The 115,343-nt window shown below is 44.4% G+C and carries 92 protein-coding genes (1 of these 92 running past the window's edge); 48 read left to right on the top strand and 44 right to left on the bottom strand.

Translation table 11 applies throughout. The features are described 5' to 3' along the window. On the bottom strand, positions 1-404 hold the 5' portion of the coding sequence (locus AC1DFM_RS07695) for an alpha/beta fold hydrolase (RefSeq protein WP_477076124.1). The gene continues 337 nt to the left of window position 1, outside the view; the window shows 404 of its 741 coding nt (coding positions 1-404); its start codon is at positions 402-404; the stop codon falls past the left edge of the window. 179 nt (positions 405-583) lie between these two features. Here AC1DFM_RS07695 and AC1DFM_RS07690 point away from each other — a divergent pair, with 179 nt between their 5' ends. The 4 genes from AC1DFM_RS07690 to AC1DFM_RS07675 all read left to right on the top strand — a co-directional run bounded on the left by AC1DFM_RS07690 (position 584) and on the right by AC1DFM_RS07675 (position 2,899). After that, entirely contained in the window at positions 584-1,003 is a 420-nt protein-coding gene (locus tag AC1DFM_RS07690) for a hypothetical protein (protein ID WP_477076123.1), read from the top strand. A gap of 66 nt (positions 1,004-1,069) precedes the next feature. Further along, positions 1,070-1,783, top strand: a complete 714-nt coding sequence (locus tag AC1DFM_RS07685) for a hypothetical protein (RefSeq protein ID WP_477076122.1) — start codon at positions 1,070-1,072, stop codon at positions 1,781-1,783. A 127-nt stretch (positions 1,784-1,910) separates the two neighbouring features. Beyond that, positions 1,911-2,441 carry an ATP-binding protein gene (locus tag AC1DFM_RS07680; protein WP_477076121.1) on the top strand — a complete coding sequence of 177 codons (531 nt, stop codon included), beginning with the start codon at positions 1,911-1,913 and terminating at the stop codon, positions 2,439-2,441. 86 nt (positions 2,442-2,527) lie between these two features. Further along, positions 2,528-2,899 (top strand): winged helix-turn-helix transcriptional regulator, encoded by a 372-nt coding sequence (locus AC1DFM_RS07675; protein WP_477076120.1) that lies wholly within the window; start codon positions 2,528-2,530, stop codon positions 2,897-2,899. Positions 2,900-2,948: 49 nt separating this feature from the next. Here the strand turns inward: AC1DFM_RS07675 and AC1DFM_RS07670 are convergent, their stop codons facing one another. Next, on the bottom strand, positions 2,949-3,821 hold the full coding sequence (locus AC1DFM_RS07670) for an NAD(P)-dependent oxidoreductase (RefSeq protein WP_477076119.1): 873 nt from the start codon (positions 3,819-3,821) through the stop codon (positions 2,949-2,951). Between the two features lie 115 nt (positions 3,822-3,936). Further along, positions 3,937-4,341 carry a winged helix-turn-helix transcriptional regulator gene (locus tag AC1DFM_RS07665; protein WP_477076118.1) on the bottom strand — a complete coding sequence of 135 codons (405 nt, stop codon included), beginning with the start codon at positions 4,339-4,341 and terminating at the stop codon, positions 3,937-3,939. Positions 4,342-4,459: 118 nt separating this feature from the next. Between AC1DFM_RS07665 and AC1DFM_RS07660 the strand changes: the two genes are divergently transcribed. Then, entirely contained in the window at positions 4,460-4,903 is a 444-nt protein-coding gene (locus tag AC1DFM_RS07660; RefSeq protein WP_477076117.1) for a nuclear transport factor 2 family protein, read from the top strand. Between the two features lie 143 nt (positions 4,904-5,046). Here AC1DFM_RS07660 and AC1DFM_RS07655 read toward each other — a convergent pair whose 3' ends face one another. Continuing rightward, positions 5,047-5,652, bottom strand: coding sequence for an SRPBCC family protein (locus AC1DFM_RS07655; protein WP_477076116.1), 606 nt, complete (start codon positions 5,650-5,652; stop codon positions 5,047-5,049). Positions 5,653-5,850: 198 nt separating this feature from the next. Here AC1DFM_RS07655 and AC1DFM_RS07650 point away from each other — a divergent pair, with 198 nt between their 5' ends. From AC1DFM_RS07650 to AC1DFM_RS07640, 3 genes are all read left to right on the top strand, one after another. After that, on the top strand, positions 5,851-6,246 hold the full coding sequence (locus tag AC1DFM_RS07650; RefSeq protein WP_477076115.1) for a DUF1801 domain-containing protein: 396 nt from the start codon (positions 5,851-5,853) through the stop codon (positions 6,244-6,246). 126 nt (positions 6,247-6,372) lie between these two features. Beyond that, positions 6,373-7,521, top strand: a complete 1,149-nt coding sequence (locus AC1DFM_RS07645) for an acetyltransferase domain-containing protein (protein ID WP_477076114.1) — start codon at positions 6,373-6,375, stop codon at positions 7,519-7,521. A gap of 60 nt (positions 7,522-7,581) precedes the next feature. Then, the gene (locus tag AC1DFM_RS07640; protein WP_477076113.1) at positions 7,582-8,073 is read left to right on the top strand and encodes a hypothetical protein; all 492 of its coding nucleotides are present in this window, start codon (positions 7,582-7,584) and stop codon (positions 8,071-8,073) included. A gap of 59 nt (positions 8,074-8,132) precedes the next feature. Here the strand turns inward: AC1DFM_RS07640 and AC1DFM_RS07635 are convergent, their stop codons facing one another. From AC1DFM_RS07635 to AC1DFM_RS07615, 5 genes are all read right to left on the bottom strand, one after another. Further along, complete coding sequence (locus AC1DFM_RS07635; protein ID WP_477076112.1) at positions 8,133-9,077, bottom strand: GIY-YIG nuclease family protein; 945 nt, start codon at positions 9,075-9,077, stop codon at positions 8,133-8,135. Between the two features lie 151 nt (positions 9,078-9,228). Continuing rightward, positions 9,229-11,634 carry a hypothetical protein gene (locus AC1DFM_RS07630; protein WP_477076111.1) on the bottom strand — a complete coding sequence of 802 codons (2,406 nt, stop codon included), beginning with the start codon at positions 11,632-11,634 and terminating at the stop codon, positions 9,229-9,231. Next, entirely contained in the window at positions 11,631-14,129 is a 2,499-nt protein-coding gene (locus AC1DFM_RS07625; RefSeq protein WP_477076110.1) for a hypothetical protein, read from the bottom strand. Before AC1DFM_RS07625 ends, AC1DFM_RS07630 begins: the two co-directional genes overlap by 4 nt. Before the next feature lie 60 nt (positions 14,130-14,189). Further along, positions 14,190-15,368, bottom strand: a complete 1,179-nt coding sequence (locus tag AC1DFM_RS07620; protein ID WP_477076109.1) for a hypothetical protein — start codon at positions 15,366-15,368, stop codon at positions 14,190-14,192. A 266-nt stretch (positions 15,369-15,634) separates the two neighbouring features. Beyond that, complete coding sequence (locus AC1DFM_RS07615) at positions 15,635-16,426, bottom strand: DUF7003 family protein (RefSeq protein ID WP_477076108.1); 792 nt, start codon at positions 16,424-16,426, stop codon at positions 15,635-15,637. Between the two features lie 280 nt (positions 16,427-16,706). Between AC1DFM_RS07615 and AC1DFM_RS07610 the strand changes: the two genes are divergently transcribed. The 3 genes from AC1DFM_RS07610 to AC1DFM_RS07600 all read left to right on the top strand — a co-directional run bounded on the left by AC1DFM_RS07610 (position 16,707) and on the right by AC1DFM_RS07600 (position 19,111). Continuing rightward, positions 16,707-17,627 (top strand): winged helix-turn-helix domain-containing protein, encoded by a 921-nt coding sequence (locus tag AC1DFM_RS07610; protein WP_477076107.1) that lies wholly within the window; start codon positions 16,707-16,709, stop codon positions 17,625-17,627. 100 nt (positions 17,628-17,727) lie between these two features. Next, positions 17,728-17,997 (top strand): hypothetical protein, encoded by a 270-nt coding sequence (locus AC1DFM_RS07605; protein WP_477076106.1) that lies wholly within the window; start codon positions 17,728-17,730, stop codon positions 17,995-17,997. Positions 17,998-18,061: 64 nt separating this feature from the next. Beyond that, positions 18,062-19,111 (top strand): ankyrin repeat domain-containing protein, encoded by a 1,050-nt coding sequence (locus tag AC1DFM_RS07600; protein ID WP_477076105.1) that lies wholly within the window; start codon positions 18,062-18,064, stop codon positions 19,109-19,111. A gap of 133 nt (positions 19,112-19,244) precedes the next feature. Here the strand turns inward: AC1DFM_RS07600 and AC1DFM_RS07595 are convergent, their stop codons facing one another. Continuing rightward, positions 19,245-20,942 (bottom strand): ATP-binding response regulator, encoded by a 1,698-nt coding sequence (locus tag AC1DFM_RS07595; RefSeq protein WP_477076104.1) that lies wholly within the window; start codon positions 20,940-20,942, stop codon positions 19,245-19,247. Between the two features lie 792 nt (positions 20,943-21,734). Here AC1DFM_RS07595 and AC1DFM_RS07590 point away from each other — a divergent pair. From AC1DFM_RS07590 to AC1DFM_RS07580, 3 genes are all read left to right on the top strand, one after another. Next, complete coding sequence (locus AC1DFM_RS07590; protein ID WP_477076103.1) at positions 21,735-26,876, top strand: hypothetical protein; 5,142 nt, start codon at positions 21,735-21,737, stop codon at positions 26,874-26,876. Between the two features lie 122 nt (positions 26,877-26,998). Next, positions 26,999-30,877: an RHS repeat domain-containing protein gene (locus tag AC1DFM_RS07585; RefSeq protein ID WP_477076102.1), complete on the top strand. Its 3,879-nt coding sequence runs from the start codon at positions 26,999-27,001 to the stop codon at positions 30,875-30,877. 186 nt (positions 30,878-31,063) lie between these two features. After that, complete coding sequence (locus AC1DFM_RS07580) at positions 31,064-31,468, top strand: hypothetical protein (RefSeq protein WP_477076101.1); 405 nt, start codon at positions 31,064-31,066, stop codon at positions 31,466-31,468. A 55-nt stretch (positions 31,469-31,523) separates the two neighbouring features. On the opposite strand, the gene AC1DFM_RS07575 is transcribed toward AC1DFM_RS07580, so the two are convergent. The 4 genes from AC1DFM_RS07575 to AC1DFM_RS07560 form a co-directional block, all read right to left on the bottom strand. Continuing rightward, complete coding sequence (locus AC1DFM_RS07575) at positions 31,524-32,129, bottom strand: hypothetical protein (RefSeq protein ID WP_477076100.1); 606 nt, start codon at positions 32,127-32,129, stop codon at positions 31,524-31,526. A 139-nt stretch (positions 32,130-32,268) separates the two neighbouring features. Beyond that, positions 32,269-32,793 (bottom strand): cupin domain-containing protein, encoded by a 525-nt coding sequence (locus AC1DFM_RS07570; protein ID WP_477076099.1) that lies wholly within the window; start codon positions 32,791-32,793, stop codon positions 32,269-32,271. Between the two features lie 132 nt (positions 32,794-32,925). After that, entirely contained in the window at positions 32,926-33,447 is a 522-nt protein-coding gene (locus AC1DFM_RS07565) for a DinB family protein (RefSeq protein WP_477076098.1), read from the bottom strand. Positions 33,448-33,535: 88 nt separating this feature from the next. Then, positions 33,536-34,396, bottom strand: a complete 861-nt coding sequence (locus tag AC1DFM_RS07560; protein ID WP_477076097.1) for a helix-turn-helix domain-containing protein — start codon at positions 34,394-34,396, stop codon at positions 33,536-33,538. Between the two features lie 180 nt (positions 34,397-34,576). Here AC1DFM_RS07560 and AC1DFM_RS07555 point away from each other — a divergent pair, with 180 nt between their 5' ends. Further along, positions 34,577-35,038, top strand: a complete 462-nt coding sequence (locus AC1DFM_RS07555) for a copper resistance protein NlpE N-terminal domain-containing protein (RefSeq protein ID WP_477076096.1) — start codon at positions 34,577-34,579, stop codon at positions 35,036-35,038. A gap of 140 nt (positions 35,039-35,178) precedes the next feature. Beyond that, on the top strand, positions 35,179-35,847 hold the full coding sequence (locus AC1DFM_RS07550) for a hypothetical protein (RefSeq protein WP_477076095.1): 669 nt from the start codon (positions 35,179-35,181) through the stop codon (positions 35,845-35,847). 84 nt (positions 35,848-35,931) lie between these two features. On the opposite strand, the gene AC1DFM_RS07545 is transcribed toward AC1DFM_RS07550, so the two are convergent. Both AC1DFM_RS07545 and AC1DFM_RS07540 read right to left on the bottom strand, forming a co-directional pair. Then, positions 35,932-36,489, bottom strand: coding sequence for a class I SAM-dependent methyltransferase (locus tag AC1DFM_RS07545; protein WP_477076094.1), 558 nt, complete (start codon positions 36,487-36,489; stop codon positions 35,932-35,934). Continuing rightward, positions 36,480-37,466, bottom strand: a complete 987-nt coding sequence (locus tag AC1DFM_RS07540; protein ID WP_477076093.1) for a GlxA family transcriptional regulator — start codon at positions 37,464-37,466, stop codon at positions 36,480-36,482. Before AC1DFM_RS07540 ends, AC1DFM_RS07545 begins: the two co-directional genes overlap by 10 nt. Before the next feature lie 200 nt (positions 37,467-37,666). Between AC1DFM_RS07540 and AC1DFM_RS07535 the strand changes: the two genes are divergently transcribed. Together AC1DFM_RS07535 and AC1DFM_RS07530 are read left to right on the top strand one after the other, a co-directional pair. Continuing rightward, complete coding sequence (locus tag AC1DFM_RS07535; RefSeq protein ID WP_477076092.1) at positions 37,667-38,089, top strand: RDD family protein; 423 nt, start codon at positions 37,667-37,669, stop codon at positions 38,087-38,089. Positions 38,090-38,287: 198 nt separating this feature from the next. Then, positions 38,288-39,178, top strand: a complete 891-nt coding sequence (locus AC1DFM_RS07530) for an AraC family transcriptional regulator (protein ID WP_477076091.1) — start codon at positions 38,288-38,290, stop codon at positions 39,176-39,178. On the opposite strand, the gene AC1DFM_RS07525 is transcribed toward AC1DFM_RS07530, so the two are convergent. Next, positions 39,152-39,406, bottom strand: coding sequence for a hypothetical protein (locus AC1DFM_RS07525; RefSeq protein WP_477076090.1), 255 nt, complete (start codon positions 39,404-39,406; stop codon positions 39,152-39,154). The two genes, AC1DFM_RS07530 and AC1DFM_RS07525, sit on opposite strands and share 27 nt — an antisense overlap. A gap of 142 nt (positions 39,407-39,548) precedes the next feature. Here AC1DFM_RS07525 and AC1DFM_RS07520 point away from each other — a divergent pair, with 142 nt between their 5' ends. Then, complete coding sequence (locus AC1DFM_RS07520; protein WP_477076089.1) at positions 39,549-41,354, top strand: serine hydrolase; 1,806 nt, start codon at positions 39,549-39,551, stop codon at positions 41,352-41,354. 43 nt (positions 41,355-41,397) lie between these two features. On the opposite strand, the gene AC1DFM_RS07515 is transcribed toward AC1DFM_RS07520, so the two are convergent. The 11 genes from AC1DFM_RS07515 to AC1DFM_RS07465 form a co-directional block, all read right to left on the bottom strand. Continuing rightward, positions 41,398-41,679: a DUF4342 domain-containing protein gene (locus tag AC1DFM_RS07515; protein WP_477076088.1), complete on the bottom strand. Its 282-nt coding sequence runs from the start codon at positions 41,677-41,679 to the stop codon at positions 41,398-41,400. A gap of 100 nt (positions 41,680-41,779) precedes the next feature. Further along, positions 41,780-42,691 carry a helix-turn-helix domain-containing protein gene (locus tag AC1DFM_RS07510; RefSeq protein ID WP_477076087.1) on the bottom strand — a complete coding sequence of 304 codons (912 nt, stop codon included), beginning with the start codon at positions 42,689-42,691 and terminating at the stop codon, positions 41,780-41,782. Positions 42,692-42,763: 72 nt separating this feature from the next. Then, positions 42,764-43,660, bottom strand: a complete 897-nt coding sequence (locus AC1DFM_RS07505; RefSeq protein WP_477076086.1) for an SDR family oxidoreductase — start codon at positions 43,658-43,660, stop codon at positions 42,764-42,766. Positions 43,661-43,749: 89 nt separating this feature from the next. Next, positions 43,750-44,523, bottom strand: coding sequence for an isocitrate lyase/PEP mutase family protein (locus AC1DFM_RS07500; protein WP_477076085.1), 774 nt, complete (start codon positions 44,521-44,523; stop codon positions 43,750-43,752). Positions 44,524-44,608: 85 nt separating this feature from the next. Then, positions 44,609-45,424: a DUF6597 domain-containing transcriptional factor gene (locus AC1DFM_RS07495; protein ID WP_477076084.1), complete on the bottom strand. Its 816-nt coding sequence runs from the start codon at positions 45,422-45,424 to the stop codon at positions 44,609-44,611. A 145-nt stretch (positions 45,425-45,569) separates the two neighbouring features. Next, entirely contained in the window at positions 45,570-46,061 is a 492-nt protein-coding gene (gene msrA, locus AC1DFM_RS07490) for a peptide-methionine (S)-S-oxide reductase MsrA (RefSeq protein WP_477076083.1), read from the bottom strand. A gap of 88 nt (positions 46,062-46,149) precedes the next feature. Next, positions 46,150-46,977, bottom strand: coding sequence for a glycoside hydrolase family 16 protein (locus AC1DFM_RS07485; protein ID WP_477076082.1), 828 nt, complete (start codon positions 46,975-46,977; stop codon positions 46,150-46,152). A gap of 85 nt (positions 46,978-47,062) precedes the next feature. Continuing rightward, on the bottom strand, positions 47,063-48,955 hold the full coding sequence (locus AC1DFM_RS07480) for a sialate O-acetylesterase (RefSeq protein ID WP_477076081.1): 1,893 nt from the start codon (positions 48,953-48,955) through the stop codon (positions 47,063-47,065). A 25-nt stretch (positions 48,956-48,980) separates the two neighbouring features. After that, positions 48,981-49,733 (bottom strand): SDR family NAD(P)-dependent oxidoreductase, encoded by a 753-nt coding sequence (locus AC1DFM_RS07475; protein ID WP_477076080.1) that lies wholly within the window; start codon positions 49,731-49,733, stop codon positions 48,981-48,983. A gap of 17 nt (positions 49,734-49,750) precedes the next feature. Beyond that, the gene (locus AC1DFM_RS07470; protein ID WP_477076079.1) at positions 49,751-51,901 is read right to left on the bottom strand and encodes an alpha-glucuronidase family glycosyl hydrolase; all 2,151 of its coding nucleotides are present in this window, start codon (positions 51,899-51,901) and stop codon (positions 49,751-49,753) included. Positions 51,902-52,068: 167 nt separating this feature from the next. After that, positions 52,069-53,112: a LacI family DNA-binding transcriptional regulator gene (locus tag AC1DFM_RS07465; RefSeq protein WP_477076078.1), complete on the bottom strand. Its 1,044-nt coding sequence runs from the start codon at positions 53,110-53,112 to the stop codon at positions 52,069-52,071. 340 nt (positions 53,113-53,452) lie between these two features. On the opposite strand from AC1DFM_RS07465, the gene uxuA reads away from it, so the two are divergent. From uxuA to AC1DFM_RS07450, 3 genes are all read left to right on the top strand, one after another. Continuing rightward, positions 53,453-54,619, top strand: a complete 1,167-nt coding sequence (gene uxuA, locus AC1DFM_RS07460; protein WP_477076077.1) for a mannonate dehydratase — start codon at positions 53,453-53,455, stop codon at positions 54,617-54,619. A 131-nt stretch (positions 54,620-54,750) separates the two neighbouring features. Further along, complete coding sequence (locus tag AC1DFM_RS07455; RefSeq protein WP_477076076.1) at positions 54,751-55,056, top strand: DUF493 domain-containing protein; 306 nt, start codon at positions 54,751-54,753, stop codon at positions 55,054-55,056. A gap of 127 nt (positions 55,057-55,183) precedes the next feature. Then, a complete protein-coding gene (locus AC1DFM_RS07450) occupies positions 55,184-55,855 on the top strand; it encodes a YceI family protein (protein ID WP_477076075.1) in 672 nt (223 codons plus the stop codon). 74 nt (positions 55,856-55,929) lie between these two features. Here the strand turns inward: AC1DFM_RS07450 and AC1DFM_RS07445 are convergent, their stop codons facing one another. The 4 genes from AC1DFM_RS07445 to AC1DFM_RS07430 are packed head-to-tail and all read right to left on the bottom strand — an operon-like array spanning position 55,930 to position 60,851. Further along, positions 55,930-56,115: a hypothetical protein gene (locus AC1DFM_RS07445; RefSeq protein WP_477076074.1), complete on the bottom strand. Its 186-nt coding sequence runs from the start codon at positions 56,113-56,115 to the stop codon at positions 55,930-55,932. Then, on the bottom strand, positions 56,102-57,247 hold the full coding sequence (locus tag AC1DFM_RS07440) for a PepSY-associated TM helix domain-containing protein (protein ID WP_477076073.1): 1,146 nt from the start codon (positions 57,245-57,247) through the stop codon (positions 56,102-56,104). Before AC1DFM_RS07440 ends, AC1DFM_RS07445 begins: the two co-directional genes overlap by 14 nt. Positions 57,248-57,269: 22 nt before the next feature. Next, positions 57,270-58,481, bottom strand: coding sequence for a hypothetical protein (locus tag AC1DFM_RS07435; protein WP_477076072.1), 1,212 nt, complete (start codon positions 58,479-58,481; stop codon positions 57,270-57,272). Positions 58,482-58,493: 12 nt separating this feature from the next. Further along, on the bottom strand, positions 58,494-60,851 hold the full coding sequence (locus tag AC1DFM_RS07430) for a TonB-dependent receptor (RefSeq protein WP_477076071.1): 2,358 nt from the start codon (positions 60,849-60,851) through the stop codon (positions 58,494-58,496). A 230-nt stretch (positions 60,852-61,081) separates the two neighbouring features. Here AC1DFM_RS07430 and AC1DFM_RS07425 point away from each other — a divergent pair, with 230 nt between their 5' ends. The 5 genes from AC1DFM_RS07425 to AC1DFM_RS07405 all read left to right on the top strand — a co-directional run bounded on the left by AC1DFM_RS07425 (position 61,082) and on the right by AC1DFM_RS07405 (position 69,030). Further along, positions 61,082-61,672 carry an RNA polymerase sigma-70 factor gene (locus AC1DFM_RS07425; protein WP_477076070.1) on the top strand — a complete coding sequence of 197 codons (591 nt, stop codon included), beginning with the start codon at positions 61,082-61,084 and terminating at the stop codon, positions 61,670-61,672. Between the two features lie 95 nt (positions 61,673-61,767). Continuing rightward, positions 61,768-62,745: a FecR family protein gene (locus AC1DFM_RS07420; RefSeq protein ID WP_477076069.1), complete on the top strand. Its 978-nt coding sequence runs from the start codon at positions 61,768-61,770 to the stop codon at positions 62,743-62,745. Between the two features lie 299 nt (positions 62,746-63,044). Continuing rightward, positions 63,045-66,452: a SusC/RagA family TonB-linked outer membrane protein gene (locus AC1DFM_RS07415; protein WP_477076068.1), complete on the top strand. Its 3,408-nt coding sequence runs from the start codon at positions 63,045-63,047 to the stop codon at positions 66,450-66,452. Between the two features lie 12 nt (positions 66,453-66,464). Next, a complete protein-coding gene (locus tag AC1DFM_RS07410; protein ID WP_477076067.1) occupies positions 66,465-68,282 on the top strand; it encodes a RagB/SusD family nutrient uptake outer membrane protein in 1,818 nt (605 codons plus the stop codon). A gap of 115 nt (positions 68,283-68,397) precedes the next feature. Beyond that, on the top strand, positions 68,398-69,030 hold the full coding sequence (locus AC1DFM_RS07405; protein WP_477076066.1) for an ankyrin repeat domain-containing protein: 633 nt from the start codon (positions 68,398-68,400) through the stop codon (positions 69,028-69,030). 393 nt (positions 69,031-69,423) lie between these two features. Here the strand turns inward: AC1DFM_RS07405 and AC1DFM_RS07400 are convergent, their stop codons facing one another. Both AC1DFM_RS07400 and AC1DFM_RS07395 read right to left on the bottom strand, forming a co-directional pair. After that, on the bottom strand, positions 69,424-71,616 hold the full coding sequence (locus tag AC1DFM_RS07400; protein WP_477076065.1) for an alpha-galactosidase: 2,193 nt from the start codon (positions 71,614-71,616) through the stop codon (positions 69,424-69,426). Positions 71,617-71,941: 325 nt separating this feature from the next. Then, positions 71,942-73,360 carry an AAA family ATPase gene (locus AC1DFM_RS07395; RefSeq protein ID WP_477076064.1) on the bottom strand — a complete coding sequence of 473 codons (1,419 nt, stop codon included), beginning with the start codon at positions 73,358-73,360 and terminating at the stop codon, positions 71,942-71,944. 252 nt (positions 73,361-73,612) lie between these two features. Here AC1DFM_RS07395 and AC1DFM_RS07390 point away from each other — a divergent pair, with 252 nt between their 5' ends. The 4 genes from AC1DFM_RS07390 (at position 73,613) to AC1DFM_RS07375 (ending at position 76,413) form a co-directional block, all read left to right on the top strand. Further along, entirely contained in the window at positions 73,613-74,179 is a 567-nt protein-coding gene (locus AC1DFM_RS07390) for a DUF4256 domain-containing protein (RefSeq protein ID WP_477076063.1), read from the top strand. A gap of 13 nt (positions 74,180-74,192) precedes the next feature. Continuing rightward, positions 74,193-74,591 carry a DUF7674 family protein gene (locus tag AC1DFM_RS07385; protein ID WP_477076062.1) on the top strand — a complete coding sequence of 133 codons (399 nt, stop codon included), beginning with the start codon at positions 74,193-74,195 and terminating at the stop codon, positions 74,589-74,591. Positions 74,592-74,825: 234 nt separating this feature from the next. Then, positions 74,826-75,665, top strand: a complete 840-nt coding sequence (nadC, locus tag AC1DFM_RS07380; RefSeq protein ID WP_477076061.1) for a carboxylating nicotinate-nucleotide diphosphorylase — start codon at positions 74,826-74,828, stop codon at positions 75,663-75,665. A gap of 217 nt (positions 75,666-75,882) precedes the next feature. Further along, positions 75,883-76,413, top strand: a complete 531-nt coding sequence (locus tag AC1DFM_RS07375) for a VOC family protein (RefSeq protein WP_477076060.1) — start codon at positions 75,883-75,885, stop codon at positions 76,411-76,413. Between the two features lie 45 nt (positions 76,414-76,458). Here the strand turns inward: AC1DFM_RS07375 and AC1DFM_RS07370 are convergent, their stop codons facing one another. Then, entirely contained in the window at positions 76,459-77,940 is a 1,482-nt protein-coding gene (locus AC1DFM_RS07370) for an aminotransferase-like domain-containing protein (protein WP_477076059.1), read from the bottom strand. Positions 77,941-78,011: 71 nt separating this feature from the next. Between AC1DFM_RS07370 and AC1DFM_RS07365 the strand changes: the two genes are divergently transcribed. Together AC1DFM_RS07365 and AC1DFM_RS07360 are read left to right on the top strand one after the other, a co-directional pair. Next, complete coding sequence (locus tag AC1DFM_RS07365) at positions 78,012-78,617, top strand: FMN-binding negative transcriptional regulator (RefSeq protein ID WP_477076058.1); 606 nt, start codon at positions 78,012-78,014, stop codon at positions 78,615-78,617. A 138-nt stretch (positions 78,618-78,755) separates the two neighbouring features. Then, the gene (locus tag AC1DFM_RS07360; protein WP_477076057.1) at positions 78,756-79,616 is read left to right on the top strand and encodes a 2OG-Fe(II) oxygenase; all 861 of its coding nucleotides are present in this window, start codon (positions 78,756-78,758) and stop codon (positions 79,614-79,616) included. Between the two features lie 79 nt (positions 79,617-79,695). Here AC1DFM_RS07360 and AC1DFM_RS07355 read toward each other — a convergent pair whose 3' ends face one another. Then, the gene (locus AC1DFM_RS07355; protein ID WP_477076056.1) at positions 79,696-81,360 is read right to left on the bottom strand and encodes an ArnT family glycosyltransferase; all 1,665 of its coding nucleotides are present in this window, start codon (positions 81,358-81,360) and stop codon (positions 79,696-79,698) included. A 177-nt stretch (positions 81,361-81,537) separates the two neighbouring features. On the opposite strand from AC1DFM_RS07355, the gene AC1DFM_RS07350 reads away from it, so the two are divergent. The 9 genes from AC1DFM_RS07350 to AC1DFM_RS07310 all read left to right on the top strand — a co-directional run bounded on the left by AC1DFM_RS07350 (position 81,538) and on the right by AC1DFM_RS07310 (position 88,216). Continuing rightward, positions 81,538-81,864 carry an ArsR/SmtB family transcription factor gene (locus AC1DFM_RS07350; protein WP_477076055.1) on the top strand — a complete coding sequence of 109 codons (327 nt, stop codon included), beginning with the start codon at positions 81,538-81,540 and terminating at the stop codon, positions 81,862-81,864. Beyond that, a complete protein-coding gene (locus AC1DFM_RS07345) occupies positions 81,861-82,346 on the top strand; it encodes an SRPBCC family protein (protein WP_477076054.1) in 486 nt (161 codons plus the stop codon). Before AC1DFM_RS07350 ends, AC1DFM_RS07345 begins: the two co-directional genes overlap by 4 nt. Positions 82,347-82,434: 88 nt before the next feature. Beyond that, positions 82,435-82,794 (top strand): nuclear transport factor 2 family protein, encoded by a 360-nt coding sequence (locus AC1DFM_RS07340; protein WP_477076053.1) that lies wholly within the window; start codon positions 82,435-82,437, stop codon positions 82,792-82,794. A gap of 25 nt (positions 82,795-82,819) precedes the next feature. Next, the gene (locus AC1DFM_RS07335) at positions 82,820-83,806 is read left to right on the top strand and encodes an aminoglycoside phosphotransferase family protein (protein WP_477076052.1); all 987 of its coding nucleotides are present in this window, start codon (positions 82,820-82,822) and stop codon (positions 83,804-83,806) included. A 50-nt stretch (positions 83,807-83,856) separates the two neighbouring features. Next, a complete protein-coding gene (locus tag AC1DFM_RS07330; RefSeq protein ID WP_477076051.1) occupies positions 83,857-84,807 on the top strand; it encodes an MBL fold metallo-hydrolase in 951 nt (316 codons plus the stop codon). Positions 84,808-84,832: 25 nt separating this feature from the next. Then, entirely contained in the window at positions 84,833-85,549 is a 717-nt protein-coding gene (locus tag AC1DFM_RS07325; protein ID WP_477076050.1) for a DUF6882 domain-containing protein, read from the top strand. 5 nt (positions 85,550-85,554) lie between these two features. Then, the gene (locus AC1DFM_RS07320; protein WP_477076049.1) at positions 85,555-86,613 is read left to right on the top strand and encodes an ankyrin repeat domain-containing protein; all 1,059 of its coding nucleotides are present in this window, start codon (positions 85,555-85,557) and stop codon (positions 86,611-86,613) included. 101 nt (positions 86,614-86,714) lie between these two features. After that, positions 86,715-87,785: a hypothetical protein gene (locus AC1DFM_RS07315; RefSeq protein WP_477076048.1), complete on the top strand. Its 1,071-nt coding sequence runs from the start codon at positions 86,715-86,717 to the stop codon at positions 87,783-87,785. A 41-nt stretch (positions 87,786-87,826) separates the two neighbouring features. Next, complete coding sequence (locus AC1DFM_RS07310) at positions 87,827-88,216, top strand: hypothetical protein (protein ID WP_477076047.1); 390 nt, start codon at positions 87,827-87,829, stop codon at positions 88,214-88,216. Positions 88,217-88,272: 56 nt separating this feature from the next. Here AC1DFM_RS07310 and AC1DFM_RS07305 read toward each other — a convergent pair whose 3' ends face one another. Beyond that, entirely contained in the window at positions 88,273-88,704 is a 432-nt protein-coding gene (locus AC1DFM_RS07305; protein ID WP_477076046.1) for a hypothetical protein, read from the bottom strand. A 147-nt stretch (positions 88,705-88,851) separates the two neighbouring features. On the opposite strand from AC1DFM_RS07305, the gene AC1DFM_RS07300 reads away from it, so the two are divergent. Beyond that, positions 88,852-89,388 carry a hypothetical protein gene (locus tag AC1DFM_RS07300; protein ID WP_477076045.1) on the top strand — a complete coding sequence of 179 codons (537 nt, stop codon included), beginning with the start codon at positions 88,852-88,854 and terminating at the stop codon, positions 89,386-89,388. Between the two features lie 51 nt (positions 89,389-89,439). Then, a complete protein-coding gene (locus AC1DFM_RS07295; protein WP_477076044.1) occupies positions 89,440-90,582 on the top strand; it encodes a hypothetical protein in 1,143 nt (380 codons plus the stop codon). 6 nt (positions 90,583-90,588) lie between these two features. On the opposite strand, the gene AC1DFM_RS07290 is transcribed toward AC1DFM_RS07295, so the two are convergent. The 3 genes from AC1DFM_RS07290 to AC1DFM_RS07280 all read right to left on the bottom strand — a co-directional run bounded on the left by AC1DFM_RS07290 (position 90,589) and on the right by AC1DFM_RS07280 (position 95,278). Continuing rightward, on the bottom strand, positions 90,589-92,601 hold the full coding sequence (locus tag AC1DFM_RS07290; RefSeq protein WP_477076043.1) for a serine hydrolase: 2,013 nt from the start codon (positions 92,599-92,601) through the stop codon (positions 90,589-90,591). Between the two features lie 290 nt (positions 92,602-92,891). Further along, positions 92,892-93,605 (bottom strand): LytR/AlgR family response regulator transcription factor, encoded by a 714-nt coding sequence (locus AC1DFM_RS07285; RefSeq protein ID WP_477076042.1) that lies wholly within the window; start codon positions 93,603-93,605, stop codon positions 92,892-92,894. After that, complete coding sequence (locus tag AC1DFM_RS07280) at positions 93,602-95,278, bottom strand: histidine kinase (RefSeq protein WP_477076041.1); 1,677 nt, start codon at positions 95,276-95,278, stop codon at positions 93,602-93,604. Before AC1DFM_RS07280 ends, AC1DFM_RS07285 begins: the two co-directional genes overlap by 4 nt. A gap of 124 nt (positions 95,279-95,402) precedes the next feature. On the opposite strand from AC1DFM_RS07280, the gene AC1DFM_RS07275 reads away from it, so the two are divergent. Continuing rightward, the gene (locus AC1DFM_RS07275) at positions 95,403-97,784 is read left to right on the top strand and encodes a TonB-dependent receptor (RefSeq protein ID WP_477076040.1); all 2,382 of its coding nucleotides are present in this window, start codon (positions 95,403-95,405) and stop codon (positions 97,782-97,784) included. Between the two features lie 225 nt (positions 97,785-98,009). On the opposite strand, the gene AC1DFM_RS07270 is transcribed toward AC1DFM_RS07275, so the two are convergent. The 4 genes from AC1DFM_RS07270 to AC1DFM_RS07255 form a co-directional block, all read right to left on the bottom strand. Beyond that, positions 98,010-98,492: an ASCH domain-containing protein gene (locus AC1DFM_RS07270; RefSeq protein WP_477076039.1), complete on the bottom strand. Its 483-nt coding sequence runs from the start codon at positions 98,490-98,492 to the stop codon at positions 98,010-98,012. Between the two features lie 154 nt (positions 98,493-98,646). After that, positions 98,647-99,723 (bottom strand): GNAT family N-acetyltransferase, encoded by a 1,077-nt coding sequence (locus AC1DFM_RS07265; RefSeq protein WP_477076038.1) that lies wholly within the window; start codon positions 99,721-99,723, stop codon positions 98,647-98,649. Then, a complete protein-coding gene (locus AC1DFM_RS07260; RefSeq protein WP_477076037.1) occupies positions 99,684-99,980 on the bottom strand; it encodes a cupin domain-containing protein in 297 nt (98 codons plus the stop codon). Before AC1DFM_RS07260 ends, AC1DFM_RS07265 begins: the two co-directional genes overlap by 40 nt. Further along, entirely contained in the window at positions 99,977-100,831 is an 855-nt protein-coding gene (locus AC1DFM_RS07255) for a lysostaphin resistance A-like protein (RefSeq protein ID WP_477076036.1), read from the bottom strand. Before AC1DFM_RS07255 ends, AC1DFM_RS07260 begins: the two co-directional genes overlap by 4 nt. Before the next feature lie 119 nt (positions 100,832-100,950). On the opposite strand from AC1DFM_RS07255, the gene AC1DFM_RS07250 reads away from it, so the two are divergent. The 3 genes from AC1DFM_RS07250 to AC1DFM_RS07240 all read left to right on the top strand — a co-directional run. Then, positions 100,951-101,292, top strand: coding sequence for a winged helix-turn-helix transcriptional regulator (locus tag AC1DFM_RS07250; RefSeq protein ID WP_477076630.1), 342 nt, complete (start codon positions 100,951-100,953; stop codon positions 101,290-101,292). Between the two features lie 1,063 nt (positions 101,293-102,355). Continuing rightward, complete coding sequence (locus AC1DFM_RS07245; RefSeq protein ID WP_477076035.1) at positions 102,356-103,981, top strand: MBL fold metallo-hydrolase; 1,626 nt, start codon at positions 102,356-102,358, stop codon at positions 103,979-103,981. Between the two features lie 50 nt (positions 103,982-104,031). Next, positions 104,032-115,343: amino acid adenylation domain-containing protein (locus AC1DFM_RS07240; protein WP_477076034.1), on the top strand; the 11,312-nt coding region annotated here is incomplete at its 3' end.

Below are 115,343 nucleotides of genomic sequence, written 5' to 3'. Positions count from 1 at the left end.
ATTTTCATGAAGAAAAACTGTACCGGGTTCAATTCTTTCTTCGTTCGCACAGAGGAGATCAACACCATTTTTTTGAATGGCACCAGCTTGGATACTTCCACCGCTACGATACCACCGAAAGAAAGCCCGATGAGATATGGATCTTCAACGGTGATCTGACGCTTTATCCGGCTGGCGTATTGCGGGAGCGATTCGTTCGGTAATGCCGGTATCCAGTTGATATATACTTTGTGGTAGCCCGGCAGCTGCAGATTCACGAATATACTTGAATCCGCTCCAATACCGCTGAAAAGATAAACTGTTTTTGAAGTATCTTCCGGCGTTTGGGAAAATGCGCGGAAGCCAGTCAGCATCAACAAAACTAAAAAAATCACCTTTACGCGGTGCACTATACATGTTCTCATTTCCTCACTTTTTCCTGAGTTGGCAGTTTCCGATATTAATAAAAAAGACAATCTGATGGTCGGAAGTCGCCATTACAGGTTGTGTCTAACCCGCATTACTCAAAAATATTGCCTAATATTGTAGACTGCCGTATGAAGCGCGGAAACACCATATTTTAACTGTATTTCATCCATCACATATGTACGATATTAAAATACAATCTCCATTTGAGCGTTACCCGGTTGCCCATCCCGACTGTAATAGTGAAAAGGCCTTGCGTTTATACCAGGAAATAGATTGGATACGCCTTTACCGGGAGATCGAAGAAACCCGCAGCAGCCCGGAGAATTCATTTTATTTCTTTGAAATAAACCGGAAAAACCAACTGGGAGAACTGKAAACGCTCTGTATCTCCGGACTGGACAGCCACTCTGTTGGAATAGGATATATGCGGCCCAAAATGGAGCGCAAAGGTTTCTTTGTAAAGAAGGACGTGCTTAATCCCCAATTTTCCACGCAAATGGATGGCATGGATATTCCCTTTGCATTATCCTGTTTGGAGGCATTTATGAAGGGTGATGCCAACTACCTGGAGGAGAATTTACATAATAGACAATAGAAGAGTACCGCTCAGGTTTTAACTGCCGCATCCTCAAGCAATCCTGCAGACTATTAAATTTTTAACATGAAAAAGATGATCGCCTTATGGGCTTTGTTAAGTACCGTGTTGATGGCTTATTCGCAGGATAATGTGACGTTGGACAGATATTTAAAAGATAGCCTGGACATTATTTCCGGACGGGTAGCCCAGCAAATTGTAAAGGCCCGGTATATGGAACAGGAGCTGGTCGGTACTACCGATACACTTCCCGGATGGGAAGGCGTGAATGTGGCTTTGTACAAATATGTGGTGAAGGATAAAGTAAAAGGTCCTTTAACTGCATACGTTTATATGCTGAACGCGGATGCAGGGAGACTCGCTTCCTGGATTATTTCCACCTGTGTAATGACTACCGGCAAGCTGGATAAGCAGCATACAGATTTTATGATTGCCGCCGTAAGATCCGCCTCCGGCGGACAATTTCCCGTTCTGGGCATTGTATATGAAGATATGGACGGAACCGGATTTAAACCTTATTTCTTTAAAGATGGTGTTACGGTATTTCTAAAGAAGAATGACGTAATTGATATCAGCCAGATCAATGAGGAGAACATAAAAGGAACCGGTAAGTTTGCCAGGGTAATCAGCACCACCCGGGAAGAATACAAAGGAAAATATCCCGCTGCAAATCCGGAAGGAGCTAATTGGCTGACGGTAGTTAGAGACGCCTATAAAGAAGCGATGAATGCAAATGTCAATACGTTGTTTGTAGCCTGGGCAAATGGTAAGCTGCACTAGTCCGTTTCTCCGGTTCCTGAAAACTATCCATATGATTAAAGCGATTGCCATTACCGTATTGGAAATACATATACTGTGTTATTAATACAGTCAATGGCAGCAGTTGCAGCAAACACACTTACACAAAATGGACGCGCATACAGAAATATTATTGATCACAGGACCAGGTGGCTCCGGAAAGTCAACCACCAGTTGGGAAATACAGAAGATACTGGCAAACGCTGATATTGCCCACGCAGCTATTGAAACAGATGAACTGGACAGGGTTTATCCAACACCAGCGGATGACCCGTTGACCATTCATCTCAGTACAGCTAACCTTTCGGCTATCTGGTCCAATTTCAAACAGTTGGGCCATACACGGCTGATACTGTCCGGCGTAATGACCGATCTTGACATGAACAAAGGTTGGATATCGGCAGCTATTCCGGGAGCGCAGTTTATGGTGGTGCGCTTAATGCCAACAGATGCCGAATTAATGGAAAAGATCGGTAAAAGAGAGATAGGCAGCAACAAGCAGCATCAGGAGGCCCGATCATTGGAACAGGTAGCTAAAATGAGGTTGGAAGAGGCCGGGGAGGTGATGGTGATAGCAACAACCGGAAAAAAACCGGAAACAGTAGCGATGGAAATACTTCAGTTAATTAAATGGATATAGCCCCTCCATTTCATACGGATAATTTTATCCGTATGCCCGTAATTCATACATAAGGGATAATTTTGTCCTTGTTAAAACAGCATGCTATGTATGAGAAAAAGATGCCTAAGCAATTTACCTGTGGGATGGCCATTATCATGGAGATTATTGGCGGGAAATGGAAATCATACCTGGTTTTTTTAATCAACAAGGGCGTGAGAAGGCCCGGCGAGCTGCATAAGGCTGTTCCTTCTGCCAGCAGACGGGTATTGGATCTTCAGCTACGGGAACTGGAATTCCATGGGATTATTAAACGGATTATTTATCCGGAGTTACCTCCTAAAGTAGAATATTACCTGACGGAGTTTGGGGAGTCTTTATTACCGGTAATAGACGCGATGGATAAATGGGGGGATCAGTACCAGGAAATATTTGAGCAATTAATGGAAAAGAAGGAGCATCTGGCTGTTGCACAATAAACGAAGAAAGCCGCACAATGAGTGCGGCTTTGATGACGAGTGTGGTATTTTATTTCAATACTTTAAACACGGATGCCAGCTGGTCATTTCCATAGCCAGCAGCCTGTGCTCTCTTGAAAAGGTTCAGGATAAACGATGGTATTTCTGCATTGATGCCTGCTTCCTTCGCCTGTTGCACGAAAAGCGCTACCCCATCGGCGCAGATATTGAGTGAGCTTTCAGGATTGGAATAATCGCCCGATTGAATCACTTCTGCCTGCCGCTTGATCATCTCTCCTAATACAGGTGCGGTGTGTGATATCATCGCCCCCAATGCTGCCACTGGTATGCCTTCTGATTGAAAGATTTGTGCGCCATGGAGGAAGCCCGTGGTCATACCGAAAAGTGTTGACAGAAAGCCCATATCCCAGGTGGCAGCAGCGCCTGGTTCATCTCCCATATACTGCAAACCACCGGCGAGCGCTTTGAGTATATGCGCATGTTGCTCATATGCCGATGTTGAGCCGGATACAAAAATAGGTGTGTCTGGTCTGCCGATCTGGCTGGGAGTGGCCAGTATAGCGCCATCTATATACTCCATATTTCTTTCTCTGGCCCAAGTAGCACTATCCCGCGCATTTTTGGGAGTGCCGGAACTCAGCTCGATGTGTACTTTTCCGGTTAGCACAGGAGCTATGCCTGCTGTATTTAATATGCTGCGGGTATTGTCATAATTCGTAACACAGGTGATGATCACAGGACTGGCCGCGATGGCGGTGGCAATGTCCGGAATAAATACGGCTCCCTCCTGTATCAATGTCGCCGCTTTAGTGGCGGTGCGGTTCCAGATGGTCACCTTATATCCATGTGTTAACAATGTACCAGCCAATACTCTTCCCATATCTCCTAAGCCAATTATTGTTACTGCATTATTTCTTTCCATAATTACTGTTTTAATGACAGCAAAAATGGGCATAATCGATACAGCAGACAATCGGGGAGAAAATTTTCAGGAGCGGATAATAATGACCATATGGAAAGAAGTGGCGTTTATTTATTCAGCCATTTGATTTAACATCAAATACTTCCTGCAGCTCATTCATAACAACTGCGGGTGTCAGCAAGGTATCTTTTTTTACCTTTTCCTCCTGCATATGTGCATATCCCCAATTGATAATGTTTTCAATAAGCGGGATTAGCTGTTGTCCATCTGCGGTAAGCATATATTCTACTTTGGGGGGAACAGAAAGGAAGGTCTGCTTTTTCACCATTCCTTTTTCTTCAAAGAATTTGAGATTTTCGGTGAGCACTTTTTCGCTCAGGCCGGGTAACATGTCTTTTAACGCGTTAAATCGTATAGCACCTTTCCGCAGTTGCCAGAGGATACCTATTTGCCACTTCCCGCCAATGTACTGAAGTGCATGTTGTACCGGACAACCGGCCAGTGTTTCCCTGGAAGCCATAGTAATTCCTTTAATTACCCCAAGGTAAGTTAATTACCTGAAGGTATATTTCATCGGTGAAATGGATTATGTGCTTTCTTTGCCATTAACTCATCTTGAAAAACTAAAACCTATTGCAATGGCAAAGATGCTATTTATCCTTTCTTTTTGTACCCTAATACAAGTATGCGTTTCTGGTCAATCAGCCGTGGAAAAGGAGATCAGGCGACTGGAGCAACAGGAGGTAACGGCGATACAAAAGGCTGATACAACCACGTTGCTGCGTCTATGGTCGAAAGACTTCGTGGTTAACAACCCTTACGGTCAAATAGTAACATTACCGCAAATATTGGCCTTTATACGGGAGGGTAAAATAGATTATACAACGTTCGAAAGAATCATTGAGCGGGTAACGATTATAGACAATGTTGCGATCGCCATGGGAAAAGAAATAGTAACCCCGGAGAAAGCCACGGAATATGCAGATAAAAAAGTAACGAGGCAATATACCGATGTATGGATGAAAATAAAAGAAGGCTGGCGCGAAGTGGCCAGGCAGGCGACTATTATACATATTGAATAGCCTTTACAAATCAGTAAAACAAGCCGTCCTTATGGTGGAAAGGACGGCCTGTTTCAAGATAGTTGTCTCTAAAGCAGTGCATTGACGATGCCTGCACCCTGATTGCTTATTTCCCTGGCAGAAGCGATCTTTTTCTCTCCTTTTTAGAATAATACATTCATTCCTTTTCCTGTAGTAATCAAACTGAACAGGCTTTTTTCAACAAGCTTCTCCCAGGCGCCGGAGCAACCATCGTAGCATTCGAATGCAGGCACCAATCCGTGATGCGTAAAAGTGAGCTTAGTTTTGTTTCCTTCTTTAGAGATATCAAAAATTATTTTTGTGCCGGTCCATTCTTCTTTGTGAGGCACAAAATTTAATTTGCTTTCGGTGATCAACCATTCCACTTTTTTATTGGGAATGATGTCTACTATTTTTTGCTTTGAATAGTGGATGTCTCCTGCCTGATAGGTAAACTCATCATTGAGCTTATCCGTGCTGCCATTAATTTCCCCTTGCCACCAGCCGCGAACGTTATTAATGGCATTGAATACCTCCTGCGGTGACTGGTCCACTACAATGCTGGTTGTATAATCTTTCACTTCCATGGTTTTCGTATTATTTTTATTGGATGATGTTGACTTATCAACTGTTGTTTGTGCATAGCTGCGAGGGATCATTAAGAATGCCACTAAGCAGCTAAGGAGCATCGCTCTCCGAACATTGACGTTTTGTGCCGGTCCTGATTTCTTATAATTTGAGTTTTTCATTTCATTTTTTTTGAAGAAAGAGTTGTGTTGCATGTTTACCAAAGGTATCCTCTTATTTAGGTATTGAAAGGGGGTGAAATGGACTTTGTAGCGGGGTGATTTGGCCAAATTGTGCCAGGAGATCATGAAGTCATTATTGGTTTCGTTACCTTGTACAACTACCTGCGTTGGTGGATTTGAAAACCAATTTGAGTTCCAATGAAAATTAGAAACCTGGTTGAACTATTTACTATTCTTCCTGAAGACGAAAGAATAATTACCGATGTATTACGGCAGATCATTTTAGCAGCGCTTCCCGATTATTGTAAAGAGAAAATATCTTATAATGTTCCATTTTTTTACGGCCATAAAGGAATCTGTATTATCTGGCCTGCGACTATTCCGCGTGGCGGGATACAAAGTGGTGTGCTATTAGGTTTCTGGCAGGGACATCTGCTAAATGATGCTGACCGTTTTCTGTTACATGGTACTAACAAGAAAGTTTTTTATAAGATCTACCAAACACCTGAAGATATTGATGAGCAGCCAATAGTGCAATTATTAGGAGAAGCGGTTAAATTGGATCGTAGTTTCAAAAGCGTATTGGGAAGGTAGCATCGTGTTGATTTAATCTGATAGTGCGGGCTAACGGCAGCATTGTTACCGTTCATTGATAAATGAGACGGATATCCCGGATTTTGATTAAATTAATAAATTCCGATACTTCATAAATTGCTTTACATGAAGAACCGTATAGCCTCTTTAGACGTATTACGCGGCGTTATCATGGTGATCATGGCGCTGGACCATGTCAGGGATTTCTTCTCCAACGTACGATTCAATCCTGTTGATCTGACGCTTACTACACCAGCTTATTTTTTTACGAGATGGATCACCTATTTTTGCGCACCTGTTTTCGTTTTCCTCGCAGGTAGCGGCGCTTTTTTTTATGGGGTGAAGAAGAATAGTCTCTCCCAACTTTCCCGTTTTTTGTGGTCGCGTGGCCTGGTGTTAATCGCTATTGAAGTGACAATTATGTATTTTGGTACCGCCTTTAACCTTCATTACAACATCATCGTACTGCTGGTGTTCTGGCTCATTGGTTGTTGCATGATTGTGATGGCAGCGCTGGTACATCTGCCTGTAAAATGGATAGCGACTATAGGTATTTTACTTATTGTTGGTCACAATGCATTAGATGGTATCAGCGCTGACCGGTTCGGTTCGGCGAGTATAGTATGGCTGATATTGCATCAGCAGGGGTTAGCTCCTATTACCGCGAACATAAATGTTTTGGTTGCCTATCCGCTCATACCCTGGGTGGGTGTAATGGCGATGGGATATGTTTTCGGCCGGGTTTTCCTGATAGAACCAGCCCGTAGACAGAAAATTATACTGCAGTTGGGTATTGGGCTGGTAGTGGCTTTTGTATTGATAAGAGCAATCAATATCTATGGTGATCCCGTGCCATGGTCGACTCAGAAAAATGGGCTGTTTACTTTTCTGTCTTTTCTTAACACCAACAAATATCCTCCTTCACTCAGTTTCCTGTTGATGACATTAGGGCCAGCTTTGATATTATTGTCTTTCATCGACAAGGGGTATGGTCAGCTGCATTCATTGTTTCAGGTATACGGACGGGTGCCGTTATTTTATTACGTTGTTCATTTCTACCTGATCCATCTTCTCTCTCTCGTGGTTGGCGTATGGCAGGGTTTTAAAGTGCATGATTTTTTGCAGTTCCCCAATCCGTTTCCTTTGGGCTATGGATTTAATTTATGGGGCGTGTATGGCGTGTGGATAGGGATCGTGGTGGTGATGTATCCGCTTTGCAAATGGTATGGGAATTTGAAGAGCAGGAGTGGGAATAAGTTATTGAGTTATCTTTAGTTTCGTCTTGTGTTTTTTTCGATGATATCACTATAAAAAAAGGATTAATAGTAGGGACCAATGTGGAAACATGTAAATACAATTGCTGTAGGTGGGCTTGCAAATATTGGCTTTGGCAGTGTAGATACGTTAATGGTGTTGTCCAGTCAGGGAATTGGCATATTTGATTGCCTCACCGGGGAACGGATTTTTCGGGATAGGGGATCGTGGTGGGAAGACTTCGATGCTGTTGCGGCTACTGTGCCAGGACAGGATGTGCTATCTGGCAACCGTATTCGGGTTTGTGGGTTGGATGAACCGGATTTTCTTAGTAAGAAAACAACAGATGGCTGGATGCTTGAGTGCATTGGGCCGGTCCCAGATGACGCACCTTTTGAGAAGTATCAGGTACACAAAATTTTCCTTACGCATCAAGGAGGGCAATATCGCGAGCTTGTCGATAAGGATGGCCCTTGCGAATTGAGGGCCTATGGTTTTTCTCCAACAGGTAATACGCTTGTAGTGGCGCTCAGCTGTGATCTGACGATCTGGTCAAGAGTACATCAGGCGTAATAGAAATAGGAAATCGCAAATAGTAGTAATACTATTTTTTATAGCCATCTATTATATCCTCACGATTTTTTGCGTGTTTTTCTTTTATCGAGTTGTGGTAACCAGTGTGCTGGATTTGCATTTTTCCGGGCGGCCGGCGCCCATTCGGAAGCGGGGTCGGGATTGCGTGGCGCCCATGTTCGTGGACGTGGGAGGGAGCAAACATATTGACTGGCCTGTATTATCTGTGCCGAAGCGGCCCAGTTTTCGTTTATGTTGATAAGTTTAGGGAAGCCTTCCGCTGTGACCTTGGGGTCGCGGCTGCGTGCAATGAGCTGACAGTGGGATTTGGACTCGAAAAGAGCGCTGACAAAGCGTGGCCCGGAATCATCCATCCAGAGTAGGCGGTCGCCAGGCACCAGTCGTTCCTTATAAATAACAGTATCGTTATCTGCCGTTTTAGTTCGGTTTAAATAGGGAACCGGATCTTCTATGGAGTAGGGCTCATCGTCACTAAGGCCGGCAGTGTATCCAGGATTATTGGTAAAATAAAGTTCCAGTGTATCTCCATCCGTATGAGCCTGCCATAGATCCACCGTTTCGGCTTCAGGGGCATTGAAAGAGGGATAGGCGCTCAAGAAAAGCACCTGACCTGCCCGCATAGATAACAAGAGGCGATCGCCTTCCTGTAGATACAGCTGAGATTTCTTTGACCACGTTTGGATACCATCGGTTTCTTGCCGGGCCTGCAAGATGGCCGCCGCCGCCACTTCAGGCGATACCTCAAAAAACTCACGGTTTGTGCGGTGCCGGTTTGCCTTAAGACGTTCATGTACTAATTTTTCCAGCTCCACCGGGTGGGAGGTAATTGCCCTGAAAACCACCTCGAACGGATCTGGCAAACTGGTGGTGAATAAGTCTTTCGCCCTGTCTTCTGCCAGTCTGTTGGTCATCCCGATTTTGATTAATCCGGGCATTATATTGTTGGTGAATATATAAACGAATCCGAAAGAATATTGCGACATGATCTCCGGTTTTAGGTAAACAAAAGATGTATTAATGTACGAAATATTCAAGAACGCTGCGTTTATAGTTTCATCAGGTCATCTATCAATGTGAATCCATAGCGGAATAATAATTTAAATATGAGCAAAGCATTTTAGCATTTACAATATCCTATTTCGAAACAAACGGACGGTTGATGAAATTGAAAATTGGAATATCTATCAGTACTGCCAGGTTAAATACATTCTTTGCGTCTTTCACCATGAAATCTGTTTGACTGGAATAGAAAAGTTTAGGGGTTCTTCTATAACCCAAACAAACTGCCAGTGGCCATTTAGGGATGGTGTAGGTAAGTTGTGCAGAGGGAGAGAAGATGCTCTCCAGCCGTACTTCCTGTTTTAAATTGTCAGTGTTACCATCCTTTAGGCGATAGGTAGCGATACCTCCCACATCAATCAGGCCGGCAAATAGCGATAAGGCGCCGCCTTTACCCTTGCACAGCCCTGTACTTACAGCGAGGCCCACTGGTGCGTAAACACCGCTTGCGTAAAGTCCTCCATTGAAATCCCAGGTATATCCAATGTAACCATTCAGGCCGAAGTTGAAACTGGAGCGTTGTTTTATGGAGTAGCTGCCAGTAGGAAGAGCCGCGGCCTCAATCACATTTTCCACTTCTTCAGGTGTTTGCGCTTTAACGATGGAAGCGATGAAGTTGCCGTATTTCAGGAAAGTTTCCAGTACTGCAGGTTGGGGATATGTTTTGGCGATACTATCCCATTGTTTGGCGGTAAACGCGCTGCCACCTGGAGGTTGCTGCCCCTTCTGGAATAGCTGGGACAGGATGTTATAGGCATCCATCACGGCGCTATTGTAATTTTTGGTATAGATATCCTTGTACATCTCATTCGCATTTCTGGCGATCAGGATATAACGATCACCGGAAATATCCGGATTAATATATTGTGCCAGCGTAAATCCGTATGCGGTTATATTGATGGCTTTATTGATGTACGTGTAATAGTCTGCATCGGTTAGATTGCCGCCTGCTTGTTTTTTTCTGATATCTTTTATGGAGCGGTCAACGTCGTTAGCCAGCTCAATGAAATTTCCTGATAGAGAGACCAGGTGCGATATCCGGGTCTGGTTTTGCCTGAAAAAGCTATCTAATGATATTACCTTGCCCTTTGACTTGAAGCTGATATTAAGCCCCTGTACCTGTTGATATAATAGCCCCAGATAGATCCGTCCGTTGCCGATATCGCCACTTTTCGAGGAGTCGTTGGGAGTTCTCCAATCCGGTAACAGCTTGTTAAAATCACTGAGGGTAATCCATCGGTTGGCATCGTCTTCAGATAGCGCCGTTTTGTTGCGTAAACTTTGAGAGAAGATATCCAGCAGTTGCCAGGCAGCGGCAATATTGGGTTGGGTAGCCAGGTCGCTTTTGGAATACATGGCCAGCTGATGAATGATGCTGTCCGGGTAGATGGGGTTATCCGATTGAGACAACTCGCTCACGATACCTGCTGCATGGATGGCCATCCTTATTTCCGGGAGGCTGTCAAGCAGCTCTTTGTATTTAGGTAATTCGATGAACATATCGAGATGTACAATCATATTGGACATATCTTTTTTGAACGCATCTCTCAACGACTGGATGAATTCTGCATACTGGTAAGAAGTAATGTTTTCCAGGAAGGCTTCTGTGGCAGGGAAAAGTATTTTAAATTCCGGATGTTTATCCAGGAATTGTTTTATCCTTCCAAAAAAAGCGGCATTGATTTCTTCTTTTCCCCTTTTAATCAGGAAACGGGCAATTCCATCTGCGATGTTCGTTACATCCAGTGCGCCTACGCCGGTAAAAGATGCGGTGATTGATGGAACCGCTTTCTCTCCTCCGTTCAGTGAATTACCTGACGCATTCTTCAATTTATTGGTTACGAATACACTATTTATGAAAGGGTTTTGGGCATATGCCAACGTCAAAGTGGCGGAGTCTTGTGCGGTCTTAAAATGTGCGTAGTAACTTAGGATCTCTTGAATTTGCCCGGCTGATATTTTGGGATTATTTAAATTGATAGCATCATAATAAGCAATTTGGGAGAGAGAAGGAGACGTTGGATCTGCTGTTTTTGAATCTATAATATTAGCAGAAGAACTACCACTGGTATCTGTTATCAAAATTTTTCGAAGCAATTTTGATTGGGCACCGGATATCTCCTTAATTTCTACCTGCATAGGCAGTGACAGTGAATTATTAGCATCCGCCAATACCTCTCCTTTTTTGAACGGGATTGAGATGATATTATCGGAAAAAATGGTGCGTGTTACAGTAAACGTATTGTTACCGCCTGCATTGGTAACACGAATAGCATAGTCTTTTGTTAGTGCTCTTAAAACCTGGATTAGGTTATCTTGCGCCTCGATTGTCGCACGAGCGGTATTATTACTCTCTATGGCATTACCATTCATAGTACAGGTAACACTGTCGTTAGGAGCAATAGTTATGGTGAGCTTGAATTGCGCAAAACAAACAGTGGCTAAAAGAAATAGCGCGGAGGTAAATAGAATGTGCTTCATGGTAACTGGTTTGTAATTTGAAGTCCGAAGTCCTTAAGTATGTTAGTTATTTTAATAGCATATGTATGAACGTTATTACTGCCTAGCAGTATCCCCACAGGACTGCCTGTTCCGTCAACCAGCAGGGAGCCGGAGTCGCTAAAGCCGCCGATTTTTTCTATCAGGATCAGGTCCTTCATATGATTGATAATGTCATTCGGTTTTTGGGGGTAAGTAAAGTCATCGTTCCAGCTATCATGTAAAATCAGCCCGGATGCATCCGCAGTGGTATAGCCGTTCAGGGTAACCCTTGTTTTGAAAACATCTTTGAATCCGATCTCACGTGGGGTAATGCCTGTCTTCTTCAGCTGTTGATAATGTTTGGCTACTGCGCTACTGATGCTCAGAATAGCGGTGTCGTGATGTTGGTTAAAGCCAAACCGGTAGTCCGTGGAGATAGTATTGCCGGCTGCATCCAGCATCGTTTTTTCCTTTGGTGCTACTGTCCAGCTATTGTCGCCGTTGGCTACATGAAAACAGGTCAACAGGTATAAATCGCTCGGGATCTGCTTATCGTTAAGCACACATCCAAAACTTCCGATGCCATTTATTTCGGTTTTGTTGATAATGCCAAAGTCCTTGTGGGCGGGAACCCCATTCATCAAATTCGTTTTACCCGTGACGATGACATTGATATAAATAAAACTGCCGGGCGTAATTTCCTGCACGCCATATTTTATTCTGATGGCAACGGCAGTAGCGTTATCTAACACATGTACCTGCAGGCAGCGTACTGTCTGATCATTCAGCAGGAGATAGCCGGGGCCCACTTGTAGCACACCAGGCTCGCGACTGATCGTGTCGGCGAAGATGCGAACGGCTGCATCAATATCGTCTTCCGGCGGCAAAGTGATATCTTCCGATGTAATTTGTATATGCGGAGAAGCAATGGATTTGTTGAGCTCACTGTTGTCATCTTCTGGTTTGGGACCAGCTGCCCGTAACTGTACCAGCTTGTTTAAAACACCAAACCAGAACGGCGCGCCTAATGATAATGCCAATGCTGTTAGTAAACAGCCCAACCAGCTCCACTCCAAAAAGAGCTTCCGAAAAAAATATTTATACCTGCTCCAGTAAGGGATAGGGCCGGTGCCGTCGATCACCAGGTAGGTCATATGATCGTCGTCAGATTGGTAACTGACTCTTTTTATCTGTGTTATTTGTTTATCTGACAACCGTACCAATGCTACGTTGACTGCTTTCAGGTCAGATTGAAGGTCTTTAAGCGTGGCCTGATCATCGGCCAGTCTGAAAGAGTCAGTAAGCAGTTGCATTTTTAAGGTGCTAATACTATCAGGCGTTGCAGCCGATTTCTTTCCGGCGGGGATATTTTTGCCGGTTAATGAAGTGATCAGCTTATTTCTGTGTGCCAGCTTATTTCTGTCTGCTAGCTTATTTCTGTCTGCTAGTTTTTCCTGTTGCCGTAATGCTMTTTGTAGTAACAGGATGCCATCCTTGTTATCAGCTATGTTTTTTTCAATGCTATCTATATTTTTGTGCAGCATTGGAATAATGATCGGATAATTTTTGGCGATCAGTTCTTTGGTACCTTTTACGATGCAGGTATTTTGCGTTACTGCTGAATCAAAGTTCCAGCCAAGACCTAATATGAGGTTTGCAGCGGTAATGTCTCTGTTGACCCGGCTAAGACTGGAATCAATCACATGTTGTGCGGTGATGGAATCTTTCCCGGAAAGTATTAAATCATGGCCACGGGTGGAATCACGACTCAGTGACACCCCCATGGAAACCAGCTGGTTTCTGGCATCATCATCTTTGGCTAATAGTTTTGCTATGCGTATGGTATCTACATTAAATCCGATAGCAACAATGAATGAAAACCAGAAAACAATCATCCGCAATTTTTTCTTGTACCAGCCGGTAGCCCTGTCCATGGTTTCATTGTACCATAGTATTAGCCTGGATCTGAAAATAATCAGGTCGCCGTCGGCATCGGTCAGCATATCGTTTAACTGCTTTCTTGTTTCTGGTCCGATATGCAGCGTGTTAAAAGAAATGCAATAAGCAATCCGTTGCATTTTTGTAGCGCCTGCACCTTTATCGGCCAGTAAAGAAATCAGGGTATCAGCAAAGTTATCCGGACTGATATAAGATGGCTTCGTGTTGTTGAATAGGAGTTTGTCGGCGGGGGAGGTGTCGGCCAGGTATTTAACGGAGGGGGCGGCGTAGAATCTGCCGGCCAGGGTATCCTTGAATCCGGGGGGCGACTTCAACATAAATTTGTCCCACCAGGTTTGTCTTTTCCGTTGATGAAAATTTACGCCGGTTTTGTGTTGACTGTCAGTAAGCATCCGCTCCATTGCAACACGGAGGATACGCTGTCGTAGTCCTAGTTGTGAGGACAGCCATTCTCCCATGATGGTAGTAAGCAAACTATATAGGAGATAAATAAATACAAGTCCAATGACTACATTTAAAGCAACGTTATTGAACATGGCAGTGAATGGTTATTTAGGGGTACAACATTTAACTTAATGAATAGGCATAGCTATTATTTATGAATTTTGCTGTTGGTCAGGCGTTGATCTTTGTACAGAGAAAGGATCTGCAATTCTTACTCTCGCCCAGCCCCAGATGCGATCACTGAATACGGCGCCAATGAAACAGAAAAGAAACAAAGCCATGGGATTGGGGTCACCACTGTTGTTGCTAATTAAGGCAACACCACCTCTAAGTGCCAGGTAAACAACGATGGCGGCAGAAAACCCTCTTACTATCACCTGCACAAGGTTATAAGATGTTAGCACGTTATCTTGCCCTGTGCCAGTAATAAAAATCGCAATGGCAGCACCCAATAAGCCGAATCCCAGCATTCCGCATACCAGCAGGACATCTACATTTTTGCTTTGTGCAATCGGACGGATTAGGAAAACGAATACATTTCCCCATTCCTCGCCCGTTACGCCACTTTTCGGCCATGCCTCCGCATGGCGAACAATAGTGTCCCGGATGTTCACGAAAGGTTGTTCGGGTGGTATCAGGCTGGGGTTGATCAGCGTAATAGAATCATGTGTCCCATTAGTAATGCAGACTAATTCAGCGTTTTTGTTGGCGTAGACCGTCATTCTATATAGGGTAGTAGAACGTTTGTTGAATTCTGATATATTATGATTAAGGGTAAGTGTAGCAGTAATTCTATAGTTCGTAACAAACATCCATAGGTCTTCTCCATATTTAGCCAGGAGACTGGAAGATAAGTGGGAGGCCTCGCTCCTGAATTTGCTTTTTGCCGCTTCGTATACGTTGGTCATTTGAGTCCGGAGCTCTTCTTGTTGCTCAGTTACCAGGGCCTTTTGCAAGTTTATCTCCGCCAGTTTTTGTTCCAGGAAATTCGCAGCGTCGTCGGCATCTGTAACTATTCTTCGGCGTATGGTAGGTGTTGCATTTATCACTTCGCTGCAGGTCCTTAACGCGCGTAATTTGCTTATATTTTCGCCTATGTCATTCACTTGATAGGACGTTTCCTTTATCTTCATTCGTTCATTATAAAATTGCTCCGGGGGCACACGGAACAGCGTATCAAACCGCTGAAACACTTCTTGTTTCTCTCCAGGGGAATCTTTGATGTAAGACAAGGAAAAAACTGCTCCCATGGCAAGGTATAAGCCGCCGGTCATTAATAGCAACAGCAATAGGACAATAATTGTCTTTTTGGGGGGTAGCCAGATAGACATGTTTCTTATTTCTTTGGTTATATAAGGATTCTTATTTCCTGGGATTACATAGCCTGCTCAATATGATATACTTCATATTGATACTGAAAATATGATGATAATAAATCGTAGCTGACCATCTGGTATAGAGATGGGGTAAAATTCCGGGGCACTTGTCTCTTTCTGTCAGTTATGCTACTGTTCTAACGATACTGTATTATAGTGTGATCAAGGTAAGAGAAATATTCCAGATCCCAAAATTATTATCTGAAGTAATATATCCGGTGCTAAAGGTTGCCGGATTTCCAGTTTGACCAGTGATTGTTTGCTGGCAAAGCAGGTTTCCAGAAAGAGGGATCTCTGGTAACCAGAATTTTGGCGATGAGTTGATACAGCTCTTCTTCAGCAGGGTTGTGGTTCTCGCTATATACGCTGCTAAAGTGGAAATTATCAATGGTCATTATCTTACGTATATCACCTGGGATATGTTGTCGGATTTCAGCCTCTGTAGCACTTATTAGAGAGGGATGGACATCATGGTAATATCGTACTAAATCTTCGAAGCTGATTAGGTTCCGGGGATTATCTTCTTTTCTGGAATGTATACCTAAGCTTCTATATTTGGATACATTTTGTTCAATGGGTACTTCGACATCCCTGATGACGACATATCGGGCGGCAGGATCGATTATCTCAAATTTTTCCATATCGTCCCCTTCTTTGTTGGTGATCCGTTCCCACTCCTCATCGGAAATAAGTTCGATGCGGCTGACATTGGAAATGTAACTTCTTTCTGTATAGTGATCTACAGGATAGTCGACACAATTACCGAAATAACAGCATTCAATTTCCGCGCGGAAGCCGCGGTTCTGATAGCCGCTTTTTTCCAGCACGACTGCCCATCGCTCATCATCCGCATACAGGTGAATGCGGCTGCCGGCTGTTTCGCAGTAACCATGCTCCAGGTCAAGCCAGAAATGATAACTGATATCATTTTCATTCCCGGCAGGGTAGTATTCATCTTCCTCAATACTTAAATTTGTATCAAAGTGCGACAGTATTTCTAATTCAGTATACATTTTTTTATTTTAGAAAGATGAATAAACGGTGATCAGGAGCAACCTGACGACAGTATGAAGATAGGATTGTTTGTAAATATTATCTTTTCTATCTTCGATGATAGAACGGATCTTCTTAAACGGTTTGCCCTCATCATTTATCTATTGTCAAAAATTCTTTTCCACACAAAAAGAGGCATGTAAAAGGAGTGGATTCGACGAAATTATGTCGATAACCTTCAAAGTTGGGAATTGGGATTGTAAATAGCATTGTAAACTTTGTAAATAAAATCTTGACGCGATGGATCTTAGGCTACATCTACTCTCCGGAAAACGCAAATACCTGCTCGGGTTGATGCTATTCTTGTTTGTTTCGGTTATCTGTGTGGCTTTCAGTATGGAGGATAGTAACGATTTTGATATCTCCAGAAGGGAAGTTTTACTCCGCAGGGTCGGACATGAACTGCTTTTGCAGTCGGGCGACAGTACATCGAGGGTGCTCCCGGTAAAAAAGATCGCTGAAAATGAATATCAGATCAGCTTCGGGAATGATCTTACTTTTAGTCCGGACTCCCTGGTGAATACAACCCGGCGTTTGTTGGACAAAGATCCACTGGCACGGGATTATGTTGTTAATGTGCTGAACTGTGGTAACTCCAGTGTAGCCTATGGATATGCCATATCCAAGAATGGAAAGGATGATATCGTGCCTTGTAGAGGAAGAAAGCAGCCCAGGGCCTGTTATTTAATTAACGTTAAATTTAAAACGTTGGGCATAAATACGGCAAAAAGTGGGTATTTTTTGGGCGGTCTATCACTTTTAGCATTTGTTGGTTTCCTTTTTTTGAGATCAGTTAAGCCACAAAGCGCCATGCCGGAAGAAGAACAGCAAGCAACTTTGCCGGAAAAAGAACCGCATGCGAACATGATTGCTTTAGGCACAGTTATGTTTGATGTGGACAATCGTAAGCTTATTATAAATGGGAAAGCAATAGACTTAACGGGTACCGAAACCCGTGTACTGCACATTTTTGCGTTGTCTCCCAATGAGACTATTGAGCGAAGCAGGTTGCAAAAGGAGATCTGGGAAGATGAAGGGGTTATTGTAGGTCGTAGCCTGGATATGTTTATATCAAAACTCAGGAAGAAGCTGGAGCTTGACCCGAATGTAAAAATTGTGGTGATACGTGGAAAAGGATATAAGCTTGAAATTAATGCTTAGGAAGAATAAACGTTGAGTAACTATTATGATAGATGAGAACTTTTATAGACTACTTGAATATAAAATTTGTGAAGCCCTGAAGAATTCTTCCAATGAGGAGGTGAAGACGTTTTGGTGTGATGGAGTGACCCCAGGATTGGAACATGAATACACCGGAAAATATGTCAACGACAACAAAAAGATATTGGTGACGGCTTACGTAGGGGAGACGGGACAAGATAAGTATGAATTGACGTTGAATTTTGGTAGTAAGGCTTTGAGCAGGTATGCCAGGGGGCTGTCTATTTCACCATGCATTCCGGAATCGCCGGGTGATGATTGGTTTGACATAGACATTTTGAAGCGTCATATCTGGATTCAACTCAATTAGTGAGCAATGATTCAGACACCGTTCTTATCACAACCAGGGTATTCATACTGTTAACGGAATAAATATGGCAAAGAAGAGAGTAACATTACCAAAGGATTTTGAGCAACTTTTAAAAGAAGCAGATATACAGACACTGAAAGATATTTTTATTAAATGTACATACGATGCGCGTGGTGGCTACAGTAAGCAAACGGCGCTGGCTTATGATAATTGTCCTCATGACCTGGCAAAATGGTTAATTGAGCAAGGTGCAGATTTATATGCTACGGATACCTGGGGGAATACGCCACTCCACAGCCGGTCGCGTAGTATCTTTGGTAATGTCAAAAGTCTTCTGGAGCTGGGTGCGGATGTAAATTATAGCAGCGGCTCCGTTGGTACGCCATTACATGCGGCTGCGGGCGGGCATCATGCAGTGCATACCACCACTTTACTGGAGTACGGAGCAAACCCTCATTTGTTAAACGCTGATGGCCGAACTCCATTGGAGCTCGCGCTGCAAACATGCAGCAACATAGATATTGTCCGGACAGTCCAGTTATCATCCATGTATTTGAACGCAGGCGTGAAGCCTACATCACAGATGCAGGAATATGTTACAAAAATTGGTAACCGTTTCGAATTTCATCGGGCTAAATTCAATAAAGAATCAGTAGACGAAGTAAGTAATGCATTAGATGAGCTATACCGGCTGTTTGATGTTGTGCCTGTTGCGAAGCATGTTTTGCATGATGGAAAATCTCCGATCACAACGAAAGCAACCACCTGGCAGAAACAGCATCAGGAGCTTTGGGAGCTGCTAGTCCCTTCCAGCGGCCCTGCCACCACTATTCAAGGTGAACTTATCCGTATTTCAGGAAAAATTGCCAACGAATTGGACGGCAATGGAGGCGGAAATTGGGATAGTGAATATAAAAAGATGGTGGATGCTTTTCTTACATTTTTAGAAATGGGAGAACAGCTTTCACCGGCTGAACTGTTGGAAGCAGGGGAAGTGGTTAAAGCAATTAAAGGAAGATCAGGAGATACTGCCAGACTGTGTCAGTTGGCGGTTAAATGGGTGATTGCAAATTCTTCTCCTTTGAAACTTCCAAAAGTGGAATACAAGCGATAGAATTATTGTGTAGGAAAATAGGACCTGCATCTTCGCTGTATCTTAAAATAGATATCGATGGTTTGCTTATCATAAATAAGTACCTGCGACCATAGGGAGACCATGTTCATTAGGTAGATATGTACGATGGCGATCAGACGGTCACCTGGTGTAGGTGTTCGGCCAGTAGTTCATATAATTTCTGTCGATTAAGCGGCTTGTATAAATATCCTTCTGCACCAGCGGCAATAATTTCCTCTTTTTCTTCCTCATAAGCGTTACCTGAAATGATTGCAACAGGAATGTGACGAAGCGTCTTATCAGATTTTATCTGGTGAAGTAGTTCGATCCCGCTTATAACAGGCATATGCCTGTCCAATAAAATAATGTCAGGTTGTTGTTTGTTGATTAGCTCCATTGCCTGAGCGGCCGATGCTGCCTTTACAACATTAATACCCGATCCTTTCAGCATTAGGGAAACAATCAATAGATTATTGCTATCATCATCTACCGCTAAAATATTCGAGCCGGAAAATGCAGCGAAATTAATAGCTGTTTTGGGTTGTTCTACTACTTCATGGGCTATTTTGTAAGGCATGGTAAACAGAAACCTGCTTCCCGGTCGGTCGGGATTATTTGATACTGTCAAGTCTCCCTTGAAGCACACTCTCGCTAACCCACGTGCAATAGGCAATCCCAGACCGGTTGCCTCTGTATGCTGACTTGCCATACTAACAAAGGGATCAAATACGCGTTCTTTCATATCATCTGCTATGCCACCGCCCTGATCGGTGACGCTAAAATGTAACACGGTCCCTGTAGTAGTTACTTTCAGATTAATAATACTTCGGTGTTGGGTAAACTTTATGGCGTTACTGAGCATATTGGCCAGGATACTTCTCAGTTTTGATTTATCGGCATATATACATACAGGCACACCTTCGCCTATATCTGTGAGAATATGTACCGCGCGTGTTCTTGCAAGATAATAGTAAGTATCTGTAAGATTACCAAGCCAATCCACCAGCATAAGGGGTTCATTATTTACATCTTCAACTCCTGCCTCGATCTTAGACCAACTGAGTGCGTTGTTAACTACAAGTTCCATGTCTTTAGAGCAGTTAAGCAGTACTTCCATATGCGCAACGCCCATCTGTAGCGTTTTTTTATCTGGATCAATGGCATCGGTATAATGTTGCACAATACCATTGAGTACATTGAGTGGTGAGCGAATCTCATGGCTTATTTTTTTTGCATAGACAGTTATAGCCTGATTTGCCAGTTTGAGTTGTTCATTGCGGATATTCTCCCGAATGAAATAATACATGACTGTTCCCGTAAGCAAAATATCGGTGATAATTACGAGCCATCGCAGAATGCGCAGCGATCCTACACTCATCTCAATTTGTGGTATGATATGGTACTCATAGTTAAGTTCGATCAGCGCTAGTATTACCGCAAGTATTGCCATTGCCCCAATTCTTGCTGCCATCCGTTGATATACCAGCCAGGCACAAAGGCCGAGAAATATAAAAAAGCTGTGGATCATACTGGCTGGACCAAGTATCAGGCCGAAATACCAGATAGCAAAATTCTGCAGCACAAACATGACTTTCATCCCATATCCTGACCTGCCAAAACGGTTCAGAGGTAAAATAGCCAGGAATAAACAGCCTTCGATCATCGCCGGATAGAAGATAAGCCCATTTTGGGTAATGTGGTACAGTATGGCGCCTAAACTAAATGCCAGCGCACTGGTCATGATCGCTAGCTTATCTGTAATTTTAAGTATACGTTTTTTCCCTTCATCGGTTTCTTGAGGATGCATTGAGATGCGCTCAAATAAGTTCATAATTACAATTTTTGGGTTGCAGGTTTTGATTTACCGAGGTTATTTCAAGGAGCTTGATTATGAACTTTATTGTAACTCCGTATCGTAACCTTAAATATTCATCTAAAAGCAGGCGTGCTAAAAGCAAACCTGCTTTACGTATCGTTGTGAATAATATAAGGTGAAAACCGAAAATGTGCTGGTTAATATGGGCTATTGATTCTTTATTTTTGTCGACAAATTTTCAAAACCAATTTGCTACAGTTTCGTCTGCTAAATATACATTAAATAATAGCATAACGGATTGTTCACTACGTAAGAAGCAGGAATATTCTGCTTTGCAGTTACAAAAATGAACGGTAATAACTTCTCATGTTTCATGCCGGACATTGACAAGACGATTATCATTTTAACTTTCCATGTTTGCGTCAGACTCATTTTGAGGGGGAAGAGAGACTTCGGGCTTTATTTTGTAGGCGCTGGGATTTGACAACAATGTCAGCATATAATTGGCCACATCATCATTCATAGTGCTGATCATAAGCTGATCAAAATTGGTATTACCAGATAGGTTTTTGATGAAATTAGCTCCAGAAATTTGGAATTATAGAAAGTAATGTTGATATTGAGAAAGATAAATAATTAAGTATTTTGTTGCCTGAAGTTATTGTACTGTGAACCTGTGTATCTGCTAGTAGAATACCCGTTATACCAAAATGAGATAGGTTGTTGATACTGTGATCCCTGTACTGGTTTGTTAGTTTATTCGACTCGCGTATATAATTTTTTCTTTAAGACCTTATTACCTTATCTATGATCTTTCAAAGAAGAGGATTTAAAAGATTCCTGGCCCTGTTTTTTCTTGCCATTTTTGTGTTTCAGATAGGGTTTCCTGTTGCGGCCTATGCGCTTACAGCTGGCCCTAAAACACCTGAAACAGGCAGTTTTGAACCGGTAGATACCACTGATATGGTAAACCCTCAAACGGGTGATTTTACGTATAATATTCCCTTGCTGGATGTCCCGGGGCCGGAGGGTGGGTATCCGCTTGCATTGTCATATCATGCTGATATTAATCCTAACGAAGAAGCGAGTTGGGTTGGACTTGGATGGAACCTCAATCCGGGCGCTATTACCCGTAGTGTGAATGGTTATCCGGATGACTGGAATAACGCGTCACAGTCAAAACGAGACTATTGGGATGGTGTGGCGAGAACTACTTATTCAATCGGAGTTTCTGTAGGGATTGCCGGAACACCTATTAACGTTGGATTTGGGCTGGCATTTTCCAATGATACAGAGAAGGGGTATGGGGTTGGTGTAGATGCCGGAGCAGGCTTCTATCAAAATGGGGTAAGCGTGGGATTGACTTATTCTAACGATGGATATGGGGAAGAGAACTTTGATGCCGGAATAACTATTATGGGGATGACCAGAGTGGGAATAGATAAGAATGGCGGTTATGCCAGTACCAAACTGGCTTCAGTTGGTATACTGGATGTTAATTTAAGTACAAGAGGAGGCGTTTCTCTTGGTCTGAGTGGTAGTACGTCGGTAGGATCAGGTAGTGCTTCTATACATAACAGCCGGGCAGGAAATATTTCCACTGTATCAAAGGGATTCAATCTTTCTATTCCCGTTTATTACCTGCTGAACGTCAACCTGGGGTATTCTTATTACAGGGTATGGTCCGACGAAACGGAAGTAGTGTCAACATATGGCTCGCTATATACCAATAACGGGGGATCTTCAACGTGGGATTATAATACCACTGCTTTTGATTCATATAGTTTACTGGATCATCCTACTTTTAATATGGCTAGTAACAGTGATCCAAGTGAATTGCTGGGAGGTAGTTACCCTGATCTTGATAATTACATGGTGACTGCGCAAGGAGTCACTGGTGCTATACGCCCATATTTTTTTAAAGGGAGTGTATTGAGTCAGAACAGGAGGGATGCCAATGGTAATTATCTTACCAGATATTATCAGATGAATGGTGCCTGGCCCAATCCTGTAGCTAATTTCCGGTTCGTGAACGACTTTTCCAATTCTTACCGGCAGAACTATCCGAATTTTGATTTTACTCCGCTGAACCTTCCGGCGCCTTATGATCCGAATCCTGTTTATGGTAATGGCGATGGCAACACCGGATATCTGGCTGCATCCAATCGCCTGGCAGGAAGCAAACATGTGGATTATTATACCAACAGGTCTATTGTTAATGGCACTGCCCAGGCAGCCGGTTTTATCAATTGTGAGTCATATACAAAAGGATTTACGAGAACCAATGATGACCTGATCGGAGGCTTTTCTGTTACGAATGAGCAGGGAGTCACTTACCATTATGCGCTTCCCGCTTATAACAAGAATGAATACATATATCAGGAGAAGATAGATGCTGCAAGAGGTGATGGTAACGCCAGCTCCTGGAATCTGCTCACCAAAACACCTCCCTATGCTTACGCCTGGCAGCTTACTGCCATAACAGGCCCTGATTATGTGGAACGTGACGGGAATGGTATTCCCAGCGATGGAGACTGGGGATACTGGATTCGGTTTGAGTATGGAAAATTTACAGATAGTTATATATGGCGTAATCCTTCGGAAGGATTTGTCCGCGACATCGACTATAACTTTCAGAATTATGCCAAAGGCATGAAGGAAGTGTATTATCTGAATGCTATCAGCTCCAGAACACATACTGCGTTATTCGAAAAAGTGCCCCGTAAAGATGGAAGAGGGGAGGCCTCGCCAGTTATAAATAATGGAAATAATCAGGGAGCCTTTGATATTAGCACGAGTAAAGTGTCTCTTGCGCTGAAAAGAATTTATTTGTTGAACAAGGCGGATGCTGCGAATGTATCTACGGCTGCAGGAACTTCGTATTCCGGACATTTTTGGGAGAATGTGCTGAATGACGAAGATCTCACGAATGTTCGGTCTAACCTTGAGACGAAGGCCATAAAGATATTGGAATTTAACCAGGATTATGCCCTTTGTGACCAAACGCCGAATAGTTTGACTGGTGAATTTGTATTTCCGCTTACAGGTAAGCTTACATTAAAGAGTCTGGTTTCCCGCGGGAAAGGAGGTGTTCAGTCTTTGCCTCCTACTACTTTTAATTATGAGCTTTCTGAGGCAGAACAGCGCAAATCCGGTTCTATTTTAAATCCCGGATCAAATCCAGGCTCTCCAACCAATATTGTTATGCCGGCGGGATCAGCTGCTTATCAGGTAGGTGATCTGTTGCAGATCTCCACGATTCTTGAACGTTATACCGCAAGGGTTACGGCGGTAAACAGCCCTAATAATTATACCGTCAGTTATATAGGGAAAACGCTTTCGGCAAATTCAACAATAGTGTCGGTAAACATAACCAAGAATCCATCTTATCAAAAAGATGCCTATGACAACTGGGGGAATTATAAGTCAGATTATGATGGCAGCAGTAAGGATAATGAAAACCTGAGAAGAACCACCAGTCCTCTTTCCGCGAAAGATGCCGATGCATGGTCTTTACGAAGTATTGGCACTCCGCTGGGAGCCACGGTGAATATTGACTATGAGCCGGATTCCTATTCGAAGAATGTGTTGAACGGAAACGGATCATTACTGATGAGTTCAATAGCATTTGATCAGGTAAATAAAATCATTACCTGTAATGTAAACACACTGAATTATCCATTGAGTAGCTTCTTCAAGGTGGGAGATCAGATAGATGTAATGATGTCGCAGTACGTTACACCAGTACAGAAAAGTCTTTCAGATCCTGCATGTTTGAGCGCACCGTGGCCTGCTTCTTTCTTTGTGACGATTAACAGTAAAGTAATTGGTGTTAAACCAGTAGTTACAGAGATTGATGAAGTGAATAAAAAAATTAAGTTCACTTATCCCGGAGGTATATTTATTGGTAATCAAACGATAGACAATTGCTTCGATTATAAGTATCCGGCTCCCTCGGTTGGTAATCTCTTTACCTATAATAACCGTGAAACATTTGGTGGTGGTATCCGGGTAAAATCGCTTACCATCACTGATGATATCAGTGGCACTTTCAGCCGTACCAATTATGGTTATAACAAACCTGGCCAGCAAATTTCTTCCGGAGTTACGGCTTATGATCCTGTGGTGTTAGATGTGAGTGGAGCCATAGACACTAAGTTCAAGGAAAATCTTTATCAGGATGTAAATCGCATGCTTACGATGGCCCGGGAATTACCGCCACCGGGAGTAATATATGAATACGTAACCGTTAACAGTCAGAAAGGCAAAAATACAGAGGTGTACAATAACCCCGGAAAGGTTGTTTACCAGTATCAGGTGTTTTCCAAAAACATGATTGATATAATTGAGGTAAGCCGCACTTATGGTACCGTAGCTGGCAAACAAACGGATGCCAGAAATGTGGCACTGAAAAACTATTGTACCCGGATCGGTAATCTGAAACGGATAATAAGTTATGACGATAAAGGAAATAAACTGGGCGAGACTATATATGATTACCTGGATTCGGGTATGGAGGATCTTTCCATGGCGGATTTTGTAACACAATACGACGCAAAGCTGGCTGGCATTGCCTATCAGGGCGTAGTAAAGGAACGGTTTGCGCAATTGAAGGAACGGAATAATAAGTATATGGTAATGATGTCGGCCCGGGAAGAATATCCCAATGTAACGATGGGCGAAACGCATATTGACTATAAAACAAATGTAAAAACAACGAGCCGTAATATTGGCTTTGACTTTTACAGTGGTGCCATCACCAAAAAACTGGAAACAGATGCATATGGCAATAGTTTTCTGACGGAAGTAATACCCGCCTATCGCAAATATCCGGCGATGGGCTTAAAACAAGGGGCTGCCGGTAATAAAAATATGTTGACGCAAATAGCCGGTTCTTCTGTTTATAAAGTAGATGCCAACAATAACAAACTGGCGCTGGTAGGAGCTTCTGCACAAACGTGGAGTAACAGTATTCCTGCAGTATTACCCGATAATATTGGTAATACCGTTTTACAGAATGGTAGCATTACAGCTAACGGCAATGTATGGCGCGCGCAATCTAGCTATAGCTGGATGAAGCCAGGTATATCGGCGGATGGATTAACACCGCTGAATCAGTTCACAGATTTTAACTGGACAAATCCTGCGGCGGCCGATGCCAGCTGGAAGAAGGCAAACGAGAATATGTTGGTGGACGTTTATTCTCATTCCCTGATGGAAAAGGATATGAACAACAACTATAAAGCTACCAAGCTTGGTTATAATAATTCGCAGGTGATTACCACCGGTACTTTTACCAAATACAATGAGCTCTCCTTCTCTGGTGCAGAAGATGCGCTGGTGAATGGATATTTCAGCGGATGGATTTCTCCGGGAAGTGGTACTGTTGTTACGGACGTAGTTTCGCCCACCGCGAACGCACACACGGGATACAGTAGTTTGAAAACAGGAAGTGGATTGGCCGGATTTAATACCAGCGTGACGTTGACGGCAGCCGAAGCCGGCAAATCTTATGTCTCCAGTGTGTGGGTAAAAAGCAGTACTGCCGTAGCTCCTGTTGCCAGTATCTATTATCAGGTGAATGGTGGTGCAATAGTAAGCGGCAACGTAGTAGCTACCAGAAAAGCCGGGGACTGGTATCAGTTAAATATTGTAACACCGGCGTCGGCGGCAGTGAGTGGTGCCACCATTGTGTTTGGATGCAAAAATAATGGCACCACGGATGTTTATTTTGATGATTTCCGGGTAAGACCAGCAAATGCCAATACCTCTGCATATGTATATGATAAGCAGACGTGGGCCCCGACCTATATGCTCGATAATAATAACCTATTTGTACGTTATGAATACGATGCAAGCGGGCGCGTAATTGCTACTTATCGCGAAACCTTTGGCAACGGCGTGTTCAAAACCAATGAAACGCAATACAAGTACAAACAGAGTTTATAAATACTTTAACTGTTAAAGTTTATCCCATGCGTTCATTCATATTGATATTGAAGATTGCATTATTTTATGTAGTTATATCCTCTGGACAGTTGTTAGCACAAACTACCGAAACCAGCGGGCCTATGACAATTCCAATACCTCCCGCTACCACCGTTACTATGGGCCCCGGAAGTGTGATGATTTACCGGAGCGGAACGGAGATAAGTATTTTACCTCAAACAGATGTCCAGGCGGGAGCGGATGTACTTTTCACGATAGCCGCAGACGGTGGCGCAGATGCCAATGTAAACTGGATACTCGGAAAAAGCTTTGATGCCGCCGGAAATGTTACAGGGGAGCATAAAAGCTATTTTGATGGCCAGGGCTCGTTGCTGCAGGCGCAAACCCACAATATGACCGCTAATCAGTTCTTAGCCAGTCAGCCGATCTATGACCAGCTGGGTCGTGCTGCTATCAATACCTTGTCTGCTCCTACGATGGGTACTACCTTTGCTTATAAAAATGATTTTGTAACCAACAGTACAGGTGGTATTTACAACTATACCAATTTTGACGGAACAAAATTAAATGCCCCGGATGCTGTAGGTAATAGTGTGTCCGGTACTTTAGGGTGGTATTACAGTAACAACAATACGCTTGAGCCCTATGTACCTGCCACTGGTTACCCTTATAGCCGTAGTGATTTTTATAATGATGGCACAGCAGACCTAAAACGATCCGGGGGGATAGGGGAATCCTTCAAAATGGGTGGTGGTCATGAATCCAGCGTTTATACAATGCCGGTTAATGCAGAGTTGACCCATTACCTGCAGGTGCGTAACAAATTCTTCACTGCCGCGGAAATTGGTGCCGTACCAGCTAACCTGGTGAGTAGCGCCGTGCAAAATGTAGGGCGTGACGAAAATGGAAGTGAAGGTATGAATATCACCAGCTCAAATGGTGCGCAACTAATGGCTGCCCGTCCTGGTGCCGGCGGACTTACTGTTGCAAACAGTGTTGCCCTGCAGGCGTCAACAGATATTGCCAGTACAATTCCTGCTATCTATTATTTTAAATTGATGACAGCCACCGTGGTAAATATTACAGGCAGTTATGCCTTGTATAACATGAGCGGTAATGAGGCGCAAATGACATTTACCAGCGGAGGTACCCTGCAGCCGGGATACTATAAAGTGGTGGCTTTAACCGGGGCTGTAACGGTGGCTTACAGTGTAGGCTATACGGATATTAACTATAACTATTATAATCAGGTAGGCCAGTTAATAGCTACTATTCCACCGGAAGGGGTAAATAAGTTACTGAACGGAGGACTTAACAGCTATGCTACAAAATCAGATATTCCATTTGTTACCTTGTCAGAATATGATATTAATGGTCGCAGACGGGCTACTTATAATAAAGAGCAGGGTAGAAGTGAGTATGTGTATCGTCAGGATGGAAGAATGAGATTTTCGCAAAATGCAGGACAACGTCTGGCGGGCACATATGCCTATAGTAATTACGACCAKACCGGCCGTATCATTGAAACAGGAGAATTTAAACCTACGGGCACCGGTGTTGCGTTTAACATCAATGGTATGGGCATAGAAGAAAATGTGAACGTTGATGGCGGACTGGGTACCGGTACCAAAAGTTATTGGGTGAAAACAACCTATGATGTACCTGTAAGTACAGGTCTGGCCGGATATGTACAAGATGATATCTATTTAACAGGTGTTACTTCTTATACCGAAAATATGGCCGGAGCTAAAACCTGGTTTAATTATGATGAACAGGGACATTTAGTATGGGCAGTGGAAGATATTCCCGGGCTGGGAAAAAAGACGATCGACTACAGCTTAAATTCACTTGGTCAGGTAACAAAAGTAATTTTTCAGAAAGGTACAGTGGCAGAAACCTTTGTACACTATTATGAATATGATGCAGATCAACGTTTGGCAGCCGTATATACCAATACAACTGACAATACTGCCACAAGAAAGCTGCAGGCAAAATATGCATATTATATCCATGGACCGTTGAAACGGGTTGAGCTGGGCGGTAATGTACAGGGGCTGGATTATACGTATACTATCAATGGGAAACTAAAAGCGATTAATCATGCCAGTAAAGACCTGGACCCTGGTAAAGATGGTATTTCCGGCGTGAATGCCGCTTTTGCTAAAGATGCTTTTGGTTTGAATCTGGAGTATTATAACGGAGATTACACCCGTAGTGGCACCAGCATTAACAGCATTCCACTGACTACAACCGTAGCTGATGATCAGTTTACGGGAAACATTAAAGGAATGGGCTGGTACAGTCGTAAGCCACAGAGCGTGATTACCGCCATGGGTGCGGCGATAGAAGACCCTACGATGTATGCTTATAAATATGACCGGAAGTATCAATTGAATACAGGTACCTGGGGGGCACCAAATTATGCAACACCGGGATTTGTGGCCAGCAGTGCTTTTAAGGAATACAACCTGAACTATGATGCACAAGGTAACATATTGTCATTGGCACGAACAGGTAGTGGTGGTGCTGTTACAGATAATTTCACTTATAGCTACCCCGTTGCCAGTAATCAGTTGCAAACAGTAACAAATGGTAGTACCACTTATGGTAGTTACGCTTATAATGTTTTAGGTCAGCTGGCAACAGAAACACCGACCGGCAGTCCTGCACGATACATAAAGTATGATGCAGCGGGTAAAGCAGTAGGCGTATATGCGGATGCCGCATTCACGCAACCCAAAGTGACTTTTACCTATAATGAAAAGGGGCAGAGAATCATAAAGAAAGATTTCGTTAATAATAACACGGTCTATTATTTACCGGACGGAAGTGGAAATGTGATGGCGATTTATACGCAGGCCGGTACTGGTGCTATTAGCCAGGCAGAAGTACCTTTATATGCAGCCGGCCGGATAGGTATTTACCGTAGAGGAACTGCTTTGAGCGAATATGAATTAAGTGATCACCTGGGTAACGTCCGTGCCACCATCGATCAGAACCGGATCATCAAGCAATATGCCGATTACTATCCATTTGGTAGCGTATTACGTGATGGAGGCTCATTGGATTATCGCTATGGTTTCMAGGGACAATATAATGAGAAAGACAAGGAAACCGGCTGGAATGCCTTTGAACTGAGAATGTATGATAGCCGAATAGCACGTTGGTTGAGTACCGATCCACAGGCAGCTGAAAGAAGTTGGTTGTCGCCCTACAATTTTGTGCAGAATAATCCGGTCAATAGAGTGGACGAAACCGGAGGAATTGATGACTGGGTGGAGCATGACGGTGTCGTGGACTATGATAGCCGGGTAACCAATCAAAAAACAGCGGAGCGGTATTACGGAAGTAAAGCTATTTATCACGCGCCAGGTTATAGTTATACGGCTTTCGGAGGAGAAAATATTATTCTTGGAAATGAGGGCGTACTTACCAGCAATGGAAGATCTTTCCTGTCACCCGACATGGCGGTGGGCAAAAATTACCCTGCGATGGCCAATTGGGCATTTGGAGTCGTTGGTGCAGAAAGATCCTTCAGAGGTAGTTTTGTTGATGTTGCGGAGCTGTATGCCCAGGGGTACCGTAGAAACGGGAAATCGTTTTCTAATTATAAGTTAGAGGGTAGAAACTTCAATTTGTTTAAGAACAAGCCAATGACAGAAGCAACCAAACCTATAAACACGTTAGCCCGTACAGGAAAAATAATAGGCACAGCGGCTTTTGTTACCGGGTTGGTAATGGATGGAATAGGTGTTGCTATCTATCAATCTAATCCATCGTCACCTTATGCTGTTCATCCTGCTAAAGCGGGCTTAAATACCGGCATGGGAGCCCTGTCTTTGGAGTTAAATCCTTTGGCGGGTGTGCTATATTTTGGTATGGATGCATTTTATCCGGGGGGCTGGGTTGGATATGCTAATGATTATGAAGGATTGCAAAGAGAAAATGCACGAATAAATCCCGGCTTTATTACTGCCCCATTTGGCGCTACAAAGTTCTAATCCTTTGTTCCGGTTTATTGTCCATCAAAGGGATAATAAACCGGAACTATACAGGCGGTTTGAATGAACGTTTTTGAAATCAAATAATACAAAAAAAGTGTAATTTGTAATCGTTCATAGAAAATACCATTCCGGTGGAAACGTCGAGTATATGGTAGTCCCTTGTAAGATTTTAGTGTATAAAAGATGAGTATAAAAAAAGCATATTATTATTTATTCTATAAATTGTACAGGCATTTCCAGAATGCGCCGTCGGTATGGTGGTCAGAATGGAAAGCTACCCTGGCACTGGACGTCCTGGTTTTATTGATTCCGTTATCTGGATTGGTGTATTATATGACTTTTGTCGATCGACATTTGGATTTGAGTGTTAAATATTTAGGGTTATTTGTTGGCGCTTTCGTTACCTTGTTTGTAGTGCTTCCCAACTATTTTATTTTCAATCATAAGGATCAGTGGAGAGATATTGTGAATGAGTTTGATCAATTCCCCAAAAAGAAGAACCGGATAGGTGGATGGATCGTTTGGATCATCATATTTGCACTAATAGCTAATTTAATTTTCTCCTATTATTTACTGTATCACATATAGTACAAAGCCGAAAAGCTCAAACTAACTACCTGTTCACCTCTCCGGTGCAACAAAACTATTTTTTCACAAGAGTGTCTGCAAGAGCAATCGTTTGATTTTGCTGTTTAATAAACGCTTCCAGTGGTTTCGTGGAGGGTAAATTATCTTGTTGATATTTTTCAATAACGGGTAAGGTCCTTACAATTTTCAACACCCGATGAAGATCCGATATACTGATTTCGTTTTTCGATAGTGCCTTTAGCAGCTCATTGTGTGGGGCCATGCGCGCATGGTATGTTGCTAGGTTGGTAGCAATTAAAACTTTCATTTTAGCTCTCAGTAACGAGTCTTTAATAGCGGAGACGTTTCCCTTCGCCGAGCTGAAATAGGAGGCTATCTTCTCATCAAACTTGTTAAATGATTCCGTTGAATCTTCTTTACTATTTTTAAGGTCATCAATGTTTACTTCCAGTCTCTTTAAGGTAGCGTCCTTACTGACAAGTTCATCGTAAACACTTTCAACTAAGTCAACACCGTGCCCTCTTTTTGAAATGATTTGGAAAGAGTTTTGGTCTTTTAGTGCTTTGGGTGTTTGCGGTGAGGGCGGATTTTGTACACGTTTATTGTGACAGGAAACAAGCGTAAGTACAAGAATTGCTGATAGACATATTTTCATTGTCATACTAGGGATAATAAGGTTTATTGTCTGGAGCCTGTATGGGTCCGGAACGTTTCAATCGTTACGAATGGCAATATTCGGTTAAATATATAAAAAAATAAACACTTTGCTTCTGCTGCATCCTGGGCTTCTCGGGTCATTGTTACAATTTTACCTTATATCTCTTCATTACGTCGGACAGTAAATCAAACCGGTAATGAATATCATATTTTTCTTCTAAATGTTTAAAATCCCCAGGTTTGGGCCGGTTATTATTTTCAAATAATAAGGCTAGTTCCTGCATATAGTATTCGTGTCCTCCCGGAATACAGATATCGATTGTCTTTGCCTTAGCAGTGCTGCTATTCCAGAATGTATGTACCATGCCTTTCGGACGCAGATGCCAGCCACCTGCTTTTACCTCAATCATATTATTTCCGGTCATAAAAACAACAGTTCCTTCCAATACCCGGCATATTTCATCCGTTTTTTCGTGATAATGTGGCGGTGCACCTAACTCTCCTGGCTGAATGATAGTTTCCCACAAACCAAGACGATTGGATGTTTCCGTACTATTAAGTTTGAAGGTGATCTGCATATCACCCACTTTCACTGTTTTGCCTTCACCAGACGGAATGCATATAGCAGCAGGATACTGAAGGGGACCACAAGGTAAGCTATAGCTCATTAATGAAGAGAGATACGGCGCCAGCGAAAGTGTAGCAAGACGCTGGATTAACTGCCTGCGGTTAATTTGCGCACAAAACGGAATAAATTAATCCCAATAGCAGTGGTTTATATCCTGAAAAGTTCAATGAGCTTAATTGGGCAATGTAGCGTTAAGGCATTTCAACTGAAAGTAAGTTGCCATATCAAGGGAAGAAAAATTACTAAAACCAGTCTGACGTAATAGAGTCACCAATTGACCACGATGGTAGGTTGAATGGTTTATCGCATGTACGACCGTTTGCCAAAAAGGCATTTGACCAATACGGCCATCTTTGGGATATTTGAAACTGACGGCCTGTAAATAATTTTCTACCGGATAACTTTCAATGCAGGTAGTGAAATTTGCTAATATACTAATCCAGATTTCAATCAATTCATTTTTTGTTCCTTTAAATTCCATTGATAGGAATGTTGGATCTGGGGCATGTCTCCAATGATCTACCCAATACTTTTCTCCACTGATAATATGGATCGCTGTTTTACTGACACTACTAAAACTACTGGTGATCACCTGATCCCATTGTTGATCATTTACCAGGTGTAACCATTCTATTATTTTGCTATCAGCCCAGCAATTGTAATTTGCTATCTCTTGCAAATAATCTCTGTTCATAAATCTTCTTTTTTTGATGATGGTGCAAAAGTAGTTTCAAAAAAGCGGGGGAAAGATAGATAGGCGTCCATAAAGTGTGGCTACACGTTCAAATGGATAACTGATACTGCTTTGGCGTTACGCCATATATTTGCTTAAAGGCCTGGATAAAACTTGAGAGGTTCTCATAGCCGAGTTCAGAAAAGATGTCACTTGCTTTATAATTGTTCGTACGCAACATTTCTGCCGCTTTTTCCATTCTTTTTTCCAGCAGCCATCTGTTAGGGCTGTTTTTATAAAGGCGGGCAAACCGGCGCTTGAAGGTAGACAGGCTCATATTGCATAAGAAAGCCAGCTCTTGAATAGTGATATTACTGGTAATATGCGATGTCACTGCCTGACGAATCAACAGGTCATTATCTGCTTCATAATGCATGTTCCTGATCTGTTGGATTTGTTCAGGATATTTCACAGCGAGATATACGAGCAATTCTTCCAGCTTTACCTTTTGCAACTGGGAATGCAGAGGTTTATCGCTAACAAGTAAGCTGTCAAGAGAACGGGTAAAATTGATCAGAAATTCGTCCTTCTCAAATAGCAGGAATGGAAGCTGGTCAACCATTTTTGCCGGCCTTTCGATGAGCATACTATGCCGATCAAAGAAATTGGAGAGGAGTGTGCCGTCAAAGCAAATAAGTATACTGTGATATTCAGCTCCTGGTGCAGCAATTTTTTCGCTCATCAGGCAATTCCCGGCAGTCAGCATTACAAACTGGTGAGGCTTTACGTTGACCTTCATACCTGCAAAATGAACCGTTTTTTCACCGTCAAGCAGAAAGGTAATCATGTTTTGTGGCAACGTTATCATAGCTCTTGTGGCAGGTTTTACTGACCGATAGCGAATGATGGAAATGCCTCCATCATTATGATCAAATGACTGGGAATTGGCAGGTAAGAAATTTACGCTCATTTAAAAGGTTATGAATGAATTGGCAAGATGCAAATTAGGGGAATATTTACAAATACAGGCGGGCGGTTAAATGAAACGCCTTTTAGCAGATACTTTATCGGATTAAAACAGAGAAATCAGAACATTTCCCCAAGTGTAATGTTATTGTTACTTCTTTCTAATACTATAAAGCATTACAATATGAAGATCAAAGCAATTCTTGCCGCATCAATGACCGCTTTTGCGGCTTTTACTGTTTCCTGTGGTACTGGTAGCAACAAGACCGCCACCGCCGACACCGCTGCTGTTCAGACCCCGGAGCCGGCAGCTAAGCCCGTGTCCGCATTTAACGCTGGTAGTTTCAAAGGAACTATTCCCGGCGGGTCAGCAAAAGTAAATGTAGCCATTACTTTCGGCGCTGACTCTACCTTTTCTATGTCTGAAGAGTACCTTGATAAAAGTGGTAAGCCAGCACATACGATGTCTACCAAAGGGAAATGGAAGTATGCAGATGACACTAAACAAATCTATCTGGTTTATGAAAACCTGCAAGACAGAGGTACTTCTTTTACGATAGTAGATGAAAAAACCATCCAGATGCATAATAGTAGTATGCAAACCAAAGCTAGCGAAGGAGCTGAATATAATCTTAAAAGAGAATAACGGATGCCAACAGTACGTTATGCGTCGGTGCTGCCTTCTAATGTGGCCACCAGAGAGCTGGGCCTGGCCTGATCTGGTATCGGGAAGAAATTTTTCCTGCTGGCAAATTTCTTCCCAATACCTTTGATAAATATTTTAAGATGAACAGAGAACAACTTACCGACGACCAACTTTTTTTCCGGTTGCTGCACAATAGAACAGATAAAACCTATTGGAATAACATTGTGGCGCTGCGTGCACGGCCAGGCGATACTATTTTTACACGATGCCATGAATTGGCTACCACCGGAAATGAGCAGGAAAAGATCCTCGCAGTTAATGTGCTGGCGCAACTGGGCGGCACTCCCCGACCTTTCTATGCACAATCCATCGCATTGTATTTTGATATGCTGGAAACAACAAGAACGCCCAAATTGATAAGTACCATTTTATATGCAGTGGGGCATAACAACAAGCAGCTGTCTGCCGCGCAGATCTGCCACATAGCTACTTTCAGCCGGCATCCCCGGAAGGATGTAAGGTCGGCGGTAGTGTATGCTTTGCTCACTGTAAACGATCCTGTTGCCATTGATACATTGATCCTTCTTAGTACAGACAAGGTAGCCGACATCAGGAACTGGGCAACGTTTGGACTAGGAACGCAGCTGGAAAATAGGGACGCCCATATTATCAATGCCTTATGGAACAGGATCAATGATACAAATGAAGATACCCGCCTGGAAGCCATTGCCGGCCTGGCTCACCGAGAAGATCCCCGCGTAAAGGATATGCCGGAGCTGGCGCAATTATCTGATTTTATGAACCCTTGATAACTTTCAAGGAAGATATAGACAAACTCACCATACCCGAACCATCAATCTGCATAACAACGACCAGCCGTTCAATGACTAATTTCAACTAGAAAGGTTAGCATCCTCCCGTGTTACTAACGAACCACTCCCAAACAGCGCTGCATACATATTCCCGCCACCATAGGAAGAGGGCCTTTCGCCCAGCTTTACAGCCATCGTGAAGCCTGCCTGATGAAACAATTTTTTTAATGTATTAAACGGCACCGGGTAGGGTACCCATGGATTCGCCCTGGTGGTTTCATATTCTACCATGATAAAAAAAGCGTTCTCCTGCAGATGTGGCTTTACGCGTTCAATAAAGGCGGATTTGTCGGCCACGTAATGAATGGAGTTAGCCATCAGGATGCCATGGAGGGCGGATACAGGTAAATCATCTTTTACGAAATCCAGCTGTCCCGGTTGAATAACAACCTGGTGTGGATTGGGCAGGGGCAACAAAGATGGTTTGTTTTTATCTAACGCATAGATGGTACTGCCGGCGGTCAGATAGTGCGCCAGGGCATAGGTGAATAATCCGCTGCCACATCCCAGGTCTGCCCAGGTACCGGTGGAAGGAATTACATTATTTTTAATGAGGGCAATAGCATCTTCTACATGCATGACATCTCCGCGGTTGTTTTATGAAATTTATCTTTATAATCTAGCGGGGATAAGCCGGTTATTTTTTTGAACACTTCCCGGAATGCTTTTTCATCTGAGTAGCCTACGTCAATCATTACTTCGAGTACGCTTTTATTACTTTTCTCCAGGGTACTTTTAGCTACTTCTACTTTTACCCGTTGGAGGTATTCAACAGGGGTGTTGCCGGTAGCTTTGATAAAGCGTCGATCAAAATTTCGCCGGCTGGTAGCCAGTTTGGAGGCCAGTTGCTCAAAGGAAATTCTTTCTCCCAGGTTCTCTTCGATATAGGTTTGCGCCTGGGTGATTAAGTCATCTCCATGATTTTTTTGTACCTGAAAAATTCTGAAAGGCGATTGAGAGGAACGCTCAATATCAATTTGAAATATTTTTGAGCAGTAGATCGCGGTTGCCCGGTCGAAATATATTTCTACGAGATAGAGGATCAGATTCAAAAACGAGTAGCCGCCACCGTTAGTATATATTCTTTGCTCAGCGGTAATAAGGTGATCCGGTTGCAACTGCACATTGGGAAACAGTTGACGGAAATCGGCGGATAAACTCCAGTGGGTGGCGCAGCTTCTGCCATCCAGTAATCCGGTGGAAGCCAGCAGGAATGCGCCGGAACACATGCTGGCAATTTCGGCGCCGCCTTTATACTGCGTTTTGATCCAGTTAATCAGCGCCCCATTTTTTTGGATGAGCTGATCATTGTAATCTACGGAGGGGATAATAAGTAAATCAGTTTTGTGGATGTCTCCCAGATAGCTGGGGCGTATAGAAAAGAAGCCGTGATCTACTTTCAGTTCCTTCACAAATCCTGCAATCTGTATGTCCATGAGTGGAGGATTCCCCATTGCCTGCCAGTATGCGTGAGCGCCTTTCAGAATCTCAAAGGAGCCGGTAATACTGCTTAGGTTAATGTCGCCGGAAGGAACAATAATGGTAACGTGTTTCATGGATAATCTTTTAGTAAAGATACACTTTTATGTATGTCCAAAATGGCCCGAAATAGTCTTTGTTTTACATGCTGCCAGGCCTCGCTTAGGGCGTTGGCTTTGAGGAGGTAAAAAGTACTGCTGAAGGAGCCACAGGGGGATTACTGCCAAATATATAAAAAGAATTGATTATTTTAGGGAGATATATACCTGTACTTACCATGGAAGATTCATTGTTATCCTTATCAGAAGAAGAAGTAGAATACCCCCATTTAAGCACCCGTGTGCAATCTACTTTTATAGATCTCTTGTTCATAGTCCTTTTAATGTACCTTTTCGGTGTTCTGCTGGAGCTTTTGGGAGAAGTACCAGACAGCGTGCGTATCGGATTATTCGTTTTTGTCTGGATCATCTACGAGCCTTTGTTCACGACTTTCGGATGTACCGTGGGGAACTATATCAAAGGCATACGTGTACGGCGGATAGATAATACAGGAAGACGTATTCCTTTCCATATGGCCCTGGTCCGCTATGTGGTGAAATGCGCACTGGGATGGATTTCGTTTTTAACCATCCATGGTAACAAAGAAAGAAGAGCGATTCATGATCTGGCTGCCAATAGTGTGATGATCCGGCAACAGTAGTGCAGGAGCGGGGATGAAAGTAGCCGAAACACCGGGCTGCTTTCAGATAGCCGTATCAGTTATAAGGAGTTTTTAATGTGAGGGTATCACCAAAATAGCTAACTTTAGTCCTGATACCAGGTTCCATCCCCCTGGTGGTTAGAAAGAGCAATAGCATTGTTAGCCCGGCGAATCTGCATTTTTGTTAATAGTTGCCTCATGGTTACCACTTTTGCCGTATTGCCGGCACTACATCTGCAACGCTATATAAAGCGTTATTGTCTCCGGGAAATAGATACGCAAGGGGCCGAGCTGCTTAAACCGCTCCTGGCCAGTGATGAATCTATTTTAGCATTGGCATTAACTGATACGCCGGCATCTTATCATACCAATGGTAACAGCAGCATGATAGACCTCCGGGATCGCCATTTATTCGGACTACAAACAGCTTTCAACGGATACCAGATTTTTAAAGGCCAGTATAAACTACTCTGCATTGAATTCAACGCCAATGGCTTCTTCTCTCTTTTCAATGTGCCGATGACACATATCAGAAATAACTTGTGGAGTTTTGATGATATTATCGGGGAAAACCTGTTTTACCTGAACGAACAGTTATACAATACCCGCCACTTTTCCGGCATCGTAATGCAGCTCGATCGTTTCTTTACCTGCGCGCTGCAACGCCGCTCCGGATCAGGAAAGTACACGGAACAAATCTCMTGGGCCTATCACCATTTATGCCGTGATTATACCGCCGAAGTGCCGCAGATAGCCAAGGTCGCCAATATGAGCCTGCGCAATTTTGAACAGAAATTTACGGAGCAGGTAGGCATGACACCCATCTTACTGAAAAGAATCAGACGTTTCCAGAAAGCGGTAGCGCTGAAAGCGCAACAACCCGGTCTTTCCTGGACTTCCATTGCATACGACTGCGATTATTTCGACCAGATGCATCTGATCAAAGACTTCAAAGCGTTTAGCAGCTTGTCGCCCAGGTCCTTCTTTCAACAAATGCCGCCGCCGGAAGAAAAAATTATTTCCATGTCATCACCAACGGGAACGCCTGTTGCTTCCAACAGATTAATTCATACCAATGGCATCAGATAGCTGCTGCTCCAGCTGCAGGTAGGCCGGCGGACAAATATTCCGGTCAGTAATTTTAAAATTGATGCCATCCGTGGCCTGCATATGAAAGCGTACCTGTGCATTATTATAGGGTACATATACCTGGTACAGCTGCTTTTCGCGGGTATTTACCGGGTGCATATCAAACGTTACTTCCTGCTCTTCCACCTGTACGGAGAAAGTGAATTTCTTTATTACGGGTATTGCCATCGTTGTTGTGAACTAAAGTTGGAGCGCGAAGGTCCGGTATTAAAACAGGAATTACAAATTTGATCTATCATCATAAATATCCATATGCATATTTGTAGAAGTCGCTTATTTGCCGTAAACTTATTGAGTAATAACTAACCCGATGAAAGTCTCTCTTGTACGCGCAGGCCTCAGCACCCTTTGTTGTGTTGGCATGATGTCCCTGGCGAATGCCCAATCCCCGGCTCAGAAACTGGAAAAAATAGATACCGTTTTATCAAATATCCTAAAAGAGGAACACGGTGCCGGTTTTGCCATTGCCGTAGTGGAGAAAGATAAAGTAGTATTTACAAAAGGGTTTGGCTATCGGAATCTTGCCGGCAGGCTGCCGGTTACCCCGCATACACAATTTGCCATTGGCTCCTGTACCAAAGCATTTACCAGCGCATTGCTGGGTAACTTACGCAAAGAAGGTAAAGTAGATTTTGATAAGCCGGCAACTACTTATTTACCGGCACTCGACTTTTCAGATCCTGCCCTGAACTACCAGGTAACGTTGCGTGATATGATGTGCCACAGAACCGGCTTTTCCCGCTACGACCTGGCCTGGTACTTTTTTAATACCAGCTCCCGCGATACGCTGCTGCAACGCATGCACTATATGAAGCCTACGATGCCACTGCGCAGCCGCTGGCAATACAACAACTTCATGTTCATGGTGCAGGGCATGGTAACAGAACGACTCACCGGAAAATCCTGGGAGCAAAATATCACCAGCCAGATTTTTCAACCGCTGGGTATGACTGAATCGTCTATCGGTACCGTGGCGTTAGCAGCTGCACCGGAGCCATCATGGGGGTATATAGCAAACAAAAATAAGAAGGGCGTTACCACGATTGAAGCAACAAAGTATCATCCTATTATCGCGATGGCTCCCGCAGGAGCCATCAACAGCACCGCTACAGATATGGCCAAATGGCTCATTACCTGGATCAACGAAGGGAAATATGCGCAAAAAGACGTGCTGCCAGCTGATTATGTAAACGAAGCAATTTCCTCGCAAATGGTCATGGATTCCGGTACACCTGAGGCGGAAGCACCATATATACAATTTGGTAACTACGGTTTTGGTTGGATGATGTATGCTTACCGCGGCCACTACCGTGTGGAACATGGCGGAAATGTAGACGGATTTACGGCGCTGACTACCTTTTACCCCACGGATAGTATTGGCATTGTTGTCCTCAGCAATCAGGGCTATTCCAAGATTCCATCCAGGGTAATTAATGCGGTGTCCGACCAGCTCTTCGGGGTAGCCACCCCTCCGAAAAAGGAAGATGCCCCAACAGAAGATACCAGCAAGCCTTATGTGGATACCAGTTTTAAAGCGCATCCAGCTACCCATCCTATATCTGCTTTCACAGGCGTGTTTCGGAATAATGCTTTCGGCGACCTGAATATCTATCAGAAAAAGGATTCATTATTTGTGGGACTACCGGACTTTACCTGGCACCTTTATCATGAAGACTATGACATTTATATTCCTTACGATGCTGCTGACACCGCGATTAACCTTAATGAAAAATCCAACATACGTTTCCAGTTTTTGATGAATACTACGGGAGATATTGACCGCGTGAGTTTCACCTATGATCCGTCCGGTGATCCGGTGATCTTCGATAAGCAATTGCCTAAAGTAGAGATAGCCGCAGCCGCTTATGCACAGTACACGGGCGTTTACCGTATAACCGGTACGGCCATCACGATCAAATTATCTGATAACAAAGTGTTATCGATGGAAGTGCCGGGCCAGCGTACTTATACGCTGGAACCTGTTGATAAAGATGCGTTCAACCTGAAAGGACTGAAAGGGTATAAAGTACAATTTGTGGGAGATGGCAAAGGAGGTATAATCGCGTTGATATCTATTCAGCCTAACGGTAGTTTTCGGGCACTAAAAGATAAGTAACTGCGTATATTGACAGTGGCCCTGCCACTGTCAATATTTAATATTATTTAGCAGCAGTATCGTCCTCCTTTGGTTCTTCTTCCTTAGGCGCTTCTCTTTCTACTACAATACTGCATTCGCCAATCAGCGCGGCTACAGCGCCTACGCCAGCCAGTACGGGGGCAAACAAAACGCCTACCACGCCAAGTGTAAGTGGAAAAGACATTATTTCCTTCCCTTCTTTATCTGCAATACTGATTTTCCGGATATTCCCTTCTGCTATCAGTTCTTTTACTTTTTTTACCAGGTTCTCGCCGTGGAGGGTAAACGTTTCTTTGGTTGTCATAATGATGTATACTTTGGCATTAAGTTATCGAAAATTGTGTAATAACCGTTGATAGGGGAAAGAAAATTTACGGGAGATAAATACCTGTACACGGCTGCTGTCAGTTAAATCGTTGCCGGAACTCCATCGGGGTAACATGGGTTTTCTGTTTAAATAATTTATTGAAAGATTGTGGGTGCTCAAAGCCCAATTCATAGGCAATTTCGCCGACAGACAAATCAGTCGTGCTCAGTTTCTCCATGGCCCTGTCAATGACTTTCTGATGAATGAGCTGTTGCGTATTTTGTCCAGTAAGCATTTTGAGCAGGCTACGCAGGTAGGTGGGCGACATATGCAGCTGATCTGAAATATACTGCACTGTAGGCAATCCTTTGCTGATCAGGTCTGGATCGTTGAAGTAATCGTTGAGCAGCTTTTCCAGTTGTTCCAGTACCTGATGATTCGCTTTGTTCCGGGTAATAAACTGGCGCTGATAAAAACGATCTGCGTAATTCAGCAGTGTTTCAAGTTGAGATATAATAATGCTCTGGCTAAACCGGTCGATGTTGGTATGATACTCCTGCTGAATGTTGTCAATGATTTGCCTGATTTTTAATTCTTCTTCTCCAGAAAGGAACAACGCTTCATGTACTGAATAACCGAAAAATTCATATTGCCGGATAGCGGTCGCCAGCGGCGTATTCCACAGGAAGTCCGGATGTATCAGCAACATCCAGCCAGAAGGATTTTGATATCCTTCTTTTTTTTCAATCCGTAATACCTGTTTGGGAGCCATGAAGAACATGATGCCTTCATCAAAATCATAGTCTTGCTGCCCATACTGGTATTTATAGTTCATCCCTCTTTTAATAGAGATATTGTAGAAATCAAAAATCAGGCTTTGTGTACCCAGCTCACCTGATTGATCCATGTCATCGAAATTGATCACACTGATCAGCGGATGTTTGGGTTTCGGTAGTCCACGCAAGGCATGATATTCCGATATAGTTTTGATGTGGCGCGGTGTAGTCATGGTGACATCAGTTAATAAACCACGCGGCCACGATACCTCAGGTGCCGTTGCCGCGTGGTAAATGTACGTGTTTTACTTGTTTGCCGGGAAATAGATCTCACCTTCCATATCTTCCAGCAACGTGCTGTGCCGGGGAGTCCAACCTAAACTTTGTCGGGTGAATTCACTGGAAACGAGATTGTTGAATTGGGCAAAATGTGAAAACCAGGTAAAGTGGTCCGCCACTTCTTCCGGCTGCAGGGATACTACCGGCAGATCTAGCTTTTTACCAATCACAGTCGCAATGTTTTTAAAAGGAATACCCTGCTCTGCTACGGCATGATAATACGTGCCGGGGGCCGCCTCTTTTTCCAGGGCAAGGCGAATCAGGTTCGCTGCATCCCGTTTATGTACGGATGGCCACACATTAGTACCTTCCAGTATCATGGCTGATTTACCTTTGTCTTTGGCAATGCCGCCCAACAGGGTGATAAAGCCCGGATCATTTTCTCCATGTACAATAGAAAGCCGGATGATAACGGTATGCACTCCTTTTTCGGCCAGTCGGTTGGCTGTCTTTTCGGAGATGGTACGTGGCGCATTTTCATGTGTAATGCGGTCTTGCTCGGTTACCAGCCCGTTTTTGTGAATGATAGCAGTGCCGGAAGCAATGAGAAATGGGCGCGTGGTGCCGGCCAACACTTCACCCATCGCTTCAATCGCTTTTTCATCAACGGCGCACATGGCGGCGAAATTTTTAAAGTCATGGATAAAGCCCAGGTGGATGACGCCATCTGCCGCCGCTGCGCCGGATTTCAGGCTTTCCACGTCGTTGAGGTCACCCCGGTGTGGCACCGCTCCCAGCGCAGCGATTTTTAAGGCTGCTTCCTCTGAACGTGCCAGTCCTGTTACCTGATGGCCTGCTGCCAGTAATTCTTCCACTACTGCCATGCCTATGAAGCCACTGGCTCCTGTTACAAATACTTTCATCTGTTTGTGTTTTATATCACAAAAGTGGCCGGAAATTTCACGGTATTTGTAGCCGGAACGCGGGTTGTTGTATCCAAAAAAAAATCAGGTCAGAGAATAGGCGAGAAGCTGTTGGCAGTCAATGTTTCGCGGGAAAGCGTTTCCGCCTGTTCATATGCCTTATTGAATAAAAAAGGTCCCATACTGGCTCTGCTTACGCCCAATTGCCGCAGTACATCGAAATCCGGTAAACCCGGTATACACATCACATTCAGCGGCAATGAAGTGTTACTGATGGCCACCGTGATATCTGCCGGGGCGCTGATGCAAGGGAGAAAAATACCATCTGCCCCATTACTTTCATATATCTTTAACCGGTCTATGGTCTCAGATTGTTTGTCAGTCACGTTCAACAGAAAGGTATCACAACGTACATTCACAAACAACGACAAATTTTCTTCCTGCAACTGCTTTTTGATATAAGCGATGGTTTGGGCAAATACCCGCGCATCTTTCAACACCCTGCCACCGGCGCCTATGATAGAATCTTCGATGTTAATCCCTGCCACACCCAGTTGTACCAGTTGACGAATATTATTGAAGATGGCTTCATGCGTGCTGCCATATCCCATTTCTATATCTACCGACAGCGGTACCTGTAATACGGCTAACATCCGTTGAATCACAAAAAGATAATCGCTGAAGGGCATTTTTTCGCCATCATCATAACCCAGGGCGCCCGCAACAGCCGCACTGGAGGTGGCTACTGCCGGGAAATCGGCTTGCTGAAAACCAGCGGCGCTTTTCGCATCCCAGGCATTGGGAATAATCAATAAATCGCCAGATTGGTGTAAGGCTTGGAATTTTTCGAAATTAGAAGACATGTTGAATAAATTTTATGCTGATATAATGATTAATAGCACAAAATTATTCCAGGGAAGGCAGTCCGAATTGTACAAATCGGAACAGTTAGTTATTCGCTACGGCCAATGTAACCGGCGATGTTTCCTTCGCATAGCCGGAAGGGGTGTAGCCGGTAAAGGATTTAAATTCTCTGATGAAATGAGATTGGTCAAAATAACCACAATCGTAAGCGATATCCGTAAGCGATACCTCTTTTTTGATCAACAGCTGCAGGCTGTGCTGGAAGCGGTTAATTTTGCTATAGAGCTTAGGGGTAAGCCCGGTATATTGCAGAAATATTTTTTGAAGATAACGGGACGTAATTCCATAGCGGGCGGCCACGTTGTCGATATTATCAAAGAAATCATGCCGTTGTATTTCACGCATCACGTCATTCACTACTCCTATTTTACGACCACTTTGAGTAGAAATGGCGAGGCGCTGCAACAGAAAATTTTCTACCAGCGAAATCCGTGTATCCCACGACGTTATATCCTGCAGCCTGGCATACAAGGCTTGCACTACCTTGTCGGCGCAATCGCGGAAATCTATTACCTGGTTGTTGAACAAGTCCACCGGGTCCCGCAAAAAGATGGCGGCTGCATGYGGATAAAAGCGAATGCCCAGCATCACGTTTCGACCGACGGATTTAATCACCAGCGGGCGTGTGATTTGTCCCCACAACTCAACAGGGGGCGTGGTCACAAACGTGTTATTAGCGGCCGTTTGCCAATGTCCGCTGCCGAGGTTGAAAATAATTTCTACGCAGCCACTGGGAAATACAGTGTCGTCAAAAGCCGCAGTAGTATCCGACTCATAGATGTAATAGCATTTTATGTAGGGGGCTAATGGTTTGCTGGGTTTTATTTCATGATATCTCATTTGGGTGCAGTATTCTTAAAGATACGTAAAGGAGCGGAAAGCAAAAAGCAGAAAGCAAAAAGCTATTGTGGCGATTGATCAAAGCGTATATAATATTCGCAATAATCAATCGCCACAATAGCTTTTTGCTTTCTGCTTTCTGCTTTTAGCTCAATTTCCAATTGGGCCTCTCAAAGTGACACGTATATCCATGAGGGTGCTTCTGCAAATAGTCCTGATGCTCTTCTTCCGCATTCCAGAAATCGCCGGCAGGCGCTATTTCTGTGATGATTTTTCCCGGCCATTTTCCGGAGGCGGTCATCTCTGCAATTAAAGCCTGTGCAGTGGCTTGCTGCGCTTCATTGAGATAAAAAATGGCGGAACGGTAAGAGGTCCCGATGTCGTTGCCCTGCCTGTTTTTGGTGGTAGGGTCATGAATCTGAAAGAAATATTCCAGTAGTTCGCGGTAAGATATCTTTTCCGGATCAAATGTAATTTCAATGCCTTCGGCATGTGTACCATGATGACGATAGGTGGCATTTGGTACGTCGCCGCCGGTGTATCCCACCACAGTATGCAGTATGCCCGGACGGTGGCGGATCAGTTCTTCCACCCCCCAGAAACAACCGCCGGCAAGAATGGCTTTTTCACTACCCATATAGCTGTTCGTTTAAATGTTTATGTTGCCCGATTCGCGGGCCACAGCTTACGAAAATAAACATAATCCCGGACTCGCGAAAATCGTCTTATTGGTATACTTTTACCCAGTCTACAATCATTTGTACAGGCAACGTGGCAGGATCTACCTTGCCTACCCAGTCGCCACCCAGCTGCTGATCTATCAGGATATAAAAAGGCTGATCATATGGCCATTGGGAAGGATCTACGCCTTTCACGCGGGGATAGGTAAAAGTATCTTTTCCATTGACGGTAAATACAATACGATCGGGGTACCAGCTGATGCCATAGGTGTTGAATGCCTGTGGGTCTACAGCCGCGGTGCCACCATGCGGCGGGTTCGCAGTTTGTTTCAGGTCCAGCGTATAGTAGGAGTGGGTAGTTTGATAAATCAGTTGTTCGTAGTTCAGGTGCTCCATGATATCAATTTCTCCATTCCGCGGATATTTGCCATACTTATCTGTTTCCGCGAGCATCCACATGGCTGGCCAGGCGCCACGGGCGCATTCCAGCTTGGCGCGTATTTCAATCCTGCCATATTGAAAGGCAAACTTTCCTTTGGTATAGATACCACCGGTGAGGAAGGGACGGGGATCTTTTTGTGTATCCGGATTGTTAATGCCGCGGAGGTATATCTTCCCACTATCTATCCGGTAACATTGGTCATCACTCGTCATATGTTTGCCCCAGGCGGCATTATTGGGCGGAATACGGGTCCATTTGGTAGTATCCAGCGCGGGTCCATCAAAGTTGTCCTGCCATACCAGTTTCCACTGCTTATTTTGCCGACCGGCTTTTTGCGTATAGAGGTATCCGTTTTTACCTTGCCGTTCTGTTACCTTACATGCGGAAAAGGCTGCCAGGAGTGCCAGCAGGAGCAATGCGTTCTTTTTCATGATCACCGGGTTGTTTTTCCAGCTACTTCATTGCAGGTGGAAGTAATGCAAATATAATTGCTGCCACCTGTTTTTTCCAGGTACATTATTTATCTGTCCGAAATGGTGAGGCTGGTAACTTTTCCCGGTTATACAAATTCGGGTTGACCGGGTTGTCAGAAAAAGCGTAGCGAACGTAAGCAGGATGCGGTATTTCGTCACTCCACACCTTTATTTTATCACCCGCTATTGCGGTCTGTGCCCACACAAATTTTTTATCCACGCCCGCAATTTCAAAAGTAGCGGGTGCTTCGCCATCGGCGGTAATGAGTCCTCCACCAGTTTGGGTAAAGCTCACCACGATGCAGTGATCTTCCACTACGGCAGATTGATACAGGGGGCCGCTGTATATCACCGGTTCCCCGTACGCTACTTTCCGCGCTGCCAGTGCCAGGCGTTCGCCTACGTCTTTTTTATTGTCGGGATGGATATCATTCCATTCACCGAGATCAATGGCAACGGCCATCGCAGTATGCGGCACCGCAAGCGCCTGCAACTGCGCATCTCTCAGCAGTGCCCAGTTACTTTCCACCGGCCAATAGTTGTAATCCATGAAGCCGGGTAATTGCACGTAAAGAAAAGGCAATGATTCCTGTGCCCATCGGGCCCTCCAATCGTAGATCAGGGTGGGGAGTAGTTGGCGGTATAAATCAGGTTGACTGGTATTTGCTTCTCCCTGATACCAGCAGATTCCTTTGAGGGTATAAGGGGTAAGGGGTGCTACCATGGCATTGTACAGCGCTGCCGGTTGATGAGATAAATCTATGCGATTACTTTTATTGGCAGATGGTGGAAATGCTACGCCTACTTTATAGGCCCAGTCGCCTTTTAAATCAATACTATCCTTGTCTGTAAACAGCGAGTAGGGCTTATCCGGTACAAATCCGCCTTTGCCGGCGGTATTAGTCACACGTACTACCAACAGGTTCCTGCCGGCTTTCAACAGGCCAGCCGGCACGGTGTAGCGGCGTTGCGGATATTGGTAGGCGGTACTGCCTACCTGCTGACCGTTAATATAAAGTGCGTCGGCATCTACAATACGCCCCAGAAAAACGCGGGCGGCCTGTCCGGCCATCGTGGCCGGTAGCATGATTTCGCGGCGATACCATACTACGCCGTTCAGGTCTTTTAGTCCCTGATCTTCCCAGTAGCCGGGGATATGGATATTGCGCCAGCCGGTGGCAATATAATCCGGTTGATACCAGGTAGGAGTAGCCGTTAACCCGGCATCAGGAGGTGGTGCAGGGAAGGGCGTGGTGGCCGGTTGTGCGCCAGCTGTTTTGTTTTTTTCGATGAGCGCCTGTTGCGCCGGAAAATTTTTGAGCCCTTCTTCACTGGTCCATGCCTCTATCGGTGTGCCACCTACGCTGGCATTGATGATGCCGATAGGCACTTTATATTGTTCGTATAATTTTTTGGCGAAGAACCAGGCAACAGCAGAGAAGGCCCGTATATCGGCCTGCACCGCGGGCTTCCAATAACCCGTGGGTAAATCGGTTTGTGGACCGGCAACGTTGTTAAGTGTAGGGACCAGAAACTGCCGGATCTGTGGATCATTGGCTTCCCGGATATCACGGGCGTAGGTTACATCGTGAATGCCCAGCTGGTGCACCATGTTCGACTGCCCGCTGCAAAACCATACATCGCCGAAAAGAATATCCCGTAGCGTAAGTTGATTGATGGTGAGCGTGTATGGGCCACCAGCTTTAGTGGGCGGCAAATACAGTGCCCAGTTGCCGCTGGCATCGGCTGTTGTCGTATAGGCCTTACCGTTAAAACGGACGGTCACTTTTTCTTTGCCGGATGCCCAGCCCCATAATTTTACTTTTTCATCCCGTTGCAAAATCATGCTGTCGCGTACGAGCCGGGGAAGTTTTACCTGTGCGATGGTTTTACTGAATACGCAACAGCAGAGGGGAAGAAGGAGCCATTTTTTCATAACGTGTTATTGTCAAATTGTAATATCAGAAACCGATGCTGTTGCCGCCATCTACAGGCAGCACTACACCGGTAATAAATTTAGCCGCGTTGCTGGTCAGGAAGTACGCAGCTTCGGCAATGTCGGCGGGTTGTCCCATGGTGCCCATGGGGGTTCTGCCAAATACTTTCGCTTTTCTTTCCGGATCACTGTTGAGCGCTTTGGCGGTCATATCGGAATAGATGAATCCGGGTGCAATGGCATTGACGCGGATACCCTGTGGCGATAACTCCACCGCCATGGCGCGGGTCATCCCATCGATGGCCGTTTTGCTGGCGGAGTAAGCAATTACTTTTGGCAGGCCATACTGCGCTGCCATGGAGCTGATATGAATGATACAACCACTGCTTTGCAATTGCATATGTTTTACTACTTCCCGGCTCATGGTGAATACGGCGGTAAGATTCGTCAGGATGACCTGCTGAAACTCATCGTCTGTGACGGCGGTAAAGTCTTTTTTCATATTGGTGCCGGCATTGTTCACCAGTATATCAATAGTGCCATATTGATCAGCTACCGATTGTACAAAGGCAGGTATGGCGGAAAGATGGGTCACATCTATGGCGATGGCCTTGCAAAGTGGCCCCAGTTGTTGTTGTGCGGTATGCAGCCGCTCCTCATTTCTTCCCGCAATAACTACCTGTATACCTTCCTGCACAAATTTTTCGGCAATGGCGAGGCCCAGTCCGGAGCCACCACCGGTAACAATGGCTACCTTTCTTTTTGTTGCTGTCATCATCTTTTTACCTACTTATTTTAAATGCCCGGTGCAAACGGGAATTGCAGCTGTTTATAATACTCCAATGTATGATCCGGTTTTTCATAAGCTGCCGGAATGGGCATGCCGTGAATGCTTTGAAAATATAGCACACAGGCATTCCGCCACCAGAGCGCTTCTTTATGTTGAATAGTCAGTAGCATACGCACTTGTTCAAACCGTTGTTGATCTACGTAAGGTTGCAGGGATTGCCAGGTAGTTTGCAGGGTACCGGTTTTCGCAGCGCCGGTGTAGTATTGATAGCAGAGTTCTTCCCATAAATTTCTGCCGCTTTTCATCTGGAATGTCCATGGTACATGATGAAACCATAAAAGATATTTTTCATCACAGGTGTTGGCATGGTTCCATTGCTGCTGTACGGGAGGCTGATATTGCGCGAGGGCGTTACTGCCTGTGGCGGTGCGGTTGAAGCCAATGCTGAGGCTATCCGCTTTGTGGTAGTACACAGGATTCCATTCAGGGCGACTCAAATTATTGATCCAGGGAGCGGGCCCGTAATGGTGACTGGTACCCATGATATGATGCAGTCCTAACGGGTTCGCATATTGTACAAACAGGTCTCTGCTTTCCAGCATGAGCCGCGATGCTGTTTTCAGAAAAGCAGGGTTGTTCGACCAGGTCATGCGCAGCCATTCGTCCGCAATTTGTTCGCTGGAGAGGGAGTGATCCCAGGCGAGGCGGCCGAGTGCGTACCAGTTGGCTTGTGCAAAGGGATGTCCGCACCAGTTGATATCGTTGCCGATGTTGGCTACGCCGGCCATACCGGTTAGTGGATGGGCATCCAGGCTGCCATCAATGACTTTAGCCACGGTGCTGCCTTTCCCTTTGGCGTAGGTATCACTCTCCAATGTTTCTTTAAATAGTGGTGCCAGAAAAACGAGATGCGTGCCTTGCCCGAGGTATTCCTGTGTTACCTGGAATTCCATCATCAGCGGAGTGTGTGGCATGGCGCCAAACAGTGGATGGAAAGGCTCCCGGGGCATGAAGTCGATGGCGCCGTTTTTCACTTGTACCATCACGTTAGGCCGGAACTGGCCGTCTAAAGGAACAAAGTCGTTGTATGCCTGGGTGTGCCGGTCTGCCGGGTTATCGTGACTGTATACGAATGCGCGCCAGATGATCATGCCGTGAAAAGGTGCGATGGCATCTGCGAGCATATTAGCGCCTTCGGCATGACTCCGGTGATAGTCCTGTGGACCGGGTTGTCCTTCGCTGTTGGCTTTTACGAGGAAGCCGCCGAAGTCGGGGACATAGGTATAGATCTCTTTAATTTTTTCTTTCCACCATTGTCGTACTCCCGGGTCCAGTGGGTCTGCGGTTTTGAGGCTGCCAATGTTCATGGGGGCGCTGAACCTGGCCGTAAGAAATACCTTGATGCCATAGGGGCGGAATACATCTGCCAGGGCTTTTACCTTTTCCAGGTAGGCGGGTGTGAGCACGGTGGCGTTGGCATTTACATTGGTGATCACGGTGCTGTTGATACCAATAGAAGCGTTGGCCCTGGCATAATCTATATATCGCTGATCGATGTAATCGGGCAGGGTATGCCAGTTCCAGATAGAGAAGCCGGCATAGCCTCTTTCCACGGTTCTGTCGAGGTTATCCCAGTGATTGAGCATACGCAGGCGCAGCTTCGGTGCGGAAACAAAGGGCTGTGCGGGAAGGGGTTGTTCCGTTTGGAGCAGTCGCAGTAAATGAAAGGCGCCGTATAGTACGCCCTGATCGGTGTTGCCGGCAATGAGTATGCACTTTTTCTGATTGACCAGCGTAGTGGTGATCACGAAACCTTCTTCCCCGGCTTGTTGCAGCTGCGTATAGAGGTGAGCGTTATGAATCAGTGAAGAGGAGGTGGGCGTGCCTGCTATGATGGCGCCATCGCGGTTGGGTGTGGTGCGGAAGGCAGGTGTTATCTGTAATAAGCCCGACAGGCCTTTAGTCAGCTCTTCTTTTACAAGGCGCATGGTAACGGAAGATCCGCTGACAATAAGGGTATTGGCTTGTTGGCGGTAGGAGGTGAGGAGAGATGGGGAAGTAATCCGTGTGTACCGGAGCCACAGTTCATACCCGTTTTCTCCTTTGGCAGTAAGGAAATAACAGAGGCAGATTAGCCATAACGTGGTTTTCTTCATACAACAATTTTATTGGATGACGATGTTGGTTGCCCGGATGCTGATAACGGTAACGACTATCTGTTTTTAGTGACCGGCTATCGTTTTTCTTTTCCGGTAATATCGTAAAATAAGCACTTTTTACGTATTATTTTCGCAATCGGTTGCGTAAATATCTTAAAAAAATTTTATCCCCGCAATTTGTTTTTGAGAGAAGAGGTTCTGATCACGAGGTCGGCCCGGAGGGTAATGGCATTGGTGCTATACAGGTCACTGATGCCTTTGAGATGATTTATGAGATAGGTGGCGGCGGTATGCCCAAGGCTTTCACCGGGATACTCCACGGTAGTAAGGTTGGGCTCAATTACCCGGCTGATGGGGTCATTGTTAAAGCCGGCGAAGGCGATGTCTTCCGGAATACGCAGACCGGCGGCTTTCAGCGCCAACATACAATACACAGCGGCGGTATCGTTGGCGGAAAATACAGCATCGGGGCGTTCCTTGGCCGGCAGGTCCAGTATGTACCTGGCGGCATCCGTACCTGCCTGCTCCGAAAGGCTGCTGGTCAGGTGCCACTTTTCTTTCACAGGTAAATGATGATCCCGCAACGCCTGCTGGTAGCCGTTAAGCCTTTCCTGGTATACATTGCGTAGCAGGTTGCCACCCAGGTGCATAATTTTTACGCAACCCTGGGCAATCAGGTGTTTGGTAATATTATAAGCTGCCTCGTAATTATTAATACCTACCGCCATGCTTTCATCGTGCTGATAAATACGGTCGAAGAACACCACCGGTATTTTCTTCCTGAAGAAGGATTCCAGGTGCTGAATAGTTTGGGTATTGGAAGAAAGGGAGATGAGCAGGCCATCTACCCGCTTATTAAACATCGTGGCCGCATTGCGCTTTTCTTTCTCCACGTCCTCGAGCGACTGCGCTATAATCAGGTTGTAGCCGTGGCGGTTGGCCGCATCTTCCATACCCGCAATGGCGGACGACATAAAGTGACTGTTCAGTCGCGGTACCAGCACCCCCAGCGTATTGGTCTGCCGGCTTCTCAGGCTGCTGGCGAAGGTGTTAGACTGATACCCCAGTAACTTCGCCGTTTCCTCAATTTTCTTGCGGGTGCTTTTACTGATCATAGGATTGTTTTTCAATCCCCTGCTCACAGTGGCCGCCGATACATTCAGGTACTTAGCGATATCATATATAGTTACTTCCCGGTCGTCTGACATTTATTGATAGCTTGTTCTTCAAAGGAAATGAACTTTTTTTGAATAAAAAAATGCAATCGGTTACGTAAAATCGTTTTTTTCTTATATTCGTTCTCAAGAACCAAGGTCCATAGATACGCCAGCGAGTAAAAGTTCACGTAAAACGCCCGTTATGAAACGATATAATTACGATGTAGTAGCCTATCGTCTATTATGCAGGTCCACGCTTGCAGCCGTCCACTGTTGATGGTGATATAGTGGGTTGGCGTTGGTGATTGTCCGTATGAAGAAGGGCGCCCCAGGTCCGGTTACCATTCATTTTAAATGCATCTTTTTAAATCACTTCATTAAACAGTCAGTTATGTTCATGCAGGAAACCATGCGTTGGTTTGGACCACACGATATTGTTCGTTTAAGCGATATCCGGCAGGCCGGATGTGAAGGGGTGGTGACCGCGCTGCATCAGATCCCCGTAGGGGAAGTATGGCCTGTGGCTGATATCCGGGAGCGAAAGGCAATGATTGAAAAAGAAGGGATGAGTTGGACGGTGGTAGAAAGTTTGCCTGTTAGTGAAGATATTAAACGGCAAAGCGGCGATTATAAAACGCATATCGCCCATTACAAAACGAGTTTACAGCATCTGGCTGCGTGCGGGATAAAAGTGATTACCTATAACTTTATGCCGGTGATGGATTGGGTGCGTACCGACATCAGTTACACGCTGCCCTCGGGTGGAAAAGCGTTGTACTTTGAGCGTGCGGCGTTTATGGCCTTTGATCTTTTTATGTTGCAACGGCCGCATGCTGAAAAAGATTATACGGCGGCGGAAATAGCCACGGCGGAGCATTGGTGGTATACTCATACGGACACAGAGAAACAGGTGGTGTTTCACAATGCGATGTTGGGGTTGCCCGGAAGTACCGGCCGCTTTACGCCCGCTGAAATACTCGCGGCACTGAACACCTATCAAGGAATAGATACGGCGGGATTAAAAGCGCACCTGTTTTATTTTTTAAGCGAAGTGGTGCCGGTAGCGGAATCGTTGGGCCTGAAAATGGCCGTGCATCCGGATGATCCACCGTACCCGGTGTTGGGGTTGCCGCGCATTGTAAGCACCGCACAGGATTTACGGGAAATAGTGGCATCGGTTCCTTCTCCGGCCAATGGACTTTGCTTTTGTTCCGGCTCGCTGGGAGTGCGCCCGGACAATGATTTGCTGAATATCATTGCGGAGCTGGGAGCACAGATCCATTTTTTACACCTGCGCAATACACGGCGGGATGCGCAAGGCAATTTTTTTGAAGCAGATCATTTGAATGGTGATGTAGATATGGTAGCAGTGGTACGGGCACTGTTGTTACTGATGACAGAAAGAAAGGTGGCATTACCGGTAAGACCGGATCATGGTCATCAGTTGCTGGATGATCATACCAAAAACACGTACCCCGGCTATTCGGCTATTGGGAGGCTCAAAGGGCTCGCGGAATTGCGGGGCCTGCAAAGAGGTCTCGCCAGTATATTATCTTAGTTAAATCTGCCGGGTAAGCGCATTTTTACTGGTTTTTTTCTATAGCAGTGTCGGTCTTGTCAATGATGTTGTTGAAAAAGGAGGTATTTTGCAGGTTGATTCTGACTACAAATTTGATAAATAGTATTAATATGTCTATAGGAGAAAATGTAAATGCCAACCAGAGCGGAGATCCCTATGAAAATTTTCGGTCGTTGTTACAGCAGTCCATTGTATTTCCCACTGAGTATACTTTTAAGTTCATTATAAAAGCAGAAGAAGCGAAGATAACGGAACTGAAGGCGATGTTTGTCAATGTAGCAGCAAAGATCACGGAGACCAATTCTTCCGGTGGAAAATATAAATCATTCACCGTATTGGTGCCCGTTCAGAATGAAGAGGAAGTGATTACTTATTATAAGCAGGTAGCTACCATCGATTCCGTAATTATGTTATAAGGAATAGGGAGGAGGTAATGTGTGTGAACGAATTGTTATAATATTGACATTTTTCGATGTATTGGATGGTTGAATACGCCAAAATCACTACTTTCGCTGCCTTATATATAATAGCTAATCGAAATTTATGAAGCAAACAGTACCAGCTTTAGCCCTGCTGCTTTCCTTGGCAGCCTGTGGTGGTGCTTCGACTGAACAGACGAAGACCGAAGACAAGAAAGAAGCAGCTGCCACTACCGGCGCAGCTTATGCAATTGATACCGTTACCAGCGCCGTACAATGGCGTGCTACACACAAAGGTGGTTTCGCTCCACGCTTTGGTGCGATCAAGGTAACAAATGGTAGCCTCAATGTTGACAACGGTGCAGTTACCGGTGGTAGCTTTGATGTAAACATGAACAGCCTGACTACTGATCCAGCTTCTGTAACTGAAGCAGGTAAAAAGTCAACCGACCTGGATGGTCACCTGAAAAGCGGTGATTTCTTTGATGCAGCAAAGTATCCTACTGCTAAATTCGTCATTACTGCAGTTGCGCCTTACGATAGCGCTAAACAGAAAAGCCTGTTGCCTGGTGCTACTAACCTGATCAGCGGTAACCTGACCCTGAAAGACAGCACCCTGAACATCACTTTCCCTGCACAAATCGCAGTAAACGGTAACGATGTTACTGCTAATGCTAAATTTGTGATCGACAGATCTGCATGGGGTATCAGCTACAAAACAGAAGGTAGCCCTGAAAACTGGATGATCAGCAAAGAAGTTGAAATTGGTTTCAGCGTAAAAGGAACTAAGAAATAATTCAGCTGCGCAAGCAACTGTATGGAATAAAAAACGCCCCACAGCATTAGCTGTGGAGCGTTTTTTATATAAATCTATTTGTGTTCACCACGGAAATAATAGTAGCGGATCACGATCACAATAGGTATGCCCAGTGCCAGCCAGGAAAATACGTCCCAATAACTATCTCCCACCAGCGCTGCAATCAGGCCAGCGAGGGACAGCAAAGCTATCAGCAATGGCATGCCCCATAACCGTAAAAATGGATTATTCTTCATCATCGCTTGTTGTTTGGTCACTTAATCTGTTCCATTGAAGTTTGGCGGCTTTTCTGCGGGCAAACCAAAGATAGAGTCCTGTAATCAGTACGATGATAGCACCGGCATCGAAAACTGCCCAGATGATTTTCAGTGGCATGCCGCCGTAGTCGCCGAAATGCAGCGGTTCAGACAGGAACAGGGTATTCACATACCAGGGCATACGCCGCGCATCTGTTAATACACTTGTTTTGGCATCTACCAATGCCGGCATCAGCAACCGGGCTGTAAGTGGCGTATTTCCCCGCATAAACACCGCATAATGATGTTTGCTGGAAAACATGGTGCCCGGGTAAGTAATAATACGAGGCTCCATATGCGGCGCTGCTTTCTCCGCTACGGCCAGGGCGCTGTCCAATGAGCTAAGCTGACCGGTCAGCGGCGCCTGTTGCGCATAAGGCGCTACCATCTCCTTTAATTGTCCCTGTTGCCATATTGCCAGCACCACATCAGACAGCGTATTGATAATGCCTGTGAGTCCTACTACACTTAACCAGGCCAGCGTCACAATGCCTAACAGGTTATGAGTATCCAGCCATTTTAACCGTTTCGATTTGTATTGCCGCACCATACCGAAGTCGTATTTTTTCATGATACGCCCGTACAGTACCACACCGGAAACAATGGCAATCATAAACAGTATCCCCATAATACCGAGAAAGAGTTTTCCGCCGATACCGAGAAACATATTCATGTGGATCTTTAAAATGGTAGCCATCAGTCCATCGGTAGTAGGTTTGTCAAGTACCTCGCCGGTATATACATTGAGCATGGCGTACTTGCTTCCTTCCGGTGGCGCATCCGGCCTCGCGGCGAGGTCGAATACAATTTTATTTTTGTTGTCCTCGTCCCAGAATATATACCGTATTTTTTCAGCCGGATATAGTTTGCCGGCAATAACGGCTAATGAATCAAGGCTTAATTGCTGCGCGCCTGCAGGTGTTTCTGCAACTACTTTTTTTTCCAGTACGGCATCCAGCTCATGATGAAAAATCAAGGGAAGCCCGGTAATACAAAGCATGAGCATGAACAACGTGCAAATGAGGCTGGTCCATTTATGCCATTGAAACCAACGTTTGGCGGTTTTAATGTTCATTGATTGAAAATATTTATCGATACTAGTTATCTAATCTTATAAATCCGGATACCAGACCTCCATCACTGATATTGAAGGCAGCAGCGGCTGTGTTGGTGCTTTCGTTTAACAGATAATAGCCATTTTCTTTTGTAACGCTGTTGGCTACCCACAGATAAATTTTACCATCTATTAAGGTGATGCATTGTTCATTGGAATGGGCATACCTGGTTTTAGGAACACCGGTTATTTTCGTTTGTTTCAACGTATTGACGTCAATGGCATAGTAGTCCCAGATAGGCGTACCCAGGTTGGAAAAATCAGGTGCAAGCGGGTTGGCAGGAAGCTGTACATATATTTTTCCATTTTTTACCAGCGCCGTACCAATGCTGCTATGCTGCTGATAGGTATCTGCTTTTAAGATCCAGTTCGCATCAAAATCTGTTTCTCCTTTTTTGATACGGATCACCGCACTATTGGTAATGCCTTCATTAAAGCCGGTGTAATAGAAGTACAGGGCGCCATCATCACCTAATGTCCACATTTTATTAGCGCTGGCTCCCCAGCCGAGTGATTTAAGACCATTGTACTGAATTGTTTTTTCCAGTTTATTGGTGGCGATATCGATCACGGCCAGTTTAATATAGTTCACTACATCATCGCCATAACCGCCTCTTTCAGTGGTACCATAGGTAACGCTTACATATAGTTTTCCTTCTTTTGCGGCAATGATATGCTGACCAATAGCCTGGTAAGCCACGCCCTCTTTTTTCAGAGCGGTAAGATCTATTTCTCCCGTTCTCTGCATGGTGGTAGGATTAAACGTTTGCAGCAGCATGGCGCCTTTCACCGGATCAAGGTAGTAGCCATTGGTAGCGCTTACAATATGAAACATAGCGCCATTGGCCAGGAATCCGGTGCCGGTAATTTTTCCATTGGTGCCCACTTCCAGTTTTTGAATGCCTGCCTCACCGGAAACACTGCTGCGATTAAATATCCATTGACCGAATTTGGTAAAGCCAAAGGCGGTTTTCATTTGAAGTGTATTGGTGCTGATATTACTCAACGATTTTTCAGGCATCTTGGCATAGGCTGTCATATAACCGGTGGTGCCCAAATCAGCTTCGTTCGTAAATACGATATAACCAGGTGCTGCCGGGTTGGTGGTCGGAGAGGAGTCTTTGTCCTTGCTACAGGAGGAAAAAAGTATCGCTGCTGATAATACGCACAAGCCGTGTTTAATAATTTTGTTCATTGTTAATCTTTATTATAGTGAATAGGTAATTTTTACAGAAAAACTGCGACCGGGATTCTGAATTTTGAAGTTGTCGAATACCCGGGCATCAAATAGGTTCCTTGCCTGAAATCCAATGGCATAGGTGGCTTTGGAGGGATAGTAAGTGAAGCCGGTAGTATGGATCTGCTGATCCGGTATCACGTTGCGTGCATCGAGTTTGGTTTTCCCAAACAGGCCGAGAAATCCGCCTGGTTCCATTGATTTGGGAATGTAGTCTACATAGTATTCCCGTACGAAAGAATAATACCAGTATAACTGTATTTTATCTTCTCTGAAAAACAGCTTTTCAATTTTTGCATTCAATCCTGCATTCGCAAAGAAATAAGGTGTATTGCGCAGCCGGGCTTTATGAGTAATGGCGTTATCCGGATTATCCAGGCGAAGATCCTGGTAGGTAAAATTTCCGTTGGCTTGCAGCCAGTGGAAAAGGGTAATGTTAGCATCTGCATCTATACCTGCTCCTCTTACATTTTCAACGTTTTGACTTTGCGCATACATGAAGTTAATCGGCATGAGCATAATCATGTCCCGGGTATGCCGGTAAAAAGCATTTACTTCTGCACTGTAGCGGCCAGGAACCGCCATTTTATAGCCCGCATTAATATTCAGGCTTTTTTCAGGATTCAATTTAAAGTTGGACAGTTTGAGGTTGCCATCTCCAAATAACTCATCCTGTTCCGGTAATCGCAAAGCAGTTTCAACAGATGCCTGTACGGAGGAATAATCATTGATGTTGTATTTAATGCCCTCTGCAATGCCCCAGGCAGTATTGCTGTTGTGAGTCCGTATTTCGTTCCCCTGATAGTCGGCATCGCTGGCACTGGTGTTATAATGAAAATATTTTCCCGCAATACTATTTTGTAGTTTGCTATTAAAGAAAGAAGAAGAAAGACCAGCGGCTACTACCATCTTGCGGTAAGATGCTGGTACAGTGAGTACATCTGTTCCATCTTTAAATTTATATCCCAAAGGATCATGCCCTTCTCTGCCGAAATTGTTGAACACCATATTCAGGTTAAGCGTGTGTTTCGGATGTAACTGGTAGCTGATATTGGTTCGGGAAGTAAAGTATTTAAAGGTGATATCGGATTGGGAACCCCGGTCTGATATTTCCCCGATTTTATTGGAAGACGGCGTAAACTGACCAAACCAGTCGTAATAGCCACGTGCGGTATCTATGGCAGATGAGTGCAGCGTGTTATACACGAAGAATTGATGGATCGACAGCTTATCCTGTAAGAGGCGCTTCTTATATTGTACGGAAGGCACAACGGAGTATTGACTTCCTTTTGCGGCGCCATAAGGTTTGTCCATAGAAGAACCGAACTGAAATTGCCGGTCAATAGCAAAGCCGGTAACGGTAAGTCTTAGTTCATCTGCCCATTTTCTGTTTGAGACACCGGCAAATGCTTCTGCATAATAGTTGGAAAACCGGTTATGAAACAATCTCACGGTATAATCTTTTTTAATACCGGTGGCGGTATCTACCTGTTGAACGTCCGCCTTGTAGTTATTATCTGAATAGTTGTAAAAGGCATTGATACCGGCAAATGATTTTCCGTTGGCCGGCTTGTAATAAGCATTTACAGCCACTCTGTGTGTATTGAAGGAGCCGAACTCATAAGACGCATTAAAGAAGCTTTTGACGTCTTGCGTGGTAATCATATTAATAGCTCCTCCAAGGGCATCTGCTCCCAGGTAAAATGGTAACACGCCTTTATATACTTCTACGCGATCGAGCATATTGGTGGGCACGAGGGAAATATCGAAGCCACCACCGAGGTAATCCAGTGGTATGCCATCTTTAAAATAGCGGACCGACCTGTTCTGGAAGCCATTTAGCATCAGGTTGCTGCGACTTCCTAACCCGCCGGTTTGGCGGATTCTGATGCCGGCCGACCGGTTCATCAGTTCTACCAGGGTAGTGGGTTGTGTTTTATAAGGCGCCGTGCTGATCGCCTGTGTTTTGACAACATTCCCCGGTTTATAGCCCCGGACAGCCACTTCCTCCAGTGTCCGGGAAACACTTTCCAGTACCAGGTTTTGGCTGATGTTGGCGTTGGCGGTGATAGTGATGGGTTTTTCTACCCTTTTATATTCCAGGCCGGCTACTATTAATATATATTGTCCGGCTTTCACCGGGCCAATGTTATAGTTGCCATTTTCGTCTGTTTGTGTACCATAGGTGGTGCCTTTCAGGCCAACGGAGATATAGGGTACCGGTTTACCATTATCGGAGGTAACATGGCCTGTAATGCTGCCCTTTTGTGCGAGCAGCGTAGTAGAAACGGTAAGTAGTAGTACAGTAATAAGAGATCGGATAAACATTTGCAGCATGGAATAATATGCCGCAAAGGTGTAGCCGGATCGCAGTTGATCGTTTACGAAATTGGGAATTCTATTTTAGTAATCCGGAATTTTACAGGAACGACAGATGATGTGTCAACACGTTTTTTTTATGCTGTGATCTCAGGTATAGTGGGTGTGTTGCCAGTATTGCATTTTAATTTTATTATCATTACCTTGGTTCAATCGCTTCAAAACAATTTTGTCAAGCCATGGGTGATCCGGTAGAGGATGGGCATAAAGCCGCCACGTTATTACAGCAGGACGTTACCGGGCTGGAGCTGGTATTCAAAGAAAGCTACGCGGTTCTTCTTGCTTATGCCTGCAAGTATGTACTACGCGAAACAGCTGAAGACATTGTGCAGGATGTGTTTGTACAACTACACCGCAAAGGCTCCTCCCTGCACATTACTACCAATATTAAAAGTTACCTTTTTCGCAGCATCCATAATAGTTGCCTGGACTATATTAAACACCAGGCCGTACACCAGCGTTATGTCAATGCCTCCCTGCCCGCACTCACGGCCGCAGAACTGGACTACTTCAATCCGGATGGCGGCCGGCAAAGTCTGCTGGAGCAGGATAGCCTGGAAGCCAGTGTATGGCAGGCCATAGAAGACCTGCCGCCCAAATGCCGCGAAGTGGTGAAGCTCCGCTACCAGCAAGGACTTAAGACCGGTGAAATTTCAGAAGCCATGGGCATTTCCTCCCGTACTGTAGAAACGCAATTATATAAGGCCATTAAGCAATTAAGGGGAATGATACGCCGTACTCATCTCCTGTTTTCCTTTATTATGATGTAGCAAAGAGTCCTCCCGTTTTATTTTTTTCATTTTTCTTAAAAAAAATTGAAAAAAGCGTACGTAGATATTTCCCCCTCATCGTCTAAATAAAAGACATGTCACTAAACAATACTAACGATTTGGATTATACGATATTAATCAGGTTCATAGATGGGCAAACAACGCCAGCGGAAACGGAGGAAGTCACGGCGTGGTTAGCTGCTTCTCCCGACAACCAGGCGCTGTATTTCCAGGTAAAAGACATCTTTGACCAACAGCTGGCCAGCAGCATTACACCCGCTGAAACTGACCAGAGCTGGGAAAAGGTAATAGCGCAACTGGCAGAGGAACGTGTCACACCAGTAAAACGGCTGGGCTGGATGAAATATGCCGCAGCTGTTTTGATACTGGTACTGGCAGGTGGAGCAGGTACTTATCTGTGGATGAAAAAGACCGTACCACAGACGCCACTCGCAATATTGGTGTCGAAAAAAAATACCGTACAAACCATCCTTTTACCAGACAGTACACGTATATGGGTAAAGCCGGGAGGAAGTGTGAGCATGAAGGAGGGACAAAAAAATATACGCGAAGTATGGTTGGAAGGAAGCGCATATTTTGAAGTAGTGAAGAAAGCCGCTGCACCATTTACCGTACATGCACCGGATATGACCGTGACCGTATTGGGTACAGCTTTCTCTATCAACGATCGCCTGCAACACGCGGCAGTGATGGTAAACTCCGGCCTGATTAAAGCTACCGCTTTCAATAAGGAGTTATTGGTGCATCCGGGTGAAAGAGGGATGGTAACCGATAGCCAGCTACGGATAGACCACGTTAATCCACAGTTATATGCTGCCTGGAAAGATGGAGACTATAAATTTGAAGATACTTCAATCGAAGAAATCAGGGAACTATTGCTTGCCAATTATGGATATGAGGTAAAGGTGATACAGCCACAAAAGTTCCGTGATACCCGTATCAGCGGACGCGTATTAATAACAGATGAAAAGAGTTTATGTAAAGTATTAGGCGCCATGCTGAATGCCTCCGTGCAAAAAGATGGCAACCGGATTATTATTCAACCAAAGTAAGCATCAATTTAAAAATGTATCGTCAAATGTCTGTCAGCTAAGTAGGTAATCTGAATTTTGCTGCATTGAAAATCCTAATGTTGCCGCCTGATCATACAGGAGGACAGCTTTGTGCGCCGCGTTCGATGAAATACTTATCTTGTTATGAAAATCAGCCATTACGTCAACGGGTAATGGTCTGCAACGATAGGAACCATATTAATAATAAACAGTGACAACTAACAACAACGAAACACACAGGTATTATCTGAACTAGTCTTTAACCAAAATATGTAGTCTTTAACCAAAATTTATTCGTTATGAAATTTGGATCTCTACGGCATTGCCTGAAGGGAGTGGCTGGCCTATGCTTTGTACTGAGCGTGATCACCCCGCCCTTACATGCGCAGGACGCAATGGCAGGCATCGAAACGCCGGCCAACCAGGAACGCGGTCGAAGCAGTCCTGCTGAAAGAGGAAGCAGCACGCAAATGATTCCACTGAAAGATGCCCTCGAAAAAATATATGCTAAGTATCAACTCAGGATCGCCCTGAATGAAAAGTATACCAAGGATATTTTGCTGCCCGATAAAATATTGAGAATGGACGCCGAAAAAGTGGTGCCCTTTCTTCAGAAAACATTACTGGGACATAACCTTACCCTGAGCGCTATGGGCCCATCCCAGTACATTATTACACCGGCGGAAAATCGCCCGCCCGCGCCGGTACGAAAACCGGCCGTAAAGTTAAAAGTCTCCGGCACCGTAAAAGATAAGCTGGGGGCTCCTCTGGTAGGAGTAACCGTAAAAATAGTGGGAACACCCACCGGCACCACCACCAACGATAAAGGCTTTTATGAGCTGGATGTGGAACCAACCGATGTCCTCGAATTCTCCTATATCGGTTATCAGCCGCAGCAAATCACGGTGAGAAATAAGGTAGACATCAACGTGGAAATGCTGGCGAAAGAAGGTGGCCTCAATGAAGTGGTAGTAGTAGGCTTCGGTGCACAAAAGAAAATCAGTCTCGTAGGCGCACAGTCCACCATCAAACCGGAAGAACTGAAGCTGCCGGTGAGAAGTCTTACGAACGCGCTGGGCGGGCGACTGGCAGGTATAGTCGCTGTAACAAGAAGCGGCGAGCCTGGCTACGACGGCTCCGATATCTGGATACGCGGGATCTCTACTTTCGGCTCCAGCCCACGTGGTCCACTCATCATCGTGGATGGAGTACCCGACCGCAGCATCACTGATCTTGATCCGGAAGATATCGCCAGCTTTACGGTATTAAAAGATGCATCCGCTACTGCCGTGTATGGTACCCGCGGCGCGAACGGCGTCATCCTCGTGAACACCAAAACAGGACGGCCCGGTAAACCACAAATCAATGTGGAACTCAATCAGGCGATCACTAAATTTACGCAGCTGCCCAAGTTTGTAGATGCGCCCACCTTCATGCGCCTGTATAATGAAGGCCTGGAAATGAGAGGAAGAACACCGCTATATTCAGATGAAACCATACAGAAACATGCTTCCGGAGAAGATCCGGACCTGTATCCGAATGTAGACTGGTTCAACGTCCTGTTTAATAAATGGGGCCAGAGCAGAAGAGCTAACCTCAACGTAAAAGGAGGCTCTGAATTTGCCACCTACTATATCTCCGCCGGGTACTACTCTGAAACAGGTTTGCTGAAACGCGATAATGCACAATCTTATAATTCAGATATTAAACTGGATCGATACAACTTTACGACCAACGTAGACGCCAATATCACCAAAACAACCAAACTGGAGTTAGGCGTAAATGGTTATATCATCAATAGCAATTATCCGGGCATTGGTACCAACGCTTTGTTTGACCTGGCTACGCAGGTACCACCGCATCTGATTCCACCACAATATTCTAACGGACAATGGCCTAAAATACCCAATGGTAGCTATCCCAGTCCATATCGCAATCTTACGCAGTCGGGTTATGCGACGGAATACCGTAACACCATCCGTTCCAATATCCGGGTACGACAAAATTTTGACTTCATCTTAAAAGGGCTGTCGGCCACCAGCATGTTTGCGTTCGATGCCTATGGCTGGAATAACCTGAACCGGAAAAGAGAAGTACAAACCTATTATGCTACCGGTCGCGACTCCGCCGGTAATCTGCTCACCAAAGTAGTAGATCCCGGCTCCAATGTACTGGGATTTGAGGTGTCCAGAGGAGGAAACCGCCGCTTCTATACGGAAACCGCCCTGAACTACGCCAACAAATTCGGCGATCATGATGTCTCCGGTTTGTTATTGTATAACCAGTCGGATTATATTAACGGTGACGCAAGTACGTTAATTGAATCCATTCCCTACCGCATCAGAGGCCTGAGTGGAAGAGCCACCTATGGCTATAAAAGCCGTTACTTTGCCGAAGTGAATTTCGGGTACAATGGTTCCGAAAACTTCACGCCTAAAAAACGATACGGCCTATTCCCTTCTTATGGCGTAGGTTGGGTAGTTTCCAATGAAAGCTTTTTTGCACCGCTGAGTAATGTATTGAGCTATTTTAAACTCCGCTATACCTACGGCCTGTCTGGTAACAGCAATACCGGGTCCCGCTTTTTGTTCCTGACCAGGATTAAAACAGACGACAATTTAGGTTATACCTATGGGGTACCCGGCAATACCGTTAAGTATAATGGTATACAGGAAGATCAGATCGGATCAGATGTTAGCTGGGAAACCGGTAAACGGCAAAACCTCGGTATTGAAATAAAAGCCTTCCATGATGAGCTGTCACTGATCGTAGAGTTATTCAAGGAACGCAGAACAGGGATCTTATTAAGACAGTTTGATATCCCTTACGCTTCCGGCTATACGACCGATAACATTCCTTACAATAATATTGGTATTACGGAGAATAAAGGGATCGATGTTACCCTGGAGTTTAATAAATCCTTTTCCAAAAACTATTGGGTAGCGTTTCGGGGCAACTTCAACTTCAACATCAACAAAGACGTATATGATGGTTTACCACCGTGGCAATATCCATGGCTGAACCGTACCGGACATCCTATTGACCAGCGTTTTGGCTATGTAGCTCTGGGCTTGTTTACCGATTCATCGGATATTGCGAAGTCGCCCAAACAGGCAGGTGATGTACGTCCGGGGGATATTAAGTATAAAGACCTGAACGGCGACGGAAAAATCAACAGCTACGATCAGCAGGCCATTGGTTATGGCCCGGTACCCCGTATCGTATATGGATTGAACTTCAGCGCCGGCGTCAAAGGATTTGACCTGAGCCTGTTTTTCCAGGGGGTAGCTATGGTCGACTTTATGTATAGCGGTGGTCATGCTACCAATCCCTTCTACGAAGGGCCTACTATCGGTAACCTATATACGGTGGCTACCGACCGCTGGACACTGGATAACCCCAATACACGGCCTTTCTATCCAAGAATGTCAACCCGGCAGGATATTACCACCAACTATTATGAAAGTACCTGGTGGGTCAAACGGGCCGACTATATCCGTTTGAAAAGTGCAGAGCTGGGCTATACATTCAGCGGCGACCGCCTGCAACGATTTGGTTTGAAGAGCATCCGTACTTACGTAAATGGTACCAATCTCTTTACTATTTCGCCCTGGAAAATATGGGACCCGGAACTGGGCGATGGGAGAGGAACCGCGTATCCTAACCTGACAGCTTTCAACTTTGGCATCCGGGCTAATTTCAAATAAAACTGTACGACTATGCGTCATAATATCTTCCGAAAAAAAATCCTGTTACTCCTGTTGTTATTACTGGCAGGTAGTTGTAAGAAAGGATTCCTCAATACAGTACCAGATAATATTGCCACATTAAATGATGTGTTCACCAACAGGACGATGACCGAACAATGGCTGGCACGCCTCTATAACCCCATGCCGGACATGTGGGCGCAGCCTTACGCCGAACCCTGGAGCGGACAGAGTGATGAGGTGGACTATGCCTGGGTACAACCCGCTATTAACTCCGGCGCCATCACCGCCGATAATGCCGATCCTTCCAACTGGAATGGCTACTACCAAACCATCCGGCAGGCGGCCATCTTTTTAAAGAACGCAGATTTAAATAAGGAAATTCAGGCACAGCCCAATGGCGTGCAGTTACTGAAACAGTATAAAGCAGAAGCACGTTTTCTCCGCGCATACTTTTACTGGCTGCTGATGAAGCAATACGGCCCGGTAGTATTAATGGGTGAGGAGCCCAAGCTACCAGATGCAGACTTTCAGATACCCAGAAGTCCGTGGGACGAATGCGTTAACTATGTGATATCAGAAATGGAGAAAGCCCTGCCGGATTTACCCGTACAGCATATGAACCCGGTAGATCCTACCCAGCCGGATGTAACACAAACTGGTCGTATTACGCAGCCCATTGTGCTGGCCGTGAAATCGCAGATCCTGTTATACAGCGCCAGTCCTTTGTTTAATGGGAATAGTGAGAGCAACTTCAAAAACATGGATGGCGCCAATCTCATCAATCCTACCTTCGACAAAGAAAAATGGAAGAAGGCCGCGGATGCAGCCAAAGCCGTGATAGATTTAAACAGATGGACATTATACACGGTAACGGATGCAGATCCGTTCAGATCCGCTTTCCTTTCCTGCCGCAATTTATTCTTTGATGGCTGGCAAACGGAAGCTATCTGGATTCGTCCCACCTCCGACCACGTAGGCCGCTGGGAACGCCACTGCTCGCCCCGCTGCGCCAATGGCAACGCCTGGAATGGTATTGCCGTTACCCAGGAGATGGTGGATATTTTCCGCACCGCCAATGGTAAACCAATTACCGATAACAGCAGCGGCTATACGGAAACAGGGTTTACCAATACGCCTACTTCCTATTATGTGGATGGTACCTCCAATATGTATGTGGGCCGGGAACCACGGTTTTATGTAGACGTTACCTTTAACGGCTCCGTTATCCCCGTAGTACCGGAAAACGGACAAACACGGGTGGAATTCTTCTTCACCGGCAACTCCGGCAAGAACGGCGCGCCCCGCGACTGGCCTTCTACCGGTTACACCGCGCGTAAAAATATTCATCCCAATACCGATTTCAGATCCGGCAGAAGCTTTTCCCGCCCGGCTATGATGATCCGGTTGGGAGAGATTTACCTCAACTATGCAGAAGCATTGAATGAATATGATCCCGGCAATCCGGATGTGTTAAAGTATCTCAATAAAATCCGTCATCGCGGAGGGCTGGCAGACATCGCACCCGGCGCCAGTCAGGATGAAATGCGCAAACAAATCCACCTGGAACGCCAGATAGAGCTGATGTTTGAAGGACATCGCTATTGGGATGTGCGCCGCTGGAAAGTGCCCAATACGCCAGACCAGCACCAGGGCGGACAATTCCACGGCATGAATATCGAAAAAGGGACCTTCCTGTCCGATCCGGAATTCCATAAAAGAATTGTAGCCTTTACCAGGGCGCAGTGGGACAATAGATTTTATTTCTACCCGGTGCCGCAGAGTGAAATTGACCGGAATAAAAAGTTAGTACAAGCCCCGGGATATTAAAGCAGTGACGATGAAAATAATACGCAGCCCCCGCCTTATCGCGGGGGCTGTTTCGTTCATACCACATTACAGAAAAATGGACTTATATTTATTGTGTTAACCAACATACAGCGTCATGAAAGAATTAATAGATAATAAAGATCTGGAAGGCATCAAAAAGGCGCTTTCCGAAAACCCCTCTCTGGCTAACGAAGGTATTCCCTTTGATGAGGAGAATCCCACCAAAGCGCATCCGCTGCACCGTATCTGCGACGGCGTATTTGCACACACCTTTACCGATCCCGAAGGCGTGGAAATGGCGCAGATATTTTTATCATATGGTGCTAACGTGAACGGCAATACGTTAGAAACGGGTCAGGATACCCCACTAACAGCGGCTGCCAGTTTGCATGCAGAAGAAGTTGGTATTTTGTATATAGAGAATGGCGCCGATATTCATCATGCCGGTTGCCATGGCGGTACAGCCTTGCATTGGGCTGCCTGGGTAGGAAGAGATAAGCTCGTGGAAAAGCTGATCCGCGAAGGTGCCGCTATTGATCAGCGGTGTATCGACTTCCAGGGTTCTCCGCTTTTATGGGCCGTACATGGGTATAAATATGGCGGGCCGGAAAACAGGTTCCACCAGGCGGAGTGTGTGCGATTATTGCTGGCTGCTGGCGCCGATAAAACGATTCCCAATATAGATGGGACCATCCCGTCGGGATTTCTGGAGGAACAGGATACGGAATTGATGCAGCTGCTGAAGTAGTCATCTCCGGATACACAGCGATAAGACTAAAAAAGATGATGGAGATAAAAAGAGCAGCGGTTATTCCAGCAACAATTCTACCAATGTACAGAATTATGAAACTACCATGGATATGAAAATTTATAACGACAAAAGCGAAAGCCTTCTGGAATACTGCCGATGCGTATAAGAATACCATGGAGTATCTGATCAAACGTTGCCCGTTGTATAAAAAATAATGCCGTCTATAAAAACAACACCCCGGCAGTTATATACTACCGGGGTGTTGTTTTTATACGCAATATTACACCTGTAAATGACGCTCTTGTTGGGTGCTGGTAAAAAATGCTGCCGGGTTAAACTGAACAAAACCCGACAGCATAAGAGGGTAACCTATCGCCCGAAGGCTATCTGTTACCGGGTTGCCTTTATCCGCAATATCACACTCGTGCGCCGGGCGCTCGTTTGTGGATTAAAGCCTATTTTCATCAGGAAATCTCCTGAATAGGCCTGGGTAGGGTTCAGCGGCGTAGTACTACCTGGATAGAGATTAATTTCTTCAACAGTATATTGTTTGCCGGGGTCCAATCCTTTCATTTTAATCGGTAATTGCAGGGTTGTTACAAAAGTGGTAGGCATATGGTAGTTAAATACTACCGCTTCATCTTTGGCTGCATTTACATAAGCAATAGACGCTACTTTGTTGTGACGGGGATCTTGCAGGCGGTATTGCTCGCCATGCCATACAATATCCTTGAAAGAGTCGTACAGCCGGATAGCTTGCTGGCAGAATAAAAGGTCGTTGGGCGACAGCTCATTTACTTTAATGTCGAAACCCAACTTTCCCATCATCGCCACATCGGTTTTGAATTTGATAGGCTGTTTGCCCATATCGGTCACGTGGTTGTCTACCGCAATGGAAGGGAAGTAGTAGGAGTAATCCCATTGTATAAAGATCCGGTCGTATGCATTGGTGTTATCGCTGGCCCAGAACTCCGTAAAGTACTGCAGCGCACCATAATCAACCCTGGACCCGCCGCCGGCACAAAGCATCATGGCCACATCGGGGTACTTTTTACGGATCTTTTCCAATACACGATATAATCCGCGAACATATTCGATGTTGAGATGATCCTGGTTTTTCAGGGTAGCAGAATGTGCATTATAGATCAGGGAGTTGCAGTCCCACTTAATGAAAGAGAGACCTGGCGCTTCTTTGAACAGGTTGTCGATGCTTTCATATACGAAATCCTGTACCTGCGGATTGGAAAGATCCAGTACCAACTGATTGCGCATGTAGTATTCCTTGCGACCGGGTTCTTTCAGCACCCAGTCAGGATGTTTTTCATATAATTCGCTTCTGGGATTCACCATTTCCGGTTCTATCCATATCCCGAATTTGACGCCGTTTTCTTTGGCTACCTGGTCCAGGTGACCGAGACCTTTTTTAAGTTTCGCACGATTTACCTGCCAGTCGCCCAGGCCGCCGGTGGCGTTGTTGCGCGGATACTTATTGCCAAACCATCCATCGTCCAGCAGGAATACATTGGTACCTATTTTTTTAGCATCCTGTATCAATGCATCCAGTTTGGCATCGTCGAAATCGAAGTAGGTGGTTTCCCAGTTATTCAGCAGCGTATAACGTTCACCGGTACCATTTAACAGGCGGTATTGCGTGGCCCAATGTTGTAAATTGCGACTAGCCAGCCCTTTGCCTTTATCAGACAGCGTGTATACAAATTTAGGGGTAACAAACAGTTCATTAGGTTTCAGGGTGTAGTTGGCAGCGGCGTTGTTGATGCCTGCCGTCACCCGCAGATAATATTCATCAAAAGTTTCAAAATCGAGGCGGAAGTTGCCGGTCCATTCCAGTGATCCGGCAATTACCTGGCCTTCATCTTCCGTGGCGGGCTTGTCCAGCGATACCATAAAAGAAGAGGAGTGGAGCAGGTTATTCCGGGTACCGAGTTTGGAGTCGATGGTACGTATGCCGTGTGGAAGGAGTTGTTCTTCCGGTTGCATTTCCTGTCCCCAGCTGCTATAGTGGTTATTCAGGTAGAATGCTTTTCCCTGCAGGGTAAGGTTAGCGGAAGCATATTTATTTAGTAAGATGTCTCCCTTCTCATGATGTATGATCTCCGCCCATTGCTCAATGACATCTTCTTTTTGGTAAGCTTCCATATACAGGGTGACCATTACATTGTATAGGCTATCTTTCAGCTGTATCGTAGTAAGGGTGCGGTTATCATCCAGTTGTTTTACCTGGTGTGTTACATATTGGAGTACCAGTGATTTGTCGCCGTTGTAATGCGTCACCGCCAATGCAGGTTCCAACAGGTTGAGGGAACCGGAACCCATATATATTTCCCGCTTGTTGAACAGGTCATCGTTGCCGGGTTTGAATTTATCCAGGGAACGTAGTAACCGGTATTCATTTATATTATTAGCCCTGGCACCGAAGTAGGTAACTAGTAACGATTTTTCAGCATCGGTTTCCATCACCAACGCATTATTTTTTGTTTCCACCGTAATGATTTGCTGGGCGCTGAGCGTAGCAGTGGCGGAGGCTACAGCGGCCAGGAAAAGGGTGATCATTTTTTTAATCATGGAATTAATTAGTATTTTTAAAAAATATAGTTCCCAAAAAAAAAAGCGGCCGGTAATGAGAGGGCATTGCCAGCGTATATATTTATTTCGGTGTCATGTACTTTATTATGCTGGGGCGAAGGTAGTATGCTGAGAAGCAGGCCAGTTTACAATTTTTGATCAGTGTTGATTGGATTTTGACTTGTTGATAGTATGGGAGGAGCAGCATTGGTTTTTAAGAATAATAAAAAAGGAGTACTTCGAAAAGTACTCCGGCTGGGAGTTTTATTCCCTATTGTTAAACCTCATTTTTCGCAGGCTTCTTCATTAAGAAGATGCTGCCGGTTCAGGATTTGAACAGATCTTCCATGCGTACCTCCTGGTGAACCAATGATGTTTTGTATTGACTCTCTTTCACGCCATAGGTTGTAATCATTGTTAAGAACAATGTTTTTTTGGTGTTAGTTTCTTCCTGGAAGCTGCTTGATTTTCGTTGCAGGGTGGCTGCATATGATTTGTCGATGATAAACGGTCCAACGGAAAATTTCATTTCGCAGACATTGATGCAGTTGTCCTGCCGGTCTAATAATAAGTCTATTTGTGCATTTTGGGAATGCCAGATGGAGGCTTCCGTATAAACGCCTGAAATACCCAATGCCTGTTTAATTTGTTGCGAGTGTTTCATGCAAATGCTTTCAAATGCCATACCACTCCAGCTTTTCCAGGAAGGGGAGGCAGATCGCTTCATCCATGTGCCCGGCCCCGTGGCTCTGGCGTGTTCAATAAATTTCAGATAAAAGAGACTGTATTCATCGACTAGTTTATAAACCATATCTTTTGCATTTTTGCCAAATGGTAGATACGTCTCCACAAATCCAGACTGGACCAGTTCTTCCAATAATTTGGTGGCAGTTCCCCCACTTTGTAGGTTGGTTTGACTAATGATCTCATTGCGTGTAAGGCCTGAAGGCTGTGCAGCCAGCGCCTTTACAACGGCAACGTGGCGATCTGCCATTTCAAAAAGGGAATTGTATAAATTGTTGAATTCGCCAACAAGCAGGCCGTCTTTGGTAAAACAAAGACGATCAATGGCCTGGGTGGCGCTTTCTCCTTTCCTGATATCTTTTAAATAATGAGGGATACCCCCCAGTGCCATGTAGATTTGAAGCGTTTGGTAGTAGTCCAGGTTTACAGCCCGGCTTTTCAGATAGGTTGAAGTTTCGTATAGGGTAAAGGGGAGTAAACGTATTCTGCGGGTGATCCGGTTATGTAATCCACCTTTGTTATTTACTACCCGTTGGATCATCCATGAGGCGGCCGAGCCACAAATAGTTATTACCAGGTTAGTTTGCTTCGAGGCCCAGGTGTTCCAGAAGTATTCAAACGCGGGAAGAAACCCTGATTTTGCTACACTAAGCCAGGGAAATTCATCAAAAAAGATAACGGTTTTCTTCCTTTTAAGCTGAGGGGTGAGTCCCTGGATTAATAATAGAAAGGCTTCTGTCCAATTCTTCGGTATTGCCGGGAGAAGTGTTGTATTGGTAGCAACAGCAATAGCATTGCGGAAATTTTCAAGTTGGCTCCTGGTAGAGGCATTGTGCACACCGGAAAACTCGTAGACCATTTGATTTTGGTATACCTGACGAATCAGAAACGTTTTACCAACCCTTCTCCTGCCATATACAGCCACCAGCTCTGCTTCTCCGGAAGAAAGCGCATCCAGCAATATTTTTTTTTCTTGCTCTCTACCAATCAAATTTTCCATAATTGCATATATTTAGATATAGTTTTGGCTGGCTATCAAAATTGATACGCAGCCAAAACTGTCCAAAAATACATAGTTTTGGCTGGCTATCCAAAATGATACGCAGCCAAAACTACCCAAAAAACACCAGTTTTGGCTGGCTATCGAAATCGATACGCAGCCAAAACTCACCCGAAACAAGTAAATCAGATATCACTTATAACGAAACTACCGCCTTTAAACGGCCGCTGGATAACATAAAACAACAATAACATGGCTACCGCAAAAAAAACTTTGTCCGCCGCGCAACAGGATGCTTTACTCCAAACGCTGAAAGCCCGTTTTGAAAAACATATGCAGCGGCATAAAGGCCTCGATTGGACTAAAGTCGCCGCCAGGCTAACCGCGGAGCCTATGAAACTATGGTCGTTGCAGGAAATGGAAAATACCGGTGGAGAGCCAGATGTAGTAGGATACGATAAAAAAACAGACGAATATCTTTTTTATGATTGCGCACCGGAAACGCCCAAGGGCCGCCGAAGCATTTGCTACGACCAGCAGGCGCTGGACGCCAGAAAAGAAAATAAGCCAGCCGGCAGTGCCGTAACTATGGCAGCAGCAATGGGGGTGGAGCTTTTAACAGAAGAAGAATACCGGGCATTACAAGAACTCGGGGAATTCGATCTGAAAACCTCCAGCTGGATAAAAACACCTGCCGGGGTTAGAAAGCATGGTGGCGCTGAATTTGGCGATAGACGCTACAATAAAATATTTATTTACCACAACGGTGCCGACTCTTATTATGCTGCCAGAGGTTTCCGCAGTGTGTTAAAGGTGTAACAGAAAAAACGATATGAGCGCCTGGAGAAAAAAAGCAATGGACTGCCTGCCGGAATGTAAGCAGGAGTTCGAAAATCCCGTTACTTCCATTTACGATGTGTTTATAGAGCTGCTGCCGTCAACCGTGAATGCGCATAGGCATCATGATATTCCACAGCTGGAAAAGAATTATGCCTTTGCTGAATGGTGCTTCCGGCAACGGGCAAAGGATTTGTGGAATGCCACAGCGGTGAGTTTTTATGAGCATCTGGGAGATCAGGAAGAAACCACTGCCGATATGAATAAATGGGTGAGAAGAGATATCTATCAGCAAATACGTCCGTTACTGGAACACCGGCTTAACAGCGACCAATTAAGACGAATCGACAACCTTTATCAAATTAAAGGCCGGCCCGATCATCCTGATCGATAGGAAACGTTATTATCTCGCGGTCACTAACCCTGATACGCCTTTCGCATGTCATCAACAATACAGAAAATCGATATAATTTTAGCCTTACTGAGCATTGTATGGCAGTTTTTTGTGCTGACTAAAAACTATCAATATTTACAATGCTCTTTCTATTCTTTAACTGGCAACTTAGGTTAATTATTATCGTTAAGTTGGTAGTATTTACTTAATTTGGCGTCCTAAAATACAGCGCGCTTGACAACACAAGAATTCATTGCCGCGGCATTCCTCGAAGACGTGGGCAGCGGCGATTACTCTACACTGGCATCTATACCGGCCGATGCGAAAGGTAAGGCGGTACTTAAAATAAAGGAAGACGGTATACTGGCAGGCATACAGCTGGCGCAGGATATTTTCCACCATTTGGAAGAAGATGCAAAATTCACCCTTTATAAAAAAGATGGCGATGCCGTAAATAATGGCGAAACCGCGTTTACCGTTGAAGCCAGCGTGCATACCATTTTAAAAGCAGAAAGACTGGTGCTTAACTGCATGCAGCGCATGAGCGGCATCGCAACGCTCACCAATAAGTACGCCGATAAAATAAAAGGTTACAAAACCAAAGTACTCGATACCCGCAAAACCACGCCGCTGTTCCGCGAATACGAAAAGGAGGCAGTGCGCATTGGCGGCGGTTACAACCTTCGCATGGGCTTGTACGATATGATCATGCTGAAGGACAACCATATCGATTTTTGTGGCGGCATAGAGCAGGCTATACGGAAAACCAACGAGTACCTTGCGACCAACAACCTCCACCTGAAAATAGAGATCGAAACCCGTAACCTCGATGATGTGCGCCGTGTGCTTGCTGTGGGCAATGTACACCGCATCATGGTCGATAACTGCTCGCCGGAACTATTGGAAGAAGCCATTGAGCTGATTGGCGGTAAGTACGAGACCGAGGCGTCGGGCGGTATCAATCTCGATAACATTGTTTCATATGCCCGTACTGGTGTTGATTACGTCTCTTGCGGCGCTATCACAAATCAGGCTGTGAGCATGGACCTTAGTTTAAAAGCACACAAAATATAGCGCAGATATTATCGCTGTTGTTATTATCTCGTTGTCACTAACCCTGATACGGATGCCTTCCTTATGACCACATGCTTTTAGCATGTCATCAGCAATACAGAAAATCGACATCATTTAACCTCTCTGAGTATTGTATGGCAACCTGGGTTAAGTTGTCGTTTTTATCCAAACAGCCGGCCACCCATTGCCCCTAGTTTTGTGAAACAATTTATTTCACATGAACATCATTAGCCGGATACTGCTGGTTATCCTCCTTATTACCACCAGTAAGGATATTGCTGCACAAAAAAAACAAACCATGAAACAACGAATGAGTATTCTGACCATTGGCGTAAAAGACATGACCGCCATGCGGGCCTTCTACGAACAAAAGTTCGGATGGGTGCCAGTAGCTGTGAATAAGGACATCGTATTTTACAAAATCAACGGCAGCCTGATTTCCCTTTTCCCTGCGAAAGCATTGGCAGACGATGCACGAATCCCTTATGCAGACCAGTTTTCCCGGCATTACATCCTGGGATATATTGTGAACACAGAACAGGAAGTAGACGACCTGTATGCAGAATTGAAAAGTAAGGGCGTGACGATTGTAAAAATGCCTGAAAAGACTTTCTTTGGCGCCTACACAGGATATGTACAGGACGCAGAAGGAAACCTCTGGGATATTGGTACCAATCCGTTGATCCCGTTAGATGAAAATGAGAATGTAATCACGCATAAGGATATACGACACCTGGAACAACATTAATGTTTTATGCTGCTGTGGGGCACGGGCACCCTGCAGCAGCATAACTTATTTTAGGAGTGTTTTCAAAATGTGCACACTCCTGGTCAGTTGCTCTTCTGTAGACGACGCAAAGCCAATACGGATGCCGTTGTTATAATGCGGACGATGGCCATGCAGATCGCCGTCGGACAACAGCAAGCCCTTTTGATACGCCTTTTTTGCCAGCTCGTGCAGGTCAATGCGTTTGTCAAAAAGGGTCCATACCGACATGCCGCCTTCCGGGATGTTGAAGTGAACCCGGTCTTTTAATTCTTGCTGCAGCAGGTGGCAAAACAAATCACGTCTTCGCTCATATACCGGTAATGTTCTTCTTAAATAACGTGTAATGGTGCCGTCATGGATAATGTCGGCGACGGCGTTGTCGAGGATATGATCTCCCTGCCGGTCCTGCATCACCCGCACTTTCGAGAGGTGATCAATTACATTTTCTGCGGCCACCACGTAGCCCATCCGGAAGGCAGGGGAAAAGCTTTTGCTGAAGGAGCCACAGTAAATCACCATGCCGTGCTGGTCGGCACTGGCGAGTGGTAGCAGCGGCCGGTGTTTATAGTGAAAGTCAAAATCGTAATCATCTTCCAGAATAATAAACCCATACTCATTGGCCAGCCGGAGTAATTCCATCCGCCGGTCCAGGCGCAAGGAAACTGTAGTGGGGTAGTGGTGATGCGGTGTTACATATACCATTCTGATCCGGTGTTGTTGGCAGATGGTTTTTAATTCATCTGTTACAAGACCATGTTCATCTACGGTAATACCGATATGTTGTGCGCCTGCGTGGCGGATGTTTTGCTCCATCCGGGAATAGCCCGGAACGCCTGCTACAACGATGTCGCCGGGTTCAATTAATGCATTGCAAACGAGGTTGATCCCCATCAGTGTACCTCTTACGGAAAGTATATTTTGCGCAGTGGTGTGTAATCCGCGTGTGGTATTGAGGTAATCCGACATCGTTTGCCGGTACCAGGGAGTGCCTGCGGGATTGCCATAGCAGCCAAACTTGTTGTATAAGCCACTTCGGGTGAGTTGATTGCGGTAGGCCCGGTACAACTCTTTTAAGGGCGCCAGTCCGGGGTCGGGGTAGCCGTCGTCCAGGTGTAGTTCCGGGAAGGGAATGTCGGGTACGCTGTGCAGGTAATGAATAGGTTTGATGGCAAATCCGGCTTTTTGATGAGCTGGGGGAGACAGGTGCTTATCCGGCTTCGCTGGTTCATAATCTTTCATATGCGTCGATACAAAGGTTCCTCTGCCGATCACGCTTTCGAGCCAGCCTTGTATCACCAGTTCTTCGATCGCTTTTTGTACGGTAATCCGGTTAATATGCAATATGCGGGCAATGTCTCTGCTGCCCGGCAGCTTTTGTCCGGCGCGCAGGCTACCTTGTTTAATCAGTGCCAGCATGCCATCGGCCAGCTGTAGGTAAACCGCGCGATCCGCCGTATGATCAACCGGGATATGCTCAAATAAACCAAATAAAATTGGACTATCCATTTTCTTAATATTGGACTACAAAGATAATCCAATGAAGCGTTAATTTTATGTGATGTTGTTAAATGCCGGATATGTACGTACCATCTTACTTTAAATTTGAACACCGGGAAGAAATGGTGGCATTCATGAAGCAGTATAGCTTTGCCACTATTGTTACCGTGCAGGATAATATACCTGTGGCCACCCAGCTGCCTTTTGTGATTGACGATAGTAGGGAGAAATTGATCCTGAAGGGGCATTTTGCAGCTGTTAACAAACAGGCTGAGTATATCGCTCAAAATATCTCACTGGTTATTTTTGCGGAGCCGCATGCGTATATCTCACCGGTAGATTACGATAAAAAAGAAAGCGTGCCTACGTGGAATTATCTGGCTGTTCATGCGTATGGGAAAGCCACTATCCTGGCGGATGAAGCAGCCGTTGCAAAGGCGATGGAGCAAATGATTCTGCAGTATGAGCCTGGTTACCTGGCGCAATGGAACAGTCTTTCTGATAAATACAAAACAGGCATGATCAAAGGCGTTGTAGCGTTCGAAATCGAAGTCACGGACCTGCAGGGGCAAAAGAAGGTGTCGCAGAACAAAACTGTCGGAGAACGGGAACGGATCAGCGAACGCCTGGAAAATAGCGGAGATGCATTAGCGGGCACTATTGCCCGGGAAATGCGTGGACGGTAGCCTCCTGGTATTGTCGGGAAATAGTCAGGAATACTGCTTTGGGCCAAGGGGGAAATATTTTATTACCGGTAGGTCCGGCGATTAATATTTGCACTATATTTATACCTCCTTTGAAAGTCGTGTTTAAAAACTCAAGAAGTGCAAACTACCACTGAAACAGCGCAAACAACGCAGCTATTCGATTACGATTATTGGAATCAGCAGCTTCCTTCACTTAGTAAAGAATATCAGGGAGCCGGTCCATATCCTCATATAGTCCTGGAAAATTTCCTGAGCCCAGATGCCTTAATGGCCTGTGCACAGGAGTTTGATAAATTGAATGAGGATGATGGCTGGATCAACTATGTTCATTACAATGAAAACAAAGCCGGCCTGAATAAGCTGGACTTGCTGCCCACCAATATCAAGCGAACCATCAACGAATTAAATTCTCCCCAGTTCCTGGAATTCTTAAGTACGCTGACCGGTATAAAAGGACTGATGAAAGATGATCTCCTGGAAGGTGGAGGCATACATCAGTCGAAGCGTGGAGGCTATTTGAATATCCATGCCGATTTTACCGTGCATCCACATCATCGTCACTGGCAACGGCGCGTAAACGTGCTGGTGTATGTGAACAAAGACTGGGTGGAAGAATGGGGCGGTAAACTGGAACTATGGGATACAGAAATGAAGGCTTGTGAGAGGAAAGTGTTACCTGTTTTTAACCGCTGCGTTATTTTTAATACAGATGCGGATTCTTACCATGGACACCCCGAGCCAACAACCTGTCCGGAGGATCAACACAGAAGATCCATCGCCCTGTATTATTATACAGAAGAAGCCCAGCCTTTCCGCAGAGCTACCAAATACATGGTGCGCCCCGGAGAGGAAAAGAAGAAATTTATGGTGAAGCTGGATAATACCATGGTGGCTGTTTATACAGAAATCAAAGGAATGCTCGGCTCCAACGATAAAGTAATCAGTAAAGTGTTGCGGTTTTTCTCCCGGAAGAAATAAACGCTTACTGGCGGAAGTAATAATAGCGAAGGCGCCCTCACAGATAGTGAGGGCGCCTTCGCTATTATTGTGATGTATATTACTTCGCAGGTACTTCCCGCTTCAGAAATACAAATCCATTTTTCCGATACAATTCTTTCACACCATTGTGCTGTAAGTAAGGATCTACCCGATCTATTTTCGTTACAAAATACGTTGGTTTATCGATAGGGCCAGTCAGTAGCCAGTTTTCATCGTAAGAGTTCTGATTAACAGGCTTCTCTTTATGCGTATAGAAGAATGGTGCATAGCTCCAGTAACCTAATGTGGTAACGTAGCAATCTTCTCCTTGCCTTTGTTCCAAAAACTCGATGGCCGCTGCCTGAGAGTATTTTTCTACTTTGGGCACAATGATAGCGGCAGCGGTGAAGATCACCAGGGCGGTACCTACAAAATAGACCGTCGCCGCATTGATGAAGGCACGCTTTTTCAGTTGCAGAAGGCCTATTATAACTGTAGCTACCATCAGTAGCCCCACAATACCTTCCCAACCACTCCATTTTACATCCGCCGCCATATTGGCTTGTGCAAAAGGATCTTTTACATAAGGTATCAGTTGTTTAATGTTTAACGCAATCACTGCTACGGCCAGCAATACAATGGCAATGATGCTGCCCAGGATGGTGGCTAATACGCCTGCGTACTTTTTGTAATCCATTTCTTTTCTATCCCATTTATAGAAGGTATACGCGGCCAGGAAGCTAATCGGGAACCAGGCCATGGAAGAATAGTGAATAATGCGCGATTGTACAATGGTGAACAGAATCGTTACTACCCAGAACAACAGCAGCATCCAGATTTTAAAGTCTTTATCATACCGGCCGGTATAGCGTGCCTTAAAGAACGAGGGAATCGCAAAAAGAGAAGCGGGAAAACATCCTATCAGCAACACCACAAAGTGATAGCCGAAGAAGCCTGCTTGTCCTGCATCGTGGGTGGTGAAGAGCCGGTATTGGTATTTTAAGAACTCCGTAATGAACCAGGGTCCGTTCTTGGCCGTTTCATAGCCGTACCAGGTAAGGGTTACCAGGGTGGTAACGACCAGGAATAGCAGGGCATGTCCCCAGTTAAAATAGATCCTGAATTTATTGTAGATGAAATAAACGCCCAGCACCAGCAGGAATACCATCAATGCCACTTGTCCTTTTGTTAAGATAGCAAGCCCCATGAAAATACCAGACCATACCGCATAGTACACCGGTTTTTTATTGATCCCTTCTTTATCAAATCCATTCCGTTTCCAGTGATATAAGATAAAAAAGTACAGCGCGAGGAAAGTAAACAGGTTAAACCAGGGATCAATTATACCTGATTTGAAATACATATTAGGGAAGAGAGAGCCGCCAAAGGCCAGTGCCCAGAGCACACCAAATTTCCGGTCGTATAACCGGGTACCGCAAATCAATAGCACTATCAGCGTAACAATACCACACAACGCATTCGGGAAGCGGGCAGCAAATTCGTTGATCCCAAATATTTGCATGGACAAACTCTGCATCCAGAAAAACATCGGTGGCTTTTCCCAAAATGGTTTGAAGTTGATATAAATCCTGGTATAATCATCCAGTTTCAGCATCTCCCTGGAGCACTCCGCGAAATTGATCTCATCCCAGTCAAACAAGTGAACCCGTCCCAGAAAAGGAATGAAGAAAAGCGCTGCAATCACTGCCAATAATAAAATAGTGGATAGTTTGGGTGTACGCATATGTACCTTATGTAATAAATGATTGAATTAAACAAATATATGGCCATATAATATGATTTGCAAATCAGGCGATTAATTGTGCCGGCAGCTTCATTTTTAAAATAAACCCGCATTTTTTAAATTTCATTTGCGCAAGTAGATACTTGCATGTATATTTGCAAGCATATACTTGCATTTATGAAAGTCAGAAGAGATGTGTACCAGGCCATCGCCGATCCTACCAGAAGGGAAATTATTAACCTGGTAGCTGGGCAGTCGTACAACGTAAACACCATCGCTGAAAAATTTGAGATGACCCGGCAGGCCGTATCGCTGCACGTTAAAATACTGGAGGAATGCGGACTACTGGTTATCAAACAAAGCGGTAGGGAAAGGTTTTGCGAGGTACAGCTCGATCAGCTCGAAGAAGTAGTCTCCTGGATCGATCAATCCCGGAAATTATGGACGAAACGATTTGAAAAATTAGATAAATACTTACAACAACAGCAATCCAAAAACAAATGAAAACAAATACCGAAGACCTCTTAATCACGCATCTGTTTGATGCGCCACGTGAACTCGTTTTTGATGCCTGGACAGATCCTGCGCACCTGCAACATTGGTACGCACCCGATGGATGCGATATCGTATTTAAGTCGATAGACGTCAGGGTAGGAGGCCGGTTTCATTCGGTGGTGCAAGATCCCGTGCATGGCGAATGCTGGATCACCGGCGAGTACCTGGAAGTAAACGCCCCGGAAAGACTCGTGTTCACCATGGAGCTGTGCAATGAAGAAGGCATCCCAGTTAGCGCCACGGAAGCAGGGAAATCCAAAGACTGGCCCCCGGCCATTATGACTACCATCACTTTTGAGTCGTTAGGCGAACAAACCAAACTCACCCTGCATCAGACAGTGCCAGTGGCAGAAGCAAAGAAAACAGGTGCTTATCAAARCTGGTTCAGCATGTTTGATCGCCTGAGCGCCTTATTGGTAACCAGTAAATGATAATAGCATGCGCTGCTTTAAATCTTTACCACTATTACTGCTTGTCTTACTGGTAAGTAGTTTTACCGATGTTTCAACACCAAATCGTATGAGCCCGAATAAAGCCACCGTCACGAATTACCTGGCAGCGTTCAATGAACACGACCACGGTAGAATACTGGCCTGTTTAACAGACGATGTMACCTGGGAGCTGCCAGGCGTTTATTCGCATAAGGGCAAAGCCGCTTTTGATAAGGAAATTGAGAACGAAGGATTTACCGGCAAGCCTGTTATTACCATTTCCCGGATGACAGAAGAAAATAATATCGTTATAGCCGAAGGTAACGTACAAGCGCAAACGAAAGAGGGGGTGATCATAAACCTCGTGTTTTGCGATGTTTTTGAAATGGAAAAGGGGTTGATTAAAAAGTTAACCAGTTATTTGATGCCGCTGCCCAATAAGAAATAAGGATTTTTTCTCTACCTTAATCCCCATGGAGCTAACGCATGAAGTAGCATATTGGCAGCATTTTTTGAGGGAACGGGTAAACATACAGCTGGAACAGCCATCCTTGCATGGGGTTATCGGGGGACTCTTTAACCAGGTATACCGGATAAATGATGCACAACAGACATGGTATATTAAGCAGTATCTCGATAAGCCGGTATCCGGTATCTTTTCTCCGCCGGACATACCCGCCTCCCAACGTAGTGAGCTGGCATTCAAAGTACATGCGCTTTGCCGACAGATGGAAGGTAATGAAGCGCATGTACCGGAAATACGGCAGGATAAAACCACCAATACGCTGGTGATTGCCGGTATTCCCAATGCCAAACCATTAATAGAATATCTCGCCGCTGGTAAAACACCGGTAACAGCACTACTGGCAGTAGCCAGGGTGCTTGCCCGGTTACATGTGGCTACGTATAACGTAAGAGCCTATACGGAACATCCCCTGTTTCGTAATACCACTTTCAGGGATTATAAATTAACCCTGCAGTACTATGAACTTACCCGGCAATTGGAGCCGGATCTGGCTGCAATGGTCCAACAGCTGGCTGATAACTATAGAACACAATCCTATTGCCTGCTGCATGGCGATATCAATTCCAGGAATATTGTATTAAATGAAGAAACTGAAGCTATCGGCATGATTGACTTCGAGCAGGCGCATATTGGTCATCCGGTATATGACCTGGCGTATCTGTTGAGCGAACTACTTATCTCCCAATGGTATTTCGGATCGGATGTGATGCAGACCACCATTAAGCGTATGCTGGAATTATATTTCAGCATTAATACCGCGATCGTATACGCAGAAATCAAGACCGCATTAAATGCACATCTGGCGGTTCAGATACTATATCGCTTCCTGGGACCCAGTCATAAATCATGGACTTTCTATATTGAATCGCCTAAGCGGGAATTGTTGATAGAACAGGCGAAGGCATTACTCAGGAGTACAGTTGGAATGGAGTAGACCGGATGCATAAGGCACATTAATTCCCGTATTAAATATACCTTTGGGCCATGAAATCCATTTTAACCATTGTTTCATTTGCAGGTTTGTTGCTTGGCCACACTGCATTTTCGCAAACTACTTTTAAAGTCATTCCGCTGGGAGTGAAAGGCGGTATAGATGAAAGCAATCTTTCTTCCTATATGATTGCCCCGCAGGGCAGCAACGACTATGTATGTCTGGATGCCGGTACGTTACATTACGGGATTAAAAAAGCCATACAGGCAAAACTGTTAAACGGTACCGCTGATGAAGTGTTGAAGAGAAATATAAAAGGTTACCTGATTTCACATGCACACCTGGATCATCTGGCGGGCATGGTCATCAACTCCCCCGACGATAGCACCAAAAATATCTATGGCCTCGATTATTGCCTGGATGTACTCAAGGATAAATATTTTTCCTGGAAGAGCTGGGCCAACTTCGCTGATGAAGGAGAGAAGCCAGCGCTGGGCAAATACCATTATGCTGTGCTTACGCCCGGCGTAGAAACGCCGCTGCAGAACACAGAAATGGAGGTGACGGCTTTCCCGTTAAGCCATGGTAGCCCTTATCAAAGCACCGCTTTCCTGGTGCGCCATAAAGATGCATATGTATTGTACCTGGGAGATACCGGACCAGATGCCGTAGAACATTCCGACAGAATGCAACAGTTATGGCAACACGTAGCACCGCTGTTGAAAGAGAAGAAATTGAAAGCACTTTTTATTGAAGTATCCTTCGCTAATGAACAACCAGATAAGCAATTGTTCGGACATCTTACACCACATTGGTTAATGTCGGAATTACAGGAGCTGGCGGCGTTATCAGGTACCGAAGCGCTGAAGAATTTTCCGGTGGTGATCACACATATCAAGCCGGGGGCTAACCGCGAGAAAATTATTCCTGCGCAATTGCAGAAAAATAACCCGTTACAGGTGAAGCTGATTATTCCGGAGCAAGCCAAACTGTTGATGTTTTAGTCGAATCTTTAAAATAAACCATGCGATGAGTTTTTTAAAATATATTTCAGGGACGCCGCCAGCGTCCGACACAGCTGTTAATCCCGCTACTACTGAGCAGGCATTACTGGAGCAATATGGAGGCTGCAGTCTGGATAAACAACACAATCTTTATGAAGTGATTGGTGAACATAATTGGGATGCTGATCTCGCGGCTGGTACCATCACTTTTGGAGAAGGGAAAGTATTCCCATTACAGGTGCTCGGCTCTTTTTCGCATAGCGCGCAAAATTGGTTGTGGGCCTGGGATAACACGGAATCTGCTATTCCGCCTGCGGTGCTGGAGGAAGCGTTGCAACTCAAAGCGTTTGGAGAGCAACATCAGATCGACTTATTTACACAAGGCAATTTTGCCGCCACAGAAAATGATCTTCACCGCATAGGAATGATAGCGGCCGGTATGTTCGATGACAGCGCTTATTACCTCGCAGACTACGGTCAAGGTATTTTGCTGGCAACTATCAAAGGCGATACCATTGACCAGGCGGTGCGTGATAACCTCGCACGCCCCTTGTCTGTTTTCCCGCAACTGATCAGCTTCTTCGAGATGAATCATAAAAATACTTTCATCAATTATATCACGCAGATTGGTTACACCGTGGAAGAAACGCCAGGCGGATTAACCGCTACCTGGAATGGCTATACGATTACCGCCACTTTTGATGAACTGTTCAGGCTCACACAAATCAATGGCCAAAACTAAATGCGATGAAATTATTTGGTCCCGGTGCAGAACTAACAGAATTGGCTATACGAATCATGGCAGAAGACCTGGAGGCGCTGGAAACTCAGTTAGCTGCAGGATGGAACCTGAATGCTGTTTTTAACGTTACCCGGCACATAGATGTGTCGCCGCTGACCCTGGCGCTCAGTGAACAGAAAATGAAAGTAGTCCACTGGCTGCTGGAGAAAAATGCGGTTATCAATGATAAAGCATCTCCGGCGTTGATCACGGCAGCCGCCACCTGTAAGCCGGCGGTGTTGCAGTTATTGATTGATAAAGGGGCCAACGTTAATCAGAAGGATGAATTGAAAAAAACGGCCCTGACAGCGGCGTTATACGGAAAGAAATATGATAACATCGGGGTATTGCTGGCCAATGGATATCAGTTACAGGAAGATGGACGCTCATTACGCCAGGCGGTCTTCAATCGCCAGTATCCCGCTATCAACATGTTGCTGGACGCAGGGATAGATGTAAATCTGCATCTGCCTGATATGGTATTCCCGTATAACCCCACAGCCGTCTGTGTAGCTGCTCAAAACAACGACTTCAACACGGTAAAGCTCCTGGTAGAAAAAGGCGCCGATGTGACGATAAAAGATAAATATGGGGAACGGCCTTACAACGCGGCAGTAGCGAAAAAGAATGAGGAGATGATCGCCTATATCAAAGCGCTGGAGCCGCCGCAGTGGCATGAAGAAGAACAGCGGCTGGCAGATCTGAAGAACTATAAAATCCCCGCGAAGTTGTTGGAAATATTGAGAAGCGATAATCGTCGCATCAACATTCCAGGAAACGAGTATATCAGCTATATTGAATTTAACCAGGTGGTAGATCTCAAAGAAGTGAACTGGAACAAGCATAAATTCCTGGATCTGCTGTCAGATGTAGACAACTATGGCGCAGAAGGGCTACTGGTCTGGTATCCGAAAAAGAAATGCCTGGCCTCTGCCGATTATGAGCATGGGGAATTGAAAGAATTGAGTAGTGTGGACGATTTTTTCCGGGACCCGGGAGTGCAGTTGAATAAGATATTTGAGTAGCTCAGTTGGTAGTTTTTTACTGGGAGATATGAGGCCAATTAAGTATCTTAATAACGCGGAACTTTGTTTCCCGTAATTTTATCATGCTCAATGATCCCGCCATGAACAGAATAATGATATCCCTTGCGCTATTGCTCTATTGTGGAGTATATCAACCTGGCCATGCACAATCATCTGCCTCATCATCCGCTGTTGAGCCAACTATTTTTGGAATGTCTGCCAGTGGTAAATACTACTATGGTATTGCCGGAAATGCTATTTATAGAAAGAAGGTTGGGAAAGATAACTGGAGACTGCAACAGCAGCTTGCTGTAAGTCCTGTTATTAGGACTTTGAGGGTCAACTATGATAAAAATGAAATAGTGTTTAGCACAGGCAATGATTCTATTTATCATGTTGACATAGATAATGGTAAGATGAGAGGGATACGCATGCGCGATTATCTGTCCCGCTTTCAGGAACATCCGGTTAGCAGGCTTACCTTCTCTATAGGTAGCCGTGGCTGTTTTCACCGGTACGTCGACAACCTGGAATACAAGCGGGAAGGGAATGAGTTTGTTTTGACAGATAAAAATTCGGAAGGCACAAAGCATACCAACCAAATGAACGCGGCAAATGAAATCGTCCCTGCAGATGAGGTAGCCCGGTTGCAGAAAGCGGTATGTAATGATTATAGCAGGATGCCAGGTATCAGTGATATGGGATTTACGCAACAGGACTATGACCAATGTAAGAAGGATATTCAGGCATTTAGTCTTGATAGAAAGGTGGAGAATAGCCCAGGGAAAATTGGTTTCTATATCCGGGAAAATAATGTTGATTTTAATAAACTGATTTTATTGGTAGATAGTATTGGAACAATCGATACCGCCGCAATTCGCGAAATATTGCAGCATACTGATTTTACGAGCACTACTACGTACTGGATGTCAATCAGTCTGGTAAACGATGATGGAGAAACCTTGCGTATTCAATATGCCTATTATGATACGCCTAATGTGCTGCGTTTGCCTTGCGCGCTAATTTTTAATGATGACGAATTAACTACGTTTACACCAGAGATTACCCGTTTCCTGGATAGAAATTGTCCTGCTATGATGAAGAATAAAAACCGGATGCCGTTATTATATGCGATGGTAAATTATCTGTACTCCCGGAACACAAAGCGGTAGCGAAGAAAAAGGAGAGTAGTAATGGTAGATAAATTTGTAAGATGAGAGAAAAAATAACCCTTCAGCTTGCGTTGCTGCTTTTCTTTACAAGCGGCTGCGCTTCCACTATCGCCAATAAAACCTTTTCGATACATACCGGCAACAGTATTCAAACGCGTCCTAAAAACGATAGCTGCTTTACGAAGCATATAGATATTGTTCATTTTAATGGTGACGATATGCAACTGTATTATCGTGAAGTTTATATATGCCACACAAAAAAAGGAAAAACAAAAACCGAAGATATCAGGTTGGCTGAAACGTTTCCATATACGTTTAAAAATAATCAGGTAATTGCCCCAATGGCTGTCTATGACACATTGGAACTAAAGAGAGGGCGGCTTAAAACTAAATATGGAGCATTTATGAGGCGGGTAAGAAATTTTAAGTAAAGTAAAATTTCATGTTCCCATTAAAGTCAAAAAATGGCCATCTTTCTACGAATGGCTTATTTGGCTGGTATTGACGCTAAATGTAAGGTTGCCGTGATTTTTAATGCGCTATCACTTCCATAAATCTCCCTTCTTTTAAGTACCAAACTATCTTTTGTTGAGGTGATTATCCGGTATTCCCATGTTATTTTCTTATCGGATTCCGGAGAAAAAGTTAATATGCTATCGGCTGTGCTGTACAAATATGAATCTGAGCTTCCGTAGCTTTCAATGATAAGTTTATTTTCAGTCTCAAAATTCATCTTGTCCATTATGAAGTCTTTCGTCCGCTCCTCGGTTCGTATTCCTGTCTTATCTTCCGTAACAACAACCTGTTTCACCATACGCCATTTTTTATTTTGGATGATTCCATCGGGAAGATTGATGCAACTCATAAATAATAATGTGGAGAGAATAGATGAAAATCTAAGCATAAAATTTAATTCCATGGGTTACTGCTTCTTTATGCAACATGAATGTACAAATAATCTTGGTATTTTTAAAGGCGCCGCCGTTACCTGAAAAATTGTTATTTTTCATATCAATATCTGGCTTGGTTTTCGGGATAATGAAACGATCAGTATCAAACAGAAATTATGATGTATGCAATAGCACGAAATCTAATCCTTATTTTAATGATGTTATCATCAACGCTTAGATCCCGTGGGCAACAGCCTGAGGATTTGTCCAGGCTTACCTTCACGGAGAATACCGTTGATTTTTTCAGGGGTTTTTCCGATGTAAAAGCCATGCAAATGTATGATCTCCCTTATATGCTATCCTATGGGATCGATAATGGAGGCAAGTTGGTTTATAATGTTTATACCCCCAGGCATGTTGAGCTGCTTGCTTTCAAAGATAGAATAGCAGGTTTTAGTTTTAGGATATGGGACTTTGGTAGCCAGGAGAAATTACTTGTCTATCTCACCAAACAGTACACGGGACTTGCATTAATAGACTCATCGCGTTGGGGGAAAATATACCGGTACGCTGATGCCAATGTTACTGTTGAGTTACAAACCATCAGCGTTGAAGACTTTAAAAATCAGCGGGCTGGGTACCTCTCTGTAAAAACAGCGGAATTAATACAGGCAATCGCAGCGCAAGAAAAGAAATATCAGCGGAAGGGTTGATTTTTAAGAGAGGACTCCTATTTCCTTTTACTGCGCTTACTTTAAATTATTATGAAACTGATCGCTCCATTCTGTACTGCAATTTTATCCTTTGGTGTTAGTATTGGTCTTTTATTCCAATACAGCAATGCCTTTGCGCAAAGCAATCGTAAACAATATGCGCTGGAGATCCCACTGGGGCAGGGGAAATCCCTGGTTTTTCTTACTAAAGAGAAGGGTAGTGGCTTATACAGAGAGCCAAGGATAAAAGGGTACAATTTTCTAAGTAGGATCGAAGGTTACGACAGTCAAAATTTTTCCTCAAACTGGATAAAACGCTCTCCTGACGGCAGTCATCTAGTGATGGAAGGTATCATTAAAGGTTATGTATATAGCGGCGAAAAGGATAGTGTTCTACATGAAAACTATGGCTGTGTGATTGTTGATATTAAGCGAGCCAGGGTAGTGCAATATCTGACGGCAGATTGTGATGGCTCCTGGAATAAATCCAATGAATGGATAAGCAACGGCCGGGTTGTCTACAGCAGTAGTAGCATGGCGGCGGCTGATAACGAACTGCCGCTGCTCGGAAGCAGCAACATTGCCCACTGGCTTCATTCATTGAAACTATCAGGGCCGCGCAACTTTGGTTCAAAGGTTATTTTGAATCATTTCCCCAGGTCCTGGAAATTATCCGGCTATGACAATCAGAAGTCCCCGGTTGATCTTTATACCCGGTATATTGATAGTATGAATTACCAGCTCTACTACCAAGCGGATGCGCCGGGCGCTATTCCTTTTCTGGCGGATAGCAGTTTGATGGCAAAGTTCTTTCCAGACAACGTTAGGAAGGGATTTCACCTCCAACCTTTTTCGGATACAACAATTTTTGGTGCACAGTTGCTAAACCGGGGAAGCTCAATTAGTCTTTATTCTATAAAGGCAAAGGGTAAGGTTAGCTGTAATGGTTGCGAGACCGACACATACCAAACCATTGAGATCTGGCTCACCACTTCGGATAGCGAAATAATTGATGTGGTCCTGGTCGCCTGTGAGACCGGCGACGATATAGTTAAACAAATGCGCTACTATTTTTACGATCAAAAACAAACCCTGTACCTGAAAGACTTTACCATACGGGAGCTTTCTGTAACCCATGATGGGCAGCAGCAATGGAAAATAGGGCCGACAAACAGGATGACAAAAATCAGATAAAGGATGTCACGGCGTGTCTTGTTTCCCCTCAACCAAAAACTTGTTGATGTTTTGCAGCAAGGCATCGGAGGTATTGCAGTTTGTAAAAATAACATATCCCATTTTCAGGTCTTTATATACCTCAAACTTGCATTTGAAATCACCATTATTGCCACCGTGACCAAAGGTTTTACCAAAAGGTGTTTCTCTGATCTCCAGGCTCATACCCATATAAGTGGGGACTTTCGGTTTATGGGCCTCGTCGAAGGGATATGCTGAATGCTTCGAGAGTATGGTATCATAAGTTGCCGGTTTCAGGCCTTTCTGTTCTAACAAATACAACATAAACCGGGTGAAAATTTTTGCTTCCGTATACATAGAATAAGCCATCCCCGGGCTTTCAGGCAGCTCTTTATTAGTGGGCATTTTATCAATATGACCAGATGCTGCCACCAACCGCAAAGAATCATTTTTTGAAAAGAAGGTATGGTATAACCCTATTGGCTCAATCACTTCTTCCTTTAATACTTGTTCTACCTTCTTACCTGTAATTTTTTCTACTACCAGTTTCAGATACTCGAACCCTTCACCTGAATAATTAAATGCTGTACCAGGTGCAAATTTCAGATCTAGTTTTCCATCTTTATTCATCCACCGCCAGTTTGGGAATCCGGTCCGATGAGTTAATACATGTCTTGCCGTCATTAGTTTGTATCGCTCATCGTATTCGATATCCTTATAAGGCAGATACTCATATAATGGCTTGTCCAGGTTAATCACTCCCCGTTCTGCCAGTCGTTCCACGGCAAAGGCAAATACAGGCTTTGTAACGGAGGCCGCTTCAAATAATGTATTGTCATTGACTTTGTCTCCGGTCATTGTATTGGTTACACCATATGTTTTATGATACACCAACTTTCCGTCTTTAATGAGTGCAAGCGAAACGCCCGGTATTCCATAATAATTGCGATAGGCTTCAATGAATTGATCTATCTGAGGAACACTGGAGGCGGTGAAATTTAATAATACGCCTTTGTCAGGAATCAGATCCGGCACAGGATCAGATGGAATGTGAAGTTCAGGTGCTATTACTGTTTGCCCGGATTTTGCCACCACCGTCACCGGTACTTTTTGATCAGTAGCATATATTTTGCCTTCGGATTGAAAATAATGATCAGGCAATGTGATGTTGTATTTTCCGGAGGGCACCATTATCGAATAATTCCCCAGACTGTCTGCTTCCGCTGTAACCCAAAGTTTGGGATTGTCCGAAGAGAGGAGTCGCACCTCGCCTGGTAGTTTTACAGCCTGTTGTTTGCTCCAGCTTAACTTTCCCGAAACAGTAGACAATGCTTTGCCCGCAGGAAGAAATACGATATCACCAAGGCTGTTTGGATTCATATATTTAGCGCCCCCCTTTCCCCATGCAGACCAGGAAAAGCTGCCATCCCGATCTTTGTCATATACATGAAAATCGAAACCGACCGATTTTCCAATGGATAATTCGTTACCTAACTGGATACGCCATTCGTAAATGCGGGTGTTGCCATGGCGGGTAACAGCTACCTCCATCATATCCCAGTTGGCTTTGCCGGCAAAGGGGTCAAAGAAGGCATTGTTGATGGTATGAAGGGTCCTGCTGTACATAAATGAGGCCACCCCCGAACCTGACAGCAGATGGCGTGCATCAATGCTTATCTGTAAACCATCCTGGGTGTCCCAGGCTACATTTTTAGAGGTATCTTCCACAAAATCATCATCTGTTATAGTGAACGCCACGTATAATGATTGATTGCCAAGGTTATAGCCCAGCTGAAAATAACCGGAGAAATCGGACTCGTTTTGAGGCTTTGTATCTGATGGATGTATGCCAATCTTATACTTGACCGCATCTTTGGGCCAGTCAGAAAGATCGCCATCCACCTTTATTTTGCCAAGTGGATATGCATAGGCAACACTTCCGTTATGGGCAAACAGGTATCCACAGGAAAGAAAACATAACACAAATAGGCAAATTGACCTGGCGGTTGATAGTGACATGTTTAACAGATGCTTCATGGTTTTAAATGAATTAATCGTCCGATATAAAGACGCCGCTGACATAAAAAAGTTGCAATGAAAGATGCTAATAGCGGGTACTGTTCAGCATGAAAATGATTCCGGTAACGTCATCATTGGCACCTTGATAGTAGTCGGAGACAACTACCATACCATTTGGTTGGATACTACGGCGCCCGCTGTGGTGGCTGTATTTATGTATTTGCGATAGCTGTTTTTATAAGGAGCATGTTCGAATACGAACACCTGCGTTCGATTTTAGGGATATTGCGCTACTGTCCTGCTTCGCTAAAGTACTTTATCTTTAGTTGTTGATAACGCGTTCTGCCAATGGGCAATACGTCTCCTTTTTTCAGTATAAGTTCATATTTTCCACCCGCATTTACGATTAATTGCTGCACCTGTGGAATGGCTACAATGTAAGACTTATGGATGCGCTCAAACATGGGAGGGAGGAGCTGTTCCAGTTTTTCTAAAGATTTATCATGTAATAAAGTACCTGTATGCTGTAAATGTATCTCGGTATAAATACCGGCACCTTTGATATAGCAGATATCCTGTACATCAATCAACGAAATAGCGCCTGCCTTTTTTATGGCCAGATATTGCATGCCGTTTTTAGCCTCCGAGTTGGCGGCGCTGATGCGTGTAAATGCCTGCGATAAACGGGTTTCATCAAATGGTTTCGGTACAAAATCGAGCACGCCATAGGCAAAAGCATGAATGGCCTTTTCTGTATAGGCGGATATAATAATGGTATGGAAAGATTTTGATACCACGGTGGTTAATATAGAGAATCCATCTTCTCCATTTAAATTCAGATCCAGTAATAATACGTCAATAGTGTGTTGTTCCAAATACAACAGACCTTCCGCTATAGACTCACATTTGTCGATGGATACCAGTAGCTCACCAAAGAACTCGCGCGTCATACGTTCTATCCTTTTGGCGATTCTTGCTTCATCTTCTATAATCAATATTCTCATACGTGATGTAGTATTTTAATGACAGTTTCCCAGCCATCCGGCTTTTCAGTAGAGGAGAATTCCCAGTTGTCGCCATAGCTTTCCGTTAATCTCGCTTTTACATATTGGAAACCGGTACCTGTTTTCGTCTTGTGTGTAGGTACCCTGTTTTTAGCAATCGTAGTTAATGTATATTGTTTGTAATGGGCATTACGTTCAAATGATAAACGGAAGAATACAGTATCCTGGTGGAGTGGCATACTATGGGTAATGCCATTCTCAAGTGCGGTATGGATGATGGCCGGAGGAATCGAATCGGAGGGGTCTATATGCGCTTCTACCCAATCATATTTTATTTCTTTCCGAAATTGCATAATAGTAAGATGGGTTTTGCACAGGGCTATTTCCTTTTCGATAGGGATCAGCGTAGCCTCTGAAATCTGGTTAAGTAAATCAAACTCATCGGAAAGTGCCTGTATAAATATAATGCCTTGTTTGGGCGACTCTTCTATCCAGTCAATTAATGAGGTCAGTGTATTTTTGATGAAGTGAGGTTGGATATTTTTCTTTACAAGTTCCATCTTCAGCCGTGAGGAAAGTAATAAGGAGGAACGGTATTCATTTTCCGCTTCTTTTGCTTTTACGGTAAGCAAATAAAACATGCTCAATACAATAATGGAATAGCTGCAATACAGGCTGATGTCAAAATACATGAAATAGCTAATAATGGCACTTAGTATCAAACCCACCAGCACAATAACCCCCGATTTTTGCTTTTGATATACGGCTACGCCTGCAATGTAAGTGGCGGCCAGCCACATTGTAGCACTAAACCGAAAGGCCGTAATATCATAATTGTGGAAGTTGAAAATGTAAATAGCCACTAATGTCATCAACAATACAATGATAAAATAGGCTTTTCTTTTATAGTTGAACTGGATGGAAAAGTAATACGGCACCAGGAAAGATATGATAAACGTAAGGATACCAATGGTTTCCAGGCGAACATAAAAATGGGAATACGGTATATCGATGTAGAATTTAATATATTCTACCATTTGTAAGCAGAAAAATAATAAGCACGTAAGACTGAACAGCAGTATGGAAGGATCTCTCCGCCGGCTGTTCACAAACATAAAGCAATAATATAAAGCGGCTAGCAGAAACATGCCGGCAGATATATTCATGATCGAGGTCCACACAAGAGATTGTGTTAATAGCCGGGTGTAGGGGGCAACCGTAATTTTTACCGCCCGCTTGTCTTCACTCAGATAGGCCTGCGACTTCCGGACGGCTACTACGTGTTGGCCTTCAGCTGCAAGATGGGCGGGTAGTAAGTAACAACTGGTTTCAGTACCCGGTATTTCTTTCGTAGCGGGTGTTTGCACCCGCCCGTTGCTACCTAATTTTTCACCATCCCAATACACATCAAAAGCCCCAAAGGTATTTATTTGTATTCCCAGTGCTGCTGTGGCAGATGGTGATTGTGGCATTACCAGTGTTATTCGTTGCCAGTATATTTTGTCGCGGGTATCACCTTGTTCGGGCTTCCAGGCAGTATCAGTATAGCTTTTTGATGCCCAGGTGGTGTCATCTCCTATTTTAAAGACAGGGTTGCTGGTGTCTATTGGTAAACCTGGTTTACAGGAGGCGAATGAAATAAGAATGATAACAGTAAGGAATAAACGGTACATATGGTAAAGATAATAGTAATAGTAATGATTAAAGTGTAGTTCAGAAGGCTATTGTGCAGTTCACAAGGTTGTAGCCAGAATAGTTCCAATAGTGAGGTAATCTTGTGACAGAAATCTAAGACGCATGAGAACATTACTATTATCCCTACTATTGATTGGCTGCTGGGTGCTGCCACAGACCGTTTTTTCGCAAGTGCATTCTGGTGTTATGTTGGGTAAAATATACGATCAACATACGAAGAAACCGCTGCCTTATGTTACAGTGAGTATAAAAGACAGTACCGCAAAGTTGCTAAGCGGTAATATGAGTGATGAACAGGGGGGATTCAAACTGGAAGGCATTGCGCCCGGCAATTATACTGTGGAATTTTCTTATCTCGGTTATCAATTACTAAAGAAAACAGGTTCAGTATCTCTCCATCATTTGAAAACAGATATGGGGGTTATTTATTTACAGGAAGATACACGGATGTTGAAAGAGACGGTAGTGGCAGGGGAAAAGGCAGGTGTAAGCTTGAAGCTGGACAAGAAAGTTTTTGAAGTGGGAAAGGATATTCTCTCGCAAAATGGCGCTATTACTGATATTTTGAATAATGTACCTTCCGTGGCAGTAAGCCCAACGGGTACAATTAGCCTGAGGGGGAACAGCAATGTATTTGTACTCATTAATGGCCGTAGATCCGGGCTCACGCAAAGCAACGCCCTGGAGCAAATACCAGCCGACCAGGTAGAGCGGATAGAGATTATTACCAATCCCTCTGCACAATATGATGCAGCCGGTTCGGCAGGTATCATTAATATCGTTTTAAAGAAAAATAAAAAACTGGGCTTTACCGGACAAGTTCGACTGGCAGCAGGTTATCCTAATGATGCCCGCATTAGCCCCAGTCTGAATTACAAATCTGAAAAGATCAACCTGTTCTCCACCTTTGGATTCAGAAACTCAGATTATGTAGGTCGTTATACTTCCACTCAAGCTGCAGTAAATACCCAGGTACAACAAACGAAAGCAGAAAACAGGCATGATGATGGCAAGATGCTGTACCTCGGGGCTGATTATTTCGTGAATCAACATAATACCATTACCCTGGCCTTTTTGAAGAATGCCACCAAAGATCACGATAAAACATCCGGCAATATTGATATGCTTACGAGCAATGTGGTAGATAGCAGTTTAGTAAGAAAAGGGGAGTCGTGGGAGCGTCGCGATTATAATCAACTGGAATTCAACTATACCAAAACTTTTAAACAGCCCCGCCGTAAGTTTAGTGTAGAAATGCAATACGATTTCTGGAATAGTGATAAAACCTGGCAATTGTTTACAGATAATTACGTGCCTATCCATACAACGTTACCTGCCATCGCCACAAATGCGATTAGTAAAAGTAAAGACTTTTTAATACAATCGGATTTTACGCAACCCCTGGGAGCCTTATCTACACTGGATGTTGGTGTGAAGACGGAAACCAGGCGGGTGAGTAGTAAATTTAAAGCCGAACAGGGAGATAATGAAAAATGGACTATCATTGATAATATAGACAACGATTTACAATACAGCGAATTGATTAGCAGCGCGTATGCCCAATTCAGCAGCAAGGTGAAACATTTCTCCTATTTATTAGGATTACGCGCCGAATTCACGAACATCGATATCGTTGATCAGAAGAGCGTATATAGTCAACAAAAAAATTACAACCGACTGTTTCCCACCGTACACTTAAGTTATCAGTTTAAGGAAGGCACCAATATGCAGCTGAGCTATAGTAAGCGTATCAATCGCCCATCTTTGTGGTTATTGTATCCATTCAATGAATTAACTGATTTTAATGTGCAGTCCATTGGAAACCCTGGCTTAAACCCTTCTTATGCGCATGTTTTTGAATGGAGCTTCTTGCAGCAATGGAAAAAAATCACCTTCAATCCATCCCTGTATTTTCATCATACCAATGATCCTTTGCAAGACTATACTTATAGAAACGATAAAGGGGTAATTATCACGTTGCCTATCAATATTGCAAGTGAACAGCGCCGTGGGTTTGAATTGTCGGTTTCCTATCAGCCTGTAAAACCATTGCAACTCAACGGGGAATTTAACATCTATTCTTTTACCCAGCGAGGCGCCTATGAGCTGCAAAATTATGATTTCTCCGGACAGATGTTGACCGCTCGCATGAGTGCCCAGGTGAAGGTACTCAAACAGTTCGGGTTACAAATGCGCTATAACTTTACAGGCGCACAACGAACCGCACAAACACTTACAAAGGCCACCCACGCCTTAGATCTGGGTATCAGTAAAAATTATTGGAAGAATAAAATTGCCGTAGTGGTGGATGGTACTAATATATTGAACTCCCGCCAATATAAAACCTTCACAAAGGGCAGCAATTATACCTTTAATCAAACGAGCAATCCCAATGCTGCCAGGTATCGTGTGAGTATTTTGTACAAGTTTAATAATAAAGATGGGCAACAGATGCGGCAGGCTAAAACGGGGAATAGGAGCTAGGTAGCGGGGAAATCATTTTTCCGGGAGTTTTTTTAACGTCGAAAGAAAAAAGCCCTACAGGTTTAACTGTAAGGCTTTCTTTTAATTTTTTACAACTACCACCACATTTCAATATCAATACTACCATCTTCGATGATAGTACTTTCTGAGAAGAATTTTTTCCTCATCCACTGCTTCTTGTTTTTTGAAACAATTTTCCAACCAGGAGGGTTTTTAAACCTACGCTTACACTGTGATCAGGGGCTCACAGTATACCAGTCGAAACCGCTCACAGACGATGGGTGTCTTTTCATCGGGCACTTTACCAATACGGCTGCATTCGATTTGTATATAGTCCCAGTACAAAGCCTTCCAGGTGCTCAAGGTACGGTCGCCCTCTCCGCCGTCATAAGCAAACGAGGCAGAAACCTGATCAAATGGTACAATATTGACTTCGGTGGTTTGAAGAATACCTACGGGAACAAAACCGCTATCGATAAGTACATTATAATCGCCCGGGGAGGGCAGAGGTTTCTGATCGTACTGGTATTGCCACAAGAGGGAGCCGGTAGTGGTCTTGATCCCATCTAAGGCCAGCCGGGCTATGGCAGTAGCTTCTTCATCATCGCCAAAGCGGATCAGGTCGCAGTAGGCCGAAGGTACTGTAGTCCCGTATGTCCTGCTGTTCAGGAATTGTGTCCAGTAGCGGTTCGCTAATGATAGTTCCATAAATAAACCGATCCGTTTTTTCAGAAACCGGACGGGCAACGAAATTACTAAAAATGAGTATCAGAAACATTGGACACATTTTCCACCTCATGGTTGCGGAGCTTGTCCGAAGCACCAATGTTTCACTTTACAGTGGATATTTTCATGAGTAATTTCACCGTTCCGTTTCTTTCAGAAAATCTCCGGGCTTGATGATTTCCTTATAATCTACTAAATAATAATAATCCCCAAACTCTGGTGTTTTCTGCCAGTTTTGCGAAACATTTACCGGCTTTGAGGCTTCCTTCACCTCTCTTAAAATTTGTGTTTCACCATCTCGAATAATGGTCTCTGTGGTGATTTTCAAATCACCTTTAGTTGTAAATTGAAAATGCTGATCACTTTTTAAATCTCTTAGTTCTTCATCTTCTTTATACATATATTCTCTTATCCATATCTCATCAAGGAACATTTTTCCATCTGGAAACTTTGTGTAATTCGTCACCACGTACCAAAATAAGCGCTCATCTAAAAAACGGACAGCAAACGTTTTTGTCCTATTTTCCATGAAGCAGATAGGGGTCTCTTGTTTAAAGACAGTAATAGGGTAATAGACGTTTTTGCTATGGCAATACTTTGAAAGATTTTCAGTATCCGTACCATATTTCTTAATTTCTTCTTTTGTTAATAGACGCTCCAATTTAAGTTTAAAATTCCTCAAACTTTTTTCTTCATTCATAATAGTGTAAACTACATTATTGTGAACATGATGATTATGTGTATAGTTTTTCATTTTAGGTAGGAATGTGTCCGTGTTTTTAAACCAGGTGTGTTTTCTTAAAACCATATTAATTGCTGTCCAAACAACTCCTTTAACTTCTGCATTTGTTGATTTTTCTGGATTTGTTACAAAACCCACTTTCTCATAACACTTGATGGCTGCGGTATTCCAGTCGTACACATTGAGGTCTATTGTTTCCACATCTAATTTGTGAGATGCAAAATCGACTAAGCATTCTATGATATCAGTTCCTAACCCTTTACCGCGAAGGTTATTATTGCCTATCAGGATTCTACATAACCTGGCTGTATTGGCTTCGTAAAGGTAAATTTCTGCATGCCCAATAACTTCATTAGTATTAGTTGTGGTATTGATTACTTTAAATGCGCGCCGGTTTTTATCATTCAGATATACTTCCAATTGATCTTCGGTTAAAGGATACCTGAAAATTGGCCCGGCAAATTGTACCAATAATTCTTCATCATTATTTTTCCTTTTCCCACAACAATTAGGTCACCTTTTTTCATTATTGGGTTTGGTTGATTTTCAATTTCCATTAAAAGCGTCCCTTTTGCAATATAGAATAATTCATCTTCATTTTCGTGAATATGCCAAGGCACTTCTTGCCCCTTTATTTTTACAAATTTAATATATTGGTCATTTACTTCACCAATAATCCCCGGTGAAAAATAGTTGTCAAGACCTAAAAAGGCATCGTATAAATTCATCTTTTAAACAGTTTGCTTTCTACGATTTTGCCTTCTTTTTTTGCACGATAATAAAGTGCTATTCCAATAAGCAATAAAAAAGAGGCTGTAAAAATTGAACCCTCAATTCCAACTGCACCACCTGTTAATAGTTCAGGACCATTAAATTTTGATTGAATGATACTGCCCATATCATTTAATCCTGTAAGATTTGAGCCATAAAAAGGCTGAGAAAAATTCCAACCTAAATGGAAGAAAAAAGGTAACCATATTCTTTTAGTATAAATAAACATCATCGCCATAGTAAACCCCCAAATTAAATCAAAAAAAAGGCTAAATAGGTTGGAATTAGCATTAAAAATATGCTGAAGCTCTACTAACATTCCAATAACAAGGGTTAGATTAGTCCCTAACCAATTTTCACAGATCCTTATTATTAATCCTCTATGAAATAAGTCTTCAATTAAGGCAGCAACCATTAATACCGTAAAAAGCTTTATGGAGTAGTGAGTTGTTGTAATACTAATAGCCTGATAGTACCCTAATAAGTATAAAATGAAAATAGATAATGAAATTGTAAAAAAACCAAAGAAAAATCCTCCAAACATTTCTTTGGGTAAATATTTTATGGATAGTTCTGTTATTTTTCTTTTATCATACAAACGGAATAAATAGTAATAAGCGGCTAATAAAACTATAAAAGAAATACAGTGAATAATTGGGTCGGCAATACTTTTATCTTGAATAATGCTATGAAAAAATGGTTTTAATACAAAGTTTTGAATTAATACAAATAGAGAAAAACAGACGACAATTCCAACGATAATTTTTGTTATTGGAAAATGCAGCACTCTTTTGATAGTTACATTCATTATTTAGCGTTTTTGCAAATAAAAGTATTTGATACCTTTACAGCAAGTACATACAATAAAGTAGCCTACATACTAAAAACATAGCAAGGCTGATTATCAATGGTTTAAATTTTTAACAAATKAAAAAAAATATTAAAAAGGCATATTGTGCTGTCGATTATGCTTTTCAGCGAATAGGTGGAAAGTATAAAGGTCGAATTTTATGGGTACTTAGAGAAGGTTGTCTCAGGTATGGAGAGTTAAACAGAGCTGTGGTTGGGATAACTCCAAAAATGCTAACCCAAACATTAAAAGAATTAGAATCAGATGGGCTAATTGTCAGAAAAGCTTATGTAGAAGTTCCACCAAAGGTTGAATATTCACTTACCGATACAGGAATGGAATTAATTCCTTTTATCAGTCAAATGAGAAGTTGGGGAGAAAAACAAATGTTAGTACAAATTGAAACTTACAATTCGTAGCKGCGACAAGGACTTACTATAATTTGTATCAGATAATTCCAAAATGTAGGTAACCACCGCAGTTACCCCGCTGAATGAGGTGAAGGCATAGAAGGCAACCCCCAGTCAATTAATAACCAAAAGCCCTAATTGTTTTATTAACGGGGTAATTCTTTCTCTATGCGTAACATCTCTGGTATCGTCAAGATTGACAATTTCAGATTTAAAGTTGCTATTGGAAAGATCCCGGCAATGAGAACATTTCATATTGTCGGGTAACCGAAAATTAGTATCATATAGAGGCCGAACATTTCATCGATAATGAAACTAATCGACTAACCTGGAATGAAGACATAAAATTCGATGAACCGTTATTTTAAAAGGTAGGTTCACTAATCAAACAGTATTTTATTAATGTCAAAGCTATTGTGAAGATCAGGTTTGATGGTTATATCATATGATCTTGTGGTTATGCTGCCACGGAATAAGAGTATTACTACTGGATGACGAGCAGATGATATTCATGAATAAGGGTTGGCTTGTTTTGGCTTACTTTGTAATGAGTATGTTTTTTTATCACTAAAATATAGTCACTGCGATATTGTATCAGGCTTACTTTATAATTTAGTTCCTGTGTTATTAGCCGAGTGCCAACAGTATAAAATATTTTTTGGATATTCTCAGAAACCATTAATTGAAGCCGTAACATGAGCCGCCGAACACAAAGGAAACCCAGTAAATAGCAATCTTTCCAGCCAAGCAAGATTACATTAATACGCCTCTTTATTGAAAAATACCCTTAGTAATATGTGGCATAATGGAAACCGCCATACCATCGAGCTGTCTCACTGATGGGAGATCTGTTTTTCTATAAAATGTATTGAAAATAATCTGACGGTAGATGATACCGTCTGCCATGGCGTCACAATTCAGAAGCTATCATAATTTTTTATCGACTCGCAAAATGGCGGGCTGATATTTTACTGTCGTGTCTCTTGAGCACGACCAGGACCTCTATGTCCGGAATACTCCGGGCAAAAATTTCCCATGTCAATATCTACTAAGGAGAATTAAACACATTATTATGAGTGAGAGAAAAGTATACCTCAAGCCTAACGTAGTTTTCGAACCACTATTTGACAGATGGTACGCATGGAGTCACCTGATTTCTCCTGCTACAGCCGCGATGAATGTTGTAGGCAGGCATTTGTCGATCATTGATTCTTACATTGAAGCGCCGCATGCACACGCTGAAGCTGCTCGCAATCCTAAAATGAAAGGAGGCCCTTTTATGGACCTGGGCGGCAAACGGGTGGATGATATCGAATCATTGAGAGATAAAACATTAAAGCAACAGGAAAAGGCCATCCAACTGGCAAGTGCCATAAAGGAACTTGATGGGCTGCTGACCAGAGATGCAAAGGGAATGGGGCTGGATGCCATGTACGAAAAAGTACCGGATACCCTGAAAGGATACGTGGAACTTTATTACGACAGGAACAACAATGCCGACTTCAGATTATTCGAACCACTTCTGTACAAAAGTGAATATTACAAACCCGACTCCCAGAGCCTGGCACTATGGATTACTAATAATGATCACAGGCCTTTCTGTTTAAGTACGCCACGACTGGATGAAGAAAATGTATTGCATCTGAATATTCCGTTTGATCATAAGGGCATTGACGAGTTGGCAAGGATGAGACGAATTCCATCTAAGTTGAGTAAGATCAAACAGCTGTTGGGCGTATCCGGTTCCAGGGAGGAAGCGCTGTTTGAAACATTTTTTACAGAAGAAGCTCCTCCGCCATACAACAAGTACACCGGTGATAAAATACGTATGCGGTATTATGGGCATGCCTGTATACTCATTGAAACAAAAGATGTGTCTATTCTTGTTGATCCGCTGATCAGTTATTATGGTTACAGTACAGGCCTGGAGCATTTTTCAGACGTTGATCTGCCCGAGACAATAGATTATGTGCTGATTACGCATAACCATCAGGACCATATCCTGTTTGAAACATTGCTTCCGCTCAGGCATAAGGTGAAGCATTTTATAGTGCCTCGTACTACCGGCGGAAAACTGGTAGACCCTGAACTGAAACTTATGTTCGATAATATTGGCTTCAGCAATGTTATTGACCTGGCAGAAATGCAGACACTCAGAGAAGGAAATACTGCTATTACAGCATTGCCTTTCACTGGTGAACATTCAGACCTGAACATCATCGGGAAGTCCTGTTACCTGGTAGAGATAAGCGGCTTTAAACTTATGTTCATGGCTGATTCCAGGGTAGTAGAACCTGCTATCTACAGGAACATTCAGCGGCAGATAGGCAACATAGATGTGCTTTTCCTCGGTATGGAATGCGATGGCGCGCCATTAACCTGGTTATACGGTCCACTGATGACCAGGAAAGTCACAAGGGAACAGGATGGTAGCCGCAGGCTGGCGGGATCTGATTGTGCGAAAGGCATGACACTGGTAGACATATTTGAACCCGATGAAGTGTATGTATATGCAATGGGAATGGAACCTTGGGTAGAGTTTATCAGTAGTATCCAGTATACGGACGAATCAAATCCTATTGTGCAGTCAAATAAGCTCGTGAAAGTGTGTGAAAACAGAGGTATTGCAGCAGAGCGCCTCTATGGCGAAAAAGAACTTCTCTACAACAGGAAAGATGTATTACTCGACGCTGAGTAACATTTTACCTGGTAACTCTCCTTTCTTTTATAATAAGAACAAGCATAATTATGTTACAACAGATTATTCCATTACATCCTGCACAGCAGGATGTATACATGGACCAGTTAATTAATGCAGAGAATCCATATTACAATATTGGTGGTAATACGAAATTGACCGGAAACCTGTGCAGGGAGACATTTATAAAGGCAGTGAACTCACTACCGGCTGTGCATGATGCTTTCAGAATGAGATTTGATCCGGATAGTCAGGAGCCTGGAGTATTCTTTGAAGATGAATATCAGCAACAGGAGTTAATAGAGATCGATTTTAGCAATGACCGGGAGCGCGCCGGCCAATGGATAAAAGATCTGTTTAATATTCCCTTCGTCATAACGCCTGAAAATCCGCTGGCTGAGCATTACCTGGTCAGGGTAGCACCAGATGAGCACTGGTATGTACTCAAGTGTCATCATTTAGTTACCGATGGATATGGGATTTCATTAAGTCTTCATTACCTGGCTGCAAAGTATAAAGCCTTGTTGACGGATGATCCTGGAGAGTTAACCTATCCTTCGTATAAAAAGGAAATCCTGGACGCAGCAGCATATTATAACACAGCTGCTTATGCTGCTGATAAAGAGTACTGGCAGGAAATAATACCACAGAAACCGTTGCAGGTATTGCGGAAGATGTACCAGCAGCAAGAAAACAGGGGTAAGGCGACAGACACACTTGTAACAGACCTTACTGCTACGGAAAAAGACCTCCTGGATGACATACAGGCTAAAACAGGTTCCAGCCTGCAACAGCTGACTATTGCTGCACTGATGATATATTTAGCGAAAACATCCGGACAGTCTGAACTGGTTTTTGGTACTTCGCTGCATAAAAGAAGTGGCAGGGTACAACGTAATGTGGTGGGCATGTTTGCCGGCATACTGCCATTTAAAGGAATGTATGATGGCGAAATGACACTGGCAGATTTGATAAAAGGTATCGTTGCTGCCCAGAAAAGGAATTACCGGCATCAGAACTATACCATAGGCAATATTAGCAGGCGCCTTAAAATCAACGCAGCTGATGATCATCTCGTGGAAGTTGTTGTCAACTATGCAGTGCTTGATTTTGAACTTGACTTTGGCGAAGACTTGCAGGCCATCTTTTCTGATGTGCCCAATAATTCTGGGCGGTATCCACTGGAGTTCTGGTGGAGAGACTTTAGTGAACATTATCCGCTACAGATAAAGATCGATTTCCAACTACAGTATTTAACTACCGATGAGGCGAGATTATTCCTTCAGCGGATCCTGTTTATCTTCAGTCAGTTTGGATCAGGATTACAGGAGAAAGTAAAGAACATCCGGATAATACCTGAACAGGAAATAGCCTTGCTGCAAAGTTTCAACAACACTACTGCTGATTATCCCTACAACGGTACGATCGTTTCACTTTTCAGAGAGCAGGCGGTACGCATACCTGAGGCGACAGCTGTCGTATTTGAAAATCGTTTTTTAACCTATCGCACGCTGGATGACCAGTCAGATCAGCTGGCGTATCATCTCCGCGCTAAAGGCGTAACAACGGAAAGCCTGGTTCCTGTTTGCATGGACAGATCGCTGGAAATGATGATTGGCATATTGGGCATTTTGAAGGCTGGCGGAGCTTATGTACCTATCGATCCGCATTATCCCGCAGCCCGTATTAATTTTATGCTGGAAGACATCAAATGCACCGTAGCATTGGCAGACAGTGCCTATCAGCACCTGTTCGGAAATTTAACAACCGTCTGTATTGATACACTGGACCTGTCAGATAAACAGGAGGGCGCAGCTATACAATTAGTTGATATAAATCCGGCACATCTGGCATATGTGATGTATACTTCCGGCTCTACAGGACAACCTAAAGGAGCAATGGTTACTCATCTTAATGTTGTGAGCCTGGTCTGCAATGCCGGCTATACAACATTTACTCCGGAGGATGCCATTTTGTGCGCGGGATCGATTTCGTTTGATGCCACTACATTCGAGTATTGGGGTGCATTGCTGAATGGTGGCCGGCTGGCACTGAGTCCACGGGATAACCTGCTGGATACGGAGCAGTTAAAACAGGATCTGCATGGACACCAGATCACAAAGATGTTTTTCTCGACAAGCTGGTTTAATCAGTTGGTAGATACAGATATTACTGTCTTTGAAAAGCTTCATGCCGTATTGGTCGGTGGTGAAAAAGTCTCTGAGAAACATATCGGAAAACTACATAGTGTTTATTCTCATATTGATATTATTAACGTATACGGGCCTACGGAAAATACAACTTTCTCCTTATGGTATTCCATTACAAAAAATGGTTTACGGGAGAACACGCCAATAGGCGTCCCGTTGAATAATCGTCAGGCTTATGTTCTGGACAGCTCCATGCAGATAATGCCGATAGGAGTGACGGGAGAAATATATGTGGGAGGAGCAGGGGTTACCCGTGGTTACCTCAATCGTCCAGCGTTGACAGCTGAACGGTTTGTTGCAGGTAAATTCGGTGGAGCGGAAAACAATTGGCTTTACAAGACCGGAGATCTGGGGCGTTGGCTGTCTGACGGTAATGTAGAATATCTGGGCCGTATCGATGACCAGGTAAAGATCCGTGGTCATCGCATTGAGCCAGGCGAGATTGAAAGTGTGCTGTCCTCATGCGAAATGGTGAACCGGGTGGCTGTGGTGGCGAGAGCTGATGCCGGCGGCAATATACGGTTGATTGCTTATGTCGTGCCTGAAGGTAACTTTAACAGGGATGGCATAATCGCTTACCTGCAAGACAGGCTGCCGGAATACATGATTCCTACCCGCTTTATTGAGCAGAACCAGCTGCCACTGAATCTCAATGGGAAGGTAGACCGGCACGCGCTGCCAGAACCGGATGATACGGACATGCCTGCACGTATTTACGTTGCACCCCGCAATGAAATAGAGGCATTAATGGCCAACATCTGGCAGGAATTATTACACACCGGTAAAGTGGGTATATATGATAACTTCTTTGAACTGGGCGGAGATTCAATTATCACCATCCAGCTGGTAAGCCGTATGCGGCGCGCCGGTCTGAAACTACAACCCAATAATGTATTCAGACACCAGACAATAGCCGCTCTGTCTGCACTACTTGATCAGCCACAGCAGCATATTGTACAGGGAGAACAGGGGCAGCTGAAGGGTAACAGCGGACTACTGCCTGTTCAGCAAATGTATTTTGAAACGCCGTATGATACAGGTAATTATTTTAACCAATATATTTTATTAACGGTAGACAAGCATATCGAAACCGCTTCACTGACGCAGGCGATACAATTGCTGGTAGCCTATCATGATGCACTACGCTTTGTTTACAAGCATGACCAAAAGGGCTGGGGGCAGCATTACGGCGTCTTTGAAGGTGGGCTGGAAACAATTGACCTGCGTGGGGTACCAGCGGAACGACTGGATGCAGAGATTGCAGGTTATGAGCAATACTATCAGCGCCAGCCTGATATCTTAAAAGGCGAACTGTTGTGCACTGCATTATTACTGACACCAGACACTGAATCGCATAACCGTTTGCTGCTGGTAGTACATCATCTTGCTATAGATGGCGTTTCCTGGCGCATACTGTTGTCGGACCTGGAGCTGCTCCTTAAAACAGCGCCGCAGGACCGGAAAAAAATATTGGGACCCAAAGGTACCAGCTATCGTCAGTGGTTCCATGCGCTGGAGACCTACGGACAAGGAAAGCGTCTACAGGAACAAACCGGTTACTGGAAACAGGTTGTACAGCAACAGCTTCCATTAAGAACTGATACCTCCTACAACGGAGACGTCACCTGGGGAGAAACATCTTCTTATAGTAATGCTCTTGATGTTGTACAAACACAACTGCTGTTGCAGGAGTCTTCACAGGCGTATCACACCGAGATCAATGATATACTGTTAACTGCGCTGGCGCTCGCGCTGTCGGAATGGAATGGTACTGCTGCTGTATCCGTTGCACTGGAAGGGCATGGCAGAGAAGAGGTTACAGGAGGAACAGACATCAGTCATACTGTGGGTTGGTTTACAAGTATCTACCCGGTATTGCTGGATACCGGAGGTAGCAGTTCTTCCGGCGCATTGCTGAAAGATATAAAGGAACAGTTGCGGGGTGTGCCCGACAAAGGCATTGGATATGGAGTGTTAAAATACATGCATAAGGCAGATTTTCTGCAATCGGCAGCTCATCCCGATGTGGTATTTAATTACCTGGGGCAACTGGATAGTTTCCTGAGTGGTGGCGATCATTTAAATATAACCGGTGACGCACTGAGAGCGGGTATCGATGACGGCTATACGATAACAGAGAAAATAGCTGTCAATTGTATTGTACAATACGGGAAATTACAGTTCTACTGGCGTTACAGCACCCTGCACTTTTCACCGGAGAGCGTGGCGACAATCGCAGATAACTATTTATCTCACCTGCATGCACTAATTGATCATTGTGTGGCGAATGCAGCAACTCCTGCTTATACTCCTGCTGATTACGGGTTAGGTGGTGTAGTGAGTAATGAAGAACTAGACGATTTTTTAAATGATACCTACCGGGGTGCTGTGAGGCGGCCACAGATAGAGCGCTTGTACCGGTTAAGCGCATTACAGGAAGGTATGTTGTTTCATCGGTTGTATAATGAACAGGCAGGCCTGTATATAGAACAATTGAATTACAGATTGTCTGTACAGCATGAAGAGCTGTTCATTCAAAGTTGGAAGCAGCTGCTGCAACGGCATAGTATTCTGCGAAGCGGATTTTATCACGGTGTGTTCAGCATCCCTGTTCAATGCGTATACCACGAGGCTGATCTGCCGGTTACGGTGCTGGATTACACAGATCTTGGCAGTGAAGAACAGGAAAATGCATTGCTGGCATATGAGGCAGAAGACCGCCGGCAAGGATTGGATTTTACGGTGGCGCCGTTGATGCGCGTTACGCTGATTCGCCTGAAAGCAGACTACTACCATGTACTCTGGACTTTTCATCATATTCTGCTGGATGGATGGTCGCTACAAATACTGATGGAGGAACTGTTCACTGCCTATGATGAACTGGTGGCTGGGAATCCTTTGCCAGTACTACCGGATGATAATTATGAAGATTATATCCGTTATCAGCAACAGGTTGATAAAGAGCAGGCGGAATTATACTGGAAGAACTATCTGGCTGGCATCGCTGAAACAGGGACATTATCATTTACTGCCGCTGCCGCTGACCGAACAAAAGGCCAGGGCGCCTATGCTGAAAAAGAAATATGGCTGGATGCAGGTGTTACGGATCAGATACAGCAATATTCACAGCAGCATCGTATTACAGTGAATACGTTGATGCAGGGAGTATGGTCGTATCTCCTGTATCATTATACAGGTTGCAATGATGTTGCCTTTGGCGTAACGGTATCCGGCCGCCCTGAAGATCTGCCTGGTATAGAGCAGCGTGTAGGGCTTTACATTAATACCCTGCCCCTGTATACAAAAATTGATCCTTCGGCAAATTTAGCACAATGGCTACACGAATTACAGGCAGGCCAGTTGGAAAGCAGAGCATATCAGTATGTAGGACTTAGTGAGCTGCAACAATGGGTAGAGGCGGATGAAGAGCTTTTTGACAGCTTCATCGCATTTGAAAACTTCCCTGCGTCCCAGTCATGGCGCTCGCGTACAGACGGGGCTGTATTGCACGAACATATGAATTATCCTTTAGGGATAAGAGTTACTGCAGGCCCGGAAATAAATATTCTTTTCGGTTACAATGCCAGCTTGTTGAACGGCATCTATATAGAGAAAATGCTGGGGCATTTTGTACATGTATTACAGCAGATAACCGCCGGTCATATCCGGCATATAAGAGACCTTGTAATATTGACGGATGAAGAGCAATACCAGCTGCTCGAAGTATTTAATAATACGAAGGTATTGTCTGAAGATGATAAAACGGTAATAGACTATTTCACCTCACAGGCAAACCGTACGCCGGATGCTACGGTGCTCGTCTCCGGAAATAGCAGATGGACTTATGCCAAACTACATGAACAGTCTGACCGGCTGGCGCAATACCTGCGCAGCCTTGGTGTGAGAAAGGAAACGCTGGTGCCGGTTTGCATGGGACGCACGCCGGAGATCATCGTAGCAATGCTGGGGATTATGAAGGCAGGAGCTGCCTATGTTCCCATTGACCCGGCCTATCCATCAGAACGTATCAATTACATGCTGACTGATATTGGCGCAGTATTAATTATTACCGGCGATGATATTACACTGGATCTGACAGGGAGAGAAATACCTGTAAAGGTAATCACACTGGATGATGCTATTGCCTATCCTGTAACAGCGATGGAAGTATCCTTGCATCCGGAGCAGCTGGCATACATCATTTACACTTCCGGCTCAACAGGTAATCCCAAAGGTGTGATGATTACACATAAGGGCCTGATGAACCTGATTCACTGGCATATCAAGGCTTATGATGTTACTTCATCAGCCAGGGCGACAGCGGTTACCGGTGTTGGCTTTGATGCCTTTGGCTGGGAAGTATGGCCTTATTTGTGTAGTGGCGCTACCGTCTTCATGCTGGACGATACTGTTCGGTCTTCGCCTCAGGCGCTTGAGCAAATATATACCCGGCACGGGATTACGCACAGTTTCGTTTTTACTGCCATCTTCGGGGATGTAATAAAAGAAATAAGAAATAAACCACTTGCGCTGCAATATCTGCTGACCGGCGGAGACAGACTAGGTCCGACAGACATAACCGGATTAGCATGTAGGGTGTTCAATAACTACGGACCTACAGAGAATAGCGTAGTCACGACCTGTTATGAATTATCAGATCAGGATAAAGATGCAATGCCTCGGATAGGAGTTCCCGTGAATAATACCATTGTGTACATAGTAAACAGTGAACAACAGTTATGCCCTGTCGGTATCTGGGGGGAACTTTGTATATCAGGTACAGGTGTATCAAGGGGATACCTGCAACAAGAAGCGCTGACCGCCGGGAAATTTGTTGCCAATCCATTTGATGTAACACCAGGGGCAAGGATGTATAAAACAGGAGATATTTGCCGGTGGTTGCCCGATGGGAATATCGAATATCTTGGCCGCAGGGATGAACAGGTGAAGATCCGCGGTTTCCGCATAGAACTGGGTGAAATTGAAAGTGCGTTGTCCGGATCGGGATTGGTAAGAGAAGCAGTGGTACTTGCCAGGCAGGGGAGTGACGGCAGTAATTATCTGGTAGGCTATGTAGTACCCGAGGGTAATTTTGACAAGGCTGCCATCATTACTTACCTGAATAACAGATTGCCCGGTTATATGGTGCCGGCTGTATTGCTGGAGCTGGATGCGTTGCCGCTCACTGCAAATGGTAAAATCGATAAAAAGGCGCTACCCGACCCTGATGGAAAGGCTTTGTCAGCAGGTACTGAGGCAATGCCCCGCAATAAAACGGAGGAGTCGCTGAAGAAGATCTGGTTGAAATTACTTGACCGCGAAGAGGTAGGTATTTATGATAACTTCTTTGATTTGGGTGGTCATTCATTACTGGCGATAAGACTCATCACAGCAATCGGAAAAGAGCTGAATATTGAAGTTTCCGTCAACACGGTATTTGTGCACCCTACCATTGCAGCGTTATCAGATCAGTTATCTGAGGAAATTCCTGTGCATGCGCCACCCGCAAATACTACATATGAAAGGCCGGAGTATATTCCGCTTTCATTCAGCCAGGAACGTCTGTGGTTTATAGACCAGCTCGAAGGCAGTGTGCCGTATCATATGTCAGGGATGTTCAGGCTGAAAGGTCGTCTCCATCATGAGGCGCTGGCCAGGGCATTGCAGACCATCGTTAACCGGCATGAGGTGCTGCGCACCGTGATCAAACCAGGTGGAGGTATTCCGCATCAACATATACTGGACAAAGATCTGTGGCAGTTCAGTACGACAGATCATGAGCCGTATCAATATAACCCGGACACTTTTCAGTCTTATGTCGGTTTTCTGGGAACCATACCTTTCGATCTCTCGCGTGATCATATGTTACGGGCCCATCTCCTGAAGATTACCGCTGATGAGCATGCACTCGTGCTGATAATACACCACATAGCCGCTGATGCCTGGTCCGTTTCAATACTGATGAATGAACTGATGGAATTGTACAGGGCATTTGAATCGGGTACTGTTCCGTTGTTATCTCCGCTGGCCATGCAATATGCTGATTTTGCCATATGGCAGCGTATTTACCAGGAAGGCGCCTTGCTGAATAAAAAACTGGACTACTGGAAAAATAAACTGAAGAATACCGCGGTATTGCAATTACCTACAGACTACCCGCGTCCTGCTATTCAGAGCACCCGCGGAACGATTCAGTGGTTCCGTCTGGACAGCGCATTAACGGATCAGTTGCAGGCGCTATCCCGGCGGGAAGGCGTTACCATGTTTATGACATTGTTAACTGCATTCAAAGTGTTGCTGCACCGGTATGGTGGACAGGAGGACATTTGTGTAGGTACTTCTATTGCCGGAAGAACACAACAGGAAACAGAGAACCTGATTGGCTTCTTTCTGAATACACTGCCGCTGCGCAGTGATCTGAGCGATAATCCTTCGTTTACAGCATTGTTGCATCAGGTAAAAGAGACAACGCTTACCGCCTATAATAACCAGGAGGTGCCTTTTGAGATGATTGTGGAAGCGGTGGAAAAGAAGAGAGATCTGAGCAGGACATCCCTGTTCCAGGTGATGTTCGAATTACTGAACACGCCGGATATACCGGATCTGAAGTTAGGGAATCTTCAGCTGACGAAAGAAAATGTAGAACGAACTACAACACAGTTTGATCTGAGCTTCTGCCTGGAAGAAGATGCTGATGGCCTCAAAGGATACGCAGAATATTGTACCGACTTGTTTGATGCGGCCACAATCGAACGGATGACAAGACATTTTGAGCAGTTGTTGCGGTCGGTTATTGAATTCCCTCTTACGGCAATTGGTTCTTTGTCCATGCTGTTGCCGGAAGAAGAAGAACAGCTGCTGGTTGCTTTTAATAATACAACCGTTGAAATCCCTGAAGAAAAAACATTGATCGATCTGTTTATGTTGCAGGTTGAGCATACACCTGACGCTATCGCACTGGTTTTCGGGGAAACGGAAATAACATACAAGGAACTGGATGAACGTTCCAATCAGTTGGCGCATTATCTGCGCAGCAAAGGTGTGATGCCTGAAACCCTCGTACCCGTGTGTATGGAACGTTCTGCCGGGATGATCATAGGTATATTGGGGATACTGAAAGCAGGAGGCGCTTATGTACCTGTTGATCCGGGATACCCCGCTGAACGGATTGATTATATGCTGCAGAATTGTAACGCCTCTTTGTTACTGACCAGCAATAGAGCAAGACCGGAAACAGCGGTCATACAGCTTTTAATACCGGATGCTGATGCGGAAATAATAGCCCGTCAGTCTGTAACATCTCTGCCCGTACTGCCATCTCCCGGGCAATTATCATACGTAATTTATACATCAGGATCAACAGGAACACCGAAAGGCGTGATGATAGAACATGCCGGTATGCTGAACCACCTGCTGGCCAAGGGCCGTGACCTGAAGATGAATAATGCCACCATTATTGCGTTTACTGCTGCCTACACATTTGATATATCGGTATGGCAGATGTTTGCAGCATTGCTATATGGAGGCCGTACTGTTATTTACAGTGAGGAGTTGTTGTTTAATCCCCGTTCTTTCATCGATACAATCATCAGGGATCATGTTACGATAGCTGAGCTGGTGCCTTCTTATCTGTCGCTGCTGTTGCAGGAAGTGCCGGGAGTACGACTGAACAGCCTGCGATATTTACTGGTTACAGGTGAAGCTGTCAGCCGGCATCTTCTGGAACGCTGGTTCAGTCATCCTGATTTTGGGACTGTTCCGGTGGTAAACGCCTATGGCCCTACAGAGGCTTCAGATGATATTACGCACCACTTTATGTACGAGGCGCCGGTACGTACCAGCACGCCGCTGGGTAAGCCGATTGCCAATATGCGCATCTACATACTGGATCGCTCAATGAAATTGTGCCCGGTGGGAGTCGTAGGAGAAATTTGTGTGTCTGGTATAGGCGTTTCGCGTGGTTACCTGAACCTGCCAAACCTGACAGCGGAAAAATTTATCACCGATCCATATATAACGGAAAGGGATACACGAATGTATAGAACTGGTGATCTGGGCCGTTGGCTGCCGGATGGAAATATTGAGTTCCTCGGCCGTATAGATGATCAGGTAAAGGTTCGGGGGGTCCGTATAGAGTTGGGTGAAATTGAGCATATCGTATTAAAGAGTGAACTGGTAGGCCAGTGTGTAGTGACAGTGAAACAGGACGCCGCCGGCAATAATCAGCTGGTTGGATACATTGTGCCCGGTGCAGCATTCAGCAAAGATGCATTGCTGGCTTATCTGAAAGGAAAATTGCCGGAGTACATGATTCCTGCTGTGTTTGTAGAGCTTGATCAGCTGCCGTTAACCGCTAACCGTAAAATAGATAAACAGGCCTTGCCGGAACCCGATAGCGGGGCGTATACTACAGGTGTTTATGTAGCGCCAGCTGATACAATGGAGCAGGCATTGACAGATATATGGGAGCATTTGCTGGTAACACCGCGTATAGGAAGCCGCGATAATTTCTTTGAACTGGGCGGGCATTCTCTGCTTGCAATAAGGGTAGTTGCTGCTGTCCGCAGGAAACTGGAAGTAGAACTGGCTGTGAGGGATATTTTTATTTATCCTACTGTCTCGCAGCTGGCGGCATATGTAAAGGGACTGGATAAGTCTTCACAGATACCGCCTGTAAAGGTTGTCCAGAGAAGTGAGCGTATACCATTGTCGTATAGCCAGGAACGTTTGTGGTTCATCGATCAGCTGGAAGGTAGTTTACCTTATCATATACCCGCTGTGCTGCGGCTGCATGGCCGCCTGGACGTAGCCGCGTTGTCATCTGCCTTACGCACCATCGTGAACCGTCATGAAGTGCTGCGCACCGTGATGGTACCGTATGAAGGGGTGCCGTATCAGCAGGTGCTGGCAGCAGACGGCTGGGAACTGACGCATGCGGAGGATACCATTTGTACCGCAGATGAAAGCACCTTGTCCGCGTATCTGGCTGTAAAAAGCCGGGAAGCCTTTGACCTGGAGCAGGATCATATGCTGCGTGCACATCTGGTAACACGGGGATCTGAAGATCATCTGCTGCTGGTGACCATGCATCATATTGCMTCAGATGGCTGGTCTACAGGTATCATCGTGCGGGAGCTGGCTGCATTGTACAA

The sequence above is a fragment of the Chitinophaga sp. 05T412 genome, assembly GCF_056396465.1.
Note: the sequence above shows the minus strand (reverse complement) of the source record. Positions and strands in the feature narration are given on the sequence as shown.

Excerpts from the sequence above, each read along its gene's own strand:
- AC1DFM_RS07685 (WP_477076122.1), top strand. The coding sequence starts at position 1,070 with ATGAAAAAGATGATCGCCTTATGGGCTTTGTTAAGTACCGTGTTGATG.
- AC1DFM_RS07680 (WP_477076121.1), top strand. The coding sequence starts at position 1,911 with ATGGACGCGCATACAGAAATATTATTGATCACAGGACCAGGTGGCTCC.
- AC1DFM_RS07675 (WP_477076120.1), top strand. The coding sequence starts at position 2,528 with ATGTATGAGAAAAAGATGCCTAAGCAATTTACCTGTGGGATGGCCATT.
- AC1DFM_RS07670 (WP_477076119.1), bottom strand. The coding sequence starts at position 3,821 with ATGGAAAGAAATAATGCAGTAACAATAATTGGCTTAGGAGATATGGGA.
- AC1DFM_RS07665 (WP_477076118.1), bottom strand. The coding sequence starts at position 4,341 with ATGGCTTCCAGGGAAACACTGGCCGGTTGTCCGGTACAACATGCACTT.
- AC1DFM_RS07660 (WP_477076117.1), top strand. The coding sequence starts at position 4,460 with ATGGCAAAGATGCTATTTATCCTTTCTTTTTGTACCCTAATACAAGTA.
- AC1DFM_RS07655 (WP_477076116.1), bottom strand. The coding sequence starts at position 5,652 with ATGAAAAACTCAAATTATAAGAAATCAGGACCGGCACAAAACGTCAAT.
- AC1DFM_RS07650 (WP_477076115.1), top strand. The coding sequence starts at position 5,851 with ATGAAAATTAGAAACCTGGTTGAACTATTTACTATTCTTCCTGAAGAC.
- AC1DFM_RS07645 (WP_477076114.1), top strand. The coding sequence starts at position 6,373 with ATGAAGAACCGTATAGCCTCTTTAGACGTATTACGCGGCGTTATCATG.
- AC1DFM_RS07640 (WP_477076113.1), top strand. The coding sequence starts at position 7,582 with ATGTGGAAACATGTAAATACAATTGCTGTAGGTGGGCTTGCAAATATT.
- AC1DFM_RS07635 (WP_477076112.1), bottom strand. The coding sequence starts at position 9,077 with ATGTCGCAATATTCTTTCGGATTCGTTTATATATTCACCAACAATATA.
- AC1DFM_RS07630 (WP_477076111.1), bottom strand. The coding sequence starts at position 11,634 with ATGAAGCACATTCTATTTACCTCCGCGCTATTTCTTTTAGCCACTGTT.
- AC1DFM_RS07620 (WP_477076109.1), bottom strand. The coding sequence starts at position 15,368 with ATGTCTATCTGGCTACCCCCCAAAAAGACAATTATTGTCCTATTGCTG.
- AC1DFM_RS07615 (WP_477076108.1), bottom strand. The coding sequence starts at position 16,426 with ATGTATACTGAATTAGAAATACTGTCGCACTTTGATACAAATTTAAGT.
- AC1DFM_RS07610 (WP_477076107.1), top strand. The coding sequence starts at position 16,707 with ATGGATCTTAGGCTACATCTACTCTCCGGAAAACGCAAATACCTGCTC.
- AC1DFM_RS07600 (WP_477076105.1), top strand. The coding sequence starts at position 18,062 with ATGGCAAAGAAGAGAGTAACATTACCAAAGGATTTTGAGCAACTTTTA.
- AC1DFM_RS07595 (WP_477076104.1), bottom strand. The coding sequence starts at position 20,942 with ATGAACTTATTTGAGCGCATCTCAATGCATCCTCAAGAAACCGATGAA.
- AC1DFM_RS07590 (WP_477076103.1), top strand. The coding sequence starts at position 21,735 with ATGATCTTTCAAAGAAGAGGATTTAAAAGATTCCTGGCCCTGTTTTTT.
- AC1DFM_RS07580 (WP_477076101.1), top strand. The coding sequence starts at position 31,064 with ATGAGTATAAAAAAAGCATATTATTATTTATTCTATAAATTGTACAGG.
- AC1DFM_RS07575 (WP_477076100.1), bottom strand. The coding sequence starts at position 32,129 with ATGACAATGAAAATATGTCTATCAGCAATTCTTGTACTTACGCTTGTT.
- AC1DFM_RS07570 (WP_477076099.1), bottom strand. The coding sequence starts at position 32,793 with ATGAGCTATAGCTTACCTTGTGGTCCCCTTCAGTATCCTGCTGCTATA.
- AC1DFM_RS07565 (WP_477076098.1), bottom strand. The coding sequence starts at position 33,447 with ATGAACAGAGATTATTTGCAAGAGATAGCAAATTACAATTGCTGGGCT.
- AC1DFM_RS07560 (WP_477076097.1), bottom strand. The coding sequence starts at position 34,396 with ATGAGCGTAAATTTCTTACCTGCCAATTCCCAGTCATTTGATCATAAT.
- AC1DFM_RS07555 (WP_477076096.1), top strand. The coding sequence starts at position 34,577 with ATGAAGATCAAAGCAATTCTTGCCGCATCAATGACCGCTTTTGCGGCT.
- AC1DFM_RS07550 (WP_477076095.1), top strand. The coding sequence starts at position 35,179 with ATGAACAGAGAACAACTTACCGACGACCAACTTTTTTTCCGGTTGCTG.
- AC1DFM_RS07545 (WP_477076094.1), bottom strand. The coding sequence starts at position 36,489 with ATGCATGTAGAAGATGCTATTGCCCTCATTAAAAATAATGTAATTCCT.
- AC1DFM_RS07540 (WP_477076093.1), bottom strand. The coding sequence starts at position 37,466 with ATGAAACACGTTACCATTATTGTTCCTTCCGGCGACATTAACCTAAGC.
- AC1DFM_RS07535 (WP_477076092.1), top strand. The coding sequence starts at position 37,667 with ATGGAAGATTCATTGTTATCCTTATCAGAAGAAGAAGTAGAATACCCC.
- AC1DFM_RS07525 (WP_477076090.1), bottom strand. The coding sequence starts at position 39,406 with ATGGCAATACCCGTAATAAAGAAATTCACTTTCTCCGTACAGGTGGAA.
- AC1DFM_RS07520 (WP_477076089.1), top strand. The coding sequence starts at position 39,549 with ATGAAAGTCTCTCTTGTACGCGCAGGCCTCAGCACCCTTTGTTGTGTT.
- AC1DFM_RS07515 (WP_477076088.1), bottom strand. The coding sequence starts at position 41,679 with ATGACAACCAAAGAAACGTTTACCCTCCACGGCGAGAACCTGGTAAAA.
- AC1DFM_RS07510 (WP_477076087.1), bottom strand. The coding sequence starts at position 42,691 with ATGACTACACCGCGCCACATCAAAACTATATCGGAATATCATGCCTTG.
- AC1DFM_RS07505 (WP_477076086.1), bottom strand. The coding sequence starts at position 43,660 with ATGAAAGTATTTGTAACAGGAGCCAGTGGCTTCATAGGCATGGCAGTA.
- AC1DFM_RS07500 (WP_477076085.1), bottom strand. The coding sequence starts at position 44,523 with ATGTCTTCTAATTTCGAAAAATTCCAAGCCTTACACCAATCTGGCGAT.
- msrA (WP_477076083.1), bottom strand. The coding sequence starts at position 46,061 with ATGGGTAGTGAAAAAGCCATTCTTGCCGGCGGTTGTTTCTGGGGGGTG.
- AC1DFM_RS07485 (WP_477076082.1), bottom strand. The coding sequence starts at position 46,977 with ATGAAAAAGAACGCATTGCTCCTGCTGGCACTCCTGGCAGCCTTTTCC.
- AC1DFM_RS07480 (WP_477076081.1), bottom strand. The coding sequence starts at position 48,955 with ATGAAAAAATGGCTCCTTCTTCCCCTCTGCTGTTGCGTATTCAGTAAA.
- AC1DFM_RS07475 (WP_477076080.1), bottom strand. The coding sequence starts at position 49,733 with ATGATGACAGCAACAAAAAGAAAGGTAGCCATTGTTACCGGTGGTGGC.
- AC1DFM_RS07470 (WP_477076079.1), bottom strand. The coding sequence starts at position 51,901 with ATGAAGAAAACCACGTTATGGCTAATCTGCCTCTGTTATTTCCTTACT.
- AC1DFM_RS07465 (WP_477076078.1), bottom strand. The coding sequence starts at position 53,112 with ATGTCAGACGACCGGGAAGTAACTATATATGATATCGCTAAGTACCTG.
- uxuA (WP_477076077.1), top strand. The coding sequence starts at position 53,453 with ATGTTCATGCAGGAAACCATGCGTTGGTTTGGACCACACGATATTGTT.
- AC1DFM_RS07455 (WP_477076076.1), top strand. The coding sequence starts at position 54,751 with ATGTCTATAGGAGAAAATGTAAATGCCAACCAGAGCGGAGATCCCTAT.
- AC1DFM_RS07450 (WP_477076075.1), top strand. The coding sequence starts at position 55,184 with ATGAAGCAAACAGTACCAGCTTTAGCCCTGCTGCTTTCCTTGGCAGCC.
- AC1DFM_RS07445 (WP_477076074.1), bottom strand. The coding sequence starts at position 56,115 with ATGATGAAGAATAATCCATTTTTACGGTTATGGGGCATGCCATTGCTG.
- AC1DFM_RS07440 (WP_477076073.1), bottom strand. The coding sequence starts at position 57,247 with ATGAACATTAAAACCGCCAAACGTTGGTTTCAATGGCATAAATGGACC.
- AC1DFM_RS07435 (WP_477076072.1), bottom strand. The coding sequence starts at position 58,481 with ATGAACAAAATTATTAAACACGGCTTGTGCGTATTATCAGCAGCGATA.
- AC1DFM_RS07430 (WP_477076071.1), bottom strand. The coding sequence starts at position 60,851 with ATGTTTATCCGATCTCTTATTACTGTACTACTACTTACCGTTTCTACT.
- AC1DFM_RS07425 (WP_477076070.1), top strand. The coding sequence starts at position 61,082 with ATGGGTGATCCGGTAGAGGATGGGCATAAAGCCGCCACGTTATTACAG.
- AC1DFM_RS07420 (WP_477076069.1), top strand. The coding sequence starts at position 61,768 with ATGTCACTAAACAATACTAACGATTTGGATTATACGATATTAATCAGG.
- AC1DFM_RS07415 (WP_477076068.1), top strand. The coding sequence starts at position 63,045 with ATGAAATTTGGATCTCTACGGCATTGCCTGAAGGGAGTGGCTGGCCTA.
- AC1DFM_RS07410 (WP_477076067.1), top strand. The coding sequence starts at position 66,465 with ATGCGTCATAATATCTTCCGAAAAAAAATCCTGTTACTCCTGTTGTTA.
- AC1DFM_RS07405 (WP_477076066.1), top strand. The coding sequence starts at position 68,398 with ATGAAAGAATTAATAGATAATAAAGATCTGGAAGGCATCAAAAAGGCG.
- AC1DFM_RS07400 (WP_477076065.1), bottom strand. The coding sequence starts at position 71,616 with ATGATTAAAAAAATGATCACCCTTTTCCTGGCCGCTGTAGCCTCCGCC.
- AC1DFM_RS07395 (WP_477076064.1), bottom strand. The coding sequence starts at position 73,360 with ATGGAAAATTTGATTGGTAGAGAGCAAGAAAAAAAAATATTGCTGGAT.
- AC1DFM_RS07390 (WP_477076063.1), top strand. The coding sequence starts at position 73,613 with ATGGCTACCGCAAAAAAAACTTTGTCCGCCGCGCAACAGGATGCTTTA.
- AC1DFM_RS07385 (WP_477076062.1), top strand. The coding sequence starts at position 74,193 with ATGAGCGCCTGGAGAAAAAAAGCAATGGACTGCCTGCCGGAATGTAAG.
- AC1DFM_RS07375 (WP_477076060.1), top strand. The coding sequence starts at position 75,883 with ATGAACATCATTAGCCGGATACTGCTGGTTATCCTCCTTATTACCACC.
- AC1DFM_RS07370 (WP_477076059.1), bottom strand. The coding sequence starts at position 77,940 with ATGGATAGTCCAATTTTATTTGGTTTATTTGAGCATATCCCGGTTGAT.
- AC1DFM_RS07365 (WP_477076058.1), top strand. The coding sequence starts at position 78,012 with ATGTACGTACCATCTTACTTTAAATTTGAACACCGGGAAGAAATGGTG.
- AC1DFM_RS07355 (WP_477076056.1), bottom strand. The coding sequence starts at position 81,360 with ATGCGTACACCCAAACTATCCACTATTTTATTATTGGCAGTGATTGCA.
- AC1DFM_RS07350 (WP_477076055.1), top strand. The coding sequence starts at position 81,538 with ATGAAAGTCAGAAGAGATGTGTACCAGGCCATCGCCGATCCTACCAGA.
- AC1DFM_RS07335 (WP_477076052.1), top strand. The coding sequence starts at position 82,820 with ATGGAGCTAACGCATGAAGTAGCATATTGGCAGCATTTTTTGAGGGAA.
- AC1DFM_RS07330 (WP_477076051.1), top strand. The coding sequence starts at position 83,857 with ATGAAATCCATTTTAACCATTGTTTCATTTGCAGGTTTGTTGCTTGGC.
- AC1DFM_RS07325 (WP_477076050.1), top strand. The coding sequence starts at position 84,833 with ATGAGTTTTTTAAAATATATTTCAGGGACGCCGCCAGCGTCCGACACA.
- AC1DFM_RS07320 (WP_477076049.1), top strand. The coding sequence starts at position 85,555 with ATGAAATTATTTGGTCCCGGTGCAGAACTAACAGAATTGGCTATACGA.
- AC1DFM_RS07315 (WP_477076048.1), top strand. The coding sequence starts at position 86,715 with ATGAACAGAATAATGATATCCCTTGCGCTATTGCTCTATTGTGGAGTA.
- AC1DFM_RS07310 (WP_477076047.1), top strand. The coding sequence starts at position 87,827 with ATGAGAGAAAAAATAACCCTTCAGCTTGCGTTGCTGCTTTTCTTTACA.
- AC1DFM_RS07305 (WP_477076046.1), bottom strand. The coding sequence starts at position 88,704 with ATGGAATTAAATTTTATGCTTAGATTTTCATCTATTCTCTCCACATTA.
- AC1DFM_RS07300 (WP_477076045.1), top strand. The coding sequence starts at position 88,852 with ATGATGTATGCAATAGCACGAAATCTAATCCTTATTTTAATGATGTTA.
- AC1DFM_RS07295 (WP_477076044.1), top strand. The coding sequence starts at position 89,440 with ATGAAACTGATCGCTCCATTCTGTACTGCAATTTTATCCTTTGGTGTT.
- AC1DFM_RS07290 (WP_477076043.1), bottom strand. The coding sequence starts at position 92,601 with ATGTCACTATCAACCGCCAGGTCAATTTGCCTATTTGTGTTATGTTTT.
- AC1DFM_RS07285 (WP_477076042.1), bottom strand. The coding sequence starts at position 93,605 with ATGAGAATATTGATTATAGAAGATGAAGCAAGAATCGCCAAAAGGATA.
- AC1DFM_RS07280 (WP_477076041.1), bottom strand. The coding sequence starts at position 95,278 with ATGTACCGTTTATTCCTTACTGTTATCATTCTTATTTCATTCGCCTCC.
- AC1DFM_RS07275 (WP_477076040.1), top strand. The coding sequence starts at position 95,403 with ATGAGAACATTACTATTATCCCTACTATTGATTGGCTGCTGGGTGCTG.
- AC1DFM_RS07270 (WP_477076039.1), bottom strand. The coding sequence starts at position 98,492 with ATGGAACTATCATTAGCGAACCGCTACTGGACACAATTCCTGAACAGC.
- AC1DFM_RS07260 (WP_477076037.1), bottom strand. The coding sequence starts at position 99,980 with ATGAATTTATACGATGCCTTTTTAGGTCTTGACAACTATTTTTCACCG.
- AC1DFM_RS07255 (WP_477076036.1), bottom strand. The coding sequence starts at position 100,831 with ATGAATGTAACTATCAAAAGAGTGCTGCATTTTCCAATAACAAAAATT.
- AC1DFM_RS07245 (WP_477076035.1), top strand. The coding sequence starts at position 102,356 with ATGAGTGAGAGAAAAGTATACCTCAAGCCTAACGTAGTTTTCGAACCA.